Origin of the sequence: Streptomyces coeruleofuscus (assembly GCF_039532725.1) — a bacterium.
Classification (GTDB): domain Bacteria; phylum Actinomycetota; class Actinomycetes; order Streptomycetales; family Streptomycetaceae; genus Streptomyces; species Streptomyces coeruleofuscus.
This window is the reverse complement of the sequence record NZ_BAAASE010000007.1, coordinates 1-114,297: the sequence shown is the minus strand read 5'-3', so window position 1 is coordinate 114,297 and position 114,297 is coordinate 1. Positions and strand designations below refer to the sequence as shown.

The following is a 114,297-nucleotide window of genomic DNA, read 5'->3' as shown; positions in this document are numbered from 1 at the left end:
CACCAGCGCGGCAAACGGCCAGGCCAGCAACGCCCCCTTCGCCCCCAGCCGCAATGGCGCGGAGAACGTCACCCCCCGCCCCACTTCACGCGCATGCGCGACCACGTCCTCCGCGGGCCCGAGCCACACCCCGACCCGCCACGCCAGCAACGACCCGAGCAGCCCCCCGACGGCCAGCCCCACGACCAGCGGCACGCCCCCACGCCGCCGCAGCAGGAACACGACCAGGGCGCTGACGACCCCGAAGGCCAGCCCGAGCAGCGTGAACGTGCCGTCGACCCCGACGGCCTGCTCCCCCTCGGTGTCCTTGAGGTAGACGACCCAGTTCCCCTCGACCACGTCACCGACCAGCGGCACGTGCGGCGCGAGCCACCACCACAGCACGCCCAGCAACACCCCGCCGAGCGCCACCGCCACGGCGACCACGCCGGCCTCCCGCACTTCCGTCCTCATGCCGGGCCCGTCGTCCTGCCCGTACCAGCCGAGTCCGGCGTACTCGGCCTGCTGAGACCCGGGAGCCTGAGACTCGTGGGCCTGGGCCCCGTGAACCTTGGACCCGGGCGCCCCGGGGCCGGCGCCCGGCGGCGGCCACGAATCCTGTGCGGAACGTCCATGCGGTGGCGGTGGCGGATTCAGTGGTGCGGTCACCCTGCCATCGTGCCAGGCCCGCCTGTGCCCCGCGTCACCGGACGATCCCTCCCCGCTCACCGGACGGCCGCCCTGCGGTACGCCCAGGTCGCCACGGCCAGCGAGACGACGCCCACGAACCCGCACACGGCGAGGTCACCGAGCACGAAGGCCCAGTCGGGGTTCGGTCCGAACGTGCGCGCGAAGGCCTCCACCCCGTACGTCGACGGCAGCAGATCCCGCGCGAACCGCACGACCTCCGGCATCCGGTCCGCCGGCAGCACGCCCAGCAGCAGCGCCGCCGACATGCCGAGCTGCCCGAGCAGCGTGGCCAGCTCCGGCCGGGGCGCGAGCAGCCCCAGCGCCGCCCCGAGCCCGGCGAGCGCGGCGCCCGCCAGCGGGATCACGGCCACGAGGATCCACAGATGGGCCAGTGGCAACCCGAAGAGCACACAGCCGAACACCGCCGTCACGACCGTCCCGGGCACGGTGAACGACGCGTACGCGCCCGCCGCGCCCAGCACCACCGCCGCCGGCGGCACCGGCAGCGTCGCGTAGTGGTCGAGTCCGCCGCTGGCCCGCAGCTGCCCGAAGTACTGCGCGAGAAGGTTCAGCGCGACGAAGGCGACCACGAGGACCGACGACCCGGCGACGACGGCCTGCGCCTCGGCCCCGTCGTCCACGACCCCGCGCATCAGGATCATGATCCCGATCGACTGGAAGGTCGCCACGAACAGCAGCGGGATCCGCGCGACCCGCGCCCGGGACAGCTGCGCCCGGTACACGGCCGCCAGCGACGGCCACAGCCGCGCCCGAGGTCCGAGCTCGGCCGCGCACGGGGCGGGCTCGTCCACGGCCAGGGCACTGCCCGGCAGGACATCGGCGGGTACGACACTCACGTCGCGCTGCTCCCCTTCGTCGGGTCCACTGCGGCAGTCGCCCTGTTCGGTACGTACGCGGCGCCCTGCGTACTCAAGGCCGCCGCATTCCGGGTCGTCACATTCAAGGCCGTCATGTTCAAGGCCATCTTCCAGGCCGTCATGTTCCAGGCCCCCGCACTCAAGGCCTCGCCACTCCTCACGCCTTCACCAGCCCCTGCTGCACGGCACCGCCCAGGGCCAGGTACACGTCCTCCAGGCTCGGCGTGGCCAGCGTGAAGTCGTCCAGGGCGGCGAAGGCGGCTCCACCGGTGACGGTGGCGACCACCGCCCGGGCCTCCTCGGGCCCGAGCCGGAGCGTCCACAGGCGGCCCGACTCCACGGCGCGGTCCCGCAGCGCGGCCACCTCGGGGACGTGCAGCGGCGCCGCGTCCCGCCACACCAGGTCGACCCGCACCTCACCGGCGACCTGCTCCTTGAGCCCGGTCGGCGTGTCGCAGGCGATCACCCGCCCCCGGTCGAGGACGGCCACCCGGTCCAGCACGGTCTCGGCCTCGATGACGTTGTGGGTGACGAGCAGCACGGTCGTCCCGCGCTCGGCCCGCCGCCGGTCGACGGCGGACCACACGGCCCGTCGCGCCACCGGGTCCATGCCGGTGGTCGGCTCGTCGAGCACGAGCAGCGACCGCTCCCCCACCAGCGCCGCGGCGAAGCACGCCAGGCGCCGCTGGCCCCCGGAGAGCTTCTTCAGCGGGCGGCCGGCGAGCGGTGCGAGCCCCAGCTCGTCGAGTACGTCGTCCCGCTCGGCCCGCGCCCGCCGTACGTCCAGGCCGCGCAGCCGCCCGGTGGTCTCGGCGGCGAGCGACACGGTCAGCTCGTCGAGGGCGGTCGACTCCTGCCCGAGGTAGGCGAGGATCCGCGCGGCCCGCTCCGGGTGGCGCACGATGTCGTGCCCGAGGATCTCCACGCTGCCGCGGTCGGGCCGCATCAGCCCGGTGAGCTGCCGTACGAGGGTGGACTTGCCGGCGCCGTTCGGCCCGAGCAGGCCGAAGATCTCGCCGCGCCGGATGTCCAGCGTCACGTCGTCCGTGGCCCGGACCTCGGGTGTTCCGGGCGCGCCGCGCCGGGCACGTACCGCCGGATAGGTCTTGGTCAGCCCGCGCACCGCGCACACGACGTCACCATCGTGCCGAAATGCCTGTGCCGCGCGCTTACTCACAAGGGACGAGACTACGGGGTCGGCGAGCCCGGTCCGCTCTCGGGTCGGTCCACAACGGGAAATCCGCCGGCGATGTTCTCACTCGCCGACGGGCGCGTGCTCCACTCCCGTGCGCACGCCGATCTCCTTCCAGAAACCGGCCCGGATGGCGTACCGGTCCCGCTCGTCGATCTGGTCGTCCTTGTGGGCGAGCAGGCCGAAGCGGGCGGCGTAGCGCAGCAGCTCCCCGTCGACGCGGTGCGGGATGCGCGGGTACATCCCGGACAGTTTCTGCAGGTGGCTCTGGTCGCCGAGGCGCTCGACCCAGCGCCGGGCGAAGACCTGCCCCACCTCGAAGGGGTCGCCGCCGACGGTGGTGATGTCCTCCTCGCGGTCGGCCCACCGCTGCTCGGCCGTGGTCAGCTGGGCGAGCGTCGGCATCGAGGCGGCCTCGGGGGGCTCGGCCGTGGGCCGGTCGACCCAGCCTTTGTCGGAGGACCAGCGGAGGGTGGCGGAGGCGGGCTGCTGGGCGGGCTGGGTGCCGGGGGCGCGCAGGGCGGCCAGGTCTTTGGGCGTGGGGACGCCTTTGGCGGCGGGCGCCCGTTCCTCCCCGCCGTTCTGCCCGGCACCGTCCACGGGGTGCCGCGGCTGCGGGGCGGGGCGCTCGGCCTGGGTGGCGAGCGCGGACTCGGGCAGCGGGGCGGAGAGGATCGCGGCGATCTCGGGCCGGGGCGCGGGCTGCGGGGCACACACGCCGGTGTGCTCCTTGGCGCGGACGGCCCTGGTGATCCAGGTCCGGTCCAGGACGCGCCGCTCGTCGGCCTCGGCGACCAGGTCCTCGGACTGGTTGTAGTCGCCGTCGGCGGCCTGCACGGCCCACAGGTGGACGGCGACGCCGTGCTCCTTGGCGGCCATCATGCCCGGCAGCAGGTCGCCGTCCCCGGTCACCAGGACGACGTCGGAGCAGGCGCGGTTGCGGGCCAGTTCGGTGAGCTCGGCGTGCATCGCCGCGTCCACCCCCTTCTGCGCCCAGCGGCCGTCGCTGCGGGTCAGCGCGCCCAGCCGGACGGTGACCCGGGGCATCACGCGCAGCCTGCGGTGCTCGGGTTGCGGGACCCGGTCGGGGGCGCCGTCGAACCAGTAGATACGCAGCAGCGGCTGCTGCGTGTCCGACTCGGCGCGTTCGCGCAGCCCCTGGATGAGGGCGGTGTGGTCGACGGTGATACGGGATCGTGAGGGCTCCCCGGCGAGGAGACTCGCCGCTGCCCCCAGCAGATACCCCGCGTCCACCAGGACGATGCAGCGGTCCACACGACTCACCCTCTTCCCGGGAGGTTTGCTTCGGGCTTGCTTCGAGTCTGCCCGACGGCGCGGAGGTTAACGGCCGGAACTCGATCTTCGGCGTGGCGTTTCCGGGGTTCTCGCCGCGACCAGCCCTGTCACGCACGGTAATTGTCCGACATGCGATCGTTGTCGGCCTGTGTGAATCTGGTCCCGGCCCTGGCCCCTAGATCCCCCACAGGAGGCATCACCATGGCCAAGAACAAGAACCGTGACCGTAAGCAGCAGCGTCCTACCGAGCGTGGTCAGCGTGCGGACCGCCGTCCCACCGCGGAGGCGGAGCCCCAGCCCGAGGTCGAGGTGACCCCCGGCGACGTGGCGAGCCGCAAGCGCAAGCGGAGCTTCGGTCACAACTGACATCTGTGTCATGGGTGATGAGCCCCGGACACACACCGAGGGGCGTACCCGGTACCGGGTACGCCCCTCTCGCGCGTCGAGAGCCCGCTCCCGAGCCGGCGTCAGCCCGCCAGGCAGGAGGGCCCGAGCAGCACCTTCAGGTCGCCGAAGAGCGCCGGGTCCGGCTTCACCCGGTGCCGGTCCAGACGCAGGACGGTCGTCTTGGTCGGTCCCTGGAGCCTGATCCGGACCTCGCTGTCACCCTTGTGGTGGCTGAGCACCTCGCCGAGCCGGCTGACCAGCGGCGGGGTGACCCGCGTGGCCGGGATGGTCAGTACGACGGGCGCGTTGGTGCCCGCGTTCGACAGGTCGGGGACCTGCAACTCCATCGCGACCAGCCGCGGCACGTCCTCACGCTTGTCGAGGCGGCCCTTGACGAACACCACGGCGTCCTCGACGAGTTGGGTCGAGACGAGCTGGTAGGTCGCCGGGAAGAACATGCACTCGATCGAGCCGGCGAGGTCCTCGACGGTGGCGATGGCCCAGGCGTTGCCCTGCTTGGTCATCTTGCGCTGCAGGCCGGAGATGATGCCGCCGATGGTGACGACCGCGCCGTCCGCGTGCTCACCGCCGGTGAGCTGGGAGATGCCCGCGTCGGCCTTGTCGGACAGGATGTGCTCCAGACCGAACAGCGGGTGGTCGGAGACGTACAGACCGAGCATCTCCCGCTCCTGGGCGAGCAGATAGGTCTTGTCCCACTCCTCGGTGGTGAACTCCACGTCGAGCCCGAAGCCCGGCTCGTCGCTCTGCTCCTCCCCCATGCCGCCGAAGAGGTCGAACTGCCCCTCGGCCTCCTTGCGCTTGACCGCGACCACGTTGTCGATCATCGGTTCGTACTGCGCGGTCAGGCCCTTGCGGGTGTGGCCCATGGCGTCGAAGGCGCCCGCCTTGATCAGCGATTCGGTGGTGCGCTTGTTGCAGACCACCGCCTCCACCTTGTCGAGGTAGTCCGGGAACGAGGTGTACTTCCCCTTGGCCTTGCGGCACCTGATGATCGACTCGACGACGTTCGTACCGACGTTGCGGACGGCGGAGAGGCCGAAGAGGATCACGTCGTCGCCCTGGGCGGCGAAGTTGGACATCGACTCGTTGACGTCCGGCGGGAGCACCTTGATGCCCATGCGGCGGCACTCGTTGAGGTAGACGGCCGACTTGTCCTTGTCGTCCTTCACGGACGTCAGGAGCGCGGCCATGTACTCGGCGGGGTGGTTCGCCTTGAGGTACGCGGTCCAGTACGAGACGAGTCCGTACGCGGCGGAGTGCGCCTTGTTGAACGCGTAGCCGGCGAAGGGGACCAGCACGTCCCAGAGCGCCTGGATGGCCTCGTCGCTGAAGCCCTTCTTACGGGCGCCCTCCTGGAACAGCACGAAGTTCTTCGCCAGTTCCTCGGGCTTCTTCTTGCCCATCACGCGGCGGAGGATGTCGGCCTCGCCGAGCGAGTAGCCGGCGATGATCTGGGCGGCCTTCTGCACCTGCTCCTGGTAGACGATCAGGCCGTAGGTGACGTCCAGGACCTCCTTGAGCGGCTCCTCCAGCTCGGGGTGGATCGGCGTGATCTCCTGCTGCCCGTTCTTGCGCAGCGCGTAGTTCGTGTGGGAGTTCATGCCCATCGGGCCCGGGCGGTACAGGGCCGACACGGCGGAGATGTCTTCGAAGTTGTCCGGCTTCATCAGCCGGAGCAGGGAGCGCATGGGGCCGCCGTCGAACTGGAAGACGCCGAGGGTGTCGCCGCGCTGGAGCAGTTCGAAGGTCGTGGGGTCGTCGAGCGGGAGGCTCAGGAGATCGATGTCGATCCCCTTGTTGGACTTCACCATCTTGACGGCGTCGTCCATGATCGTCAGGTTGCGCAGGCCGAGGAAGTCCATCTTCAGCAGGCCGAGCGACTCACAGCTCGGGTAGTCCCACTGCGTGATGGTCACGCCGTCGGTGTGCCTGACCCAGACCGGGACGTGGTCGGTGATCGTCTCGCTGGACATGATCACGCCGGCGGCGTGCACGCCCATCTGCCGGACCAGGCCCTCGACGCCCTTGGCGGTGTCGATGACCTTCTTCACGTCCGGCTCGTTCTCGTACATCGCCCGGATCTCGCCCGCCTCCGAGTAGCGGGGGTGCTCGGGGTTGGTGATGCCGTCCAGGTTGATGCCCTTGCCGAGGACGTCGGCGGGCATGGCCTTGGTGAGGCGGTCGCCCATCGCGTACGGGTAGCCCAGCACGCGCGCGGAGTCCTTGATCGCGTTCTTGGCCTTGATGGTGCCGTACGTGCCGATCATGGCGACCTTGTCGGCGCCGTACTTCTCCGTCACGTACCGGATCACCTCGACGCGCCGGCGCTCGTCGAAGTCGATGTCGACATCGGGCATGGAGATGCGCTCGGGGTTGAGGAACCGCTCGAAGATCAGGCCGTGCGGGATGGGGTCGAGGTCGGTGATGCCGAGGGCGTAGGCGACGATCGAGCCGGCCGCGGAGCCCCGTCCGGGGCCGACCGCGATGCCCTGCTTCTTGGCCCACATGATGAAGTCGGCGACCACGAGGAAGTAGCCCGGGAAGCCCATCGAGATGATGGTGTCCATCTCGTACTCGACCTGCTTCATGCGGTCGTCCGGGATGCCGTCCGGGAAGCGGCGGTGCATGCCGCGCAGGGTCTCCTCGCGGAACCAGCTGACCTCCGTGTACCCCTCGGGGATGTCGAACTTGGGCATCAGGTCGCGCTTCTCGAACATGCCCGTGGTGTCGACCATCTCGGCGATCAGCCGGGTGTTGGCGCAGCCCTCCTGCCAGGCGTCCGAGGAGTCGATGGCGTACATCTCGTCCGTGGACTTCAGGTAGTAGCCGGTGCCGTCGAACCTGAAGCGGTCGGGGTCGGAGAGGTTCTTGCCGGTCTGGATGCACAGCAGGGCGTCGTGGGCGCTCGCCTCGTGCGAGTAGGTGTAGTGGGAGTCGTTCGTGACCAGCGGGGGGATGCCGAGCTTCTTGGCGATCTCCAGCAGGCCGTCGCGGACCCGGCGCTCGATCTCGATGCCGTGGTCCATCAGCTCCAGGAAGTAGCGGTCCTTGCCGAAGATGTCCTGGTAGTCGGCGGCGGCCTTGAGGGCCTCGTCGAAGTGGCCGAGGCGCAGCCGGGTCTGGACCTCGCCGGAGGGGCAGCCGGTGGAGGCGACGATGCCCTCGGACCACTGGGCGATGGTCTCCTTGTCCATCCGGGGCCACTTCTGGAGCCAGCCCTCGGCGTACGCGTCCGAGGAGAGCCGGAAGAGGTTGTGCAGGCCGGTCCCGTTCACCGCCCACATCGTCTTGTGGGTGTAACCACCGGAGCCGGAGACGTCGTCCCGCTTCTGGTGCGGCTGGCCCCACTGGATCTTGCGCTTGTTGCGGCGCGACTCGGGCGCGACGTACGCCTCGATGCCGATGATCGGCGTGACCCCGGCCTTCTGCGCCGAGTGGAAGAAGTCGTACGCCCCGTGGAGGTTGCCGTGGTCGGACATGGCGATGTGCGTCATGCCCATCTCGTTGCACGCGTTGAACATGTCCTTCAGCCGCGCGGCACCGTCCAGCAGCGAGTACTGGGTGTGGACGTGCAGGTGCGTGAACGGCGGCTTTGACACGGCTGCGGCCTCCAGGGAAAACGTACGTCGAATGGGGTCCGGCAGGCTGCGGACAGTCTGGGGGACAGCGTCGAAGTCTATGCCTCGCCAGTGACACTCGGGGGCCTGACCCGCGTACCTTCGTGCGGGGTTCGCGGGCACTCCCGCGGACCGCCGCACGTTAGACGGAGGGCGGACCTGCCGTCCCCAGATGTACGCACCAGGAGGCACCCAGCGATGTCGTTCCCGCAGCTCGACGGCGAGCACCGCGGTGAGGAAATTCTCGCCGTCTTCGACACCGCCTTCGGCGAGCTCCTGGCCGCCGACCCGGCCGCGTTCCGCGTGAAGTTCCGGAAGATGGCGGCCTCGGCCTTCGCGTTCTACCGGGGCACGGCGTGCCTCTTCTACCACGATCTGGGGCAGGAGAAGCGGGGCGGGCCGTTCCTGGACGAGCGCACCTCGCGCGTGTGGATCCACGGCGACCTGCACGCGGAGAATTTCGGCACGTACATGGACGCCAACGGCCGCCTGATCTTCAACGTCAACGACTTCGACGAGGCCTACGTCGGTCCCTTCACGTGGGACCTGAAGCGCTTCGCCGCCTCCATCGCCCTCATCGGGTACGCGAAGGCCCTCAGCGACGAGCAGATCTCCGAGCTGGTGACGATCTACGCGGTCGCCTACCGCGAGCGGATCCACGCCCTGGCCACCGGCGCCAAGAGCGACGAGGTGCCGCCCTTCACGCTGGACACGGCACAGGGACCGCTGCTGGACGCGCTGCGCGACGCCCGGTCCCTGACCCGCTTCGGGCTGCTGGAGTCGATGACGGAGATCCGCGACTTCGAGCGCCGCTTCGCGCCGGGCGGCGGCTCCATGGAGCTGGACGCGGCCACGCGCTACAAGGTGCTCGCCGCCTTCGACGGCTACCTGGAGACGCTCCCGGACAGCTCGCTGGCCCGCCCGGACTCCTACCGCGTGAAGGACGTCGTCGGCCGGCGCGGCATCGGCATCGGCTCGGCGGGGCTGCCGTCGTACAACATCCTCCTGGAGGGCCACAGCGACGCCCTGGAGAACGATGTGGTGATCTACATCAAGCAGGCCCAGACCCCGGCCGTCTCCCGGCACGTCACGGACCAGGCGATCCGCGACTACTTCCAGCACGAGGGGCACCGCACGGTCATCTCCCAGCGCGCCCTCCAGGCGCACGCCGACCCGTGGCTGGGCTGGACCGAGCTGGACGGCGCGGGCCAGCTGGTCGCCGAGGTCTCGCCGTACGCGGTGGACCTCGACTGGGGCGACATCGACGACGCGGAGGAGATCGCCCAGGTGGTGGCCGACCTCGGCAGGGCCACGGCCACGATGCACTCGGCGGCGGACGACCAGTCCGGTGAGTCCCTGGTCCCGTTCTCCACGGAGCGGGCCATCGACGCGGCGATCGCGGGCGACGAGGAGAGCTTCGCCCCGCTGCTGACCGACTTCGCGCACAGCTACGGCGCACGCGCTCGTGCCGACCACCAGACCTTCGTGGACCTGTTCCGCAACGGCCGGATCCCCGGGCTGTAAGGGCCCTGAGCCGGGGCTTTGTCCGGCCGCTCTCTCACAGGCATCCTTTAGGGGTCCCTTACAGGCCCCCGTGACAGACTCTCCTTTCGCTATGGACATATCCGGGATCCAGCTCAGAGCCGTACGCGCGGCGCTGTTCACGGCAGTGGTCGTGACGCTCAGCACCGCGTCGCACGTGCTGCTGTCCCGGGTCCCGCTGCCGGTGGGCACGGTGGCCGCGGTCGCCGCCACCGTGTTCGTGATCGCGTACGCCCTGGCGGGCCGCGAGCGCTCCTTCGGGCGGATCGCGGCCCTGCTGATCCCGCTGGAACTGGCCGCCGACACGGTGTTCACCACGGGACAGCACGCCTGTTACGGCCGGTCGGGCGGCCCGGTCGCCGGCCCGCTGCGGTCGGTCGGTCTGGACGTGCTGTGCGGCGGCGGCGAGGTCGGCACGCCGCTGGCGCGGATGGCCGGAGCCACCGGCACCGACCGGCTCGCGACCGTGGTCGCGCACGCCGACCCGGCCACCGCCTGGCTGCTGCTCGGCGCGCACGTCGGCGTGGGACTGGCCGCCGCCGTCTGGCTGCGCCGGGGCGAGCGGGCCCTGGCCCAGCTGCTGCGGGCGGTGGCGGGGACCACGTTCCGTCCGCTGCTGCTGGCGGTCGCCGCGGTGACGGTGACGCGGGCCCCGGCCGGGCCCCGGCTGCCGTCGCGGGCCGCCGACCGCACGTCCACCGCCCGCGACCGGATCCTCGCCCACTCCCTGGGACGACGTGGACCGCCGTGCTCGCCCGCCTTCGTGTGAGGCACCTTTCGAGCACCGGCAGTCCCCCTTACGTATTCCGCACACGACGTGTGCGCGTCCCCGACGGAGAGCATCACCATGAGCAAGCGGAACAGCCAGGCGGCGAAGACGGCGGCCCGTGAGCGGCTGCGCGTCGAGCGCGAGCGCGAGGCCAAGCGGGCGAAGGCCAAGCGGCAGATCATCGTCGCCGCCTCCATAGTCGGTGTCCTGGCGATAGCCGGCGGCATCGGCTACGCGGTCGTCCAGGCCAACAAGCCCACGCACTGGGAGGCCCAGAAGGACGCCAAGGTCGTCGCCCCGGCCAACACCACGGGCAGCAAGGGCACCACGGTCGTCATCGGCAAGGACTCGGCCAAGAAGACCCTGAAGATCTACGAGGACCCGCGCTGCCCCGTGTGCGCCCAGTTCGAGCAGACCGTCGGTCCGACCGTGAAGAAGGACATCGACGACGGCAAGTACAAGATGCAGTTCATCGGCGCGACCTTCATCGACAACAAGGACAACGGCGAGGGCTCCAAGAACGCGCTGAGCGCCCTGGGTGCCGCGCTGAACGTCAGCGACCAGGCGTTCCTCGACTACAAGGCCGCGCTGTACTCGGCGAAGTACCACCCCGAGGAGACGACCGACGAGTTCAAGAAGGACAGCTACCTGATCAAGGTCGCGAACACCGTCCCGGAGCTGAAGAACAACAAGAAGTTCCAGGACGCGGTCGAGAAGGGCACCTACGACGCCTGGGCGATGGCCATGTCGAAGACCTTCGACGACAACAAGGACGGCGTGCAGGGCACCCCGGGCTTCGTCATGGACGGCAAGCAGCTCACCGCCGACAACCAGGGCACGCCGCTGATGACGGTGGCCGACTTCAACCGGGTCGTGGGCGAGGCCCTCAAGAAGTGACGGCAGGTCAGGGACCGGCCGGCATGTGAAGAGCGGGCGAACTTCCTTCAGTTCGCCCGCTCCGGTGCATACCGACCAGTAACCTGATCGCTCGTGACCAGTCGATACAGATCATCGAACACGTCCGAGGGTCTCAACTCCCTCACCCCGCGCCGCCGTACGGTCGTCAAGGCCGCGGCGGCGACCGCTGTCCTGGCCGGGCCGCTGGCGGCAACCCTGCCCGCGCGCGCCGTCGACCAGGCACCCGCCTTCCTGCACGGCGTGGCCTCCGGTGACCCGCTGCCGGACGGCATCCTGCTGTGGACCCGCGTGACGCCCGTCCCGGAGGCGATACCCGGCTCCGGGCTCGGCCCGGACACCGAGGTGAGCTGGATCGTCGCCAGGGACAAGGCGTTCAGCACCGTCGTCGCCAAGGGCTCCACCACCGCGGCGGCCGCCTCCGACCACACCGTGAAGGCCGACATCCGCGGCCTGGAGCCGGGCACGGACTACTGGTTCCGCTTCTCCGCCGGCGGCAGCGAATCCCCCGCCGCCCGCACCCGCACCGCCCCGGCGCCCGACGCGGCCGTCACCAACCTGCGCTTCGGCGTGGTCTCCTGCGCCAACTGGGAGGCCGGCTACTTCTCCCCGTACCGCCACCTCGCCACTCGCGGCGACCTGGACGCCTGGCTGCACCTCGGCGACTACATCTACGAGTACGGCACCGGCGAGTACGGCACCCGCGGCACGGTCGTCCGCCCGCACGCCCCGGCCCACGAGATCGTCACCCTCGCCGACTACCGCGTCCGGCACGCCCGTTACAAGACCGACCCCGACCTCCAGGCGCTGCACGCCGCGGCCCCGGTCGTGGCGATCTGGGACGACCACGAGTTCGCCAACGACGCCTGGTCGGGCGGCGCCGAGAACCACACCGCGGGTGCCGAGGGCACCTGGTCCGCCCGCCAGGCCGCCGCCAAGCAGGCCTACTTCGAATGGATGCCGGTGCGTCCGGCGATCACGGGCACCACCTACCGCCGGCTGCGTTTCGGCAAGCTGGCCGACCTCTCGCTGCTGGACCTGCGCTCCTTCCGCTCCCAGCAGGTCAAGGTCGGCGACGGCGAGGTCGACGACCCGGACCGCACGCTCACCGGCCGCGCCCAGCTCGACTGGCTCAAGGCGGGCCTGAAGGCGTCCGACACCACCTGGCGGCTGGTCGGCAACTCGGTGATGGTCTCGCCGTTCGCCATCGGCTCGCTCTCCGCCGATCTGCTGAAGCCGCTGGCCAAGCTGCTGGGCCTGCCCCAGGAGGGCCTCGCCCTCAACACCGACCAGTGGGACGGCTACACCGACGACCGCCGCGAGATCCTGGCGCACCTGCGGTCCCACGCCATCCGCAACACCGTCTTCCTCACCGGCGACATCCACATGGCGTGGGCCAACGACGTGCCCGTGGACGCCGGCACGTACCCGCTCTCCCCGTCGGCCGCCACCGAGTTCGTCGTCACCTCGGTCACCTCCGACAACCTCGACGACATCGTCAAGGTCCCCGAGGGCACGGTCTCCGCGGTCGCCGCACCCGTGATCCGCGCCGCGAACCGGCACGTCCACTGGGTCGACACCGACCGCCACGGCTTCGGCGTCCTGGACATCACGGCCGAGCGCGCGCAGATGGACTACTACGTCGTCTCCGACCGCACGAAGCGGGACACGACCGCCAAGTGGGTCCGCTCGTACCGCACCCGCAGCGGCACCCAGAAGGTCGAGCGCGCCTACGACCCGGCGTGACCGGGCCTCCCTACAGACTGTCGAGGAAGCCGAGTGCCACCCGCCAGGTGGCCTCGGCGGCCTCCTCGTCGTAGTCCGGCAGGTCGGGATCGGTGTAGAGATGGCCGGCCCCGGCGTAGCGGTACACCTCGACGTCGGCGCCGGTCCGGCCCATCTGGAGGTACCAGGCGCTGAGCCAGTCGTCCGTCTCGAACGGGTCCGGCTCCGCCACGTGCAGCTGGACCGGCAGCTCGTCCGCCGTGACGCCCGGCGCGATGTCCGACGTACCGTGCAGGAGCAGCAGCCCGCGCGCCTTGTCGTCGCCGAGGGCGAGGGTCTGAGCGATGGAGGCGCCGAGCGAGAACCCGGCGTAGACCAGCCCGCGCTCGGAGTAGGGCGCGGCGGCCAGCACGGCCCGCCTCAGCAGCTCGTCCTTGCCGATCTTCTCCTTGTGCTCCATGCCTTCCTCGACCGTGTCGAACGTGCGTCCCTCGAAGAGGTCGGGTGTCCACACCTCGTGTCCGGCCGCGCGCAGCCGGTCGGCGGCCTGGAGCACCGCGGGCCGCAGCCCATGGGTCGAGTGAAAGAGCATGATGTTCATGAGGCCATGGTGCCAGCCGGGTGTGACCGGCCGGGATCGCGGCACTACCCAGGACGCCGCCGAAGTCACATGTTCATGCACCCGGCGAGCCGGTTAGGTTCGGGGGCATGGAGAACCTGCTACGACCGCTGATCGTGGTCGGTGGCTCGGTCGTGCTCACGCTGGTGATCGGCTGGGCCACCGACTTCCTGCTGCGCAAGGCCGACGAACGGCACCACGAAACCCCGCTGTGGGGGCTGCTCCGCCGCGGCCGCATCCCTTACCAGCTCCTGCTGTGCGCGGCCCTGCTGAGAGGGTCGTACGACGAGGCGCAACTGCTGGAGAGCCGCAGGGAGGGCATCGGCCAGGCGCTGACCCTGGTGCTGATCGGGTCGGCCGCCTGGCTGGTGATCCGTATCGCGTCGGCGATCGTCGAGACGTCCTACACCCGGTACGCCAATGCCCGGGCCCACCGCGACCCGGCCAGGGTCCGCCGGGTGCGCACCCAGGTGACGCTGATCATGCGGGTGGTGTCCGCGATCGTCGGTGTGGTGGCCGCGGCGAGCATGCTGCTGACGTTCCCGGCGTTCCGCGCGGCGGGTGCCTCGCTGCTGGCCTCGGCCGGCATCCTCGGCATCGTCGCCGGTGTCGCCGCCCAGTCCACGCTGAGCAACATGTTCGCCGGGTTCCAGATCGCCTTCGGCGACATGGTGCGCATCGGGGACACCGTCGTCGTGGACGGCGAGTGGGGCACGGTCGAGGAGATCACGCTGACGTTCCTGACCGTGCGCACCTGGGACGAGCGCCGGATCACCATGCCGGTGTCGTACTTCACGTCCAAGCCGTTCGAGAACTGGTCGCGCGGCACCCCGCAGATGACCGGCACCGTCTTCTGGCACCTCGACCACACGGCCCCCGTGGACGCCATGCGCGAGAAGCTCCGCGACATCCTGCGCCAGTGCCCGGCCTGGGACGGCCGCGCCTACGACCTGTCCGTCACGGACACCACCCCGAACACCATGCAGGTGCGGGCCCTGGTGACCGCCAAGGACGCGGACGACATCTGGACGGTGCGGGTCACGGTCCGCGAGCAGATGGTCGGCTGGCTGGCCGACGAGCACCCGTACGCCCTCCCCCGGGTCAACACGGCGGACGCGATCCTGCCGCCGTCCCAGAGCCAGAACGGCCATCGCCCGTCCCAGGACGGCGTTCCGCACCAGCGCCGCTTCCACGGCTCGACGCGGCCGGAGCGCTGACGGAAAGGCGAACGGCTAGGGCGTGTCCGTAATTAAAGTGTCGCGGGGCAGGCGGGACTTTGCGGACACGCCCAGGGGCGGACCCGCCGGGAGGGGAAGGCGGGCTGCTCACCGCATGGACCGCACATCCAGGTGCCGCAGCACCCGGTCCACCACCTCCGGGTCCGCCCCGGGCTCGCTCCGCGCCGCCAACACCTCGTGCCGCGCCGCACTCAGCATCTCCTGCTGGATCCGCCGCACCCGCTTCAGCCGCCGGGCCCGCTCCCGGTAGGCGTCCCGCCGCTCGTCCTCGGCCACCTCGGGACTGATCCGCACCGCGATGTCGAACGCCCGCCGCACCATCTGCTCGGACAACTCCTCCGGCAGTTCCTCGGTCTCCTCGATCTCCCGGAGCCTGCGCTTCGCCGCATGGGACGCCCGGATCGCCAACGCCTTCGCGAACTCCTTCTCGACGTCCGTGTCGGCCCGCACCCCCAGCGACCGCACCAGCCACGGCAGCGTCAGCCCCTGCACCACCAACGTCGCCATGATCACCCCGAACGCGATGAAGATGATCTCGTCCCGGCTGGGGAACGGCGCCCCCGCGTCGGTCTCCAGCGGGATGGCCAGCACCAGCGCGACGGAGGCCACCCCCCGCATTCCCGACCACCACATCACCACGGTCTCGCGCCAGCTCACCGGGATGTCCTCGTCGTAGTCCCGCCGCGCGTGCAGCCGTTTGGTGAGCCAGGTCGCCGGCAGCAGCCACAACAGCCGTACGAACACGACCACGCAGACGACGACCGCCGCCCACCCGAGCAACTCGCCCCAGCGGCCGGACGCGGTGCGGATCGCGTTGTGCAGCTCCAGCCCGACCAGCCCGAACGCGACGCCGGTGACGAGCGTGTCGACGATGTTCCAGAACGTGTGCCCGGCCAGCCGCGTCATGACGTCGTCGGCGTCGGACCCGTGCTCCGCGAGGAACAGCGCGGTGGTGAGCACGGCGAGCACTCCGGACCCGTGCAGTTCCTCGGCCATGACGTACGAGGCGTACGGCACCAGCAGGGTCAGCCCGATCTGGAGGGTCGCCTCCCCGAGCAGGTCCATCAGCTTGTTCGCGCCCCAGCCCAGCGCGAGGCCCACGGCCACCCCCACCACGGCCGACAGCACGAGATCGAGCCCGGCCTTCCAGGGTGAGAACGTCCCGCTGACGGCGGCCGCGATCGCCACGTGGTACAGGACGATGGCCGTCACATCGTTGAACAGCCCCTCGCCCTCCAGGATCGACACCAGCCGGCGCGGCAGCCCCAGTTGCCCGGCGACGGCGGTCGCCGCGACCGGGTCCGGCGGCGCCACCAGCGCGCCGAGCGCGAACGCCGCGGCCAGCGGCAGCCCCGGCACGATCGCGTTGGCCGCGGCGGCCACACAGGCCATGGTGACGAACACCAGCGCCACGGCCAGCAGGAAGATCGGCCTCTTGTTCGCCGCGAACTGGCGCCAGGACGTGCGCCGCACCGCGGCGTACAGCAGCGGCGGCAACAGCAGCGGCAGGATCAGGTCCGGCGGGATCTGTACGTTCGGCACGAAGTCGAGCAGCGCGAGGACTATGCCCAGGAGCGTCATCAGCACCGGCGCGGGCACGCTGAGCCGGTCCCCGACCGGGACGCTGATCACGGCCCCGAGCAGCAGCACGAACAGCAGGGCCAACTGATCCACGGTCAGCGCTCCGGAAGGTCAGACGTTCACACGACTGACCTCAAGCCTGCCACGCAACTCCCGGGACAAACCGTTTCGGCACCCTTCACGACGGGCTAAAGCGAACGCCGCATCGCCTGGTGCGGAATGCCCGCCTCCAGGTACTCCGGCCCGTACGCCTCGTAGCCGAGCCGCTCGTAGAAGCCCAGCGCGTGCGTCTGGGCGTGCAGGTCCACGGCCGCGAGACCACGCGCGCGTGCCGCCTCCTCGATGGCCCGCACCAGGGCGACGCCGACACCGAGACCGCGCGCGTGGGCGGCCACCGCGAGCCGGCCGAGGGAGCCCACGGACGGGCCGGCGCCGGTCTGCGCCACGGCCGCCTCCCCGAGCAGCAGCCGCCCGGTCCCGAGCGGCACGCCGTCCTCCCGGACCGCCAGCACATGGACGGCCCCCGGGTCGTACGCGTCGTACTCGATGTCCTCCGGCACGCCCTGCTCGCCGACGAACACCTCCTTGCGCACCGCGAAGCAGGCCTCACGGTCGGCCGGGTCCTCGGCGACCCGCACCACGTACGACGGCGCCGGCCTCCCGCTCATGCGTACGTCTCCTCCCGGACCTGGTCCAGGGCCTTCTGGAGGTCCTCCGGGTACTCGCAGGAGAACTCCGCCCACTGCCCGTCCCCGGGGTGCTCGAAGCCCAGCCGCACCGCGTGCAGCCACTGGCGGGTCAGATGGAGCCGCTTGGCAAGCGTCGGGTCGGCGCCGTACGTCAGGTCGCCCACGCAGGGGTGCCGGTGGGCGGCCATGTGGACGCGGATCTGGTGCGTGCGGCCGGTCTCCAGCTTCACGTCGAGCAGGGACGCCGCACGGAAGGCCTCGATCAGGTCGTAGTGCGTGACGGACGGCTTGCCCTCGGCGGTGACCGCCCACTTGTAGTCGTGCTGCGGGTGCCGTCCGATGGGCGCGTCGATGGTGCCGCTGGTCGGGTCGGGGTGGCCCTGGACGAGCGTGTGGTACCGCTTGTCGACCGTGCGCTCCTTGAACTGGCGCTTCAGCGACGTGTACGCGTACTCCGACTTGGCGACCACCATCAGCCCGGACGTGCCGACGTCGAGCCGGTGCACGATGCCCTGGCGCTCCGCGGCCCCGGAGGTCGAGATCCGGTACCCGGCGGCGGCCAGGCCCCCGATCACGGTCGGGCCGGTCCAGCCCGGCGACGGGTGCGCGGCCACGCCCACCGGCTTGACGATCACGACCACGTCATCGTCGTCGTGCACGATCTCCATGCCCTCGACCGGCTCGGCCACCACCTGCACCGGCGCGGGCGCCTGCGGCATCTCGACTTCGAGCCAGGCGCCGCCGTGCACCCGCTCCGACTTGCCGACCACCGATCCGTCGACCGTGACCTTCCCCGCGGCGGCGAGCTCGGCCGCCTTGGTCCGGGAGAAGCCGAACATACGGGAGATGGCGGCGTCGACGCGCTCGCCCTCCAGTCCGTCGGGCACGGGCAGGGTACGGATCTCGGGAATCGTGCTCACCCGTCGAGTATGCCGGACGGGTGAGACAGCCCCGTACGGAGCCTGTGGACAACCCCTCGCGGGCTCAGTCCTTGTGGACGGTCCCGTCAGGGTCGAGCCCCTTGAACGACAGGAGCACGATCAGGATGCCGCCGCACACGATCGCCGAGTCCGCCAGGTTGAAGACGGCGAAGTGCTTCGGCGCGATGAAGTCCACGACCGCGCCCTCGAAGACGCCCGGCGCGCGGAAGATCCGGTCGGTGAGGTTGCCCAGCGCACCGCCGAGCAGCAGACCGAGCGCGATCGCCCAGGGCAGGCTGTAGAGCTTGCGGGCGAGCCGGGCGATCACCACGATCACCGCCGCCGCGATCATGGTGAAGATCACCGTGAAGGCCTCACCGAAGCCGAAGGCCGCGCCCGCGTTGCGGATCGCCTCGAACTTCAGCCAGTCCCCGATGATCTCGATGGGCGGGTGGTGCTCCAGCTTGGCCACCACGATCATCTTGCTGATCAGGTCCAGGGCGTACGCGAACGAGGCGACCGCGAACAGCACCGCGATCCGGCGCTTGCCCCGGGGCCGCTCGGCCGCCGTCGGCTCATCCGCGCCGGACGCCCCGGCGGCCGCCGCCTCGCCGGGTCGCTCCCGCCCGTTACCGGCCGCGTCCGGTGTGTCCGGCGTACCGATGATGCGCTCCGCCTCTGCCACGTGAGTCCCTCAACCTAGGTGCCTGACTGAGGACGAGGGTACGGCACACCCCGGGCGCCCCACGTGCTCAGGAGGCATTCGGCGGCCGGTCAGTAACGGCGCTCCTGCTTCTGCTTGCACTCCACGCACAGGGTGGCCCGCGGGAAGGCCTGCATGCGGGCCTTGCCGATCGGGTTGCCGCAGTTCTCGCACAGGCCGTAGGTACCGGCGTCGAGGCGTTCCAGGGCGCGCTCGGTCTGGACGAGCATCTCGCGCGCGTTGGCGGCCAGCGCCAGCTCGTGCTCGCGCGTGATGTTCTTGCTGCCGGTGTCCGCCTCGTCCTGACCGGCGCCGTCCCCGGAGTCCCGCATCAGACCGGCGAGCGACCGCTCCGACGACTCGAGCTCCTCACGCAGCCGGGTCTCCTCGGACGTCAGCTCGGCACGCGCCTCCTCGACCTCCGCCTCCGTCCAGGGGTCCTCGCCCGGGCGTACCGCGAGCTCACCTGGCTCCGCCGCGGCCCCCCGTGCCTTCGGAACAGCGGTCTTGGCCGCCGTCGCCGTGCCAGGAGTCTTCTTAGCACCCACCGTCGTCGCTCCCGTCTGCTGCGCGGCCTCGGCCGCACTCGCCTTCTTGGCCGTACTGCTCCCGGCCGTGTCCTGTGTGACGGCACGGGTCCGGGCCGCGCCCTTCCCGCCTCCGCCCTTCGTGGTGGTGCTCCCGCCTCCGGCGCGAACGCCCTCGGCCTCGACGCGCTTCCCAGCGGCACCGGCCTTGGCGGCCTTCGCCCTCCTGACAGCGGCCTTCTTTGCCGCCGCCTCCCTGACCGCCGTCTCCTTGACTGCCGCCTTCTTGGCCCCCGTCTCCTTGACCGCCGCCTTCTTGGCCGCCGCCTTCTTGGTCCCCGTCTCCTTGACCGCCGCCTCTGTGGCCGCCACGTTCTCGGCCGCCGTCTCCTTGGCCGCCTTCCCGACCACAGTCTTCCCGGCTGCCGCCGTCCTGGCTGGAGCCTTCCTGGCCGACGCCTTCTCGGCTGCCGCCTCCTTGACCGCCGCCTTCTTGGCCTGCGTCTTCCTGGCCGCCGCCTCCCTGGCCGGCACCTCTGTGGCCACCACGTTCTCGGCCGCCGTTCCCTGTGCCGCAGCCTTCCCGGCTGCCGCCGTCCTGGCTCCAGCCTTCCTGGCCGGCACCTCCTCGGCTGCCGTCCCCTCGGCTGCCGTCCCCTTGGCCGCAGCCTTCTTGGCCGGGGCCTTCTCCGCCGCGGCCTCCTTGGCTGCCGCCTTCCCGGCTGCCGTCCCCTTGAGCGCCCTCTCCTTCGCGGGGCCCTCCTTCGCCGGGACCTTCCCGGCCGCGGCCTCCTTGACCGCCGTCTTCCCGGCTCCCGCCTTCTTGGCCGCCGTCCCCCTCCCGGTCGTCGCCTCGGCCGTCTCCTCAGCCGGAGCCTTGGCCGCGGCCCCCCTGGCCGCGGCCTCCTTCGCCTCTGCCTTCTTGGTAACGGCCTCCTCGGCCTTGGCCACCACTTTCCCGGCCACGGCCTTCTTGCCCGTCACCTTCTTGACCGCCGACTTCGTCTTCTCGACAGCCGCCTTCGTCCCCTCGGTCGCCTTCCCGGCCGCCCCCTTCGCCGCCCGCCCCGCCGAGCCCCCCTGCGTGGTCTTCTTCCCGCCCACATCCTTGGCCGCACCGCCGGAGGCCTCCGCGGACCTGCCGGACGCCGGCTGCTGTACGGCGGTCTTCTTCGCCACCATGGCCGCGGCCCCTTCACATATTGTGATCTTGCTCGCGAATCGTGCTGGGACGATAAATCGACTTGAGTCCCGCGGCAACGGGGCACACCGCCCGATTCGCCCGCCTCGCGCACGCCGCGCGGCGAACCTGCATCCGTTGTGCCCAGCTCCCCGCCGGGTAATCCGCCGAGCCGGACGTCCCAGGATCCGAACACCCATACCTCAGCATTCGGGTCATCAAACCCATATGTCACCCATTACGACGTCTCTCACGGCTCCCCGTCCCCGGCAGCCCCGAAAACCGGTCGGCCGCTGTCCGTGCGGCGCCGTACACTGGGCGGAGCGAGAAGCATGGATGGGGACGAGTAGCGGCGTACGCAGCCCAGAGCGACCCGGGGACGGTGGAAGCCCGGGGGCGAGCGCGACGTGAAGATCACCCCGGAGCCGCCGGAAGAAAACCGCCGCCGAGCGCAGTGGCCAGTAGAACCGGCATCGCGACCCCAATGAGGGGGCTCACCGGCGCACACCCCGCACCGGAGGGCCAAGGAGGGTGGTACCGCGGGAGCGCGCCGAAGGCGGCGCAGGCAGACGTAGCTCTCGTCCCTCCGGACGGAAGGCAGCAAGTCCGCCGGAGGAAGCCCGCTGATGACATCGCCGACGTATCGCCAGGTACCCGCCCAGGTCGACCTGCCCGCCCTCGAGCACGCCGTGCTCGACTTCTGGCGCGAGCAGAAGATCTTCGCCAAGAGCCTGGAGCAGTCCGAGGGCCGCCCCGAATGGGTGTTCTACGAGGGCCCGCCCACCGCCAACGGCATGCCCGGCGCCCACCACATCGAGGCCCGCGTCTTCAAGGACGTCTTCCCCCGCTTCCGCACCATGCGCGGCTACCACGTGGCCCGCAAGGCCGGCTGGGACTGCCACGGCCTCCCGGTGGAGCTCGCCGTGGAGAAGGAGCTCGGCTTCTCCGGCAAGCAGGACATCGAGGCGTACGGCATCGCCGAGTTCAACGCGAAGTGCCGCGAGTCGGTGACCCGGCACACGGACGCCTTCGAAGAGCTCACGACCCGCATGGGTTACTGGACCGACCTCACCGAGCCCTACCGCACGATGGACCCCGAGTACATCGAGTCGGTCTGGTGGTCGCTCAAGGAGATCTTCAACAAGGGCCTGCTGGCCCAGGACCACCGCGTCGCCCCCTGGTGCCCCCGCTGCGGCACGGGCCTGTCGGACCACGAGCTGGCGCAGGGCTACGAGACGGTCGTCGACCCGTCGGTCTTCGTCCGCTTCCCGCTCACCTCCGGCCCGCTGGCCGGCGAGGCCGCGCTCCTGGTGTGGACGACGACGCCCTGGACGCTCGTCTCCAACACGGCGGTCGCCGCGCACCCCGAGGTGACCTACGTCGTCGCGACCGACGGCGAGGAGAAGCTCGTCGTCGCCGAGCCGCTCGTCGCCAAGGCCCTCGGCGAGGGCTGGGAGACCACCGGCCAGACGTTCACGGGCGCCGAGCTGGAGCGCTGGACGTACCAGCGACCGTTCGAGCTGGTCGAGTTCCCGGAGACCGAGGGCGGCACGCACTACGTCGTGAACGCCGAGTACGTCACGACCGAGGACGGTACGGGTCTGGTCCACCAGTCCCCCGCCTTCGGTGAGGACGACCTCAAGGTCTGCCGCGCGTACGGCCTGCCGGTCGTCAACCCGGTCCGCCCGGACGGCACGTTCGAGGAGGACGTCCCCCTCGTCGGCGGCGTCTTCTTCAAGAAGGCGGACGAAAAGCTCACCGAGGACCTCCAGCAGCGCGGCCTGCTCTTCAAGCACATCCCGTACGAGCACAGCTACCCGCACTGCTGGCGCTGCCACACCGCGCTGCTCTACTACGCGCAGCCCTCCTGGTACATCCGCACCACCGAGGTCAAGGACCGCCTCCTCGCGGAGAACGAGAACACCAACTGGTTCCCGGACACGGTCAAGAACGGCCGGTACGGCGACTGGCTGAACAACAACATCGACTGGGCGCTCTCCCGCAACCGCTACTGGGGCACGCCGCTGCCGATCTGGCGCTGCGAGGACGACCACCTCACCTGTGTCGGCTCCCTCACCGAGCTGACCGAGCTGACCGGCACCGACCAGTCGGGCCTGGACCCGCACCGCCCGTTCATCGACGGAGTCACCTTCGCCTGTCCCCAGGAGGGCTGCGGGAAGACCGCCACGCGCGTGCCGGAGGTCATCGACGCCTGGTACGACTCGGGTTCGATGCCGTTCGCGCAGTGGGGCTACCCGTACAAGAACAAGGAGATTTTCGAGGCGCGTTACCCGGCGCAGTTCATCTGCGAGGCCATCGACCAGACCCGCGGCTGGTTCTACACGCTGATGGCGGTCGGCACGCTGGTCTTCGACAAGTCGTCGTACGAGAACGTGGTCTGTCTGGGCCACATCCTCGCCGAGGACGGCCGCAAGATGTCCAAGCACCTGGGCAACACCCTGGAGCCGATCCCGCTCATGGACCGGCACGGCGCCGACGCGGTCCGCTGGTTCATGGCGGCCGGCGGCTCCCCCTGGGCGGCCCGCCGCGTCGGCCACGGCACCATCCAGGAGGTCGTCCGCAAGACGCTCCTCACGTACTGGAACACGGTCGCCTTCCAGGCCCTGTACGCCCGCACGTCCGGCTGGGCCCCGTCCGAGGCCGACCCGGCCCCGGCCGACCGCCCGGTCCTGGACCGCTGGCTGCTGTCCGAACTGCACGCGCTCACCGACCAGGTCACCCAGGCCCTCGACGCCTACGACACCCAGCGCGCCGGCAAGCTGCTGTCCGCGTTCGTCGACGACCTGTCGAACTGGTACGTGCGCCGCTCCCGCCGCCGCTTCTGGCAGGGCGACAAGGCGGCGCTGCGCACGCTGCACGAGGTCGTCGAGACGGTGACGCAGCTGATGGCCCCGCTGACCCCGTTCATCACCGAGCGGGTGTGGCAGGACCTGATCGTCCCGGTCACCCCGGGTGCCCCGGAGTCGGTCCACCTGTCGTCCTGGCCCGAGGCCGACCTCACCGCCATCGACCCGGAGCTGTCCAAGCAGATGGTGCTGGTGCGCCGGCTCGTGGAGCTGGGCCGTGCCACGCGCGCGGAGTCGGGCGTCAAGACGCGTCAGCCGCTCTCCCGCGCCCTGATCGCGGCGACGGGCTTCGAGACGCTCGGCTCGGAACTGCGCACGCAGATCACGGAGGAGCTGAACGTCGAGTCCCTGGCGACGCTGAGCGAGGTCGGCGGCTCCCTGGTCGACACCACCGCCAAGGCCAACTTCCGCGCGCTGGGCAAGCGTTTCGGCAAGCGCGTCCAGGACGTGGCCAAGGCCATCGCGAACGCGGACGCGGCCGCCCTGTCCCTGGCCCTGCGCGAGGGCACGGCGTCGGTGGAGGTCGACGGCGAGACGGTCACGCTCGCTCCGGACGAGGTGATCATCACGGAGACCCCGCGCGAGGGCTGGTCGGTGGCGTCCGACTCGGGTGCGACGGTGGCGCTGGACCTGGAGATCACGGAGGAGCTCCGCCGCGCGGGTCTGGCCCGTGACGCGATCCGCCTGATCCAGGAGGCCCGCAAGAACAGCGGCCTCGACGTGGCCGACCGCATCGCCCTGCGCTGGACCGCCACGGACCCGGCGACGGTCGCGGCGCTCACCGACCACGCCGGCCTGATCGCCGACGAGGTCCTGGCGACCGACTTCGCCGCAGGCGACGCGGACGACAGCTACGGGAACCCGTTCACGGACGAGGGCCTGACGCTGACGTTCCGTCTGCGCAAGGCCTAGCCACAGGGCCCACAGACCGAAGGCCCACAGACCGAAGGCCCGGACCCGCCAAAAATCTTGGTGGGTCCGGGCCTTCGGCGTTGCGTACGCACGAACGCGGTTACGCAGCCACGAACACGGGTGCTGTGCGCACGTACACGCAGCGGCAAAAGGGCGGGGCCCCGGGATCAACCCGGGGCCCCGCCCTGAACGCTGCCGACGTCTATGCCGTACTACTGGCCATCAGGCCGTCAGTTGTCGTCCTCGTCGATCAGGAAGCCTCGCATGGGCGAGGGCGCCTGACCCATCGGCGACGGGCCCTGCGGACGCACCGGCGCCATGGGCTGGGTCATCGCCGGGGACATCTGCTGCTGACCGCCGTAGGACGGACCGGACGGCGAGGGGCCGCCGCCCATCGTCTGGTTGCCACCGCCGTAGGACGGGGCACTCGCGCCGGCCGGTGCCATGGAAGGCGCCGGGGACGGCGGGAGGGAGGCGGTCGCCGGAGTACGCGGCGGAGCCAGCGAGTCGTCGGCCTGGGTCTCCAGCTGACGCAGCTGCGACTCCAGGTACGACTTCAGGCGCGTGCGGTACTCGCGCTCGAAGCCGCGCAGGTCCTCGACCTTGCGCTCCAGCGTGGCGCGGGCGGACTCCAGGGAGCCCATCGCGACGCGGTGCTTCTCCTGCGCGTCCCGCTCCAGGGCATCGGCCTTGGCACGGGCGTCACGCTCCAGACCCTCGGCACGCGAACGCGCCTCGCCGACGATCTTGTTGGCTTCGGAACGGGCCTCGGCGATCGCCTGGTCGGCGGTCTGCTGGGCCAGCGAGAGGACACGGGCGGCGCTGTCGCCACCGGGGCCTCCTTGACCGGGGCCGCCCATCGGACCGCCCATGGGGCCGCCCATCGGACCACCCATCTGCTGCTGCATGGGGGGCTGGCCCATCGGGCCGTGACCGCCCGGACCCTGGCCCATCGGACCGGGACCCTGCGGGCCACCCTGACCGCCGGGACCGGCGGGCAGCTGCGGGGCACCGCTCGGCAGCTGGGGCGGGCCACCCATGGGGCCACCCATCTGCTGCTGCGGCGGGCCCGATATGCCGGCGGGTACGGGACCACCAGGACCGCGCATGCCCTGCTGCTGTTGCTGCTGTTGTTGCTGCTGATCCTGCTGCTGCTCCGGAGGCTTGCGCATGTTCTGCTGATTCTGGGCAGCAGCACGCGTCGCCGCGGCCAGCTTGGCGCGCAGGTCCTCGTTCTCGCGGAGCAGGCGGGTCAGTTCGGCTTCGACCTCGTCGAGGAAGGCATCGACCTCGTCCTCGTCATAGCCTTCTCGGAGGCGGACGGTCGTGAACTGCTTGTTCCGCACGTCCTCGGGGGTCAACGGCATCTCTTCACCTCAACGTAGTCGTCGGCATTCGGCAAGACCGTAGTTCACATCGCTCACAGCCGGCTCACGATCGAGATCAGGATGTAGACGATGATCATCAGCACGAAGAAGGACAGGTCGAGCGCCACGCCCCCGAGACGCAGCGGCGGAATGAACCGCCGCAGAAGCTTGAGCGGTGGATCCGTGACAGTGTAGGTGGCCTCCAGAACGACCACCATCGCCTTGCCTGGTTGCCATGAGCGGGCGAACTGGAAGACGTAGTCCATGACCAACCGGAAGATGAGCACGATGAGGAAGCACATCAGCGCGATGTAGACGACATCCAAAACCACGCTCATGACCTCTTGCTTCCCTCTCCCCTGTGCCCTGCTGTTGCTGCTGTTTCCAGTGTTACGTCTCAGCTCTGGTTGAAGAACCCGCCCTCTGCGATGCGGGCCTTGTCCTCCGCCGTGACATCGACGTTAGCAGGCGACAACAGGAACACCTTCTGCGTCACCCGCTCGATGCTGCCGTGAAGACCAAACACCAAACCAGCCGCAAAGTCGACAAGTCGCTTCGCGTCTGTGTCATCCATCTCAGTCAGATTCATGATCACCGGGGTGCCTTCACGGAAGTGTTCCCCGATGGTACGGGCCTCGTTGTAGGTCCGTGGGTGGAGCGTGGTGATCCGGTAAGGCTCTCGTTCGGACACGACCTTGGGCATGATCACCGGTGCGTTCTTCTCCAGACTTGCGCGTTCTTGTGTGATGGACGCCACGGGCGCGATGCGCGCCGGGCGGCCGGATTCCGCGGGTAGCGAAGCGGAACGGGCGGCCGGTTCACGAGGTGCGGGCGGCTGTACGACTCGTACCTCTTCGTCCCTTTGAGGCTGATGTGAGGCATGCGGCTGGTGGGACGGCTCATGCCGCCGGTGGTCCCGCTCGGGCTCCGGGTCCAGTTCTGGTTCGAAGTCGTCGTCGGGGTCAAATCCGCGGCCGTCGTACCCATCGTCCTCCACGAGGCCGAGGTAGACCGCCATCTTGCGCATCGCGCCGGCCATTCTCTGAGTCCTCCGCTCTGTGGTGGATCGGCTGACGACTGCCAAGTGCCCGCGATCCACGTGGTCCTTGAATCCGCCTTTCGGCGGCAATGACCATATTTTCTGCTGTGGTCCGACTTCTTGGCGACGTTACCCGAGCCTGGGGCGGACTCCGAGTACCGCGCTGCCGACGCGCACATGTGTCGCTCCGGCCGCCACGGCCTGTTCGAGGTCCGCACTCATCCCTGCCGAGACCATGGTGGCAGCCGGATGACTCCGGCGCAGGTCGGTCGACAAATACATCAACCGCCCGAAGGCCGCCTGTTCGCGTCCCGCGTACTCCCCGGTGAGCGGTGCGACGGTCATCAGTCCGCCGAGTCGCAGCCCCGGCGCTTCCGCGACGAGGGCGGCCAACTCTTCGATTCCCGCGGGCGCGACGCCACCCCGCTCCCCCCGCGCGCTCTCGCCGGCGTCGAGTGCGACCTGGATGAGACACCCCAGCTCCCGCCCGGTCCGGACGGCCTCCTTCGACAGAGCTGTGACGAGCTTGGAACGATCGACGGACTGCACGAAGTCCGCATAACCGGCCACGGATCGCACCTTGTTGGTCTGGAGTTGACCGACAAAATGCCAAGTAAGGGGCAGATCCGCGCAGGCGGCGGCCTTCGGCGCCGCGTCCTGGTCGCGGTTCTCGGCGACGTGCCGCACGCCGAGTTCCGAGAGGATCCGCACATCGGTCGCGGGGTAGGTCTTGGTGACCACGATCAGGGTCACCTCTTCCCGCCCCCGCCCCGCGGCCGCGCACGCGTCGGCGATGCGTCGCTCAACTTTCGCCAGATTTGTGGCGAGTTCGTCCTTGCGGTCCGTCATGTCCTATCAGTCCAGCCACACATAGCCCGCGAGCCGACCGGTCGTGCGGTCGCGGCGGTACGAGAAGTGATCCTCCGACTCCAGCGTGCACACCGGCGACTGCGCCCGGTCACACACCCCGAGCCGTTCCAGTTGGGCGTGCACTCCCGCGCTGACGTCGACCGCCGGTGTGCCCCAACTCGTCTCGGCGTACGCCGCCGGCTCGATGGCGGACACCTCGGCGCGCATCGCCTCGGGCACTTCGTAACACCGGCCGCACACGGTGGGCCCGGTGCGGGCGACGATCCGGGAGGGTTCGGCGCCCAGGTCCGTCATCGCGCGTAGCGCGGCCGGGACGACTCCGGCGATCATGCCGGGGCGGCCCGCATGGGCCGCGGCGGCGATTCCGGCGACGGGGTCGGCGAGCAGTACCGGCACGCAGTCGGCGGTGAGCACGGCGAGGGCGAGCCCCCGCCGCGTCGTGACGATCGCGTCGACCGACGGGATCTCGGAGGAAGATCCCCACGGCCCGTCCACCACCGCCACGTCGGCCCCGTGCACCTGGTTCATCCAGACCACCCGGTCCGGCTCGACGCCCAGGGACTTCGCGGCCAGTTCGCGGTTGGCGCGTACGGCGCCGGGGTCGTCACCGACCGCCCCGCCGAGATTGAGCTCCTCATACGGAGCGGCGCTCACCCCGCCCCACCGGTCGGTGAAGGCGAAGTGGGCGCCGCTCACGCTTTCGCGCTGTCCTATCACGTCAGAAGGATCACTTGAGGAAGTCCGGTACGTCCAGTTCCTCGGCCGCACTGTCCGAGTAGGTCCGCGGCGCGGGCGGGACCGGCGGGGCGACCGGGATGTCCTCGACCGGCTTCGGAGCGGGCTCCGGGTCCTCCTTGGGGGTCACGCTGCCGAGCGAACCGAAGGACGGGCGGCTCTCGGTCTGCCGCGCCGGGGCCGGCTCCTCGCGCTTGGCCGAGGACGAGCCGAGGACGTTGTCCCGCTTGGAGGGCGGCTGGCCGCCGTCGAAGCCGGCCGCGATCACGGTGACCCTGACCTCGTCGCCCAGGGCGTCGTCGATCACCGCGCCGAAGATGATGTTGGCCTCGGGGTGGGCGGCCTCGCTCACCAGCTGGGCGGCCTCGTTGATCTCGAACAGTCCGAGGTCGGAGCCACCGGAGATGGAGAGCAGCACACCGCGGGCGCCGTCGATGGACGCCTCCAGCAGCGGCGAGGAGATCGCCATCTCGGCGGCGGCCACCGCGCGGTCGTCGCCGCGGGCGGAGCCGATGCCCATCAGGGCCGAGCCGGCCTCGGACATGACCGACTTGACGTCGGCGAAGTCGAGGTTGATGAGGCCCGGGGTGGTGATGAGGTCGGTGATGCCCTGGACACCGGAGAGCAGGACCTGGTCGGCCGACTTGAAGGCGTCCAGCACCGAGACCTGGCGGTCCGAGATGGACAGCAGCCGGTCGTTCGGGATGACGATGAGGGTGTCGACCTCTTCGCGGAGCTCGGCGATGCCGTCCTCGGCCTGGTTCGCGCGGCGCCGTCCCTCGAAGGTGAACGGGCGCGTCACCACGCCGATGGTGAGGGCACCGAGCGAGCGGGCGATGTTGGCCACGACGGGCGCGCCGCCGGTGCCGGTGCCGCCGCCTTCACCGGCTGTCACGAAGACCATGTCGGCCCCCTTGAGGACCTCCTCGATCTCCTCGCGGTGGTCCTCGGCGGCCTTGCGGCCCACGGCCGGGTTGGCTCCGGCGCCGAGTCCGCGGGTGAGTTCACGGCCGACGTCCAGCTTGACGTCGGCGTCGCTCATCAACAGAGCTTGCGCGTCGGTGTTGATGGCGATGAACTCGACGCCCTTGAGACCGACCTCGATCATCCGGTTGATGGCATTGACACCACCGCCGCCGACACCGATGACTTTGATGACTGCGAGGTAGTTCTGCGGTGCTGCCACGTCGAAGGCCTCTCGCCTCGAGTTACGTGTCGCCGAATCAGCGTGGCGCGCTGCGCCCCGCGACCCGACGACTGATGCCGAATGGGACGGTCCGTATCGCCGACCCGAACCCTAACCCTGAAGTTTAGGGTTACCAGTGTGTCTGTTCCTTGGACTCTTCTGAACAGGACACTAAGTCGACAAGTGGCGCACGTTCAACGAACACGCCGAACCTCCCGTTTTTCTTTTCACCCTATGTGATCAGCCGTAGCACTGCCCAACCAGGGTGCTGGCCTGCGCGGATGTGCGTCAACTCCCTGATGACGCAGGCGCGGTGGGAACACTCACGTCGAAGTACCGCGCACCGGGCGAGGCTTTCATCAGGGCGGTGAGTGTACGGGCCTTCGCGGCGCCCTTCTCGCTGCTTCCCCAGACGACCGTACGGCCGTCCCGCAACTCCAGCGAGATGTCGTCGTAGGAACGGACCTTGACGGTCCGTGTGTCGCGCGCGACGGCGGCCGGAACCGCGCGGGCGACGCCGACCGCCTCTCGCACCAGCCGGGACTCGCCGAAGCGGCGCAGGCTCGCAGCGGTGGAGCTGGACCGGGAGAGCGTCAATTCCAGTGCGGGCACACCTTTCGGCGCCTTGGAAACCGTGGCGAATCGGACACCTTCATCGTCCACTTCGATGAACTTTCGGCCCTTTTGGACAATCAGAACCGGAGTCCGCTCGACCACTTTCAGGTCGATTCCATGGGGCCAGGAACGGACCACATCAACCGAGTCAATTCGGGGCAATTTCTGGCGCAGTCTCGTCTCGATCGCGTCGGTGTCGACGGAAATCAGCGGCTCCCCGAGGGGTACGTCGGCCGCCGCCTCGACCTGAGCCGGCGTCAGGACCCGTGTACCCGACACGGAGACCTGCTCGGCGCGCAGCCACTCGGAGCCGTAGAACAGCCACACCGTCGGGATGCCGAGGAACACCAGGACGAGACCCAGGATGACGATCGCGCGAAGCCGGGCCCGCCTCGACCGCAGGCGGGGCGGCGGGCCGGACGACTCCTGCTGGCGTTCACCGCGCTCGGCGGTGGTCGATCCGGCCACGCTCCCCTGCCTTCCGTCATACAGTCCTAGCGGTGTGCACGAGCGGCGGCGATCGCCTCGTACACCATGCCGACGAGCAGGTCGTCGGCGTCCCGGCGGCCGAACTCGGCGGCGGCGCGGGACATCTGGTACAGCCGGTGCGGGTCGGCGAGCACGGGCAGGACGTTCTGCTGGACCCACTCGGGGGTCAGCTCCGCGTCGTCGACCAGCAGGCCGCCACCGGCCTTGACCACCGGCTGGGCGTTGAGCCGCTGTTCGCCGTTGCCGATGGGCAGCGGGACGTAGGCGGCCGGGAGCCCGACGGCGGAGAGCTCGGCGACGGTCATCGCACCCGCGCGGCACAGCATCATGTCGGCCGCGGCGTACGCGAGGTCCATCCGGTCCAGGTAACTTACCGGGATGTAGGGGGGCATTCCCGGCATCTGCTGCACGTGCGGCAGTTCGTTCTTCGGTCCGACCGCGTGCAGGATCTGGATTCCGGCCTGCTGGAGCCAGGGCGCGACCTGCTGGACGACCTCGTTGAGACGGCGCGCGCCCTGGGAGCCGCCGGTGACCAGCAGCGTGGGCAGGTTCGGGTCCAGGCCGAACGCGGCGCGGGCCTCGGGCCGTACGGCGGCCCGGTCCAGGGTGGCGATGGAGCGGCGCAGCGGGATGCCGATGTAGCGGGCGTTCCGCAGCTTGCTGTCCGGGGTGGAGACGGCGACCTGGCTAGCGTAGCGCGAGCCGATCTTGTTGGCCAGGCCCGGGCGGGCGTTGGCCTCGTGGATGACGATCGGCACGCCCAGGCGCTTGGCCGCGAGGTAGCCGGGCAGGGCGACGTAGCCGCCGAAGCCGACCACGGCGTCCGCCTTGGTGCGCTCCAGGATCTGCTCGGTCGCCTTGATGGTGCCGCGCAGCCGGCCCGGGACGGTGATCAGCTCGGGGGTGGGCTTGCGCGGCAGCGGTACGGCCGGGATCAGCGCGAGTTCGTAGCCACGCTCGGGTACGAGACGTGTCTCGAGACCGCGCTCCGTGCCCAGGGCCGTGATGCCCACGGACGGATCCTGCCTGCGCAGGGCATCCGCGAGGGCGAGCGCGGGCTCGATGTGGCCCGCGGTTCCTCCGCCGGCGAGTACGACATGCACCGAAATTCACCGCTCTCCGGACGAGCGCGCCGCCGAGGCGCGCCGTCGCATCGTGTTCCATCTCCGGGGACTCCGGCCGGAACCGGTTCCCCCAGCCCCCCGCTTTCTACCAAAGCGGGGTTGCCGCATCGCAAGCGCCGCCCGCGCAGCGGGCTCGTCGCGCGCGAAGGCGATCAGCAGCCCGATGGCGAACATGGTCGGCAACAGGGCGGATCCCCCGTAGGAGAACAGCGGGAGGGGGACGCCGGCGATCGGCAGCAGACCGAGCACCGCACCGATGTTGATCACGGCCTGGGCCGTGATCCAGGTGGTCACGCCTCCCGCGGCATACCTCACGAAGGGGTCCTCCGTGCGTCCGGCCACGCGGATACCCGCATAGCCTAGAGCCGCGAAGAGGGCGAGTACCGACAGCGTCCCCGCCAGGCCCAGTTCCTCACCGGTGACGGCGAAGATGAAGTCGGTGTGGGCTTCGGGGAGTTGCCCCCATTTCTCCACACTCGCACCCAGTCCGGAGCCGAAGATTCCGCCCGAGGCGAGGGCGTAGATGCCGTGTACGGCCTGCCAGCAGTCGACCGGGCCGGACTGGGGTTCGGTGGCGCCGAGGCACTGGAGGCGCGCCATGCGGTTCGGGCTGGTCTTGATGAGGATCAGGCCGAGGACGGCGGCGATCGACAGCACGCCGGCGAACAGCCGCGTGGGGGCGCCGGCCAGCCAGAGCAGGCCGAACAGGATGGCCGTGAGGATGATCGCGGTGCCCATGTCGCCGCCGATCATGATCAGGCCGAGCAGCATGAAGGCGGCCGGGACCAGCGGCACCAGCATGTGCTTCCACTGGGTCAGCAGCTTCTTGTCCTGTTTACGGGCGAGCAGGTCGGCGCCCCACAGCACGAGGGCGAGCTTGCCGAACTCGCTGGGCTGGATCTGGAAGGAGCCGCCGAGCGCGATCCAGTTCTGGTTGCCGTTGACCGACACCCCTATCCCAGGGACCTGCACCAGGGCCATGAGGAAGACGGCGCCGGCGAGGATCGGATAGGCCAGGGCCCGGTGCAGCTTCACGGGCATCCGGGAAGCTGCGAACAGCAGCCCGGCGCCGATCACGGCGGCCAGCAGCTGCTTGCGGAAGAAGTACGAGCCCGGCAGCGACATCTGGAGCGCGGTGATCTGGGAGGCCGAGTAGACCATCACCAGGCCGAGCACGGTGATCAGCAGACTGCCGCCGAAGATGAGGTAGTAGGCGGTCAGCGGCCGGTCCCAGCCCCTGCGCGCACGGGTGTAGAAGGCCAGGACGCCGTTCTCACGGGCGAGCCGGGGCGTCGCGGGGCGCTTGGGAGTGCGTGGGACGGGGGGCCGTCCGGTGCGGCTGGTGGGCATCGCGGCTCACCCCGCCATGCCGGAAGGGAACGTTCCGGAGCGAACGCTCCCCGGCCGCTCGGGCACCAGCCACATCCGTGTCACGCGTCCCTCCCAGATACGCCCGGCGCCGCCGCCGGGCGAGGCGGACCCGGGTCAGCCGTCGGCGGAGCCGAGCTCGCGAACGGCGTCCGCGAAAGCGTCCCCGCGCTTGTTGTAGTTGGCGAACATGTCCATGGAGGCGCAGGCCGGAGCCAGCAGCACCGTGTCACCGGCCTGAGCGAGCCGCCGCGCCTCCTGAACCGCCGCGCGCATCGCCCCAGTGTCGGTCCGGTCGAGGTCGACGACGGGTACTTCCGGGGCGTGTCGCGCCAGGGCTTCGCGGATCAGCGCGCGGTCCGCGCCGATCAGCACGACCCCCCGCAGCCGCGGCGCCGACTTGGTGACCAGTTCGTCGAAGGTCGCCCCCTTCGCGAGCCCGCCCGCGATCCACACGATCGACTCGTAGGCCGCCAACGAGGCTTCCGCGGCGTGGGTGTTGGTGGCCTTGGAGTCGTCGACGTACGCGACCCCGTCCACGTCGGCCACGTGCGCGATGCGGTGGGCGTCCGGGGTGAACGCCCGCAGACCGTCCCGTACGGCCTTGGCGGGCACGCCGTAGGCCCGCGCGAGGGCCGCCGCCGCGAGGGCGTTGGCGATGTTGTGCGGGGCCGGCGGGTCGACGTCGGCGACCTCGGCGAGCTCCTGGGCGTTCTTCTGCCGGTTCTCGACGAAGGCACGGTCGACGAGGATGCCCTCCACGACACCGAGTTGGGAGGGCGCGGGCGTGCCGAGGGTGAAGCCGATGGCCCGGCAGCCCTCCTCGACGTCGGCCTCGCGGACCAGGTCCTCGGTGGCCTTGTCGGCGGCGTTGTAGACGCAGGCGACGCGATTGCCCTCGTAGATGCGGCCCTTGTCGGCGGCGTACGCCTCCATGGAGCCGTGCCAGTCCAGGTGGTCGGGGGCGAGGTTGAGCACGGCGGCCGAGTGGGCGCGCAGGGACGGCGCCCAGTGCAGCTGGTAGCTGGACAGCTCCACGGCCAGCACGTCGTACTGCTCCTCGCCGAGCACCGCGTCCAGCAGGGAGACGCCGATGTTGCCGACGGCGGCCGTGCGCAGGCCCGCCGCCTTCAGGATCGAGGCGAGCATCTGGACGGTGGTGGTCTTGCCGTTGGTGCCCGTGACGGCCAGCCACGGGGCCGCGTCGGGACCGCGCAGACGCCAGGCCAGTTCGACGTCTCCCCAGACGGGGACGCCCGCCTGCTGCGCCGCCGCGAACAGCGGCTTGTCCGGCTTCCAGCCGGGCGCGGTGACGATCAGCTCGGTGCCCTCGGGCAGGGTGTCGCCATCACCGAGGCGCACGGTGATGCCGAGCGCCTCCAGTTCGGCGGCCTGCGCCCGCGCGCGCTCGTCGGCGCCGTCGTTGACAGCCGTGACGATCGCGCCGAGGCCGTGCAGCACCTTGGCCGCCGGGAGGCCCGAGACGCCGAGCCCGGCGACGGTGACGCGCTTGCCCTTGAGTTCCGAGGACACCGAGGAGGTCACTTGTCCGCTGCCCATCCTGCGTAGAAGAGGCCCAGTCCGACGATCACACAAATGCCCTGAATGATCCAGAAGCGGACCACGACGAGCACTTCGGACCAGCCCTTGAGTTCGAAGTGGTGCTGGAGTGGCGCCATCCGGAAGACGCGCTTGCCCGTGAGCTTGAAGGAGCCGACCTGGATGACCACCGACATGGTGATCAGGACGAACAGGCCGCCGAGGAGGGCGATCAACAGCTCGGTGCGGGAGCAGATCGCGAGGCCGGCGAGCACACCGCCGAGCGCGAGCGAACCGGTGTCACCCATGAAGATCTTGGCCGGCGAGGTGTTCCACCACAGGAACCCGAGGCAGGCGCCCATCAGCGCGGAGGCCACCACCGCGAGGTCGAGGGGGTCCCGCACCTCGAAGCAGGCGCCCGGGTTGGTCAGCGTCTGCGCGTTGGCGCAGGACTCCTGGAACTGCCAGACGCCGATGAAGGTGTAGGCACCGAAGACGAGCACCGAGGCGCCGGTGGCCAGACCGTCCAGACCGTCGGTGAGGTTCACGCCGTTCGACATCGCGAGGATCATGAACAGCGCCCAGACCACGAACAGCACGGGGCCGATCGTCCAGCCGAAGTCCGTGATGAACGACAGCTTCGTGGAGGCCGGGGTGTTGCCGCGGTTGTCCGCGAACTGGAGCGAGAGCACCGCGAAGGCGATGCCGACGATCAGCTGGCCGGCCATCTTCGCCTTGGCCCGCAGACCCAGCGAACGCCTCTTGACGATCTTGATGTAGTCGTCGAGGAAGCCGACCAGGCCCATGCCGACCATCAGGCCGAGCACCAGCAGACCCGAGAAGGTCGGCGCCGCGTCGGCCTCCGGGTCCAGATAGCCCGTGATCACCTTGGCCAGGAAGTACGCGGCGACCGTCGCGAAGATGAAGGCGATACCGCCCATGGTCGGCGTACCGCGCTTGCTGGCGTGCTCGCGCGGGCCGTCGTCGCGGATGTACTGACCGTAGCCCTTGCGCGCGAGCAGCTTGATCAGCAGCGGGGTGCCGACCAGGGTCAGGAAGAGGCCAATGACTCCTGCGAACAGGATCTGCTTCATCATCGGGCGGAAACCTCACCCTCGGCACCGGACTCGAGCAGCGCCTGCGCCACGCTCTCGAGGCCGACCGAACGGGACGCCTTCACGAGTACGACGTCCCCCGGGCGCAACTCGCTGCGCAACAGGTCGACCGCCGCCTGTGCGTCGGACACGTGCACCGACTCCTCACCCCACGAACCCTCGTTATATGCGCCCAGTTGCAGCCAGGCGGCTTCCCTGCCACCGACCGCGACGAGCTTGCTGACGTTGAGCCGGACGGCGAGCCGTCCGACCGCGTCGTGCTCGGCGAGAGCCTCGTCCCCGAGCTCGGCCATCTTGCCGAGCACCGCCCACGTACGACGCCCCTTGCCGATGGCCGCGAGCGCGCGCAGCGCGGCCTTCATGGACTCGGGGTTCGCGTTGTAGGCGTCGTTGACGACCGTCACGCCGTCCGGGCGCTCGGTGACCTCCATCCGCCAGCGGGAGAGGGAGCCCGCCTCGGAGAGCGCGACGGCGATCTCGTCTGCGGACATGCCCAACTCGTGGGCGACGGCGGCCGCGGCGAGCGCGTTCGACACGTGATGCTCACCGTACAGGCGCATGGTCACATCGCTTGCACCGGAGGGTGTGTGAAGCCTGAACGCGGGCTGTCCCGTGTCCGTGAGTCGCACGTTCTCGGCGCGAACGTCCGCTTCGTCGGACTCTCCGAAAAAGATCACCTTCGCCTTCGTACGGGAGGCCATGGCCCGCACGTAGGGGTCGTCCGTGTTGAGGACGGCCGTCCCGTCCTCCGGGAGGGACTCGACGAGTTCGCCCTTGGCCTGCGCGATCTGCTCGCGACCGCCGAACTCGCCGATGTGGGCGCTGCCGACGTTCAGGACGAGGCCGACCTTCGGGGGCGTGAGACCCGTGAGGTAGGAGATGTGCCCGATACCGCGGGCCCCCATCTCCAGGACGAGGAACCGGGTCTCCTCGGTGGCGCTGAGCGCGGTCAGCGGCAGCCCGATCTCGTTGTTGAGCGAGCCGGGCGTGAAGACCGTGGGCGCCTTGCGCTGGAGCACCTGCGCGATCAGGTCCTTGGTGCTGGTCTTGCCCGCCGAGCCGGTGAGGGCGACGAGGGTGGCACCGAGACGTCGTACGACGTGCCGCGCGAGGGCGCCGAGCGCGGCCTGGACGTCGTCCACGACGATCGCCGGCACGCCGACGGGCCGGGTGCCGAGCACGGCCACCGCTCCCGCCTCGACGACCGCGGCCGCGAAGTCGTGGCCGTCCACGCGCTCGCCGGCGAAGGCGACGAACAGGCTGCCCGGCCCCGCCTCGCGGGAGTCCCGGACGACCGGGCCGGTGACCTGGACGGTCGGATCCGGTATGTCGTGCGTCTGCCCGCCGACGACTTCTGCGATCTCGGCGAGGGAGAGGGCGATCACAAGTTCATCCCCTGGATCATGCGGGATTTCATCCCTGGGTCTTCTGAATGGCTTCGCGAAGCACCTGGCGGTCGTCGAAGGGACGGACCACCCCGGCGATGTCCTGGCCCTGCTCGTGGCCCTTGCCCGCGACCAGCACGGTGTCGCCGGGCTCGGCACGGGCGACGGCGGCGGCGATCGCGGCGGCCCGGTCCTCGAAGACCGCCACTTCGCCGCGCTCGTGGGCGGGCACGGAGGCCGCGCCCTGGAGCATCGTGGCGAGGATCGCGAGGGGGTCCTCACCACGGGGGTTGTCGGAGGTCAGTACGGCGGTGTCGGCGAGCCGGGCCGCGGCGGCGCCCATCGGCTCCCGCTTGGTCCTGTCCCGGTCGCCACCGCAGCCGAGGACGATGTGCAGCTTGCCTTCGGTGACCTTGCGCAGGGCGCGCAGCACCGACTCGACGGCGTCGGTCTTGTGCGCGTAGTCGACGACCGCGAGGTAGGGCTGTCCGGCGTCCACGCGCTCCAGGCGGCCCGGTACGCCGGGTACGGCGGCGACGCCGTCGGCGGCGGCCTGCGGGTCGAGCCCGGCGACGGCGAGGGCGACGATCGCGGCCAGGGTGTTGGCCACGTTGAAGGGGCCCGGCAGCGGCGACTTGGCGCTGATCCGCTCGCCCTTGGGTCCGATGACGGTGAAGGTCGAGTCCAGCCGGCCGACCTCGACGTCCTCGGCGCGCCAGTCGGCGTCGGGGTGGCCCTCGGCCGAGTAGGTGACGACCGGGACCGTGGCCTCCTTGGCCAGCCTGCGGCCGTACTCGTCGTCGACGTTGACCACGCCGAGTTTGCCCCGTTTGGGGGTGAACAGCTGCGCCTTCGCCTGGAAGTAGTCCTCCATGTCGGAGTGGAACTCCATGTGTTCCGGGCTGAGGTTGGTGAAGACGCCGATGTCGAAGACGCAGCCGTCGACGCGGCCGAGGACGAGGGCGTGGCTGGAGACCTCCATGGCGACCGCGTCGACGCCGCGTTCGCGCATGACGGCGAAGAGGGCCTGGAGGTCGGTGGCCTCGGGGGTGGTGCGCTCGGACTTGATGCGCTCGTCGCCGATGCGCATCTCGACCGTGCCGATCAAGCCGGTGGACCTGACGGTCTTCAGGCCGCCCTCGACGAGGTAGGCGGTGGTGGTCTTGCCGGAGGTGCCGGTGATGCCGATCTGGAGGAGGTCCCGGCCGGGGTGGCCGTAGATCGTGGCCGCCAGCTCGCCCATCCGTCCGCGGGGGTCGTCGACGACCAGGACCGGCAGCCCGGAGGCCGCGGCGCGCTCGGCGCCGGTGGGGTCCGTCAGCACGGCGGCCGCGCCGAGGCTCGCGGCCTGGTCGACGAAGTCGGCGCCGTGCAGGCGGGCGCCCGGGAGGGCGGCGTACAGATCGCCGGGGCGTACGGCGCGCGAGTCGTGGGTGATGCCCGTGACGTCGGCGGCGCCCTCCGGCGCGGGAGCACCCAGCTGTCGGGCCAGTTCCGCGAGGGGTGTGGCGGAGACCTGCGCCGGCCTGGGCGGCCCGGGGTATGTCACGGGATGGCCCTTCTGGGTGGTTTGGGACTGATCAGCGTGTGGCACGGCGGTGAGCGTACCGGGCGTACCCGCCTCCGGGCGAAGCGAGGGGCGGGGACTGCTCTGGTTCCCCGGGTCCGGGGTGATCGTTGTCACGAGGTGGTTCCTGGTGGTTCCGTGCCGACCGGGGCTTGCGGCCGGTCAGCGCTTGAAGGCGACCGGGAGCTTCGCCGGCTTGGCCCCGGTCGGCGGGACCTGGAGGGACTTCAGTGCGAACTCCATGACCTGCTTGTAGACGGGGCCGCAGATCTGGCCGCCGAAGTAGTTGCCCTGGGTGGCGTTCTGGATGGCGCAGTAGACGGTGATGCGGGGCTTGTCGGCGGGCGCGAATCCGGCGAACGACGACGTGTAGCCCTTGTACATGCCGGTGGCCGGATCCACGCGGTTGGCCGTGCCCGTCTTGCCCGCGACGCGGTAGCCGGGGATGCGCGCCTTGGTGCCGGTGCCCTCCTCGTCGTCCACGACCGACTCCAGCATCTGGGCGAGGGTCTTCGCCGTCTTGGCGCTGACGACCCGGGTCTTCTCGGGCTTGGGGGCCGGGGTGAAACGGCCGTCGGGGCCCTTGGTGCCGCGTACGAGGGTGGGTTCGACGCGGACGCCGCCGTTGGCGATGGTCGAGTACACCGACGCCGCCTGCATGGCGTTGATGGAGACGCCCTGGCCGAAAGGGATCGTGTACTGCTGCGAGGTCGACCACTTGTCGGGCGGGGCGAGGATGCCCTTGGTCTCGCCCGGGAAGCCGAGGCCGGTGTAGCTGCCGAGGCCGAACTTGCGCAGGTAGTCGTAGAGGACCTTGTTGGACTGGGCCTGGGTCTTGCCGAGCTGGCCGGTGGCGAGGATGGTGCCGATGTTGCTGGACTTGGCGAGGACGCCGTTGAGCGTCAGGTACCAGGTCGGGTGGTCGATGTCGTCCTTGAAGAGCCGGTCGCCGCGGTGCAGCCGGTTGGGCACGACGACGTGGGTCGACGGGGTGGCGGCGCCCTCCTGGAGGACGGCCGCCATCGACATGACCTTGGCGGTGGAGCCGGGTTCGAAGGCGTCCTGGAGGGCCGCGTTGCCGAGGGCGGCCGAGTCGGCGTCGGACAGGTCGTTCGGGTCGAAGCCGGGCGAGTTGGCCATGGCCAGGACCTGGCCGGTGCGGGTGTCCTGGACGATGACGTAGCCGCGGTCGGCCGCGGACTCCTTCACCTGGTCGCTGATGGCCTTCTGGGCGGCCCACTGGATGTCGCGGTCGATGGTGAGTTCGACGTCGCTGCCGGGCACGGCGGGGGTCTCGGTGGAACCCACGGTGGGGACGAGCCGGCCGCCGGACTGGGCGTAGCGGATCTTGCCGTCCTTGCCGGCCAGCCGCTTGTTCAGCTGGAGTTCGATGCCGCCGCCGGGCTTGCCCTCGCCGTTGACCCAGCCCAGTATCCCGGCGGCGAGGTCGCCGTTGGGGTACACGCGCTTGCTGGTGGCGACGGAGAAGACGCCCGCGAGGACGTTGTGCGCGGACTTGTCCGTCTCCTCCTTCTTGGCGAGCGCGGACTTCAGGTCCTTGATCTGCTTCCAGACCTGCGGGGTCTGGCGGGAGGCCAGCTTGACGTACCGCAGCGCCTTGTTCTTCGGCCGCAGCTTCTCGACCAGGGTCTCCTGCTCCTGACCCAGGATCGGCGCGAGCAGCGCGGCCGCCTGCTCGGGTCCGTCCCCGATCTTCAGGTGGTCGGGGGCGAACATCGTGGGGTCGGCCGTGATGTCGTAGGCGTCCTCGCTGGTCGCCAGCGCCACCCCGGACCGGTCGGTGATCTCCCCGCGGTCCGCGGCCAGCACCTGCCCGACGTACCTGTTCTGCCCGGCCTTGGCGGCATACGTGCTCGCGTCGACGGCCTGCACCTGGAACAGCCGTACGACGAAGGCGATCAGCACCAGCGTCAGCGCGAGCCCGACCAGACGCAGCCGGGGGCGGGGGCTGCCCAGCCGGAGGGGCTTGGGCGCCGCCTGACGGGCCGTGGCCGGGCGACGGGCCGGCCGGGCACCGGGCCCCGGGCGGCGCCGGGCGTCGGGGCGAGCGGGCCTGGCGGGTCCGGGCACCCGGCGGCGCGGGGGTTCCCTGTTGGTCACTTCCGTCACCTGCCGGGGGTCGGGGCGGACTGAGGACTGCCCGACGCGATGACGCTCGGACAGGGGCCGGGACGGCACCCGGCACGGCGGGCGGCGATCAACGACGGCCGAGACGACGACCGCGCCACCGCCGCCCAGTGCGCACCGCGGCCGCCGCGGGCCTCGGGACCGGCGGCCCGGGCGGAGCCAGGCACATGGCCGTGCGGGGGTTCCCTGTTGGTCACTTCCGTCACCTGCCGGGGGTCGGGGCGGACTGAGGACTGCCCGACGCGATGACGCTCGGACACGGGCCGGGACGGCACCCGGCACGGCGGGCGGCGATCGACGACGGCCGAGACGACGACCGCGCCACCGCCGCCCAGTGCGCACCGCGGCGGCCGCGAACCTCGGGACCGGCGGCCCTGGTGGGGCCGGGCACATGGCCGTGCGGCGACTTCCCGGCGGACACGTGCGTCACTCCGCCGAGAGCCCGCTCCGCCACGCGCCGAGAAGCGGACGCTGCCCCGGGGGCCCGGTGAACGCCGGGACCAGAGGGGCGGGCGGGCCGGGCGAGGCCCGGTACACGGCGGCACCGGGGTTCCCTGTCGGTCACTTCCGTCACCTGCCGAAGGTTGAGGTGGGGCCGTTGGACATGGCCTCGGGGGCCAGGACCAGGGGGATGTAGGCGGAGGTCTGCCGGACACCGGGGGCGGGGCTCGGGACGCCCTTGACGGTGCCGTCGGGGGCGAGGAAGGCGGGGTCGCCGCCGGGGACCATGCCGAGCTCGCGGGCGCGGCGCTGGAGGGCCTCGGGCGCGGAGTAGGCGTCGATGTCCCGCTGGAGGGCCTGTTCCTCGTCGGTGAGGCTCTTGGTCTCGCGCTGGAGGTCGTCGAGCTTGAACGCGCCTTCGCTGAGGGCCGAGTTCAGCACCAGAAGGCCGATGAGACCACCGCCGAGGAGGAGGACAACCAGGAGGACGAAGGGGGTGCGGGCCGCCTGCCCGGGGCCGGTCGGGAAGAGCTGCGCGAGACGTGCCGCTCTCCCCTTCAGTTCGGGTTTGCTGCTCACTCACGCTCCCTCGGTCCGGCCTGCCGACGCCTCACTCGACGTCCTCCCTGATGCGCTGGGCGCCGCGCAGCCGCGCCGGTGCCGCCCGCCGGTTCTCGGCGATCTCCTCCTCGGTGGGGAGTTCGGCACCACGCGTGAGCAGCTTGAGCCGCGGCTGGTAGCGCTCGGGCACGACGGGCAGCCCGGGCGGCGCCGTGGTGGCGGCACCCGCCGCGAACACCTGCTTGACCAGCCGGTCCTCAAGCGAGTGGTACGACAGCACGGCGATCCGCCCGCCCACGTCCAGCGCCTTCACGGCGGCCGGGATCGCCCGCTCCAGGACGGCGAGCTCGCCGTTGACCTCGATGCGCAGGGCCTGGAAGGTGCGCTTGGCCGGATTGCCGCCGGTGCGCTTGGCGGCTTGCGGCAGCGCGTCCCGGATCAGTTCGACCAGCCGCGCGCTGGTGTTGAACGGCTCCTTCTCGCGCTCGCGCACGATCGCGGACACGATCCGCTTGGCCTGCTTCTCCTCGCCGTACGCCCTCAGGATGCGCACCAGCTCGCCCGGCGGGTACGTGTTGAGGACCTCCGCGGCGCTGACCCCGGACGTCTGGTCCATGCGCATGTCGAGCGGGGCGTCCTGGGCGTAGGCGAAGCCGCGGTCGGCCTCGTCGAGTTGCATGGAGGAGACGCCCAGGTCGAACAACACGCCCTGCACGCGCGCGATGCCGAGCCGGTGCAGCACCTCGGGAAGCTCGTCGTACACGGCGTGGACGAGGGTGGCGCGCTCCCCGTAGGGCGCGAGGCGCTCGCCGGACAGGCGCAGGGCCTCCTTGTCGCGGTCGAGGGCGACGAGGCGGATCCCGGGGAACCTCTCCAGGAGCGCCTCGCTGTGGCCGCCGAGGCCGAGGGTGCAGTCGACGACCACCGGCTCCGGCCCCTCCAGCGCGGGTGCCAGCAGATCCAGGCACCGCTGGAGCATCACCGGGACGTGTCGACTCTGGCTCAAGGGGCCCTCTCAAGTCCGGCGCGCGGCCGTACGCACCGCCGGGTCCCCGCCCGCTCGTGAAGGGGAGGCCTGCCGGCGCCGGAAGCGTCAGCCGACCGGGAGCGGGAGGAGGCCGAGCCGTACGTACGCGCCGCGCACGTGGGGAGATCTCCGGTCGTCGCCGGGGTCTCCGGGGTGAACAGTCCAGCGGGGAGAGTCTCGCCTCCCGCTTCGCGTCACTTTAGTCCACCCTGTCTCCCGGTCAATCAACCGGCCTGCGCGTCGCGTCCGGCGGTCCGCCACCCTTGTGGGTTACCTCACATCCCCGCCTCGCTGGCATTCTTTGTCCAGTCTCACAAGAGGCCTGGACCGGGTGTGACCAGTAACGTCATGGGTTATGACGACTTCTGCATCGGTTCCCACAGCCTCGGAGAGCGCCACGGCCGGCAGCGGCACGGTCACCGACCGCCTCGTCGACGCCAACGCCCGGTACGCCGCCGACTTCACCGACCCGGGGATGGACGCCCGGCCCGTGCTGCACGTCGCCGTCGTGGCCTGCATGGACGCCCGCCTCGACCTGCACGCGGCGCTCGGCCTCGAACTCGGTGACTGCCACACCATCCGCAACGCGGGCGGCGTCGTCACCGACGACGTGATCCGCTCCCTCACCATCAGCCAGCGCAAGCTGGGGACGCGCAGCGTCGTCCTCATCCACCACACCGGCTGTGGTCTGGAGAGCCTCACCGAGGACTTCCGCACCGAGCTGGAAGGCGAAGTCGGCCAGCGCCCGGCGTGGGCGGTGGAGTCCTTCCGGGACGTCGACCAGGACGTACGGCAGTCGATGCAGCGCGTGCGCACCTCGCCGTTCCTGCCGCACAAGGACGACGTGCGGGGGTTCGTCTTCGACGTGAAGACCGGCCTGCTGCGGGAGATCGACCCCGCCTGATCGATTCCGCCTGATCGTCCCGTCTCCTGACCTGGTCGCCCGCCCCGGGCACAACCTGCTGTAGCTGTCGAAAGCCTGTCAGTCATGCGTTCGAATAGTCGCAAGACCGACATATCGCGGCCAGTTATCCACAGTCGAGTGACACGAATCGGTAACGGCAGCAAGAATGCGGGAGTGGCGTCACGCGGAACCTTTCACGCGTGGTGTCCGTGGTTCGGGGTGGGCCGGCCTTCGTCATGTGGCGTCGGCCCGGGAAAATGGGGTATCCCGTGCTCCCTGGGAGCAAGGGAAAGGCCGAGGAGGGCCGGGTGACGACCTATGACGATCGAGCGAGCCTCACTGATCTGACCGCCGTGGTGGAACGCGTGCGGGAGTCGGTGGAAGGCGTGATCGAGGGCAAGCCCGAGGTCGTACGGCTCTCGCTGACCGTACTGCTCGCCGAGGGACATCTGCTGATCGAGGACGTCCCGGGTGTCGGCAAGACGATGCTCGCCAAGGCGCTGGCGCGGTCCATCGACTGCTCGGTGCGGCGCATCCAGTTCACGCCCGACCTGCTGCCCTCGGACATCACCGGTGTGTCCATCTGGGACCAGCAGCGCCGCGACTTCGAGTTCAAGCCGGGCGCGATCTTCGCGCAGGTCGTGATCGGCGACGAGATCAACCGCGCTTCCCCCAAGACGCAGTCCGCGCTCCTGGAGTCCATGGAGGAGCGCCAGGTCACCATCGACGGCAAGACCTACGAGCTGCCCAGCCCCTTCATGGTGGTGGCGACGCAGAACCCGGTCGAGATGGAGGGCACCTACCCGCTGCCGGAGGCCCAGCGCGACCGCTTCATGGCCCGGGTCTCGGTCGGCTACCCGAGCGCCGAGGCCGAGCTTCAGATGCTGGACGTCCACGGCGGCGTCTCGCCGCTGGAGGACCTTCAGCCCGTGGCCCACGCGCACGAGATACTCAAGCTGATCGAGGCGGTGCGCGGCGTCCATGTCGCCGAGCCCGTCCGGCGCTACGCGGTCGAACTGGTCGGTGCCACGCGCACGCACCCCGACCTGAGACTGGGCGCCTCCCCGCGCGCGACGCTGCACCTGGTGCGCGCGGCGAAGGCGTCCGCGGCCCTGAGCGGCCGGGAGTACGCGCTGCCGGACGACGTGCAGGCACTCGCCGTCGCCGTCCTGGCCCACCGTCTGCTGCCCACCGCCCAGGCCCAGCTCAACCGCCGCACGGCCGAGCAGGTCGTCGAGGAGATCCTCCAGCGCACGCCGGTGCCGGCGACGCCGCAGCAGAGCGGCTTCGGCGGCCTCGGCCGGGGCGTGCCGGCGTATCCCCAGCAGCCGCCGCGGAGGCTGTGATGACCACCGCGGGGACGGGGCAGGCGGAGGCCGACCGGGGCGACAAGGGCGGCATCCGCACCGCCCTGGCCGGTCTGACCACCCGCGGACGCTCCTTCCTGGCCGCCGGCGTCGCGGCCGCCGTCTGTTCGTACGTGCTCGGGCAGAGCGACCTGCTGCGCGTGGGCCTGCTGCTGGCGGTGCTGCCGCTGGTGTGCGCGACGGTGCTGTACCGCACGCGCTACCGGGTCGCGGGCAGCCGCCGCCTCTCCCCCGCGCGCGTGCCGGCGGGCAGCGAGGCCCGGGTCCACCTGCGGATGGACAACGTCTCGCGGCTGCCCACGGGTCTGCTGATGCTCCAGGACCGGGTGCCGTACGTGCTCGGTCCCCGGCCCCGTTTCGTGCTCGACCGGGTGGAGGCGGGCGGCCGGCGCGAGGTGTCCTACCGGGTCCGTTCCGACCTGCGCGGCCGCTACCCGCTGGGCCCGCTCCAGCTTCGCCTGACCGACCCGTTCGGCATGTGCGAGCTGACCCGGTCCTTCTCGACGTCCGACACGCTGACGGTGATCCCGCGCGTGGAGCCACTGGCGCCGGTACGCCTCAGCGGTGAGGCGAAGGGGTACGGCGAAGGGCGGCAGCGTTCGCTCGCGCTGGCCGGCGAGGACGACGTGATTCCGCGCGGGTACCGCTACGGCGACGACCTGCGCCGTGTGCACTGGCGCTCCACCGCCCGCTACGGCGAGTTGATGGTGCGCCGCGAGGAGCAGCCGCAGCGCGCCCGCTGCACGGTGCTGCTCGACACCCGGGGCATCGCCTACCAGGGCGCGGGACCGGACTCGGCCTTCGAGTGGGCCGTGTCGGGCGCGGCGTCCGTGCTGGTGCACATGCTCGAACGAGGCTTCTCGGTCCGGCTGTTGACGGACACCGGCAACGCGGTGCCCGGCGAGGGCGGTGACGGATTCGCGGGCGCGAACCAGGAGTCGGCGGACGCGGCCGGGCTGATGATGGACACCCTCGCGGTGATCGACCACTCCGACGGCGCGGGCCTGTCCCGGGCCTACGACGTACTGCGCGGCGGGAACGAGGGGCTGCTGGTGGCCTTCCTCGGCGACCTGGACGAAGAGCAGGCGGCCGTGCTGGGCCGGATGCGGCAGCGCAGCCCGGGCGCGGTCGCCTTCGTGCTGGACAGCGACTCCTGGGTGCGGGAACCGAGCGACGTGCCCGGTCCGTTGGACGGGAGCGGGGAGCGGCTGCGCATGCTGCGCGAGGCGGGCTGGACGGCCCTCGGCGTGCCGCGGGGTGCCTCCGTGGACGAGCTGTGGCGGCAGGCGGACCGGGAGCGCAGGGGGATGGCCGCCGCGGGCGGCGGGGAGGGACCGTGATGAGCGGGCGGGTACGACTGACGCTGGGCGCGTGGGCGGCCACACTGATGGCCGCGTGTGCCCTGCTGCCCCTCGTCAATCCGGCGACCTGGATCGTGCAGGCGGCCTTCCTGCTGGCCGTGCAGGCGGGCGTGGGTGCCGCGGCCCGCAGGGTGCCGCTGGCGCGCCCGCTGACGGTGGCGGCACAGGCCGTGGTCACGGTGCTGCTGCTGACGTTCCTGTTCGTCCGTGAGCAGGCCCTCGCCGGGCTGGTGCCCGGACCGGACGCCTTCGACCGCTTCGCGGTCCTGCTCCAGCAGGGCGGGGACGACATCGCGCGGTACGCGATCCCGGCGCCCCTGGAGTCAGACGGCATCCGGCTGATGCTCATAGGCGGCGTCCTGATCATCGGGCTGCTGGTGGACACCCTCGCGGTGACCTTCCGCAGCGCCGCCCCGGCCGGTCTGCCGCTGCTCGCGCTGTACTCGGTGGCCGCGGGGCTGTCCGACGGGGGCACGGACTGGCTGTGGTTCCTGGTCGCGGCGGCGGGCTATCTGATGCTGCTCCTGGCCGAGGGCCGGGACCGGCTCTCCCAGTGGGGCCGGGTCTTCGGCGGTGCTCCGCGCACGGCCGGAGGGGAACCGAGCGGCGCGGTCGCCCCGGTCCGCACGGGCCGGCGGATCGGCGTGGTCGCGCTGGGCATCGCCCTGGTGGTGCCGCTGGGGCTGCCCGCGATGAACGGGGGCCTGCTGGACTCCGTGGGCGCGGGCGCGGGCGGCGGCACGGGCGGCGGCGGCACGATCTCCGCTGTGAACCCGCTGGTGTCGCTGCGCGACAATCTGAACGTGGACGAGGACCGGCAGGTCCTCTCCGTGAAGACGAAGATGGCCGACGTCTCGGACCTCTATCTGCGGATCGTGTCCCTGGACGAGTTCGACGGCACGACCTGGAAGCCGGCCCGGCGCTCCATCACCGCCGTCCCCGACGGCACCTTCCCGACCCCGATCGGCCTCGGCTCGGAGGTCAAGCGCACGGAGGTCGACACCACGATCACGGCGGCCGGCTGGTACGGCCAGGACTGGCTGCCCATGCCGTATCCGCCGAGCGGCGTCAACATCCGGGGCAACTGGCGTTACGAACCCCTGGGAATGACGCTGGTCGGCGACCACGGCCAGAACACACAGGGCCTCACGTACCAGGTCAAGAGCCTGGACGTGCAGCCGACGGCGGAACAGCTGGCCTCGGCGGCGCCCCCGCCGGCGGCCATCGTGCGCGACTTCACCAAGCTGCCCGACTCGCTGCCGGCGGTCGTGGCGCGCACCGCCCGCCAGGTCACCGCGGACGCCGCCAACCCCTACGACCAGGCGGTCAAGCTCCAGGACTGGTTCGCCGTGACCGGCGGCTTCGAGTACGACACCCAGGTGCAGGTCGGCAGCGGCTCGGAGGGGATCGCCCGCTTCCTGAAGGACAAGCAGGGCTTCTGCGTGCACTTCTCCTTCGCGATGGCGGCGATGGCGCGCTCGCTCGGCATACCGGCCCGGGTCGCGGTGGGCTTCGCGCCCGGTACCCCGCAGGCGGACGGCTCGGTGTCGGTGGGGCTGCGCGACGCGCACGCCTGGCCCGAGCTGTACTTCGAGGGCGTGGGCTGGACCCGCTTCGAGCCGACTCCGAACCGCGGCTCGATGCCGCCGTACACGCTGCCCGAGAGCCCCGGCAATTCGGTCCCGGACGTGGTCCGCCCGTCCGAGACGTCGTCCGCCGCGCCGTCCCCGACACCCTCGACGAGCGAGAGCTGCACTCCGGTGCAGAGGAAGCTGGACGGCGGGTGCGCGAGCGAGTCCCCGCAGGCGGCGCTGCCCACGGGTGACGACGGGCCGAAGTGGTACGCGATGCTGGCCTGGGCCCTGGCCGGCCTCGCCGTGCTGGCGCTTCCGCTGGCACCGATGCTGTGGCGCCGGCGGACCCGGGCGGTCCGGCTGGGGGCGCACGGCCGCAGCGATGCGGACGCGGTGCCGCACACGCTGGCCGTCTGGCAGGAGCTCACCGACACGGCCTGGGACTTCGGCATCGCGCCGGACGAGTCACAGACGCCGCGCAAGGCGGCCGCACGCATCGTCCGGCTGGGCTCCCTCGACGCGACGGCCGCGGACTCGGTGCACCGGGTGGCGAACGCGGTGGAGCAGGTCCTGTACGCACCGCAGCCCCGCCCGACGGCGGGCCTCACGGACGACGTCCGCCGAGCGGCGGCGGGCCTGAGCGCCGGGGTCGGCCGTGCCACCAGGCTCCGTGCGCTGCTGGCCCCACGCTCCACCGTGCGCGTGGTGTGGACGGCGTCGGCCTGGTGGTCGGGCGTGCGGGAACGTGCTCTGGCGCTGCGGCCGACGTGGCGGAAGGCATCGGGGCAGCAGGGCTGACGGGCCGGGGGGCTTAGGCCGGTCGGGGGCTTGTGCGCCCGTCTGGTCCCCCTGTGTCTGACTCGGGCCGGCCGGGGCTTGTGCGCCCGGCCGGCCTCGCTGTGTCTGCCCGGGCTTGGTCGGTGGTGCGTCCGGCTTCCCGTCGCCCCGGCGAGCACGCGCCGGAGGGCGGGGGCGGCCTCCCGGGGAAGTCCTCGCCCCGATGCCCCGTCAGCCAGTCGCTCCTGTAAGCACAGGTCAGGGGGTGACCACCCAGTCGGTGGTCACCCCCTGACTCATGTCTTCAGGTGTCCTGGAGATCTGTCCTCCGGGCTAATGGCCGCCCTGCTCGTCGCGGCGCTTCTGCCAGCGCTGCTCGATGCGGTCCATCATCGAGCGCCGTTGCCGGCCCTGACGGCGTGCGGCCGGCTGTCCGCCGGCCCCGGCCGCCTGTTCGCCCGGCTTGGGGGCCTTGCGCCAGCCGGTCACGGCGAGCACCGCACAGCCCAGCATGACGAGGAAGCCCACGACGCTGAGCCAGACCTGTTTGGCGACCATACCGGCCATGAGGAGCGCAATACCTACGAGGAAGCCCGCGACCGCCTGGTAGACCCGTCGCCGGGTGTACGTACGCAGCCCGCTTCCCTCGAGCGCCGTCGCGAACTTGGGATCTTCGGCGTACAGCGCTCGCTCCATCTGCTCGAGCATGCGCTGCTCGTGCTCCGAGAGCGGCACGGAGTCCTCCTCATCGTGCAGTCGCCGGGGCGACCCGGGGGGTCTCTTCAGGATAGGCAGGGAATCGCCCCCGTGAAACCCGCCCCTCTGCGCCAATTGGCCAACCGGAACACGCCATGAACATCCCGGCTCGCTGAGGCCTACATTCCCCGGCGGCCGACCCGTCATGCCGGAACGGTCTCCCTCGATCATACGGCGCCTAGCCGCCATTCGGGGGGCCTGTGGCGTACTCCATGCACAGGCCAGGCGCTGATCAGCGGCGGTACCTCACGAAGCGGCTCAGGCCTCGACCGGCCCACCAGTCTCGATTACCTCACCTGTCACAGCGGTCTCACCCAGCACATGAAGCTGGGTTGCCACCGAGTGGAAGGCGGGAAGCTCGGCGGCGGCCTCCTCCAGCTTCAGCAGCGCCTCCAGGGCGCCGGGCTCGGTGTCGACGAGGACGCCGGGCACGAGGTCGGCGAAGACCCGCACGCCGTGCACGGCGCCGACACGCAGGCCCGCGCCCTCGACGAGTCCGGTGAGCTGATCGGCTGTGAAGCGGCGCGGAACGGGGTCACCCGTGCCCCATCGTCCGTTCGGGTCGTCGAGCGCCTGCCGGGCCTCCTTGAAGTGCCCGGCGAGGGCGCGGGACAGCACGGCACCCCCGAGGCCGGCGGCGAGCAGGCTGAGGACGCCCTCGGAGCGCAGGGCGGCCACCGCGTTGCGCACGCCCTCGGCAGGGTCGTCCACGTACTCCAGGACGCCGTGGCACAGCACCACGTCGTAGCCACCGCGCTCGGCCACGTCGAAGAGGCCGTGGGCGTCGCCCTGCACGCCCTTCACCCGGTCGGCGACTCCTGCCTCGGCTGCGCGCCGCTCCAGGGCGAACAGCGCGTTGGGGCTGGGGTCGACGACGGTGACCCGGTGACCGAGACGGGCGACGGGCACCGCGAAGTTGCCGCTGCCGCCCCCTGTGTCGAGAACGTCCAGCGACTCCCGACCCGTGGCCTTGACCCGGCGGTCCAGGGCGTCCTGGAGGACCTCCCAGACCACGGCGGTACGGAGTGAGGCGCGGGGGCGCATCGGGTCCGACACGGCAGTTGACTCCTCGGCGCGGCACCGCCTCTTGCACGGCGGAGCGAACGGGGCGCCTTCCCCGGCCCCGGCGACGGGGAGGGAAGACTTCAGGCGTCCCCCACCCTATTGCCTCCGGCTGGGCAGCCGGCATGGCCCGGTCTCACCCGGACACGCGCCGGCACGACCGGGCGGATACGCGCCGCCGGTGCCCGCTCAGCCCGCGTCCGGCATCTCCCGCCCCTCCCCCGGTACCTCCGGGTCGTCCTGGTCCGTGCGGGGCTGCGGGAGGACCGGCTGGAGGACCAGCATGCGCTCGACGATGCGGAGGAACATCGCCACGTCCCGTATCAGGTCGTCGGCGTCCCGGCTGCTGGCCGCGTCCTGGATGCCCGCCTCGGCCCGGGCACGGCGCCGGGCACCGGAGGCGAACAACACGCTCCACTCGGACAGTTCGGGCGCGATCTCGGGGAGCACTTCCCAAGCGCTCCTGATCTTGGCCCGGGCCCGGGGCGAGGTCTCCGGCCGTCCCCGGGCGGCGAGCACGGCGGCGGCCGTGCGCAGGGCGGCGAGGTGGGCCGTCGCGTAGCGCTCGTTCGGTGTTTCCAGGACGGTGGCCTCGTCGAGACCTGCGCGGGCCTGGGCGAGCAGGTCGAGGGCGGCGGGCGGGGCCGAGGCGCGGCGGAGCACAGGGTGGACATCGCTCGCCGGACCGGTCAGTGAGGGGGCAGGGCCGGTGGCGCGGCGCCGGCGGGCGGCTGCTGCGTGGTAGCTGGCCATGACGAACCTCCTGTCGTCTGTGTGACGGCATGTCCGTTACGGAGTGCCGTATGTGACCCATCGTGAGGTATGGCACTGACAATCCGATCTGACCTGCGGTTTTGCCTCGCTCGTAGGTTCGGAGTAGTTTTTGCACTGACCAGTCAGTTCAAAAACTTCAGTTCTCAATCGAAGGAGACTCGTGGGGGAACGAGTGGGAGGGGCCCGGGTCGCCGCCGAGGGCCTCGGGGTGAAAGGGCCGCGCGGGTGGGCGTTCCGCGGGATCTCCGTCGAAGCCGAGCCGGGATCGCTCGTCGCGGTCGAGGGCCCGTCCGGGTCCGGCCGTACGTGCCTGCTGCTCGCGCTGACGGGGCGGATGAAGATCGCGGAAGGCACCGCCACCGTCGGCGGGGCCCGGCTCCCCAAGCAGTTGTCGGCGGTGCGCCGCGTCAGTGCCCTGGCCCACGTACCCGGGGTCACCGACCTCGACCCGGCCCTGACCGTCGGCGAGCACCTGCGGGAACGGGCGCTGCTCCAGCGGCGGTTCGGCGACTCCCTGCGCGGACTGCTGCGGCCCCGCGGCGAGCGGGCGGCCGAGGCCGGGCGGCGCGTCGGCGCGGCACTGGCCGCCGCCGGCCTCGACCTGGAGGCGCTGCCCAAGGGGTCCCGCACCGCCGTACGCGATCTGGAGCGTCTGGAGGCCCTGCGGCTGTCGGTCGCCCTCGCGCTCGTCGGCCGGCCGCTGCTGCTCGGGATCGACGACACCGACCTCAAGCTCTCGGACGGAGAGCGGGACGAGGTCTGGTCCCTGCTCAGGTCCCTCGCCGACGCCGGGACGACGGTCGTGGCGGTGTGCAGTGAGGCCCCCGCGGGCGCCGTCCGGGTGTCCACCCAGGAGAACCAGGACGACAGCGACGATCACCGGGCGGCCGAGGACGACGAGGCCGACCAGGGAGAGGAGAAGGCCGATGCGCTCGCCGAGACTGGCCGCGCTTGAGCTCCGCCGCTTCGGGCGGGGCAAGCTGCCGCGCGCCGCGCTGGTCGCGCTGCTGGTGCTGCCGTTGCTGTACGGCGCGCTGTACCTGTGGTCGTTCTGGGACCCGTACGGCCGCCTGGACCGGATCCCCGTGGCACTCGTGAACGACGACAAGGGGGCGACCGCCGACGGGAAGAAGATCACGGCGGGCGACGACATCACGGAGCGGCTGCACGACAGCAAGACCTTCGACTGGCAGGAGGTGAGCGCCGCCGAGGCCCGCAGGGGCGTCGAGGACGGCACGTACTACCTGTCGCTCACCATGCCCGCGGACTTCAGCGAGCGGATCGCCTCCAGTTCCGGGAAGACCCCGGAGACCGGCGCCCTCCAGGTGCGCACCAACGACGCGAACAACTACATCGTCGGGCAGATCTCCCGGACGGTGTTCAGCGAGGTGCGGCAGGCCGCGTCCACGAAGACGTCGCGGTCCTTCCTGGACAAGATCTTCGTCTCGTTCTCCGACATCCACGGCAAGACCGTGAAGGCGGCGAAGGGGGCCGACGAGCTCAAGGGCGGCATCGGGAAGGCCGAGAAGGGCTCCAAGGACCTGGCCGACGGCCTGAAGGACGCCAAGGACGGCAGCGGCGATCTGTCCACCGGCCTGAAGAAGCTCCACACGGGCGCGGGCGACGTGGCGGACGGCTCGAAGCGGGTCGCGGAGGGCACGCGGAAGCTCGCCGACAAGGTCAACACGTACGGCGACAAGGTGGGCCCCTTCCTCAAGGGCAACGAGAAGACCATCGGCGACACGGCCCGGCTCGTCGCGGACTCCTCCGGGGTGATCCGCAAGAACCTGGACACCCTGGCGAAGACGGCCCCGACCGCCGCCAAGGGCGCCCGTACGGCGTCGGACACGCTGGACGGCGTCTACGCCAGGCGCTGCGACGACCCCGTGTTGCCCGACGCCGCCTGCGCCGACCTGAAGAAGGCCAAGGACGCGGCCGCCGACGTCGCCGTCATCGCCGACGACGTCAACACGCTGATCGCGGACCAGAACGGCGACCTGACCGAGCTCGACAAGAACCTCGCCACCCTCCAGAAGCAGTCCCGGGCCCTGGCCGAGCGCGCGCCGCACCTCTCCGAGGACCTCGACGACGCCGTCAAGAAGATCAACAAGCTGAACGACGGGGCGGCCGAGGTCGCCGCGGGCGCGAAGAAGCTGCACAAGGGGCTCGGCACGGCCAAGACCGGTGCCGTCGACCTGGACAAGGGCGTCGGCGATCTGAAGACGGGCGCGGACGACCTCAACGGCGGCATGTTCAAGCTCGTCGACGGCTCCGGCAAGCTCGCCGGCGGGCTGCACGACGGGGCGGGGCGGATCCCCGACTACGACAAGCGGGACCGCGACCAGCGCACGGAGGTCATGGCCGACCCCGTGCGGCTCGCCTCCCAGGACCTGCACAAGGCGCCCAACTACGGCACCGGGTTCGCCCCGTACTTCATCCCGCTGTCGCTGTGGGTGGGCGCGATGGTGGCCTACATGCTGATCGCGCCGATGAACCGGCGCGCGCTCGCCGCGGGCGCCTCGGCATGGCGGATCGCGCTGGCCGGCTGGCTGCCCGTGGTGGCGATCGGGGTGCTCCAGACGGTGGCCCTGATGTCGGTGCTGCACTGGGCGGTCGGCCTGGAGATGGTGCGGGCGGCCGGGACGGTGAGCTTCCTGTTCCTGGTGACGGCGTGCTTCGCGGCGATCGTGCAGTGGCTGAACGCACGCTTCGGGGCGGCGGGCCGGATCCTCGTCCTCGCCCTGCTCATGCTCCAGCTGACCTCGGCGGGCGGCACGTACCCCGTGCAGACCAGCCCCGGCTTCTTCAACGCGCTCCACCCCTTCCTGCCGATGAGTTACGTCGTCGAGGCCCTCCGGCGGCTCATCACGGGCGGTGGTCTGGAACCGGTGTGGCACGCGTGCGTGGTGCTGACGGCGTTCACCGCCGGCGCCCTCGCGCTGACCGCCGTGTCGGCCCGCCGCCGCCAGGTGTGGACGCTGGACCGGCTGCACCCGGAGCTGAGCCTGTGAGTCCCCCGGTGACACCCCCTGCGCACCCTTCGGTGACATCCCCCGGAAAGGTTCCTGTGACAATCAGGGCCATGGAAAGCAGCAGTGCCGCGTCGGGCGGCAGCACGCGCCGCGAGGCCACCCGGCAGAAGCTCTACGAGGCGGCCGTCACGCTCATCGCCGAGCAGGGCTTCTCCGCCACCACCGTGGACGAGATCGCCGAGCGTGCCGGAGTCGCGAAGGGCACGGTCTATTACAACTTCGCGAGCAAGTCCGTCCTCTTCGAGGAACTGCTGCGGCACGGGGTCGGCCTCCTCACCGCCTCCCTGCGGGAAGCGGCCGAGCGGACCGCCCGCGAGGGCGGCACCAAGGTCGACGCCCTGGACGCGATGATCCGCGCGGGGCTGGTCTTCATCGACCGCTACCCGGCCTTCACGCAGCTGTACGTGGCCGAGCTGTGGCGCACGAACCGGGCCTGGCAGTCCACGCTGATGGTGGTCCGGCAGCAGGCCGTCGCGGTCGTGGAGGACGTGCTGCGCGAGGGCGTGGCGGGCGGCGAGTTCAGCGACGAGATCGACGTCCCGCTGACGGCGGCCGCGCTGGTCGGCATGGTCCTGGTGGCCGCGCTGGACTGGAAGTCCTTCCAGCCGGAGCGCTCCCTGGACGACGTCCACGCGGCCCTGTCCCGGCTGCTCCAGGGGCGGGTGAGCGGCTGCCGCTGAAGGCAGTCCCGGCGCAGACGTGAAAGCGCCGGTCCGCTGTGGCCGCGTCCCCCGCGGGCCACCTCGAACCGGCGCCTTCCTTGCTCCCCCGTTTTCCTGCTCCCCCGTGCGTTCCCCCCGCAGGACCCCCGTTCGGTCGTCCCCCGGTTCTCCCCCGTGCCTCGCTCCCGCCGACACCGTCGGCGGAAGGAGCGGATCGTGGGCCCGGTCCCGTTCCGGCGCCCCGTGTCGCCGGTACCGGAACCGTGCCCCTCTCCGTGCCTCCACTCTCTCGTTCGCGCAGGCCCCCGCCCATCCGCGCGCGTACTCAACTCCCTCACTAGGTACGGGTACTCAGCCCTGCGCACGCGGCCCCAGAACACCGGGCGGCCGGCTGGTCACGATCGCTTCCGTGCCCGTACTCGGAGGCCGTCGGAGGGGGCTGTCAGTGGGGGCCGATAAAGTCCCTGGCATGGCACGGATTGCGGTGATCGGCGCCGGGATGGGCGCGCTGGCGGCGGCCGCCCGGCTGGCCGTCGCGGGCCACCGGGTGGTGGTGTACGAGCGGACGGACACGTACGGCGGAGCCCTGCGCCGCTTCGAGCGCGACGGGTTCTCCTTCGACACCGGCCCCGGCCTGCTCCCGCTGCCCGCCGTCTACCGCGACCTGTTCGTCAAGACCGGCAAGGAACCGCTGGAGGCCTGCGTCGACCTGGTCCAGGTCGACCCGTCGTCCCGGCACCTGTTCGCGGACGGCACCCGGGTCTCGCTGCCGAACGCCTCGCGCGCGGGTGTCGTGGCGGCTCTGGACGAGGCACTCGGCTCCGGGGCCGGCGGGCGGTGGGGCGACTTCCTGGTGCGGGCCCGCGAGGCCTGGGACCGGACCCGCCGGCCCCTCCTGGAGGAGCCGCTGTGGCCGAACTGGCAGGTGCTGGCCGAGCGCGAGCCGTACCCGGCGGTGCCCCACAAGCGGCTGCTGCGCACCCGCCGGGCCGGCACGCTCGCCGAGGTCGGCGCCTGGGAGCTGCGGGACGCCCGGCTCGCCGCGCTCCTGGAGAGCCACGCCCTGGCGCAGGGCCTGGACCCCCGGAACACCCCGGCGAGCGCGGCCGTGCTGCCGTACATGGAGCACGCCTTCGGCACCTGGTACGTGCGCGGCGGCCTGCGCGAGCTGGCCCGCGCGGTGCACGAGCGGTGTGTGGCCCGAAAGGTCGAGTTCCGTTTCGGCGCCGACGTGACCGGGGTGCTGGAGAAGGACGGCCGGGCATCGGGGGTGGAACTCGCCGACGGCACGGTCGCGGAGGCGGACTTCGTGGTCGCCGGTGTCGCGCCCGGAACGCTGGACCGGCTGTCGGCACAGGCCGCGGTGCGGGGTGACGGCGAGGTGCCGCCGCAGCCCGCGACGGCGAGCCGGGTCACGGTGCTGCTCGCCCTGCGCGGCGCCCGCCCCGAGGGCACGGCGCACCGCACGGTGGTGCACGCGACGGACCGCGAGGCCGAGTTGGACGCCCTGTTCGGCGAGGGGGCGGGGAACACGCACCCGACGGTCACGGTCCTGCGGCCCGACGACCCGGGACTGGTCCCGGACCCGGACCACGAGGCGGTCACCCTCACGACGGTGGTGCCCGCGCGGCCCGACGATCTCTGGGGCGACCTCGCCGAAAACATGATCAGGGTCGCCGAACGCGCCGTACCCGACCTGCGCGACCGTCTCCTCTGGCACGAGGTGCGCACCCCTGCCGACATCGCCGGGGCGACCGGCGCGGAGGGCGGGGCGGTGCCCGTGCCCGCCCTGGCGGCGGACGGCGGGCGGCTGCTGCATCCGTCCAACGGCACGCGCGTGCCCGGTCTGTTCACCGTCGGCGGCTGGGCGCACCCCGGTGGCGGACTGCCGCACGCCGGCATGTCGGGCGCGCTGGTGGCCGGACTGATCGTGGAGGGACCGGAGTTCCGGGGCTCCCAGTGAGCTCGCCGCCCCGGCGGCGTTCAGGCTTCGGAAACGGTACTGCTCGTCAGAAGCGGTACTGCTCGTCGAAGCCGTTCCCGGGCGCCTGCTGCTGCCCGTTGCCCTGGTACGGGTACGGCTGCTGCTCCGGCGGCAGCTCCTGGCCGTACTCGTCGGTGTTGCGCTGCTGCGGGACCCACACACCGCCGGGCGGCGTCTCGCCGCCGTAGGTGCCGGTGTACTGGTCCTGGCCGTAGCCCTGCTGGGGGTAGTACTGCTGGTCGCCGTAGGAGGTGTCGTACGCGGCCCCGCCGTAGGTCGGCGTGCCGATGTACGGGTCCGAGTAGGCGGCGTACTGCTGCTGGTCCGTGGCGTCGTAGTCCTGCTGCTGGCCGTAGCCCGAGTAGTCGTAGGAGTAGGACTGGTCGGTGCCCTGGGCCGTGGCGGCGTACTGGTCGTGGGTCTGGCCCGGCTGGTACCCGGTGTCGCCGTACACGCCGTAGGAGCCGGTGTCGTCGGGCACTGGCTGCGGCTCGTAGACGGCGGTGGTCTCGGCGGCCGTCGGGTGGACAGGACGCGACGGGGAGAAGACGTCGTCGCGGTCGTAGTCGTCGTCCTGGCCGTAGGCGGGGCCACGGGCGTCGCGGTAGTCGGCGCCCTCGTCGCCGTAGCCGCCGTCGGCCGTCTCCAGGCCGGAGACCTCGAGGGTCGGCTCCTGGCGGCCGCGCCCACCCCGGCGGCCCTTGCTGCCGCCCAGCATCGGCGCGTTCATCGCCCAGCCGGCCGAGAAGCCGCTGCGGAACGACAGGGTGACGTACGTCTGGCCGACCGCGAAGGCGGCCGCGCCCAGTCCGATCACGACGACGGACGGGATCAGGACACCGACGACGACGCCGAGGAACCCGACGAAGGCCAGCAGCCGCCAGCGCAGCCGCGCCTTGTACTGCAACAGCACCTCGCCCAGCAGCCACAGCGCGACGATGCCGAACGCGATGTAGAGGACCGCCCAGCCCATGTACGCCCCTCTCCCAGTCGCCGCTACGCAGTGTGTCGTATACCGGTGCGAACGGTCTAGGCCTGCGGTCGGCGGTGCAGGCCCAGGTTCTCGTAGATTTCCAGCGTCGCCGTGGAGTTGTTGAGCGTGATGAAGTGCAAGCCGGGCACTCCCTCGGCGAGCAGCCGCGCACAGAACTCCGTGGCGAATTCGATACCAATGGAGCGTACAGCGGCCGGATCGTCTTTTGCTGTGAGGATCCGCTCTTTCAGGGCGGCGGGGAACGCGGCGTTGGTGAGGGACGGGATGCGCTCCAGCGACCGCGCGCTGGCGATCGGCATGACCTCGGGGATGATCGGGGTGTCGCAGCCGGCGGCCGCGACCCGGTCGCGCAGCCGGAGGTAGTCCTCCGGGTGGAAGAACATCTGCGTGATGGCGTAGTCCGCGCCGGCGCGGCACTTGTCGACGAAGTGGCGGACGTCGGTGTCCCAGTCGGTGGAGCGCGGGTGCATCGCCGGGAAGGCGGCGACGCCCACGCAGAAGTCGCCGGACGCCTTGATCAGTTCGACGAGTTCGGCGGCGTAGGCCAGGCCACGGGGGTGCGGCACCCACTCGCCCATCGGGTCACCGGGCGGGTCGCCGCGCAGGGCGAGCATGTTGCGGATCCCGGCGTCGGCGTACTGGCCGATGATGTTGCGCAGGTCGGCCACCGAGTGGTCGACCGCCGTGAGGTGGGCGATGGGCGTGAGGGTGGTGTCGGAGGCGATCGCCTCGGTCGCCTTGACCGTCCCCGCGCGGGTGGAACCGCCCGCGCCGTAGGTCACGGAGACGAAGTCGGGCGCCACGGCCTCGACCCGGCGCAGCGCGTTCCACAGGTTCCGCTCGCCCTTCGGTGTCTTCGGGGCGTAGAACTCGAACGAGTACGTCGTTTTGCCGGTCGCGAGCATGTCGCGGACGGTGCGCGCGTGGTCCGACCTGATGGATGCGGTGCCGAGGGCCATACCGGCAGGTTAGCCAGGGGCGGTCGGTCCCCCAACCGGGCATGGACATTTGACCGATTTGTGTACTTGCTGTCCACCCCTTGGACACCCGGCGTACTACTTCTCCCGCAGCCTCTTCGCGAACTCGGCCGCCGCCGCGCCCGGGTCGTCGGCCTCGGTGATCGCCCGTACGACGACGGCGCGCCGGGCTCCCGCTTCCAGGACCTGGTCGAGATTGCCGAGGTCGATACCGCCGATGGCGAACCAGGGCCGGTCGGTGCCGAGGGCGGCGGTGTACCGGACGAGGTCCAGGCCGGGGGCGTGGCGGCCGGGCTTGGTGGGGGTGGGCCAGCAGGGGCCGGTGCAGAAGTAGTCCACGCCGTCCTGGACGGCGGCCGCGGCCGCCTCGGACTCGGCGTGCGTGGAACGGCCGATCAGGACGTCGTCGCCGAGGATCGCGCGGGCCGCGGGAACGGGGAGGTCGCCCTGGCCGAGGTGCAGTACGTCGGAGCCGGCAGCGTGGGCGACGTCCGCGCGGTCGTTGACCGCGAGCAGCTTGCCGTGCCGGGCGCAGGCGTCGGCGAAGACGGCCAGGTGCTCCAGCTCTTCGGCCGCTTCCATGCCCTTGTCCCGCAACTGCACGATGTCCACCCCGCCCGCCAGCACGGCGTCGAGGAACTCCACGAGATCGCCCTGCCGCCTGCGCGCGTCGGTGCAGAGGTAGACCCGGGCGTCGGCGAGCTGGGCGCGGGCGGTGGTGGCGGTGGTGGCCATGCGGGTCCCCCTGGTTGGCGGTGGCGTACGGGTGCGGGGTGCGCCTGCGACGGCGCACGGGTGCGGCTGCGCCCCCTGATGGCGGATGGGTACGGGCGCACCCGTGAGCGTACGGATGCAGGTGCGCCCCCGCGACGCAGAGGTGCGGGCGCGCCCCCTGCGACGCACGGGTGCGGCTGCCCCCGCGAGCGTACGGATGCGGGTACACCCGGCCACGCAGAGGTGCGGCTGCGCCTCCTGATGGCGGACGGGTACGGGCGCACCCGTGAGCGTACGGATGCAGGTGCACCCCCGCGACGCAGAGGTGCGGGCGCGCCCATCGTGGCGTACGGGCGCGAGGCGCATCGGGCAAGATCCCCACCTGTGGTGTTACGAGCGGGACGCCACGTCGCCCGCGTCCGTGGCGGGCGGGCAGGTGCGGCACCTCCGGCGCACGGCACGCGCATGCGGCCAGGGCGCAGGAGCGCACCGCTCCGGTGACTCCCGTGCGGGCCCCGCCCTGGGTCCCGCACGGTCCGCCGCAGGCGGTCCACGCCCCGGCCGGGCGCGAACCGCCCCGTGGCCGGGGCCCGACGGGCCCCGGCCCGCACACCGGGCGGCTGTTCAGTCCGGTCCCGCTCGTACGGCACCGGACGGTTGTATGGGTCGAGGTCGGGTCAGACCGCGAGCGCCTGGGCTCGGCGCTTCACCTCCGTGCCGCGATTCTCGCTGAGCGCCTGTGCCGGCGTACCGGGCAGGCTGGGGTCGGGGGTGAAGAGCCACTCCAGCATCTCTTCGTCCGTGAAGCCGTCGTCCCGCAGGAGCGTCAGGGTCCCGGACAGGCCCTTGACGACCTTGTCCCCGTCGATGAAGGCAGCGGGGACGTGCAGTGCGCGGTTCTCACCACGGCGTACGGCGATGAGCTGGCCGTCCTTGACCAGCTGCCGCACGCGCGTCACCTCGACGCCGAGCTGTTCGGCGATGTCGGGGAGGGTGAGCCAGGCAGGGACGAGAGCATCGATCTTTGCGTCAATCTCGGTCACGGAACCAGCCTGCCATCCCCCACTGACAGTCGGAAGTCGGGCCCGCCCACCTGGGTGGACACGCGCTCCTCGCGAGCTACGCCGTCGCCGCCTTCAACGGCCTCGCCGGGTCCGCCAGCAACGCCGGATTCATCGGCGTGCCCGACTCGATCAGGCGGCGGCCCTGCGCCAGGTCCCGGGGGCGTCCCACCGCCAGCAGGGCGACCAGCCGGTCGCCGCGCAGCCAGCAGACCGTCCAGGCCGGTCCGGCCGGGTCGCCCCGCCACAAGGTCGTGTCGGCGGCCGCGTGATGACCGGCGTACTGCACGAACCGCCCGAACTGCTCGGACCAGAAGTACGGCACGGGGTCGTACACCGCCGGGGTCTCCCCCGACGCCCGGCCGACGATGTTCACGGCGACCGTGCGCGGCCCCTGGAGGGCGTTGTCCCAGTGGTGCACCAGCAGGCGCTCGCCGTACCGGCCGGAGGGGAAGGAGGCACAGTCACCGACCGCGTACACGTCGGGCGCCGACGAACGCAGGTGCTGGTCGGCCACGATCTCGCCGTGCGTGCCCAGCTCGATCCCGGAGTCGGACAGCCAGGCCGTGGCGGGACGGGCGCCGATGCCGACGACGACCGCGCCCGCGGGCAGCCGCGAGCCGTCGTCGAGAACCACCGTGCCGGGTTCCACACGCACCACGCGCGCGTGCGTCCGCAGGACGGCACCCGCGTCGGCGTACCAGCCGGCCATCGGCGCGGCGACCTCGGCGGGCAGCGCCCCGGTGAGCGGCCGCTCGGCGGCCTCCACGACGGTCACCGCGCAGCCCGCCTCGCGCGCGGCCGTGGCGAACTCCGCGCCGATCCAGCCCGCGCCGACGACCACGATGTCCTGCCGGCGGGCCAGCACCGGCCGCAGCCGCGCGGCGTCGTCCAGCGTGCGCAGCAGATGCACGCCCGGCACGCCCTCCGCCCCGGGCAGCCGGATCGGTTCGGCACCGGTCGCGACGACCAGGACGTCGTACGGCACGGGCCCGTCCTCGGTGTCGAGTTCGTGGTCGCCGGGCCGCAGGCCCCGCACCTCGCAGCCGAGCCGCAGCTCGATGCCCAGGGCCTCGAAGTCGACGTCGAAGGCGGAGCCCTCGGCCTTGCCGAGCAGGACGGCCTTGGACAAGGGGGGCCGGTCGTAGGGCTGGTGGGGCTCGGCGCCGATCAGGCTCACGGTGCCGGTGAAGCCCTGCTCGCGCAGGGCGACCGCAGTCTGCACACCGGCCATGCCCGCGCCCGCCACGACCACGCGCCGCGGCGCGGACGAACCTGGTTCCTGCGTCTGCTCGCTCACCTGATCACCATAGACAACTGACATTTTGTCAGTCAGTGCTCATGCGCAGTGACCTGCTCCACAACGCTCGTCCCGCTGCCCGCCTGGGACTCCCACTCCCAGCTCTCCTCCAGCCGCACCCGCCCGTCGGGCAGTTCCACGACCGTCGACACGCAGTGCCCGGAGGACGTGGTTCCGTCCTCCTTGAGCTGTACGTAGCGGAAGTCCAGTCTGTCGCCCTCCCGGGTGCCCACGAGATGTCCGCGTACGACGTCTCCGCCCGTGTATTCGGCCCAGACCACGCCGTCCTTCTCGTGGTACGTGAACCGGGTGCGGGTCCCCACCTGGCCCGGTGCCTGGTCGGCGACCGGGGCGAGGACGAGACCGTCGAGGGATCGGGTCATGGCGGTGGTGCTCCCTTACTGCGCCGTACGGCATCGGGCTAGGGTGGGTGGCCAACGTAAGGCACTCGCGGGAGCCCGGACGCACCGGGCTGAGAGGGAGGCTGGCGGCCTCCGACCGTACGAACCTGATCCGGGTCATGCCGGCGAAGGGAGGGGCTGGACGCCCATGTCGCGTACGCGAACGTCAGACGTCCTCGTCATCGGGGGCGGGATCATCGGCCTGGTCACCGCATGGCGGGCCGCGCAGCGCGGGCTCGCCACGGCCGTGGTGGACCCGGAGCCGGGCGGCGGAGCCGCACAGGTGGCGGCCGGGATGCTGGCCGCCGTCACGGAGCTGCACTACGGCGAGCAGACCCTGCTCGGTCTGAATCTCGCCTCCGCCCGGCGCTATCCGGACTTCGCGGCCGAGCTCGCCGAGCAGACCGGCCACGACCTCGGCTACCGCCGGTGCGGCACGCTCGCCGTGGCCCTGGACGCCGACGACCGGGCCCATCTGCGCGAACTGCACACCTTGCAGCAGCAGTCGGGCCTGGAGTCCCAGTGGCTGTCGGGGCGGGAGTGCCGGCGCCTGGAGCCGATGCTCGCGCCCGGCGTGCGCGGCGGGCTGCGGGTCGACGGCGATCACCAGATCGACCCGCGGCGGCTGGCCGGGGCGCTGGTCGTCGCGTGCGAGCGGGCCGGTGTGGTCTTCCACCGGGTGTGGGCCGAGCGGCTCACCGTCGTACGGGACCGGGCCACGGGCGTCGTCACGGACGACGGCACGGCGCTGGACGCCGGGCAGGTCGTGCTGGCCGGGGGAAGCCTCAGCGGGCGGCTGGCGGGCGTCCCGGAGGACGTGCTGCCGCCCGTGCGGCCGGTGAAGGGGCAGGTCGTACGGCTGACGATGCCCCGGCGGCACGGGCCGTTCCTGAGCCGGACCGTGCGCGCGGTCGTCCGCGGCAGCCACGTCTACCTGGTGCCGCGCGAGAGCGGCGAGCTGGTCGTCGGGGCGACCAGCGAGGAGCTGGGCTGGGACACCACCGTGACGGCGGGCGGCGTGTACGAGCTGCTGCGCGACGCGCACGAGCTGGTCCCGGGCCTCACCGAGCTGCCGCTCACCGAGACCCGGGCCGGACTGCGGCCCGGCTCCCCCGACAACGCGCCGCTGCTCGGCCCGACCGGACTGGAGGGACTACTGCTGGCCACCGGGCACTACCGCAACGGCGTCCTGCTCACGCCGGTCACCGGCGACGCCATGGCGCACGTCCTGGAGACGGGTGAGCTCCCCGAGGAGGCCCGCCCCTTCACGCCGAAGCGATTCAGCACCGCCACCGCACTCACGGAGCAGCCCGCATGAACATCTCCGTCAACGGGGAGCCCCGGGACGTCCGGCCCGGCACGGCTCTCGACACCGTCGTGAGGTCGCTCACCGCCGCGCCGTCCGGCGTGGCCGCCGCCCTCAACGAAACCGTCGTCCCGCGCGCGCAGTGGCCGTCCACCCCCCTGGCCGAGGGGGACCGCGTGGAAGTCCTGACCGCCGTCCAAGGAGGCTGATCATGGCCGACGATCCGTTCGTCCTCGCCGGTACGTCCTTCACGTCCCGCCTGATCATGGGTACGGGCGGCGCCCCGAGCCTCGATGTGCTGGAGCGGTCGCTGGTCGCGTCCGGGACGGAGCTGACGACGGTCGCGATGCGCCGGGTGAACGCCTCGGTGCACGGCTCGGTGCTGTCCGTCCTGGACAAGCTCGGCATTCGCGTCCTGCCCAACACGGCGGGCTGCTTCACCGCCGGCGAGGCCGTCCTCACCGCCCGACTCGCGCGCGAGGCCCTCGGCACGGACCTGGTCAAGCTGGAGGTCATCGCCGACGAGCGGACCCTGCTGCCGGATCCGATCGAGCTGCTGGAGGCGGCCGAGACGCTGGTCGACGACGGGTTCACGGTGCTGCCGTACACCAACGACGACCCCGTGCTCGCGCGGAAGCTGGAGGACGTCGGCTGTGCGGCGATCATGCCGCTCGGCTCGCCGATCGGCTCCGGGCTGGGCATCCGCAATCCGCACAACTTCCAGCTGATCGTCGAGCACGCGCGCGTGCCGGTGATTCTGGACGCGGGGGCCGGTACGGCGTCGGACGCGGCGTTGGCGATGGAGCTGGGGTGCGCGGGTGTGATGCTCGCCTCGGCGGTGACGCGGGCTCGGGAGCCGGTGCTGATGGCTGACGCGATGCGGCACGCGGTCGAGGCGGGGAGGTTGGCCTATCGCGCCGGGCGTATTCCCCGGCGGCATTTCGCGGAGGCGTCCTCGCCGGCTGAGGGCAGGGCTGTGCTGGATCCGGAGCGGCCTGCTTTTGAGTGACCCGGCGGTGTCGCTGAGGCCGGGTGGGTCCGCAGCCCGGCGGAGCGGGGTGCCGCTGCGCCCACCCGTGCCGCCCCCAGCGGCACGACTGCCCGCAGCTGAGTGCGGCTAGGGCTGCCCGCAGCCCTAGCCGGACGGCCGCCGCAGCGGCGCGGGCTGACGCACGTCACAGGTCCGCTTCAGTCGCGCCCCGAAAATGGCCGGGGCGCGAGAGCTGTCAGTCATGGCTCGTACACTCGCCTGCGTGGACACGACCCTTCAGGACCCCTTGGTCGGGCAGGTGCTCGACGGCCGGTATCGCGTCGACGCGCGGATCGCGGTCGGCGGGATGGCCACGGTCTACCGGGCCGTGGACACCCGGCTCGACCGGGTCCTCGCGCTCAAGGTGATGCACCCCTCGCTCGCGGTCGACGGCTCGTTCGTCGAGCGGTTCATCCGCGAGGCGAAGTCGGTCGCCCGGCTGGCCCACCCGAACGTGGTGCAGGTCTTCGACCAGGGCACCGACGGCAGTTACGTCTACCTCGCCATGGAGTACGTCGCGGGCTGCACCCTGCGGGACGTGCTGCGCGAGCGCGGGGCCCTTCAGCCGCGCGCCGCCCTGGACATCCTGGAGCCGGTGCTGGCCGCGCTGGGCGCCGCGCACCGCGCCGGGTTCGTGCACCGGGACATGAAGCCCGAGAACGTCCTGATAGGGGACGACGGCCGGGTCAAGGTCGCCGACTTCGGGCTCGTCCGGGCCGTGGACACGGTGACGAACACCACCGGCACCGTGCTCGGCACGGTCGCGTACCTCGCCCCCGAGCAGATAGAGAACGGCACCGCCGACCCCCGCGTCGACGTGTACGCGTGCGGCGTGATGCTGTACGAGATGCTGACCGGCGACAAGCCACACGACGGCGACTCCCCGGCCGTGATCCTCTACAAGCACCTGCACGAGGACGTCCCGCCGCCCTCGGCCGCCGTGCCCGGCCTGGCGTACGAGCTGGACGAGATGGTGGCATCGGCTACCGCCCGCACTCCGGAGATCCGCCCGCACGACGCGGTGGCGCTGCTCGCGCAGGTCCGTGACGGCCGCGGCCGGCTGACCGTGGAGCAGCTGGACGCGGTGCCGCCGCAGGCGCTCGCCGCGGACCACGACAACACCGACGACCGTACGAGCGTGATCCCGCGCGCGCTGACGACGCCGCGCCCGCTGCCCGTCAACGAGGACGAGGAGGGCTCCGCGGCCCCGCTCAACCGCACCAGCCGCTTCCAGTCCCCGCAGCCTCCGCCGTCCCGGCGCCGCTCGGGGTCCCGGCGCGGCCCGATGGCGATCGTCGTCGCCGTCCTGCTCGTGCTCGGTCTCGGCACCGGCATCTGGTACATCAACTCGGGCCAGTTCACCGAGGTGCCCCCGCTGCTGGCGAAGACCCAGGCGCAGGCCGAGGACCGGCTGGCGGACGCGGGGCTGGAGCTCGGCAAGGTCGAGCACGCCTACAGCGACACCGTGGAGCGCGGCACGGTCATCAGCAGCGACCCGAAGGCCGGGACGCGCATCCGCGGCAACGACTCGGTGTCCGTCACCATCTCCGACGGCCCCCGGGACGTGCGGGTGCCCGCCCTGGAGGGCCAGCGGCTGGACAAGGCGCGGTCCCTGCTGAAGCAGGACGGGCTGGAGCCGGGCATGGTCACCCGGGAGTTCAGCGAGGACGTACCCAAGGGCTCGGTGATCTCCGCACGACCGGCGGACGGCACGAAGGTGCGCGCGGGCACGGCCGTGGCGCTCGTCGTCAGCAAGGGCAGCCCCATCGACATCCCCGACGTCACCGGCTCGGACCTGGCCGACGCGCGGTCGGAACTGGAGGACGCCGGCCTCGAGGTGAAGGTCGCCGCCGAGCGGGTCACCTCCTCCGAGTTCGACAAGGGCCAGGTCGCCGAGCAGAGCCCGAGCCCGGGCGGCCGGGCGGCCGAGGGCGACACGGTGACGCTGACGGTCTCCAAGGGGCCCGAGATGATCGAGGTCCCGGACGTGGTCGGCGCCAGTGTCGACGACGCCACGCGGGAGCTGGAGAGCGCCGGGTTCCAGGTCGAGGAGGACCGCGGCCTGCTAGGCCTGTTCGGCGACACGGTGAAGGACCAGTCCGTGAAGGGCGGCGAGACCGCGCCCAAGGGCTCGACGATCACGATCGAGATCAGGTGAGGGGGCGGGCGGGGAGCCCCTGGACGGGACAGGACCGGACGCATGACACCCTGAACGGGTGAACAATCAGCTGTCCGGCCCCTCCCGCAATCCCGTGGGCGGCCACGTCCCCGTGGCCGGTGGGCTCCACTCCGTCGGCCTGTCCTACGCCCGTGACCTGAAGGCCGAGACCGTCCAGGTCTTCGTCGCCAACCCGCGCGGCTGGGCCACTCCGGCCGGCAATCCGAAGCAGGACGAGGCGTTCCGCGCCGCGTGCGAGGCCGAGTCGATCCCGGCGTACGTCCACGCCCCCTACCTGATCAACTTCGGCTCGCACACCGAGGCGACCGTGGAGCGGTCGGTGGAGTCGCTGCGGCACTCTCTGCGCCGCGGGCGGGCGATCGGGGCGCTGGGCGTGGTCGTGCACACGGGCAGCGCGACCGGCGGCCGGGAGCGGTCCGTGGCGCTGAAGCAGGTGCGGGAGCATCTGCTGCCACTGCTCGACGAGCTGACCCACGACGACGATCCGTATCTGCTGCTGGAGTCGACCGCCGGCCAGGGCGCCTCCCTGTGCTCGCGGACGTGGGACTTCGGCCCGTACTTCGAGGCGCTGGACGCCCACCCGAAGCTGGGCGTGTGCCTGGACACCTGCCATGTCTTCGCCGCCGGGCACGACCTGACCGGGCCCAGCGGCATGCACCAGACGCTGGACCTGCTGGTGGACACGGTCGGCGAGGGCCGGCTGAAGCTGATCCACGCCAACGACTCCAAGGACGTGGTGGGCGCGCACAAGGACCGGCACGAGAACATCGGTGTGGGCCACATCGGCGAGGACCCGTTCCGGGCCCTGATGACGCACCCCGCGACCGAGGGTGTGCCGCTGATCATCGAAACGCCGGGCGGCAAGGAAGGGCACGCGGCGGACGTGGAGCGGCTGAAGAAACTGCGCGACTGCTGAAAGCCTCAGAGGCCGGGGCCGTCCCCGGGCTCCTCCTGGTACGAGTAGCGCTGCTCCCGCCAGGGGTCGCCGACGTTGTGGTAGCCGCGCTCCTCCCAGAAACCACGCCGGTCGGCGGTCATGTACTCCACGCCCCGCACCCACTTGGGGCCCTTCCAGGCGTACAGGTGGGGCACGATCAGGCGCACCGGGAAGCCGTGCTCGGCGGTGAGCAGCTCGCCGTCCTTGTGGGTGGCGAACAGGACGTGCTCGGAGGCGAAGTCGGACAGCCGGAGGTTGGAGCTGAATCCGTACTCGGCCCACACCATCACATGGGTGACGTCGTCCGCGGGCGGCGCGATGTCGAGGATCGTGCGCGCGGGGATGCCGCCCCACTCGGCGCCCAGCATGCTGAACTTCGTGACGCAGTGCAGATCGGCCACGACGGTGGTGTAGGGCAGGGCCGTGAACTCCTCGTGGGTCCAGCAGTTCTTGCCGCCGTCCGCCGTGGCGCCGAAGACCCTGAACTCCCAGCGCTCGGGCCGGAATTTGGGAACGGGCCCGTAGTGAGTGACCGGCCAGCCGCGCTGCACCCGCTGTCCCGGCGGAAGCCCGGGCTGCGTCGCTCCTGCCGGATCACGCCCTTCTCCCGATTCGTGTCCCACCGGCTGACCCATGACTCCATCCTGACAGACCCCGCGTGATGCCCCTGACCGGGGCCACCCCAAAAAGGGCAATGAGAACTAAGCATGCCCTTACTTAGTAAGTGAAGACTTACTGGACGATCTTCGTCACCGGTGGAATCATGCGGCGCAACCTGCCAGTTCCCCCGCGTGGAAGGAGCCTCTGCGATGCAGGGCGACCCCGAGGTTCTCGAATTCCTGAACGAGCAGTTGACCGGCGAGCTGACGGCGATCAACCAGTACTGGCTGCACTACCGGATCCAGGACAACAAGGGCTGGACCAAGCTCGCCAAGTACACGCGTGAAGAATCCATCGACGAGATGAAGCACGCGGACAAGATCACCGAACGCATTCTCATGCTGGACGGCCTGCCCAACTACCAGCGGCTCTTCCACGTACGGGTCGGCCAGACGGTCACCGAGATGTTCCAGGCCGACCGCCAGGTCGAGGTCGAGGCGATCGACCGCCTCAAGCGCGGTATCGAGGTGATGCGCAGCAAGGGCGACATCACGTCCGCGAACCTCTTCGAGTCGATCCTGGAGGACGAGGAGCACCACATCGACTACCTGGACACGCAACTGGAGCTCATCGACAAGCTCGGCGAGGCGCTGTACCTCGCGCAGCAGATCGAGCAGCCGAGCTAGGGTCGGGCCCCTAGGCGGCGTCCTCCAGCTCCGCGAGCACCGGCTGCCCCTGGTCGGCCAGGTCACGGCGAGGGCACGCACCCCTGCCCAGGATTGCCTGGATGCGGCGTACGCACGACCCGCAGTCCGTGCCCGCCTTGCAGGCGGAGGCTATCTGCCGAGGGGTGCAGGCGCCGCCGTCCGCGTGCTTCTTGACCTGCTGCTCGGTGATCCCGAAGCAACTGCACACGTACACGCGGTCCACCTCCCGACAGGTCGTTCCATGGCGCCGTCCCCGTTGATCGGTGAGGCTAACCTAACCTTACCCGCCGGGTCGGAGACGCAAAAGTCGACTGGGGCGCGGATCGTATGTGATCCGCGCCCCAGTCGTTGTCGGGGTAACAGGCGAAAACGCTACTGGTCCCTGTACATCTCGGCCACGAGGAACGCCAGGTCCAGCGACTGGCTGCGGTTGAGCCGCGGGTCGCAAGCCGTCTCGTAGCGCTGGTGCAGATCGTCGACGAAGATCTCGTCGCCGCCGCCGACGCACTCGGTGACGTCGTCGCCGGTCAGCTCCACGTGGATGCCGCCCGGGTGGGTCCCGAGGGCCTTGTGGACCTCGAAGAAGCCCTTGACCTCGTCGAGCACGTCGTCGAAGCGGCGGGTCTTGTGCCCGGAGGCCGCCTCGAAGGTGTTGCCGTGCATCGGGTCGGTCACCCAGGCGACGGTGGCGCCCGAGGCGGTGACCTTCTCGACCAGCTCCGGAAGCTTGTCGCGGACCTTGTCGGCGCCCATGCGGACGATGAAGGTCAGCCGGCCCGGCTCCCGCTCCGGGTCGAGGCGCTCGATGTACTGCAGCGCGTCCTCGGCCGTGGTCGTCGGACCCAGCTTGATGCCGATCGGGTTGCGGATCCGCGAGGCGAACTCGACGTGCGCGTGGTCCAGCTGCCGGGTGCGCTCACCGATCCACACCATGTGCGCGGAGACGTCGTACAGCTGCCCGGTGCGCGAGTCGACCCGGGTCAGGGCGGACTCGTAGTCGAGCAGCAGCGCCTCGTGCGAGGAGTAGAACTCGACCGTCTTGAACTCCTCCGGGTCGGCCCCGCAGGCGTGCATGAAGTTCAGCGCGTTGTCGATCTCGCGCGCCAGCTGCTCGTAGCGCTGCCCCGACGGGGACGACTTCACGAAGTCCTGGTTCCAGGCGTGCACCTGGCGCAGGTCGGCGTAGCCGCCGGTGGTGAAGGCGCGCACCAGGTTCAGCGTGGAGGCCGAGGCGTGGTACATGCGCTTCAGCCGCTCGGGGTCCGGGATCCGGGCCTCTTCGGTGAAGTCGAAGCCGTTGACGGAGTCGCCCCGGTACGTCGGCAGCGTCACGCCGTCGCGGGTCTCGGTCGGCTTGGAGCGCGGCTTGGAGTACTGACCGGCGATCCGGCCGACCTTCACGACGGGCACGGACGCGGCGTACGTCAGCACGGCGCCCATCTGGAGCAGCGTCTTGAGCTTGTTGCGGATCTGGTCCGCGGACACCGCGTCGAAGGCCTCGGCGCAGTCGCCGCCCTGGAGGAGGAACGCCTCTCCCTTGGCGACGGCCGCCATCCGGGCGCGCAGCTGGTCGCACTCGCCCGCGAAGACGAGCGGCGGATACGACTCGAGGTCCGCAACGACTGCGCGCAGAGCCTCGGTGTCGGGGTACTCGGGCTGCTGCGCCGCGGGCAGGTCTCGCCAGGTGTTGCCAGCACTCGCGCTGGTCTTAGCGTTCACGGTCACGACCTCAACATTACGGGGTCGTGTCGGGCGTCCTGGCCCATGCCCAGCAATTGAGACACGGGGTACACGACTCGGACATGGGGTAGGGTGCCTGCCATGTTCGCGCACTCGATCCAGACCTGGTGGTGGACCGCTCATCCGGCGGCCCGCTGACTGCGCGTACGACAGACTTCGCGAAGGCCGCCCGAGGGGCGGCCTTCGGCGTTTCCCGGGGTCGTTCCTCTCCACCGAAATCCCACCGGATCCTCGGAGAAGGAGCACGGACCCATGAATCTGCTCGGCTTGCTGGACGACCCCCGCCCGTTCGCCCTGCTGCGCCGCCGCACCCCGGGCCACGACCACGACCTGATCGAGGTCCTCGTCGGCCCGGTCACCACGCACGACCGCCTCGCCGACCTCCCCGACGAGGGCCTGGCGCTCGTCCCCTTCCGGCAGATCCGCGAGCGCGGCTTCGACGTCCGCGACGACGGCACTCCGCTGACGGTGCTGACGCCCGAGGAGTCGTACGGCGTTCCGCTCACCGACGCCCTGGAGCAGCTCCCTGCGCACGACGTGCGTGTCGAGGGCGGCGGCTTCGACGTCGGTGACGAGGAGTACGGGGAGATCGTCGGGCGCGTGCTGCGGGAGGAGATCGGCCGGGGCGAGGGCGCGAACTTCGTGATCCGGCGGACGTACGAGGGCGAGATCCCCGGGTTCGGCCGGGCCGACGCGCTCGCGCTGTTCCGGCGGCTGCTGGAGGGCGAGCGGGGCGCGTACTGGACGTTCGTCGTGCACACCGGAAATCAAGAAGGGCCCGAAGGGCCTTCCTTGGAAGGGCGGGGGCGGGAGACGGGCGGGCGGACGCTGGTCGGGGCGAGCCCGGAGGTGCACGTCCGGATGTCCGGCGGCACGGTCGTCATGAACCCGATCAGCGGCACGTACCGCTACCCCGTCGGCGGGCCGACCCCCGGGCACCTGCTGGACTTCCTCGCCGACGGCAAGGAGATCGAGGAGCTGTCGATGGTCGTCGACGAGGAGCTCAAGATGATGTGCACCGTCGGCGACATGGGCGGGGTCGTCGTCGGACCCCGGCTGAAGGAGATGGCGCACCTCGCGCACACCGAGTACGAGCTGCGCGGGAAGTCCTCGCTGGACGTGCGGGAGGTGCTGAAGGAGACCATGTTCGCGGCGACCGTCACGGGCTCGCCGGTGCAGAACGCCTGCCGGGTCATCGAGCGGCACGAGGTCGGCGGGCGCGGGTACTACGCCGGGGCGCTGGCCCTCCTTGGCCGGGACTCGGGCGGTGCCCAGACCCTCGACTCCCCCATCCTCATCCGCACCGCCGACATCGACGGCGGCGGCAGGCTGCGGGTGCCGGTGGGCGCCACGCTGGTGCGCGGATCCGACCCGGCGGGCGAGGTCGCGGAGACGCACGCGAAGGCGGCGGGTGTGCTGACGGCGCTGGGCGTCCGGCCGGGACGGCCGCGCCAGGAGTCCGAACGGCCGCGACTGGCCGACGACCCACGCGTGCAGGCCGCGCTCGACGGGCGGCGGTCCTCCCTCGCGCCGTTCTGGCTGCGGATGCAGGAGCCGTCCGGGGAGCTCACCGGACACGCCCTGGTCGTCGACGGCGAGGACACCTTCACGGCGATGCTCGCCCATGTGCTGCGGTCGGGCGGGCTGGAGGTGACCGTCCGGAGGTACGACGAGGACGGGCTCCGCGAGGCGGTGCTCGCGCACGAGGGCCCGGTCGTCCTGGGCCCGGGCCCCGGTGATCCCTCAGACCTCACCGACCCCAAGATGCGCATCCTGCGGCACCTCACCGCCGAGGTCGTCCGTGACCACCCGCACGGCGTGCTCGGCGTCTGCCTCGGGCACGAGCTGATCGCGGCCGAGCTGGGGCTGGAGATCGTACGGAAGGAAGTGCCGTACCAGGGGGCGCAGACGACGATCGACCTGTTCGGGCGGCCGGAGACGGTCGGTTTCTACAACAGCTTCGTGGCGCGCTGCGACGAAGCGGCCCGTCAGGAGCTGGCCGCGCACGGCGTGGAGGTCAGCCGCGCCGCGAACGGGGAGGTGCACGCGTTGCGGGGGCCCGGATTCGCGGGGGTGCAGTTCCACCCGGAGTCCGTGCTCACGCTCAACGGCGCGGCGGTCGTGCGGGACCTGGTGGGGCAGCTGCGGGGCACGAGCACGCCCACGGTGTAGCACGGGGCCGGTCGGGCCGCCCGGCCCGACCGGCGTCCGAGCCGGACGGTCCGTCAGCCGAAGAACACCCCGACCTCCTCGTACAGCTGCGGGTCCACCGTCTTCAGGCTGGCCGTCGCGTCCGCTATGGGGACGCGGACGATGTCCGTGCCGCGCAGGGCGACCATCGTGCCGAAGTCGCCGTCGCGGACGCATTCGATGGCGTGCAGGCCGAAACGGGTGGCGAGCCAGCGGTCGAAGGCGCTGGGGGTGCCGCCGCGCTGGACGTGGCCCAGGACCGTCGTGCGGGCCTCCTTGCCCGTGCGCTTCTCGATCTCCTTGGCGAGCCACTCGCCGACCCCCGACAGGCGGACGTGCCCGAAGGAGTCCAGCGACTGGTCCTTGAGGACCATGTCGCCGTCCTTGGGCATGGCCCCTTCCGCGACGACGACGATCGGCGCGTACGACGCCCGGAAGCGGGAGGTCACCCAGGCGCACACCTGCTCGACGTCGAAGCGCTGCTCGGGAATGAGGATGACGTTCGCGCCGCCGGCCAGGCCCGAGTGGAGGGCGATCCAGCCGGCGTGCCGGCCCATGACCTCGCAGACCAGGACCCGCATGTGGGACTCGGCGGTCGTGTGCAGCCGGTCGATGGCCTCGGTGGCGATGCCGACCGCGGTGTCGAAGCCGAAGGTGTAGTCGGTGGCGGACAGGTCGTTGTCGATCGTCTTCGGCACGCCCACACAGGGCACGTCGTACTCGCCGGACAGCCGGGCGGCCACGCCCAGGGTGTCCTCGCCGCCGATGACGATGAGCGCCTCGACCTCCAGCTCGGCGAGGTTCTCCTTGATACGGCGGATGCCGTTCCGCTCCTTCAGCGGGTTGGTCCGCGAGGAGCCGAGGATGGTGCCGCCGCGGGGCAGGATGCCGCGCACGGCGGGGATGTCGAGACGGACGGTGTCGTTCTCCAAGGGCCCTCGCCAGCCGTCCCGGAAGCCGGTGAAGTCGTAGCCGTACTCCTGCACGCCCTTGCGGACGATGGCCCGGATGACGGCGTTGAGTCCGGGGCAGTCGCCGCCTCCGGTCAGTACTCCGACGCGCATGGAACAGTCCCTTCGCCGCAGGTGCCTGACGAAGGGTCAGTGTGACGTGCGCCTCACTCGTCGTCGAGGCCGCGCTCGATCGCGTACCGCACGAGCTCCACACGGTTGTGCAACTGGAGCTTGCCGAGGGTGTTCTGGACGTGGTTCTGCACCGTGCGGTGGGAGATGACCAGGCGCTCGGCGATCTGCTTGTAGCTCAGGCCCTTGGCGACGAGGCGCAGGACCTCGGTCTCGCGGTCGGTGAGCCGGGGCGCCTTCGGTTCGTCGGTGTCCTGGGCGGGGGCGGGTTCGGAGGCCAGGCGGCGGTACTCGCCGAGGACCAGCCCGGCGAGGCCGGGGGTGAAGACCGGGTCGCCGACGGCCGTGCGGCGGACCGCGTCCTGGAGTTCCTCGGTGGAGGCCGACTTCAGCAGATAGCCGGTCGCGCCGGACTTCACCGCCTCCAGGACGTCGGCGTGCTCCCCGCTCGCGGACAGCACCAGGACGCGCAGCGCCGGGTCGGCGGCGACGACCTCCTTGCAGACCTGGACGCCGGGCTTGCCGGGCAGGTTCAGGTCGAGCACGAGCACCTCGGGTGCGGCGGCCTTGGCGCGGCGCACGGCCTGCTCGCCGTCGCCCGCGGTGGCCACCACCTCGAAGCCCGACTCGGCCAGGTCGCGGGCGACCGCGTCACGCCACATGGGGTGGTCGTCGACCACCATGACCTTGATCGGGTCCCGCCGGTCCTCCGTGGTCTCCGTCATCGCCGCTCCGCCTTCCCCCGTACGTTCGTCACGTCCTTCGGTACCTTCAACTCGACCTCCGTGCCCTGGCCCGGCACCGAGATCAGCTCCGCGCTGCCGCCGAGGTCGCGCAGCCGGCCGCGGATCGACAGGGCGACGCCGAGCCGCCCCTCGCCCTCGGCCTGGGCGAGCCGCCCCTCCGGGATGCCGGGTCCGTCGTCCCGTACGGTGACGATCACCTCGTCCGGCTCGTCCTCGACGAGGATCCACGCGCGCGCCTGCTCCCCGGCGTGCTTGCGGACGTTGTCCAGCGCCGCCCCGACGGCGGCGGCCACCTCCCGGGCGGCGACCGGCGCCAGCGGCACGGGCGCGCCGGGCTCGGCGAGGCTGACCTTGGCGCCGGCGTACGGCGCGAGCAGGGCGCGCAGGTCGACCGGGCCGCTCTCCTCCGGCTGCTCGTCGACGGCCCGGACGACGGCTCCCTCGGCGGCGTCCTCCGAGACCCGGGAGACGGGCACCAGTCCGCCGGAGACCAGGGTGCGCAGGGCGACCTCCTGCTCGCCGGCCATCCTGCCCAGCTCGGCCGCCTCACCGCCGATCACCGCGCCGCGCCGCTGCACCATCGCCAGCACCTGGAGCACGCTGTCGTGGATGTCCCGGGCGAGGCGCTCCCGCTCCCTCGTCGCGGCCTCGATCTCCAGGGCGCGGGCGAGGGTGCGCTCGGAGGCGCGGGCGACCTCGACGACGTAGCCGATGGCGACGGAGGCGATGCAGACCAGGATGACGTTGTGGACGGTGTCGCGGGCCGGGCTGCCGCGCTCGATCAGGTTGGCGACGGCCACGAGGCCGGAGGCGAGGGCCGCCCAGCGCCAGCCGCCCTTGATGGCGAAGGCGAGGACGGCACCGGCGGTCCATATCGACGGCAGTGTCGGGCCGCCCGCCTGGACCCGCTCGTGCGCGTCGGCGACGGGCGTGAGCAGGATGCCGGTGACGGCGACGGTGAGGTCGGCGGCGAGGAACCGCTTCGTGCAGCGGGCGGCGTTCGCGACCCGGGGCAGTGTGGTGAGAGTCCACACGCCCAGCACGGCGTAGTAGGCGACGGCCACCCAGGGCCGTGTGAACTCCTCGTAGGCGGTGGCGAACAGGCCGACCGCGTACAGCATCGTGAGCACCCGGTAGGCGGTCAGCGCACGCCACAGCGGCTGCTCGACCGACATCCTCAGGACTCGCTCGCGCTTGGCCATCTCCCCCACCCCCGGCAACGCGCCCCCGACCAGGGCTCCGTCCGCCTCTTCCCCGGCTCCTACCGCTCCGGCTTATCCTTGTCGGCCTGTTCCTTCTCCGCCTGTTCCTTCTCGGCCCGGGCGAGCGCGGCCTTCGCCGCCTTCTCGGCTTCCTTCTCCGCCTTCGCCGCCTCCGCGAGCTGCCGCTTCATGGCCGTCGCGTACATGTCGACGTACTCCTGGCCGGAGAGCTTCATGATCTCGTACATGACCTCGTCGGTCACCGCGCGCAGCACGAAGCGGTCGTGCTCCATGCCCTGGTAGCGGCTGAAGTCCAGGGGCTTGCCGATCCGGACGCCGGGGCGCATCAGCTTCGGCATGACCTTGCCGGGCGGCTGGATCTTCTCCGTGTCGATCATGGCGACGGGGATGACGGGCGCACCGGTCGCGAGCGCCACGCGCGCGAGGCCGCCCGGCTTGCCGCGGTAGAGCCGCCCGTCCGGCGAGCGCGTCCCCTCCGGGTAGATACCGAACAGCTCGCCGCGCTCCAGCACCTCGATGCCGCTCTTGATGGCGGCCTCACCCGCGCCGCGCGCACCGGAGCGGTCCACCGGCAGCTGCCCGACTCCCTTGAAGAAGGCGGCCGTCAGCCGGCCCTTCACCCCGGGCGTGGTGAAGTACTCGGCCTTCGCGATGAACGTGACCTTGCGGTCCAGGACCGCGGGCAGGAAGAACGAGTCCGAGAAGGAGAGGTGGTTGCTCGCCAGGATCGCGGGGCCGTCCGGGGGAACGTTCTCCAGGCCTTCCACCCATGGCCTGAAGGCGACCTTCAGCGGTCCCCCAACAGCGACCTTCATCGCGCCGTACAACAACCGAGTGCCTCCTGTATGTGTCGATCAGACCTTAACCCGGCGCGCTGTCAAAGGCGCCGACGGCCCTGGTCGGTGTCAGTGCCGTCGCGTACGGTGAAGGTCCCGCGAACGCCGTGCGACCCCTGCCATGACGTTCCGTGACATTCCGTGATCGTGTCAGTCCCTTCTCACGACCAGGAGGCCGAAGGTGCCGGTCCTTGCCGGAGCCGAGCCATTTCGCCACGAGGGCGGGGAGATCGCCGTACTCCTCTGCCACGGCTTCACCGGATCACCGCAGTCGCTGCGCCCCTGGGCGGAGCATCTCGCCGCACGCGGCCTGACCGTCTCGCTGCCGCTGCTGCCCGGGCACGGCACGCGCTGGGAAGACCTGCGGATGACCGGCTGGCAGGACTGGTACGCGGAGGTGGACCGCGAGCTGCGCCTGCTGTGCGAGCGCCGCGAGCAGGTGTTCGTGGCCGGTCTGTCCATGGGCGGCGCCCTGGCCCTGCGGCTGGCCGCGAAGCACGGCGACGCCGTCAGCGGTGTGGTGGTCGTCAACCCGGCGAACAAGGTGCACGGCCTGGCCGCGCACGCCCTGCCGGTGGTCCGCCACCTCGTCCCCGCGACGAAGGGCATCGCCAGCGACATCGCCAAGCCGGACAGCAGGGAGCTCGGCTACGACCGGGTGCCGCTGCACGCCGCGCACTCCCTGCGGCAGTTCTTCCGGATCGTCGACGGCGAGCTGCCGCAGGTCACCCAGCCGGTGCTGCTGCTGCGCAGCCCGCAGGACCATGTGGTGCCGCCCGCCGACTCGGCCCGTGTCCTCAGCCGCATCTCGTCGACCGACGTGAAAGAGGTCCTCCTGGAACAGAGCTACCACGTCGCCACGTTGGACCATGACGCGGACCGGATCTTCGCGGAGAGCACCGCGTTCATCGGCCGGCTCGCGTCCGGCCTCGGCAACGAGCCCGGTCTCGGCAAGGAAGGGACGACCGCAGGTGGCTGAGCACGACTCCGACCGCGAGGGCCGCGAGCCGGACGAGAAGGGCGTCCCGTTCGACGAGGATGCCGCCTGGGCGGCGATCGTCGCCGGGTACGGCGACGAGCCGCCGGACCCGCCGGGCGCCAAGCCGTTCAAGTCGATCGAGGACCTCGCGCTGCTGGAGTCTCCGACCAACGACGACCGGGTGGGCACGGCCGGGGACGCCGCGTCGGCCCCCGCGGAGGCCGGGAAGCCCGGCGAGCCGGACGGGCCGGAGCCGAAGGGCACCGGCGACAAGCCGGACAAGCCTGCCGGACCGCTGGGCGGCTCCGTCTCCTTCGCACCCGGCGTCGGCCCGCGCGACTACTCCGCGCCCGAGCCCACCGAGGACGACTTCGACGAGGACGACGAGGGGCATTTCGTGCCGCCGGAGCCGCCCCCGCTGCCGTCCGCCGACCCCACCGCGAAGTTCGCCTGGCTCGGCGTGCTGGGCGGGCCGGTGCTGCTCCTGCTCGCCGTGCTGCTCGGCTGGGAGATGACGTGGTGGCTGGCCACGCTTGGGATCGGAGGGTTCGTCGGCGGGTTCGCGACGCTGGTGATGCGGATGCGGACGGATGACGAGGAGGACGACGACCCCGGGCGGGGTGCGGTCGTCTAGGAAGCCGGCACTCTGAGGGCGGCCAGGACCGGAAGGTGGTCCGTGGCCGCCCTCAGGTCTGTCTCGGTCACCCCGGTCACCCCGGGCCCGCCGAGCGGCACGCCGCAGCCCAGCACCTCGATGCCCTCGGTCGCGAAGATCGCGTCGATGCGCTGGTAGGGGTCGGCGGGGGTCCAGGTGTGCTCGCCGCCCCAGGGGGACGCGGCCCGGCAGTCGGTCAGGGTGCCGGCCAGCCGGCGGAAGGCGGGGCCGTCGGGGCGTTCGTTCAGGTCGCCGCCGGCGATCATGTGCTCCACGCCCATGCCGGCGAGCCGGTCGAGGAGCATGCCGGCCTGGTCGTAGCGCTCGTCCTTCTGGAGCGACAGGTGACAGCTCAGGACGCCGAGGCGGGTGCCGGCGAAGCGGACGACGGCGGTGGCGAAGCCGCGGCGGTGCAGGCCGGGGGTGGGGGGCAGGAGGACGTCCTCCGTGCGTTCGACGCTCGCCCGGAGGGAGCTGAGGATCGCCGGGCCTGTGGTGGTGGCGCCCCCGGTGACCACCACGAGGTCGGATTCGCGGGCCAGACGGGCGAGTTTCTTGCGCCAGCGGAAGAAGCGGGGGGCTTCTTGGACGAGGACCAGGTCCGGTTCGCAGGCGCGGATGACACGGGCCAGGGCGTCGGTGTCGTCCCGCATCGAGCGGATGTTGTAGCTGAGGACCCTGATGACCGCGGAACCGTCTGGTTCTGTACGCGAGTTGGGGAGCAGCGACATGTGATCAATTTACGCCCAACAGCTCGGGGCGCGGGGGTTGTGCGCGAGTGCCGGTCATATGTGGCTGATCGCGCAGTTCCCCGCGCCCCTAAAAAGCAAAAGAAAGGCGTTTACATGATCGGGTCGGGTTCCCTCGCCAGGTCCGCTGCTCCCACCAGGCCGGCCTTGTTGCCCAGTTCCGCGGCGCGGACCTCGGCCACCGGGCGCCAGTTGCCGCCGACCAGCCAGCGCTTGTAGGACTTGCGGATCGGGCCCAGGACCAGTTCGCCCTCGTCGGAGAGGCCGCCGCCGACGATGAAGGCGGAGGGGTCGAAGAGGGAGGCGAGGTCGGCGAGGCCCGCGCCGACCCAGCGGGCCAGTTCGCGGTAGGAGTCGACGGCCACGCGGTCGCCCTGGCGGGCGGCCATGGAGATGTGCTTGCCCTCGATGCCGTCGGGCGTGCCGTTGCCGAGGCCGAGGAGGATCTCGGCGTTCTCGGGGGTGGCGTTGGCGCGCTGCTTGGCGTACCTCACGAGCGCCCGCCCCGACGCGTACTGCTCCCAGCAGCCCTGTGAGCCGCAGCCGCACAGCAGGCCGTCCGGCACCATGCGGATGTGGCCGAACTCGGCGGCCACGCCGAAGTGCCCGCGGCGCAGCTTGTTGCCGATGATGATGCCGCCGCCGAGGCCGGTGCCGAGCGTGATGCAGATGACGTTGCGGTGGCCCTTGCCGGCTCCGAACTTGTACTCGCCCCACGCCGCGGCGTTCGCGTCGTTCTCCACGACCACCGGGAGGCCCACGCGGGCCTCGACCTTCTCCTTGAGCGGCTCGTTGCGCCAGTGGATGTTGGGCGCGAAGTAGACCTCGGAACGCTGCCGGTTCACATATCCGGCCGCGCCGATGCCCACGCCGACGATGTCGTGCCCGACGCGTGCCCCTTCCACCGCCGAGGCGATGGCGTCCACGATGCCCTCAGGCGTGCCCGGGGTCGGCACCTTGTGGGTCGAGAGGATGTTGCCTTCCTCATCGACCACGCCGGCCGCGATCTTCGTGCCGCCGATGTCGACGCCGATGGTGAGTCCCATGAATCCCTCAGTTTCGGTCGAGCCCCGCTACGGCCAACGGTACCCGAGGCATGCCATCGGGTTCGCTGTCGTCCGCACGCTGGGCAGGGCCGGCGGCGGCACGCCGGTCGCGGCTCGTGAGAGGGCCGGGGGCTCAGTCCAGGTCGATGCGCTCCCCGGGGCCGCCGTCGTCGCCCCGGTCATGGCGTTCGTCCAGGTCCCGCGGGTCGATCCGGTCGTCGCGGCCGGTCCAGCGGCGCTCCTGGGCCTCGACGGCGGAGCGGTAGGCGGCGAGGAGTTCGTTCCCGGCGGCGGCCAGGTGGTCGAACACGTCCGGGTTGCGTTCGATGACGGGTTCCACGGCGGCCTTGGCCTGCTGGACGAACTGGCGGACGACCTGATCGGCGGCTGGTCCCGCGACCGCGCCGAACAGCGGGGACTGGATCCCCGACAGCTTGTCCGCGACGGCGTCGACCAGCTTTTTCAGTTCCTCGGCCGCCGAGCCCGGGTGCGGGCCGTACTCGGCGCGGCGGCGGGCCTTCTCCGCCTCGAGGTCCTCGGCGCACGCGGTCGCCCAGGCGTCGGGGTCGGTCGCCCGCGCCTCGTCCACGGCCTCTTCACGGGCGGCGTCGGACGGGGGGAGCTCTTCGCTCATGACGGACTCCTGACTACGGTTCGTCCCTACGACGTTACCCCCTCTCACCGCGTCCGCGGCCACAGCTCCGGGTCGGGTGCGAAACGGACGCGCAGCTCGCCCTCGCGCAGGGCGGCCCCGTCGACGGTGCAGCGGCGCAGCGCGGAGGGCAGCGGAACGATTCGGCGGAAAGGCCCCGCCGTGACGACCAGTTCGTCGCCGCGCCGGACGAGGTCCAGCTCCTCGCGTACGGCGCCGGGCAGCGGGATGTGCCAGACGAGCACACCCTCCTCGCCGAGCCGGTCGGTCACCGGCCACTCGACCGGTGGGGCGGGGGCGTCAAGGCCGACTCCGGGCACGGCGAGGTCGGCGAGGTCGTCGGCGCCGACCGGATCGCGTCCGAGATGGGCGACGGTCCGGACGTCGTACGACTCCCGCCACTCCTCCAGTGCCTTGCGCTGCTGGGCGACCGGGCCGGCCAGCCAGGTGTCCGGGGACGCCTCGGGCAGGACGCGGTTGGCGACCACGACGTCGGTGCGCAGGCCGCGCAGGGCGAGGCCGAGGCCGGCTGCGCGGAGGGCGTCGGCGCCGGCCGGGCCGGGCTCGGCGACCAGTCGTACGACGGTGTCGCGGTCGGCGACGACCGCCTCGACGGCGGCCAGCTCCAGGTCCCAGCGGGCAGCCGTCTCGTACAGCGCCTCGGCGGGCATGGGGACGCCTGCGAGCCGGCCCAGTACGGGGCGCAGGGCGCGGGCGGCCTGGCGTTCGGGCGGGAGCAGGCGGCGCAGGTAGCGGCGGAGCTCCTCGGGCAGGGCGAGGAGGGCGAGGGCCTGCGGGGTCGGCGGCAGGTCGACGACGAGCAGGTCGTACGACTCCGACAGCGCGGCGTCGCGCAGGGCACGCAGGAGGGCGAGTTCCTCGGCGCCGGGGAGGGGGGTGAGTTCCTCGGGGTCGAGGCGGGAGGCGCCGAGGAGGTCGAGGGCGGAGGAGGCGCGGTCCTGGAGGGCGGTGAGGTCCTGCCGGAAGTCCTGGGCGGGGTCGGGACGCCAGGCCGTGAGGCGGGGTGCGGCTTCGGCGGGTTCAGGGCCCGTCCTGGTCCCGAGGGCGGCACCGAGGGTGTCGGTGCGGTCGGCGCCGAGGAGGAGGGTGCGGGTGCCCTCCGCCGCCGCGGCCAGGGCGGTCGCGGCCGCGAGGGTGGTACGGCCGCTGCCGCCGGGGCCGGTGATCAGGATGGTGCGCATGGGGGTGAACGGTACCGGCCGCCGACGAGGTGCCCGGTGTTGCCGCTGAGGCCGGGTGGGTGCGCAACCCGGCGCTGCGGGGTGCCGCTGCGCCCACCCGTGCCGCCCTGGGGGTACCTCCCAGGCCCTTGAGGCACTGGGGGAGGCACGATTGCCCGCAACTGAGGCACCCTGGGGGCGCGGGGAACCGCGCGACCAGCCACGACGGGCCCGCACCCGGCACAGCGCGGGTACCGCTACGGAGCGACCCCTACTTGCCCGATTCCACGCGCTTCTTCAGACCCGCCAGCGCCCGGTCGATGATGACCTTCTCCGCCTTGCGCTTGATCATGCCGAGCATCGGGATCTTGACGTCCACGGTCAGCGCGTAGGTGACCTCCGTGCCACCCGCTCCCGCCGGCTTCAAGAGGTAGGTGCCGTCGAGGGAGCGGAGCATCTGGGACTTCACGAGGGTCCAGGACACCTCGTTCTCACCGGTCCACGTGTACGCGAGGACCTGGTCGTCCTTGATCGCACCCGCGTCCATGACGAGCCGGACCTGCTCGGCGCGGCCCTGCTCGTCGGTCTTGAGTACCTCGGCCTCCTTCACCTCGCCGGTCCAGTCCGGGTAGCGGGCGAAATCGGAGATGACCGCCATGACGTCGGCCGGGGCCGCCTCGATGGTGATGCTCGAGCTGGTGTGTTCCGCCATCTCCGTGGCTCCTCCAGATGCGGGCCGGTATGAGGTCGTCGTGCGCAAGCGTGTGCAGCGTGAAGGCTACCGCGCACGGGCCCCGCCGATCTCACCCGACCTGGGACGTCCTCACCATTCCAGCGCCCACGGTGTCCCGGTCCCCGCGAAGTGCCCCACGTTCACACACTCGGTTGCCCCGATCCGCATCCGCCGCACCAGCGGCTGGTGCACGTGTCCGAAGAGGGAGTAGCGGGGGCGGGTGCGGCGGATGGCGTCCAGCAGGGCCCGGCTGCCGCGCTCGAAGCGGCGCGCGACGGTGTCGTAGACCAGTTCGGGAACCTCGGGCGGGATGTGCGTGCACAGCACGTCGACCGCGCCGACGGCCTCTATCTTGGCCGCGTACTCCTCGTCGCTGATCTCGTACGGCGTCCGCATCGGCGTGCGCAGGCCGCCGCCGACGAAGCCGAAGACCCAGCCGCCTATCTCGACGCGCTCGCCGTCGAGGACGGTCGTGCCGGGGCCGGCGTACTCCTGCCACAGGGGCGGCATGTCGACATTGCCGTAGGTCGCGTACGTCGGAGTGGGGAACGCGGCGAACATCTCGGCGTACTGCTTGCGCACCGCCTTCTCGATCACCGACGCCCGGTCCGCGCCGACGCCGGCCCACAGCCGCGCCCCGAACTCCCGTGCCTCCTGGAAGCGGCGGGCGGTGCGCAGCGCGACGATGCGGTCGGCGTTCTCGACGCCGAACAGGTCCGGGAAGATGCCGCGCGAGTGGTCGGCGTAGTCGAGGAAGAGGACGAGGTCGCCCAGGCAGATCAGGGCGTCGGCGCCCTCGCCGGCCCTCGCCAGGTCACGGGCGTTGCCGTGCACGTCACTGACCACATGCACGCGCGTCCTGTGGTTTCCGGCTGGTGTGGGTGCCATGGCGATCAAGGGTAGGTCGGGCGCTGCACTTGTGAACAGTGGCGGCCCTACCTGCGGTTACTGGCCAGTCAGTTAGTAAGTGGACTACTGTGCGCGAAGGAATACCCAACTGTGTGACGCAGCGAACATCTCGCCGGGACCCCCTGTCGTAGAAGCCATACCGGCGGGTAACGTCCGGGCAGTCCAGTCGTGCTCTGCATTTCAACAAGTGAATGCCGGAGCACCTGCCCGAGCCTTGGACCGACCGTCGCATCACACAACGTCGTGGCGCCGGCGCCCTATGAGGAGCAGCAGTCTTGCGCGAGTTCAGCCTTCCGGCTTTGTACGAGGTCCCTGCGGACGGCAATCTGACCGACATCGTCCGCAGAAACGCCGCGCAGCACCCGGACGTCGCCGTCATCGCCCGCAAGATCGGCGGCAGCTGGCAGGACGTCACGGCCACCGCCTTCCTCGCCGAGGTGCGCACGGCCGCGAAGGGGCTGATCGCCGCCGGCGTCCAGCCGGGCGACCGGGTGGGTCTGATGTCCCGCACCCGTTACGAGTGGACGCTGCTGGACTTCGCGATCTGGAGCGCGGGCGCGGTGACCGTCCCGGTGTACGAGACCAGTTCGCCGGAGCAGGTCCAGTGGATCCTCGGCGACTCCGGCGCGACCGCGTGCATCGTGGAGTCGGGCGGTCACACGGCCGCCGTCGAGTCGGTGCGCGACCATCTGCCGGCGCTCAAGCACGTGTGGCAGATCGAGGGCGGCGGCCTCGACGAGCTGGGCCGGCTCGGGCAGGACGTCACGGACCGGACGGTCGAGGAGCGCAGCTCGATCGCCAAGGCCGACGACCCGGCGACCATCGTCTACACCTCGGGCACGACCGGCCGCCCCAAGGGCTGTGTGCTCACCCACCGCAGCTTCTTCGCGGAGTGCGGCAACATCGTGGAGCGGCTGCGTCCGCTGTTCCGCACGGGCGAGTGCTCGGTGCTGCTCTTCCTGCCGCTCGCGCACGTCTTCGGGCGGCTCGTGCAGATCGCGCCGATGATGGCGCCGATCAAGCTGGGCTGCGTCCCGGACATCAAGAACCTCACCGACGAACTGGCCGCGTTCCGCCCGACGCTGATCCTCGGTGTGCCGCGCGTCTTCGAGAAGGTCTACAACTCGGCGCGCGCCAAGGCCCAGGCCGACGGCAAGGGCAAGATCTTCGACAAGGCCGCCGACACGGCGATCGCCTACAGCAAGGCGCTGGACACCCCCTCCGGCCCGTCCCTCGGCCTGCGGATCAAGCACAAGACGTTCGACAAGCTCGTCTACAGCAAGCTCCGCGCGGTCCTCGGCGGCCGGGGCGAGTACGCCATCTCCGGCGGCGCCCCGCTGGGCGAGCGCCTGGGCCACTTCTTCCGCGGCATCGGCTTCACGGTCCTGGAGGGCTACGGACTGACCGAGTCCTGCGCGGCCACCGCGTTCAACCCCTGGGACCGGCAGAAGATCGGCACGGTCGGCCAGCCGCTGCCCGGCTCGGTGGTCCGGATCGCCGACGACGGCGAGGTGCTGCTGCACGGCGAGCACCTGTTCAAGGAGTATTGGAACAACCCCGGCGCGACCGCGGAGGCGCTGGCCGACGGCTGGTTCCACACCGGTGACATCGGCACCCTGGACGAGGACGGCTACCTCAGGATCACCGGCCGCAAGAAGGAGATCATCGTCACCGCGGGCGGCAAGAACGTCGCCCCGGCCGTGATCGAGGACCGCATCCGGGCGCACGCGCTGGTCGCGGAGTGCATGGTGGTGGGCGACGGGCGGCCGTTCGTGGGCGCGCTGATCACCATCGACGAGGAGTTCCTGGGCCGCTGGTGCGCGGACCACGGCAAGCCGGCGGGTTCCACCGCGGCGTCGCTGTGCGAGGACCCGGACCTGCTGGCCGCGATCCAGGCGGCGGTCGACGACGGCAACGCCGCGGTGTCGAAGGCGGAATCGGTGCGGAAGTTCCGCATTCTGTCCTCCCAGTTCACGGAGGAGTCGGGCCACCTGACCCCCTCGCTGAAGCTGAAGCGGAACGTGGTGGCGAAGGACTACGCGCACGAGGTCGAGGCGATCTACGCCAAGTAGCGCGCGAGCGGAGTCATGGCGCGGTGTCCTCGGCGAGGACCCGCGCCATCGTGCGTTCGGCGAGGGCCGTGATGGTCACGAAGGGGTTGACCCCGATCGACCCGGGCACGAGCGAGCTGTCGGTGACGTACATCCTGGGGTAGCCCTTCACGCGCCCGTAGTCGTCCGTCGCCCGGCCCAGTACGCAGCCTCCCAGCGGGTGGTAGGTGAAGTCGTCGGCGAAGACCTTGCTGCTCGACCCGAACAGGTCGTACCGGTAGATCGTCGAGTTGGCCGCGTTGATCCGGTCGAACAGCTTCTTGGCCATCGCGACGGAGACCGCGCTGTGGGCGGCCGTCCAGCCGAGCCGTACCCCGCCCGAGCCGGTGTCGTACGTGAAGGACGCCCGCTCCCGGTTCCTGGTGATCGCCAGATAGAGACTCACCCAGTGCTCCAGCCCGGTGGGCAGCGGGGCGATCTCGGCGAACACGGGGTTGGCGGCGTTGGCCCAGTCGTCGATGCCCATGACCGGCATGGTCGACTGGTTCGCGCCGACGGTGTCCCACAGGTGGTTGGCCCGGCCGAGCATCACGTTGCCGTTGGTGCCCCAGCCGGCGCCGACAGCGGGGGCGAGATCGGGCAGGGTGCCCGTCTCCCGGGCGCGCAGCAGCAGTTCGGTGGTGCCGAGGCTGCCGCCGCCGAGGAAGAGGTACGTGCAGCCGTACTCCTTGGTCTCGACGACCCGGCCGGTGGAGTCGATGCGGTCGGCGGTCAGGACGTAGGTACCGTCCGGCGCCCGGCTGATCGCGCGGACCTTCTCCATGGTGTGGATCGTGACGTGGCCGGTGCCGAGCGCGGCGGCGAGATAGGTCTTGTCGAGGCTGCGCTTGCCGTGGTTGTTGCCGTAGATGACCTCGCCGCCGAGTGCCGACTTCGGGGCGGTGCCGGCCGCCTCGCGCGCCATGTGGCCGAAGTCGTAGACGTTCGGCACGAATGTGGTCCGCAGTCCGGCCTTCTCCGCGTGCTGGCGGGAGACGCGGGTGAAGCGGTACCACTCCGTCGACTCGAACCAGGCCGGGTCGACGGTGTTCACGCCGAGGGCGGCGCGGGCGCGCGGGAAGTACGTGCCGTACATCTCGTCGGCGTCGACGGTGGGGAACTGCTCGGTGAAGTAGGCCCGGGGCGGCGTGACCGCCATGCCGCCGTTGACGAGTGAGCCGCCGCCGACGCCCCGGCCGACGTACACGGACATCTGCGCGAAGTGCACGCGGTCCAGGACGCCCGGGTAGCGGCCGATGTCCCTGTTGACGACGTCCAGCCAGAGGAAGCTGCCCAGGGGTGCCTCGGTGCGGGTGCGGAACCACATGGAGCGCTGGTCGGGGGTGCGGGTGGAGCAGAAGATCCTGCCGTCCGCGCCGGGGGTGTTCCAGAGGCGGCCCATCTCCAGGACGAGGGTGCGGATGCCGGCCTGGGCGAGGCGGAGGGCGGCTACGGCGCCGCCGTAGCCGGAGCCGATGACGATGGCGGGGGCGGTGTCGACTGCGTTTGGCTGCGCCGCTCGGGCGGAGTCGAGGCCGATGCGGGTGAATCCCAGGGTGGCTGCGGTTTGCAGGGCTGCCATGCCAAGGATCTGACGTCTTGTCAGCTGACGCTGCGTCAGGTTTGATGTCATGTGCGCAGCATCGGCGGATTATTCGGTTCCGCCTAGTGGGGTGGCGCTTGTTCGTGGTGGGCGGGTGCGGGTCGTTCGTGGTTGATCGCGCAGTTCCCCGCGCCCCTGAAGGAAGACACCTACAGCAAGTTTTTGAGGTGCTCGGCGAGTAGGTCCCAGCGCCACTTCTCCTCGACCCACTCGCGGCCCCGCTCGCCCATCCTGCGGCGCAGCTCGGCGTCTGCCAGGAGGGTGGTGATGCGGTCGGCCGCCTCCTCGGGAGAGCCGCCGCGGACCACCCAGCCCGTCTCGCCGTCGAGGACCGCGTCCGGGGCGCCGCCCGAGTCGCCGGCGACGACCGGGAGGCCCGTCGCGGAGGCCTCCAGGTAGACGATGCCGAGGCCCTCGACGTCGAGGCCGCCGCGGCGGGTGCGGCAGGGCATGGCGAAGACGTCGCCGGCGCCGTAGTGGGCGGGCAGCTCCGCCCAGGGCACGGGGCCCGTGAAGCGGACGGAGCCCGCGACGCCCGTGTCGTGGGCCAGCTTGCGGAGGTCCTTCTCGTAGGGGCCGCCTCCGACGATCAGCAGCACGGCGTCCGGCTCGGCCGCCAGGATCCGGGGCATGGCCTGGATCAGGGTGTCCTGGCCCTTGCGCCGCACCAGCCTGGAGACGCACACCACGACCGGGCGGTCCGTCAGGCCGAGCCTCGACCGGATCTCGTCACCGCCCGAACCGGGGTGGAAGGTCTTCTCGTCGACACCCGGCGGCAGCTGCGCCATCCGCGCGGCCGCCTGCGGGCTGAGCGCGCCGGTGATCCGGGAGCGCGTGTACTCGCCGAGATAGGTGATCGTGTCCGTGGAGTCGCCGATCCGGCGCAGCAGCTGCCGGGCGGCGGGGAGCTGTGCCCAGCCGGCCTCGTGCCCGTGCGTGGTGGCCACCAGCCGTTCGGCGCCCGCGCTCCGCAGCGCCGGCGCCATCAGGCCGAGGGGGGCCGCCGCCCCGAACCACACCGAGGTGCACCCGTGCTCCCGCAGCAGCCCGGCGGCCCGCCGGGTGACACGCGGCGTCGGCAGCAGCATCGTCGTGCGGTCCCGTACGACGGTGAAGGGCTGCTCCGCGTCGAAGGCGGCGGTCGCGTCCACGCCCTCCCGGCTCCGCTTCCAGGTCGACGCGTAGACGACCAGCCGCTGCGGGTCCAGCCGCAGCGCCATGTTGTGCAGGAACGCCTGGATGCCGCCCGGCCGGGGAGGGAAGTCGTTGGTCACGATCAGGGTCTTGCGCACGCCGCCGACCCTACCGAACCGCCCCTCACGGCCGTACGCGCCGGCAGGTGTGGCACGCTCACAGCAGTCGGGGACATCATGGCCTCCTCGACACGGCACGCGGACGGGGCAGGGATCAGGTGAGGACGACGGGCGCGAGGCGGTCCCTGGCATGGCTGCCGGTGACCTGGTGTCTCACGAGACTGGTGCTGCTGCTGTTCGTGCTGAAGGTGTACGTCTTCCCGGGCCCGGACGTGACGAGCGACGTGTCCGTGATCTACCAGGGCTGGTACGACGTCCTGCGCACCGGAACGTTCCCTCACCAGGACGTCACCTGGCAGTACCCGCCCGCCGCCGCCCTGGCGATCCTCTCCCCCGGCCTGCTGCCCTTCCTGCCCTACGCGACCGCGTTCTACGTGCTGGTCTGCGTCACCGACCTGGCCGTCCTGGCCCTGCTGGCGTACGCGGGCCGGCGCCCCGGCAGGTCGCTGCGCGGCGCCTGGGTGTGGGTGGCGGGCGTGCCGCTGCTCGGGCCGACGGTGTACGCGCGCTACGACGTGATGGTCACGGCGGTGGCCGTGGCGGCGCTGCTCGCGGGCGCCCGGCACCCCAAGGTGATGGGGGCGCTGGCCGCGTTCGGCGCGCTGCTGAAGGTCTGGCCGGCGATGCTCCTCCTGGCTGCCCGCCGGCCCGCCTCCTGGGTGTCGGCCGTGGTCACCGGCATCGCGGTGACGGGCGTGTTCGTCCTGGCCATGCCGGGGGCGTTCGCCTTCCTGACCTTCCAGCGGGACCGGGGCACCGAGGTGGAGTCACTGGGCGCGCTGGTCTTCCACGTCGCCCGGCACTTCGGCTGGGAGGGCGAGGTGCGGCTGAACTACGGCTCGATCGAGTTCCTCGGGCCGTACGTGAGCGAGGTGAGCACGGGCGCGCTGTTCCTGACGGGGGCGGCCTTCGGCTGGCTGCTGCTGTGGCGGCTGCTGGCCCGGAACTTCGAGGAGCACACGGTCGCCGACGCGGCCTTCGTGGCGGTGCTGATGTTCACCACCACCAGCCGGGTGATCAGCCCGCAGTACATGGTGTGGCTGGTCGGGCTGGCAGCGGTCTGCCTGTACTTCCCCGGGAGCCGGATGCGGCTGCCGGTCGGGCTCGTCCTGGTGGCGTGCTTCGTGACGGTGCTGGAGTTCCCGCTCTACTTCGGGAACGTGGTGGCCAGCGACGGGCTCGGGCTGACCTTGCTGTTCCTGCGCAACGGCCTCCTGGTGGCCGCCGCGCTCCTCGCGGCCCGCGCCCTGTGGCGGGCGACGGTGCCGCGCACGGCCCCCGCTGCCGTGCCCGCTCAGCCCACCACCCGCACCGACGAGACCCCGGTCTCCACCTGAGCCGGAGCCCGCCGGAAGAGCATGCCCGCCAGCCCGCACTGCACCGCCGTCGCCACCGCCAGCGCGAGGCACACACCGGGCAGCCCGAGCCCCGTCAGGCCGTACGCGAGCGGCAGCTGGACCGCCGTTCCGAGCACGGTCACGCGCAGCAGCCTCGGGGCGTCCCCGCCGCCCTCGAAGACCCCGCCGAGCGCGATGAGGCAGGCCGTCAGCAGCAGGTAGGGCCCGACGCAGCGCAGGAAGAGCACGCCCTCACGCGCGACCCCGGGCCCGGCGCCGAAGGCGGCCATGAGCCACGGGGCGGTGACGGCCAGCAGTACGGCCGCGGCGAGGCCGACGGCTCCGGAGACCCGCACGGCCTGCCGCCCGATCTCCCGCCGCGCATCCCTCCCCTCGCCCCGCGTGTGCGCGGTGTGGATGGACGCGGCCTGGCGGACGGCGTAGAAGGCCATGGTCGCCACGTACATGACCTTGTAGGCGATCGAGTACGCGGCCACCGCCGTCACCCCGAGCCGCGCGACGATGGCGACCAGGACCAGGGCGCCCGCCTGGCGCACGGTGAAGTCGGCCGACATGGGCAGGCCGGTGGTCAGCGTCCGGCGCAGGGAGACGGCCGGGGACTCGGTCGGCGCCGTGCCGCGGGCGCTCCGCAGCAGTGCGTTGCGCCGGACGGCGACGAGTCCGGCCCCGAGTGCCACGGACCGGCACAGCACCGTGGAGGCGGCGGCGCCCTGGACGCCGTAGAGGTGGATGAAGAGCGGGTCGAGGGCCAGGATCAGGCCGTTGGACAGCAGGGCGAGGCGCAGCGGGGTCCTGGTGTCGCCGGTGCCCTTGAGGATGCCGTCGACGAGTTGCTGGGCGAAGAAGACGGCCATGCCGGGCATGGAGAGCGCGAAGTACGCGACGGCGAGCGGGAGGGCGGCGCCGTCGGACCCGCCCAGCACCAGCCGGGCCAGTGGTTCGCGGCCGAGCAGACCGCCCGCCACCACCACGGGTGTCACCAGTGCCCACAGCGCCCAGCCGCCGCGCACGGCCGCCCGTACGGCGGCGGGGTCGCGGGCGCCCCGGGCGTGGGCGACCAGCACGGTCGTGCCGGAGCCGAAGACCAGGGCGACGCCGAGCAGCACGTTCTCCGTGGTGGTCGCCACGGCCACGGCGGCTACTGCCGGACCGCCCAGCCGGGCGACCCAGACGGTGTTGATGATCCCGGCGGCGACGGACGCCAGGAGCGAGAAGTAGACGGGGCGGGCGAGCTGGAGGAGTTGCTTGCGGTGGGCGTTCACGGCGGATGTCCCCCTGGGTCCTGGTGAACCTCGATACGAGCTAACTCGATTCGAGGTAGCTCGTTAAGAGGTAGCATGGGCGCTCACGCACTCGCAAGGAGGACCATGCTGGAGCTGTCGATCCTGGGCTTCCTTGCCGGGGAGCCGCTGCACGGCTATGAGCTCAAGGAGCGGATCAAGGCGCTGACCGGCCATGTCCGGCCTGTGAGCGACGGCGCGCTCTACCCGGCGATCACCCGCCTGGTCGGGGCGGGCCTGCTCGACCAGCGCACCGAGCCGGGCGCGAGCGCGGCACCGCGCCGGATCCTCGCCCTCACCGGCAAGGGCCGCGAGGAACTGCTGGAGCGGCTGCGCCACCCGAAGCAGACCGAGATCACCGACCACGTCCGCTTCAACACGGTCCTGGCGTTCCTGCGCCACCTGCCCGACCGGCGCGAGCAGGCCGCCGTGCTGCGCCGCCGGCTGGACTTCCTCGAGACCCCGTCGAGCTTCTTCTACGAGTCCGGCAAGCCGGTCCGCGCCGAGGAGGCCGACGACCTGTTCCGCCAGGGCATGCTGCGGGTCGCCCGAGCGACGGGCGAGGCGGAGCGCACCTGGCTGCGGGAGGCCATCGCACAGCTCGAACAGCCGGGATGAGGCAGTGGGCGGTCCGTTCCGGCCACGGCCGGGTCAGCCCAGCTGGACCCGCAGATACTCCCGCCACTCCTGCGAGAAGGCCCCCGGCGTCGTCCCCAGTACCTCGCGCATCGCCTCCTCCACCGCCCCGGCGCGCTTCCGGTGCTCGCCGACGGCCCGGTAGAACTCGCCCAGCCGGGCCTCGCCCCAGCGGTCGGCGATCAGCCGGCAGGCCGTCCAGCCGCTCTCGTAGGCCCGGGCGAGACGGCTCGCGTCGCCGGTGAAGCCGAAGTCCTTGTCGGCCGGGAGGGCGGACGGGATCCGGCCCTGGGTCACCGCGCGGGACAGTTCGGGCGCGGCCTCGCGCGGCGTGCGGCCGGTGGCCCGGTAGCCGACCCAGTCGGCGTACCCCTCGGACAGCCACAGGGGGGTGGCGGGGGTGGTGTGGGCGCGGGTGGCGACATGGGTCGTCTCGTGGGTGACGACGACCTGCTCGCCGAACGTGCCGAGGAGTGAGAACGCGTCCGGGTTGACGATGACGCGGTCCGCGGGCGCCTGCGCCGGTGCGCCCGTCTCGCCGGTGGTGACCGCGGCGATCCCGCGGTAGGAGGAGGCGGGCGAGCCGAGCAGCCCCGCCATCCCCTCCAGTGACTTCGGTACGAGCAGGACGACGCGTCGGCCCCAGTCCGTGCCCCACGCCTCCGAGACGGCGGGCACCGCACGGTCGGCCAGGTCCGCGAAGCCGCGCAGCGACCGGCCGGACTGCCCGACACCGAGGACGAGGCTGCGCTCGCCCCGGACGACCTGTACCGCCCCCTGGTCCCACAGCTGCTGGGCGGACTTCCTCGCGGGCCGGTCGGCGTCGACGGACCACCGACCGTCCGCGTCGCGGCTGAGCCGCAGGGTGCGGCCGGCGGTCACCGGCGCCCGGTCGTACCCCGCGACGCGGTAGCGCAGTTCGGCGTCGGCGGTGGCCGTGTCGCCGGTGCGGTGCAGGCCGGTCACGCGGTACGCCCAGTCGGCGAGGGGCAGCGCGCGCAGACGGGCGAAATCCGCCGCCGTGCCCGTGCGCGCGTAGGCCCGCTCGTCGCGGTCGAGGACCGCGACGGCCCGCCGGTCGAGGAGCCGCTGGACGTCGGCCGTGGCGCTGTCGGCGGCAGGCCGGCCCCCGCATCCGGTCAGGAAGACGAGCAGCAGAACGAGCGCCACCACCGGGGACCCCGACCTTCGACCAGCCACGTTCCCGATCGTACGGGCGCCCGGCCGCGCCGGTCAGACCCTGGTGACCGACGAGACCGGCATCATCCCCACCGGGTCGTAGCGCACGGGTGCGCCGGGGTACGGCGCGTGAATGACCTGGCCGTTGCCCATGTACATCCCGACATGGCTGGCGTCACCCCGGTAGACGACCAGGTCACCGGGGCGCGCCTCGGACAGCGGGACCTGCCGGCCGGCGAATCGCTGGGCCTGCGAGGTGCGCGGCAGAGAGACCCCGGCCTGCGCGTACGACCACTGCGTCAGGCCAGAACAGTCGAAGCCGGAGGGGCCGTTGGCGCCCCAGATGTAGGGCTTGCCGAGCGCGCTGCGGGCGGCGGCGACGGCGGCCGCTCCGCGCCCGGAGGCGGCGGTGGCGCCGCCGAGGTCGGGAACGCCGTCGCGGCCGGAGCGGGAGGCCCGGTCGTAGGCGTCGCGCTCGGTGTCCGGAAGGGAGTTGAGCAGCCGCCGGGCCGTGGCGAGCTTCCGCTCGACGGTCTTCTTGTGGGCGGCGACGGCCTTGCGGCTCTTCTCCAGTTCGCGGAGCTTGCCGGCGGTCTCCTCGCGGTCCTGGGCGAGTTCGCGCATGGCCTCCTGGAGCTCCTTCAGCTCGCCGGCCTGGTGGGCCGTGACGCGGTCCAGCCGGGACGCCTTGTCGAGGTAGTCGTCCGGGTCGTCGGAGAACAGCAGGGCGAGGGACGGGTCGATGCCGCCCGACCGGTACTGGGCGCCGGCGAGCGAACCGAGCGACTCCCGCATGGAGTTGATGCGCTGCTGCTGCCGGGCGATCCGGTCCCGGGCGGTGCGGACCTCGTCGCGCAGTTCGCCGGCGCGCTCGTCGGCCTCGTTGTAGGCCTCGGTCGCCTTCTCGGCCTGCTCGTAGAGGCGGTCCACCTCGGCCGGGGTGTCGTCGTACGGTGCGGCCAAAGCGGGTACCGCGCCCAGGGCGGCGGCCGCGACGGAAAGCAAGCTGACCGCGACAGTGGCGCCCCGGTCGAACCCGGACGGTGCAAGGCGGCGATGGGACCCCACGGGAAGCCGCTCTCCTTCCGCTGACGGACTAGGAAACGCGGCAGACAGTAGCCCCGCGACGGGGAGACGCCAACGACCATCCGTGGGTATGCGGCACGACGCCCCGCCACTGACGCAGGTCACTGGCGGGGCGTGGGCTCAGTCGAGGCCGGCGCGATTCGCCCGAACGGCGGACACGGTGTCCTGATCTTGGAGACGCCGGGGGCCGGTCGGGGCCGTCGTGCGGAACGTCAGACGCGGACGCCGAACATGAACGGGCCGCCGATGGTGTCCATCGACTCGTAGCGGACGACCGTGCCGGTGCGCGGGGCGTGGATGATCTGCCCGTTGCCGGCGTAGAGGCCGACGTGGTGCAGGTCGTTGAAGAAGAAGACCAGGTCGCCGACCTTGAGCTGGCTGACCGAGTAGATCTTGGTGCCGGCTCCGGTCTGCGCCTCGGAGGTGCGCGGGATCTGCACGCCGGCCGCGGCGTACGCCCGGGAGGTGAGGCCGGAGCAGTCGTAGGAGCTCATGCCGGTGGCGCCGTAGACGTACGGCTTGCCGAGCTGGCTCTGGGCGAAGGCGAAGGCCGCGGCGGCCCGGCCCGAGCCGGGCGGGACGTCGGCGGTGAGGGCGTCGCGTGCGCTGTCGCGGCTGGCGCGGTCCTCCTCGGCCTTCATCTGCGCCTTCTCGGCGGCGGTGAGGGTGTTGAGCAGCTTCTGCGCGGAGGCGAGCTTGCTCTGGACTTCCTTCTTCTTCTTGCCGAGTTCGGTGCGGGTGGAGGCGAGGTCCTTGAGCTTCTCGGAGGCCTCGGCGCGCTCCTGGGCGAGTTCGCGCTGCTTGTCCTGGACCTTCTTCAGCGCCTCGACCTGCTGGCTGCTCAACTGGTCGAGCGTGGACGCCTTGTCGAGGTAGTCGTCCGGGTCCGCGGAGAGGAAGAGCTGCACGGAGGGGTCGATGGAGCCGGTCCGGTACTGCGACGCGGCCGCGAGACCCAGGCTGTCGCGGAGCTCGTTGAGCTCCTCCTGGCCGCGGGCGACGTTGTCCTGGATGGTGGAGATCTCCTTCTGGAGCTTCTCCTGCTTCTCCTTGGCCCCGTTGTACTTCTCGGTGGCGTGCTCCGCCTCTTCGTAGAGCTTGTCGACCTTGGCCTTGACCTCGTCCTTGCTCGGCTTCTCACTGGGGGCCGCGTTGGCGGCCTGCGAGCTGAAGGCGACGGCAGCGGCGGCGGCTGTGGTCAACACGGTCACACGTGCGCGGCTCGGCTGCTTGGGACGACGGTGGGACGCCACGGGTGACAAGCTCCTTCTCGGCCCCTCCGCCGACGCTCCCAGTGAGCGATCACCCGAGCGGAGGTTCGGGGCCTGACCCTAGTGACCTTCCTGTGATCAGTTCAAATCCTCAGATGAAAAATCGCGTCACGGTAGGCCAACTTTTCCCCTGGACCCACAGGCAGTGAGGCACAGTTGACTCACCGTGGCACACATGTCTCATCAATTCGGGCATCAGGCCCGGACGTTACGCATCGCCCGTACGGTTGCTAGCCTCGCGAAAGGCGCTTCAGCAGCATCGCCGAGGCCACGGGACGGGCGCCCGCGCGGGCCACGCCGTCGGCCACCTCGCGGTCGGTGGAGGCCACGATGACGGGCCGGCCGGGCGGTTCGGCGCGCACCAGCTGGCGGATCAGCTCGTCGGCGGTGACGCCCGGCTTCGAGAACAGCACCCGCACCCCGCGCGGCGGCGCGAGCAGTACCGGCGCGGCCAGTTCGGCCCCGTCGAAGACGCACGTCACCTCGGCGCCGCTCTGTGCCGCCAGTTGCGAGAGCTGCCCGAGCAGCCTCAGGCGCTGCTTCTCCAGCGGCATCTGGGGATAGCCGGTCTTGGTGACGTTGTAGCCGTCGACGACCAGATGGGCCTGCGGCAGCGCCAGCAGCTGGTCCAGGACCTGCGGGTCGTTCTCGGACAGGGCGCGGGCGGCGATGTCCTTCGGGCTCATCCGGCCCGGCTCGACGGCGTCCACGGTCTCGGCGGGCCGCACCGACACCGGCGGCAGGGCCAGCTCGCGCCGGAGCCCCTGGGTGGCGTCCAGCAGGGTGTCCAGCAGCAGTCGTACCCGCATGTCCTCGACGCTGCGGCCCTCGCGCGCCGCCCGGCGCGCCGCCTCCAGGGCGGCCTCGGTCTCGCTCAGCCGCGCCTTGAGCCGCCGGGTCTCGCTCTCGGCGGCGGACACCTGGGCCTGTCCCTCGGTACGGACGGCCTCGATCTCGCCGTGCGCCTTGCGCAGGGCGGCCTCGCCGCGCTTGACGTCGCTGAGGGCGGCGCGGAGCTTGCGGTGCAGCGACTCGGTTTCCTTCTTGGCCGATTCCAGCTCCGTGCGCAGCCGCTCCGTCTCGGCCCTGGTGTGGTCACGGGCCCGGGCCAGCTCGGCGCGCAGCCGCTCCAGCTCGGCCCGGTTCTCCTCGTCGGCCCGCTCGGCGTCGGCCCGCTGGGCCTCCTCGCCGGCGGCGGTCACGAGCTTCACCCAGTCGAGGGGCCGCAGTACGTAGGCCGCGGCCGCCACGTCGAGCGGATCCGCGGCCGGGGGCGGGGAGCCTGAGTCGAGGGCGCCGGTCAGTTCCGGCTGGGCCTCTCTGAGCTTCTCCCCGATGCGCTGCCGGAACAGCGGGTCGGTCTCCAGCGCCGCGGCCATGGCGTTGCCGGCGAACTTGGCCCGGCGGTTCGGGGCGAACCGGGCGTACTGCCTGAGCTGCGCGGGCAGCTCGCCGACGGTCAGCGAACCGAAGCCGTCGGAGACGATCTGGACGACCCTGCGGCGCACGCCGTCGGGCAGCGGACGGTCGAGCACCTCGGCGGCGCCGTCGCCCGGCCCCCCGCCCGTGGTCTCCACCATCCGTCACACCCCAATGCCTGTGCGGGGCCAGCTCCCGTCAGGAGCCGGCACCCGGCCTGTCCACGAGTTCCACCTGGTCCACCGCGTTGCACCAGCGGCAGCGCACCGACTCGATGGTCTCACTGAGCACCTCGCGCTCCTCGACCTTCGGCTCTCCGGCCAGGTCGAGGTGGACGTACTCGACGACCTTCGACGAGCGGGTCACGTCGAACCTCGTGAGGTTGCCGCAGAGGGCGCAGCGCCACCGCGTCGAGGCGGTCGGCAAGGGAACCGTCATCGTGGCCTGTTCTCTTTCCTTCTAGTGTCCGTGACGCCACCGGCATCCCCGGTGCGTGTGGCTCGTAACCCTACGGCCTGGCGGGTCCTCGCCGCCCACGCGTCCACGGCGGCGAGGCGGTCTGTGCCGTTGCGTCCGGTTACGTCATGCTCTGTGTTCATGATCAGCAAGTGGAGTGCGTCGATCGTCCGGGCCGGCAGATCGGTCCGGGGGTCGTCGGCGCCGGTGACGTACTCACTGATCGCCCTGTGCTGCGCGGTCTTCCTGGCCGGACCCGGCTCGGGCCTGAACCCGGCGTACGGCACGGGCGACGACCTGCTCGCCGCGCAGCGGGCCTATTTCCGGCGCTGGGGCGTGATCCCCGCAGAACTGTTCGAGGGGTCCGCCGGATCGGCTCTCACCCCCGCGACGGCCCTCTTCGTCCACGGCAGCTGGGTGCACCTGCTCGGCAACATGCTCTTCCTCTACGTCTTCGGGGCGATGACCGAGGAACGGATGGGCCGGGCGCAGTTCACCCTGTTCTACGTCGGCTGCGGCTGTCTGGCCCTGCTGGGCTACGCCGCCGTCAACGCGGACTCCGAGCAGCCCCTGGTCGGTGCCTCGGGGGCGATCTCGGCGGTCCTCGGTGCGTTTCTCTACCTGTTCCCGCGGGCCAGGGTGACCAGTCTCCTGCCGTTCCTCTTCTTCCTGCCGGTGCGCTTCCCGGCGTGGATCGTGCTGCCGTTCTGGGCGGCGCTCCAGTGGCTGGCGGCCGGACGGGCCTCGGACGGCCCGGGCGTGGCCTACCTCGCCCACCTGGTGGGCTTCGGCCTCGGCTTCGGCTACGCCTCGGTCCGCTACGGCCGTCCCGCCGGCCCCACTAGAGTGAAGACCGCCCCTGCTCCGGCCCCCGAGGGAGAGAACCAGCCGTGATCACCGCGATCGTCCTCATCAAGACCAGCGTGGACCGGATCCCCGAGATCGCGGAGTCGATCGCGGCGCTGGACAGCGTCAGCGAGGTCTTCTCCGTCACCGGCACCTACGACCTCATCGCGATGGTCCGGGTGAAGGAGCACGAGGACCTGGCGGAGGTCATCCCCGGCCGGATCAGCAAGATCCCCGGCGTGGAGGGCACGGACACGCACGTGGCGTTCCGTACCTACTCGCAGCACGACCTGGAGGCGGCGTTCTCGATCGGGCTCGACAACTGAGGAACCGCCCCTGAGCGCGGACCCCGGATGAAGAGTTCTTCATCCGGGGTTCATCATCGGCTCCGGGTTCCGTCCGCAGGATCAGGCACATGGCATTCTCCCGTCGTATGGCCGCCCTCTCCGCGGTCGTGCTGATCCCGCTGGGCATCGCCGCGACCAGCTACGCCCTCGCGGACAGCCCCGAGGCGCCCAAGGTCCCGTCCCAGCAGGTGGAGCTGGACAACAGCTCCACCACGCCCACCTCCACCCTCACACCCCCCGCGAAGTCAACGCCGCCGGAGCCCACGCCGGGCGACGAGGGCGTCTCGCGGCCTCCCGTGACCGACAGCTCAGCGAGTGACGATGACGACGACGACCGCGGCCGGGGCGCATCGGACGACGGACCGGGCGACGACGACGCCGGCTCCGACAACTGACTCCGGCCGCCGGCGCGTCTCCGCCCGGGTCCGCATCCTGCTCTGGCTGCTGCTCGTGATGGCGGTCGCGCTCGCCTCCGTCGCCATGACCACCCGCTCGTTCCTGCTGCGGGACGTCGACAACCGGATCAACCGTCTGCTCACCCAGGAGACCGGCGAGTTCGCCAACTTCGAGGAGCAGGGCGGGGATCCGCGGACGGGCCGGCCGTTCACCGACGCGGACCGGCTGCTGACGGTGTTCCTGGAACGGCAGAACCCCGACGCGGACGAGGAGCTGATCGGCCTGGTGACCAGGACCGACGGCAGCCTCCGGCCGCTCCGCCAGCCGCACGACGTGCCCGTCGCCCTGCCCCTGGACCGGGACGTCGACGCGCAGCGCCGCATCTTCGGCTCGCCCGCGTCCTCCGGTGTGCTGCACCGGCCGGAGGGCGAGATCCGCTGGGCCAAGGTCACCGTGGCCCAGCAGGGCCGGGAGCCGGACGCCGCGTTCGTCGTCGCCTTCCACCCGGAGCGCGAGCAGGCCCGCGTGAACAGCGTGTTCCGCACGCTGCTCGGCATCTCCGGGGTCGCCCTGCTGCTGACCGTCGGCATCGCCTGGGCGGTCGCCGGGCGGATCCTCAGACCCGTGCGGGTGGTGCGCACCGCGGCGGCGCAGCTCACCGAGCAGGACCTCACCCGGCGGATCCCGGTGCACGGCAACGACGACATAGCGGCGCTCGCCGACACGTTCAACGGCATGCTCGACCGGCTGGAGCGCGCCTTCGCCGCCCAGCGCGAGTTCGTCGACGACGCGGGCCACGAGCTGCGCACGCCCATCACCATCGTGCGCGGCCATCTGGAGCTGATGGGCGACGACCCGGCCGAACGCGAGGAGACCGTCCGGCTGGTGACCGACGAGCTGGACCGGATGAGCCGCATCGTCGAGGACCTGCTGCTGCTCGCCAAGGCCGAACGCCCCGACTTCGTCTCCCCCGAGCCGGTCCAGGTCGCCGAACTCACCGCCGACGTCTACGTCAAGGCCCGCACGCTCGGCGAACGCGACTGGCAGCTCGACGGGGTCGCCGACCTGGAGGCCGAGCTGGATCCGCAGCGGATCACCCAGGCCATGGTGCAGCTCGCGCAGAACGCGGTGCAGCACACCACGCCCGGCCGGACCATCCGCATCGGCTCCCGCACCGACGGCCCGCACCTGGAGCTGTACGTCGCCGACTCCGGGCCCGGTGTGCAGCCCCAGGACACCGAGGTGATCTTCGAGCGCTTCCGGCGCGGCACGGCCCGCCGCGGCGCCCGGGGCTCCGGCGCCGGGCTCGGTCTGTCCATCGTCAAGGCGATCGCCGAGGGGCACCGGGGCCGGGTACGGCTCCACGGCACCCCCGGGGGCGGCGCCACCTTCGCCCTCGTCCTGCACGCGCCCCGGGCACCGGAAGGGGACCCCACGTGAACCGCATCCTCATCGTCGAGGACGAGGAGCGCATCGCCTCCTTCGTGGAGAAGGGCCTGCGCTCCAACGGCTTCACCACGACCGTCGTCACCGACGGCGACGCGGGCTACGAGTACGCCCTGACCGGCGGCTTCGACCTCGTCGTCCTGGACATCGGGCTGCCCGGCCGGGACGGTTTCACGGTCCTGCGCGAGCTGCGCGAGGCGCGGGTGACGGTGCCGGTGATCGTGCTGACCGCGCGGGACTCCGTACGGGACACGGTGGCCGGTCTCGAGGGCGGCGCCGACGACTGGATGACCAAGCCGTTCCGCTTCGAGGAGCTGCTGGCCCGGGTGCGGCTGAGGCTGCGGACGGCCGCGCGGGCCCCGGAGGTGACGGTCCTCAGGTCCGGCTCCCTGAGCCTGGACCTCCGCACGCGCCGGGCCCGCTCCGGGGAGCGGACCGTCGACCTGACGGCCCGTGAGTTCGTGCTGCTGGAGCTGTTCCTGCGGCATCCCGGGCAGGTGCTGTCCCGGGAGCAGATCCTGTCCCATGTGTGGGGGTACGACTTCGACCCGGGGTCCAACATCGTGGACGTGTACGTGCGGACACTGCGCAAGAAGCTGGGGGCGGAGCGGGTGGAGACGGTACGCGGGATGGGATACCGGCTGCCCACCGGCTGAGGGGCAGGGCGTTGGCCCGGGCGAAGGCCCGGGGAAAGCCCTGGTGAAGTTCCTTTCATCTTCGGCTCATCGACGGCTCACCCCCCGGGCGAATCCTCGATGACGTGACGCTGAACCTCCGCTCCACCGCCGCCCTGTGCGCGGCACTGACCGTCTGCCTCCTGCTCGCGGTCCCCGGGAACTTCCCGGGACTCGGCGCCGACGCCCGTTTCACGCTCGCGGTGTTCGTACTGGCGACCTGCGCCTGGATCGGGACGTCGATCGACGACACCTACATCGCGCTGGGCGCCGGACTCGCGCTCACGGTGACCGGCGTGATCAGCAGCGACACCCTGTTCGGCACGCTCGGTGACGCCACGGTGTGGCTGCTGATCTGCGCGTTCGTGCTGGCGGCCGCGGTGAGCCGGACCGGGCTCGCGGGTCGGGCGGCGGTGTTCCTGGTCAGCGGGGCGCGCACGGTGCGGCAGCTCGTGCACCTGACGACGGCGGCCCTGGTCGTCACGGCGTTCGCGGTGCCCGCCACCTCCGGCCGGGCCGCGCTCGCGCTGCCGGTGTTCCTCGCTCTCGCCAAGGTCCTGGCCGACCGGAAGCGACTGGTCGTGATGCTGGCGCTGCTGTTCCCGACCGTGATCCTGCTGTCGGCGGTGGCGACCCTGATCGGCGCCGGCGCACATCTGATCACCGTGTCGGTGCTGTGGGAGGCGACCGGACAGCACATCGGCTTCACGGAGTGGCTGCTGCTGGGCCTGCCGCTGGCCGTGGCCTCCTCGCACCTGGCCGCCGAACTGGTCCTGCTGACGACGACCCGGCGGGCGGACCGCCGCGGCCCGGTCCACATCACCCCCGAGCAGATCCAGCGGCACAGCGAGCAGCCGGTCACCGGCCCCTGGAGCCAGGCCGAGAAGCGCTGCGCCCTGCTCATGGCCACGGTGGTGCTGCTGTGGTGCAGCGAGCCCCTGCACCGCGTGCCGCCCGCGCTGGTCGCGCTCATCGGCGCCGTCATCGCCTCCTCGCCCGCCCTAGGCACCGTGCGCCTGAAGGACGCGCTGAAGACCGTCCCCTGGTCACTGCTGCTGTTCATGGCGGCGACGATGGCGATGGGCGTCGCGCTCACCGACTCGGGAGCTGCGAAGTGGCTGGTCTCCGGGCTGCCGGCGGGTGGCGCCCCGGTGGTGTTCCTGGCGGTCGTGATCGCGGTCAGCACGGCCGCCCACCTGGTCCTCCAGTCCCGCTCGGCCCGTTCCTCCGTCCTGGTCCCGCTCGTCGTGGCCGCCTCCGTCGGTGTCGGCGTCAACCCGGTCGCCGCCGCGCTCGCCTCCACCGCCGCCGCCGGCTTCTGCCACACGCTGCCCGCCTCCGCCAAGCCGGTCACGCTCTTCGCGCAGATCCCCGGCACCCCCACCTACACCCCGCGCGACCTGCTGCGGCTGTCCGCCTTCCTGGCCCCGCTGACCGCCGCGCTCGTGCTGCTCTTCGCCGTCGCGGTGTGGCCGCTGCTCGGCATCTCCGTCACCCGTTAAAGGAGACCCACCCATGCTCAGCCGTGTCGTCGTAGCCCCCAGCGGGTTCAAGGAGTCCCTGTCCGCGGAGGCCGCCGCCGACGCCATCGCCGCCGGCGTACGCCGTGTCCTGCCCGGCGCCGAGCTCGACCTCGTCCCGCTGGTGGACGGCGGCGAGGGCACGGCCGTCGCCCTGGCCGCCGCGACCGGGGGCCGGATCGTCACCGTGCCCGCCACCGGGCCGGTCGGGGAGACCATCGGCGCCCACTTCGCCGTGCTGGGCTCCGGGGACACGGCGGTCGTGGAGATGGCGGCGGTCGCGGGCCTGTCCCTCGTCCCGCGCGACCTGCGCGACCCGGGCGCCACCACCACGTACGGCGTCGGCGAACTGATCCGCTCCGCGCTCGACCGGGGCGTGAGGCGGATCCTCGTCGGCTGCGGCGACTCGGGCACCTCCGACGGCGGCGCGGGCGCGCTCCAGGCGCTCGGGGCCCGGCTGCTGGACGAGCAGGGCGAGGAACTCCCTTTCGGGGGCCGGGAGCTGACGCGGCTGCACCGCATCGACCCGAGGGGCCTGGACACCCGCCTGGCGGACGTGGAGCTGCTCGTCGCCTGCAACCCGTACAACGTGCTGTGCGGCGAACGGGGCGTGGCCCGGGTCTTCGGACCGCAGAAGGGCGCGACGCCCGAGCAGGTCGAGCAGTTGTCGGCCGGACTGGAGAACTGGGCCTTCGTCCTCACCCGTGACGTCGCCGTCCCGGACACCAATCTCCGGTACGGTCCCGGAACCGGGGCCTCCGGCGGCCTGGGCGCCGGCCTCGCCGCCCTCGGGGCCCGTCTCCTCCCCCGCTTCGACGTGCTGCTGGACCATCTCGACCTGGACGCCCGGCTGGCCGGCGCGGACCTCGTGATCACCGCCGAGGGCGCCCTGGACCACCAGACGCCGCGCGGCAAGGTCCCCGCCGAGGTGGCCCGCCGGGCCAAGCTCTACGGCCGCCCGGTCCTGGCCCTGGCGGGCACGCTCGGCGAGGGCGCGCACGAGGTGCCGGGCGTGGACGCCTGCCACGCCATCCTGCCCGCCCCGATGGAGCTGGCCGAGGCACTGCTCCGTGCGAGCGAACTGCTCACCGACGCCACGGAACGCGCCCTGCGGATGATCGTCCTCGGCACCCGGCTACCTCTGGTGTCCGAACCCGTTCAGGCGGAGGTGTCCGGCACGCAACGCCCGTCCTCCGTGCGGTAGTTCCACCGCGCCCCGTCCGTCACGAGCTCCCGCACGGCCCGCACGAACCGCTCCACGTGCTCGTCCGGTGTGCCCGCGCCGAAGCTGACCCGGATGGCGTTGAGGGACTTCTCGCCGGGCGCCGCCTCCGGCGCGCCGCACTCGCCCTGGGTCTGCGGGTCGCTGCCGAGCAGCGTGCGCACCAGCGGGTGGGCGCAGAAGAGCCCGTCCCGGACGCCGATGCCGTACTCGGCGGAGAGCGCGGCGGCGAAGTGCGAGCTGTTCCAGCCCTCGACGACGAAGGAGAGCACACCGACGCGCGGGGCGTCGTCCCCGAAGAGGGACAGGAACCGCACCTGGGGGACGTCGGCGAGCCCCTCCCGCACCTTGGCGACCAGGTACTGCTCGCGGGCGACGAGCGTGTCGAAACCGGCCTCCGTCAGCGCCTTGCAGGCGGAGGCGACGGCGTAGGCGCCGATGACGTTGGGCGAGCCGGCCTCGTGACGGGCGGCGCTGTCGTGCCACTCCACGTCCACTCCCCCGTCCGTGCGCCGGGTGACCTTGCGGCTGGCGCCGCCGCCCGCGAGGTACGGCTCGGCCTCGCGCAGCCAGTCGCCCCGCCCGGCCAGCACGCCGGAGCCGAAGGGCGCGTACAGCTTGTGCCCGGAGAAGGCGACCCAGTCGACATCGAGGTCCTTGACGGACACGGGGTGGTGCGGGGCCAGCTGGGCGGCGTCGAGCACGATCCGGGCGCCATGGGCGTGCGCGGCCGCCGCGAGCTCCCGTACGGGCCACAGTTCGCCGGTGACGTTCGAGGCGCCGGTGACGCAGACGAGGGCCGGGCCGTGGCCCCCTTCAATGGACACAGTCCTTCCGGCGAGGGCGCGCTCCAGGGTCTCGACGGCCTGGCGGGGGCCGCGCGGGGCGTCGAGGACGGTGACGCGGGCGTCGCGCCAGGGCAGCAGGGCGGCGTGGTGCTCGGTCTCGAAGACAAAGACCTGGCAGCCGGCCGGGAGCGCGGAGGCGAGGAGGTTCAGGGAGTCGGTGGTGGACCGGGTGAAGACCACCTGGTCGCCGTCCCGGCAGTCGAGGAACTCCGCGACCGTACGGCGGGCGTTCTCGAACAGGTCGGTCGACAGCTGGGACAGGTACCCGGCCCCGCGGTGGACGCTGCCGTAGTAGGGCGCGTAGGCGGCGACGTCGTCCCAGACCCGCTGGAGCGCCGGGGCGCTGGCGGCGTAGTCGAGCGCGGCGTAGGTGACCTCGCCACCGGTGACGAGCGGAACGGTGACGTCCCGGCCCAGGACGGGCAGCGGGGCACAGACGGACGGGACGGTGGCAAGGGTGGAGACGGACATGACGGAACTCCCGTGAAGTCAGGTGTGATCCGCCCGCGAGCACATGGCTCAAGCGGGGGTGAAGGAAAGAGGGGTGCGGAGGCGGGGCTCTGCGGCCCTATCGCATTCGCTGGTTCACGAGAGACTCCTCGTCACGCGCTTGCCACAGACCTCGCTGCCTGCGGCCTGGTCTTCACCCGGGGCACCCCGCCACGGACGGAGGGTTGCCGGACAGTCGGCCGGGGCCTCATGACTGTCACTCATGACCTGATCAAGAACGTACGCGAAAAGATCGGCGTCCCGCAACCCGAGTCCGGATCGCGGGACACCCGGCGCTACGCGTTGCTCGCCGCCACCCACCGCTCCAGGGTCCGCTTGGCGGCCCCGGAGTCGATCGATTCGGCCGCCTTCGCCATGCCGGTACGGATCTGCTCGGCCAGCGGCCCCGGGCCGGGATCGAGGGCCACCAGGGCGGCCGCCGAGTTCAGCAGGACCGCGTCCCGCACCGGGCCCGTCTCGCCGTCCAGCAGACGGCGGGCGACCTCCGCGTTGTAGGAGGCGTCCGCGCCGCGCAGCGCCTCCACGGGGACGAGTTCGATGCCCACGTCACGCGGGTCGAAGGCCTCCTCGGTCACCTTGCCGTCGCGGACGACCCACACCCGGGACGTGGCGGTGGTGGTCAGTTCGTCGAGGCCGTCGTCACCCCGGAAGACCAGGGACGAGTGGCCGCGCTCGGCGAAGACGCCCGCGACGATCGGCGCCATGCGCGGGTCCGCGACACCGACGGCCTGGGCGCGTACCTTCGCGGGGTTGGTCAGCGGACCGAGGACGTTGAAGATCGTCCGGATGCCCAACTGGCCGCGGGCCGCGCCCGCGTGCCGCATCGCCGGGTGGAACTTCGCCGCGAAGCAGAAGGTGATCCCGGCGTCCTCGGCGACCTGGGCCACCCGGTGCGTCGGCAGCTCCAGATTGACGCCGAGCTTCTCCAGCACGTCCGACGCCCCGGACGCCGAGGACGCCGCGCGGTTGCCGTGCTTGACGACCTTCGCACCCGTGCCGGCGATGACGATCGCCGACATCGTGGAGATGTTGACGGTCTTCGCCCCGTCGCCGCCCGTGCCGACGATGTCGACGGCCGGGCCCGGCACCTCGATCACGTTCGCGTGCTCGTACATCGCCCGGACGAAGCCGGCGATCTCCTCGACGGTCTCGCCCTTGGCCCGCAGCGCCACCACGAACCCGGCGATCTGCGCGTCCGTCGCCTCGCCGCGCATGATCAGGTCCATCGCCCACGCGGTGTCGTCGGCGGTCAGGTCCCGGCGGTCCAGCAGACCGTTCAACAGCAGGGGCCAGGAGCGGCCCGCCGCGGTGTCGCCTCCAGCGGGGATCACAGCGCTCATAAGCCGCTCCAGGGTCAGGCGTCCCGCACTACGGGACGAGAGTCTCAACGAGGTCCACCCTATCCAGCCACGGGGCACCGCGAAGGGCCCCGTCCGAACACCGGACGGGGCCCTCTGTGGCGTGGCGAAGCAGTGATCAGTGGTGGCCGTGGCCGCTCGTGATCTCCCGGTACTCCTCGGCGGTCGGCTTCGGGATCTGGGCTCCCTCGCCGTAGTAGGACTCGCTGAGCTTGGCGCGCAGCTTCTCGGAGCCCTTCACCTTGCGCTCGACACCGTTCTCGTCGACCGTCGGGCCGATCTCGACCGGCTGGTACTGCTCGTGCGCCGTGAGCGTGTACATCTGCTCCTGGCTGAGCGGCTCGTGCACCTCGATGAACTCACCGTGCGGCAGGCGCTTGATGATGCCCGACTCGCGGCCGTGCAGCACCTTCTCCTTGTCGCGGCGCTGGAGGCCGAGGCAGATGCGCTTGGTGATGATGAACGCGATGACCGGTCCGGCGAAGAACCCGATCCGGACGAACCAGGTGACCGCGTTGATCGACAGGTGGAAGTGGGTGGCGACGATGTCGTTGCCACCGCCGATCAGCATGATCATGTAGCCGGTGATCCACGCGACACCGAAGCCGGTGCGCGTCGGGGCGTTGCGCGGCCGGTCCAGGATGTGGTGCTCGCGCTTGTCCCCGGTGACCCACGACTCGATGAACGGGTAGAGGGCGATGATCCCGAGGAACAGGCCGAAGAGGACCAGCGGGATGAACACGCCCAGGACGAGCGTGTGACCCCAGAAGTCGATCTCCCAGCCCGGCATCGCCCGGATCAGACCCTCGGCGAAGCCCATGTACCAGTCGGGCTGCGCACCCGTCGACACCTGGTCGGGCCGGTAGGGGCCCAGCACCCAGATGGGGTTGACGGTCGCGATGCCGGCGAGGGCCGCGATGACACCGAAGACCAGGAAGAAGAAGCCTCCGGCCTTGGCCGCGTAGACCGGCAGCAGCGGCATGCCGACGACGTTCTTGTTGGTCCGGCCGGGACCCGCGAACTGCGTGTGCTTGTGGTAGAAGACCAGGATCAGGTGGCCGACCACGAGCCCGAGCATGATGCCGGGCAGCAGCAGGATGTGGATCGAGTAGAACCGGGCGACGAAGTCGGTACCCGGGAACTCCCCGCCGAACAGGAACATCGAGATGTACGTGCCGACGATCGGCACGGACAGGATCGCGCCCTGGGTGAAGCGGACACCGGTGCCGGAGAGCAGGTCGTCCGGGAGCGAGTAGCCGGTGAAACCGGTGAACATGCCCAGGACGAACAGCAGGAAGCCGAACAGCCAGTTGATCTCACGCGGCTTGCGGAACGCGCCGGTGAAGAACACGCGCATCATGTGCACGAACATGCCGGCGAGGAAGATGATCGCCGCCCAGTGGTGGATCTGCCGGATGAGCAGACCGCCGCGGACGTCGAAGCTGATGTCCAGCGTGGAGGCGAACGCCTCCGACATCAGCTGCCCCTGGAGCGGGACGTAACTGCCGTGGTACTCCACCTCGTTCATCGACGGGTGGAAGAACAGCGTCAGGTACACACCCGTGAGGATGATGATGATGAAGCTGTAGAGGCAGATCTCACCCAGCATGAAGGACCAGTGGTCCGGGAAGATCTTGCGCATGTTGGCCTTGGCCAGGGAGTAGATCCCGAGGCGGCCGTCGGCCCAGTCGGCGACCCGCTCACCCGCGGGCGCCTTGCGTCGTTCTTGTGCAGTGCTCATCCGCGCTCCCAGAAAGCAGGGCCGACGGGCTCTTCGAAGTCGCCGCGCGCCTCGAGGTAGCCCTCGTCGTTCACGCCGATGCGGAGCTGCGGCAGGGCGTGACCGGCGGGACCGAAGACCACTCGGGCACCGTCGGAGAGGTCGAAGGTGGACTGGTGGCAGGGGCAGAGCACGTGGTGCGTCTGCTGCTCGTACAGGGAGATCGGGCAACCGACGTGGGTGCAGATCTTCGAGTACGCGACGATGCCCTCGTGCGACCACTCGAGCTCGCGCTTGTCCTTGATGTTCTCCGGCTGGATCCGGACGATCATCAGGGCGGCCTTGGCGATCTCGTTCTGGAACTCGTGGTCGTGCTCCTCCAGGCCCTCGGGCTTGGCGAAGGTCAGCGAACCGACCGCGACGTCCGACGGACGCAGCGGCTCGTTCGTGTTCATGTTGACGAGCAGCTTGCCCTTGGACCACAGCGTGTGACGCAGCTTGTCCTCGGGCAGCGGGCCGAGGTCGCGCAGCAGTACGACACCGGAGAGCGGCACCAGCGTGAGCGCGCCGAACATGGTGTTGCGGATCAGCTTGCGGCGGCCGAGCGCGGACTCCTTGGCGCCCTGCTTGAAGTCCGCGAAGACCTTCTCGCGGACCTCGGGCTCAGCCTCGATCGGGTGCCGCTCGTCGGCGATCTCCACGTCCGACATCAGGGTGCGGGCCCAGTGGACGGCGCCCGCGCCGATGCAGAACAGCGCGATGCCGAGCGTCATGCCCAGCGCGAAGTTCAGCGCGCTGATGTGGCCCAGCGGGAAGATGTAGACCGACCTGTCGACCGGGATCGCCACGAACGCGGCGATGAAGGCGATGGTGGCCAGCATCGACACCGTGAACATCAGGGCGACCGAGCGCTCGGACCGCTTGGCGGCCCGCTCGTCGACGTCCTGGATCCGGTGCTCGTGGGGGGGCAGGCCCGGGTCGGCGAACGGGTGCTCGTCCGCGGGGCTCAGCGCCCCGTGCCCGTGCTCGTCATGTCCTGCGGTCTGCTCGGACTGCTCGGCAGGCAGGTTCTCTTCGGGAATGTCTTGGCTACTCATGACTTCTTGGCCTTTGCGGTCCGGGCGGCGACCCACACGGCGACGGCGATCAGCCCGCCGAGACCGAAGATCCAGCCGAACAGACCCTCGCTGACCGGCCCGAGGCCGCCGAGCTCGAGACCGCCGGGGCTCTCGGACTTGCTGCTGTTGACCGCGTCCAGGTACGCGATGATGTCCTTCTTGTTCTCCTCCGAGAGCGTGGTCCCGGGGAAGGACGGCATGTTCTGCGGGCCGGTCTCCATGGCCTCGTAGATGTGCTTCGGGGAGACACCCTCGAGGTCCGGTGCGTACTTGCCGTGCGTCAGCGCACCGCCCTTGCCGGTGAAGTTGTGGCACTGCGCGCAGTTGGTGCGGAACAGCTCACCGCCCTTGGCGATGTCGGCACCCTGGGGGCCGTACTGCTCCTCGGTCGGGATGGCGGGCCCGGCGCCCAGCGAGGCGATGTAGGCCGCGAGCTGGTCGATCTCGGCCTGGCTGTAGATGTTCTTCTTCTTGGGGACCTGCGGGCCCTGGGAGGTGGCGGCCGGCATACGGCCGGTGCCCACCTGGAAGTCCACGGCCGCGGCGCCCACGCCTACCAGGCTCGGCCCGTCGGAGGTGCCCTGACCGCCGGTGCCGTGGCAACTGGCGCAGCCGACCGAGTAGAGCTTCTTGCCCTCCTCGATGGTGAGGGACTGGGCGGTTTCGTCGGCCTCAGCCTTGCTCGTGGGTGCGAACACGGCGTACAGCCCCCCGCTGAAGAGCAGCGCGAGGAGTAGGACGACGACCGCCGCCAACGGGTGGCGTCGTCGTGCGGAGAGCTTTTTCACGGATTACCCCGGTGTCAGGATCTTCTGCGTCGGTGCTTCTGGGATGCGTGCCTCGTCGGGCGCGCGCTGCGGTCCCGCTACTTGATCATGTAGATCGTGGCGAAGAGGCCGATCCAGACGACATCGACGAAGTGCCAGTAATAGGACACGACGATCGCGGCGGTCGCCTGCTCGTGGGTGAACCTCCGGGCCGCGTAGGTCCGGCCCAGGACCAGCAGGAAGGCGATGAGACCGCCCGTCACGTGCAGGCCGTGGAAGCCGGTGGTCAGGTAGAAGACCGAGCCGTACGGGTCGGAGGACAGGGACAGGCCCGCGTCCTTGACCAGCTCGGTGTACTCGAAGACCTGACCGCCGATGAAGATCGCACCCATCACGAACGTGACGATGAACCACATCCGCAGCTTCTTCACGTCACCGCGCTCGGCGGCGAAGACGCCGAGCTGGCAGGTGAGCGAGGAGAGCACCAGGATGGTGGTGTTCGCCGCCGAGAACGGGAAGTTGAGATGGCCGGCCATCTCCTTCCAGTGATCGGGACCCGTCACCGATCGCAGGGTGAAGTACATCGCGAAGAGGGCCGCGAAGAACATCAGCTCGGAACTCAGCCAAATGATGGTTCCGACGCTGGTGAGGTTCGGCCGGTTGACCGACGGGTGCGCGTGCCCGGTTTCTACTGTCGTTGCTGTCGCCACGACCGACATTATGTCGGTCGCTTATCCCGCCCTCACTCCGGGGGGTGCCGTTCGGAGTGTCTAAGCCGGTCGTACCGGTGTTGACGTGGTGTTCAAGGGAGTAGCATCCGGCGCAACGGGCCTGTCCTTACGACGCTGACGTCACGGAGGAACAATGCAGCCGACCGCCACGGTGCTGGTCTACAGCGACGACTCCACCACCCGCGAACAGGTGCGGCTCGCCACGGGACGGCGGCCGGCGCCGGACGTTCCACTGGTGGAGTTCGTGGAGTGTGCGACTCCTGGTGCGGTGGTCAAGGAGCTGGACCGGGGCGGGATCGACGTCTGTGTGCTGGACGGTGAGGCCGTGCCGATGGGGGGCATGGGGCTCTGCCGGCAGATCAAGGACGAGGTGTTCGACTGTCCGCCGGTGCTGCTGCTCATGGGGCGGCCGCAGGATGCGTGGCTGGCGACCTGGAGCCGGGCGGAGTCGGCGGTGACGTTGCCGGTGGATCCGGTGGAGTTCGCTGCGGCCCTGGCTTCGTTGTTGCGGGAGAGGGCGGCTTTGAACGCCTAGGAGCCCGGGACTGCCGGTTGCCTCGGGTCAGGCGCTCTGAGGGCGGAGGCGGGCCCTGTCCGCCGGTGTGGGGCCCTCCGGGGTGCCGGCTGTCAGGGCGCTGCCCGTGCGCCACTGCTTCCATTCGAGGTTCCAGTCGCCGAAGCCGTTGCCGAACGGGGTCATCGTGTCGCCGGCGGAGTTTATGACCTTGACGATGTCGCCCTCGCGGATGTTCTCGTAGAACCACGCGGCGTTCTCGGTGCTCATGCCGGTGCAGCCGTGGCTGACGTTGGCGTAGCCCTGGGAGCCGACGGACCAGGGGGCGGCGTGGACGTACTCGCCGCTGTTGGTGACCCGCACGGAGTGGTGGACGATCAGGTCGTAGAAGTCGGAGGCGCCGATGCTGGCGCTGGTCATCCGGACGGTGCCCTCCTTGGCGAGGACGACCTTGACGCCGTTGCGCGTGTCGTAGCCGGGCATGCCCGTGGTGACCGGTATCTGCCGGACGATCTCGTCGTTCTTGTAGACGGTCATCTGGTGTGCCGCGGCGTCCGTCACGGCTATGACCTTGTCGGCGGTGTTGATCGTCAGCGGCTTGGCCTTGCCGCCCCGCATCCGGTCGCCGATCTTGATGCCCTCCAGGTTGCTGCGGACCTGGACGGTGGCCTGTGCGGGCCAGTATTCCTTCGGGCGGTAGTGCAGCTTCTTGTCGTCCACCCAGTGCCAGGCGCCGTCCGTGGCGGGCATGGAGGAGACCTTGAGGGCCCGTTCGACGACGGCCCGCTGGGATCTGTCCTTGACGGGCTGGCTCAGCTCGGCCGTGATGGGCTGGCCGACGCCGTAGGTACCGGCCTTGGGGCCGAAGGTGACGTCCAGGCGCTTCTTGGAGGTGGTCTTGCCGGTGTCGAAGGTGAGGACCTTGCGGCCGGGCGCCCCGTCCTCGTTCTCGGTGCTCACGCGGACCGTGTAGCTGGCGTTGGCGGCGAGCGGCGAGGTGCTGTGCCAGCGGCCGCCGTCGGCGGCGAGTTCGCCGGCCACGTAGCGTCCGGCGGCGTCGTAGGCCGTGACGTCCGTGATGCGCCCGTCGGAGTCCTCGGCGACCACTTCCAGGGGCTTGTCCGGGTCTGCCTTCTTGCGGCCCTCCGAGGGGGCGTTGAAGGAGATCTGGTCCGCCGCGTCGTAGGGGCGGTGGGAGAGCGGGTTGCCGTCCGAGCCGCAGGCGGTGACGCCCGCGCAGAGGGCTATCACCAGCAGCGTGCAGCTGACGACGGTGCGGGGGCGGGAGATCGCTGTGTGGCTCATGGCCTCACGCTAGGAAGCCGCGTCAACTGCGGCACGCCGGGTGACTCGTACGAGTGACACGTATTGCGGCAAAAGCAGGAGCCCGGACGCTCCTTGCGGAGTGTCCGGGCCCCTGAAGCGCTCGGCTCGTGCTACTGGGTGCGGTTCTCACCGCGGTAGTACTCGAAGACCCAGCCCCAGACGCCGATCAGGATGATCGGCAGCGAGAAGTACATCAGCCACCAGCCGATCGCGATGGCCAGGAAGGCGAGGGCGCCACCGATGGCCAGCGAGAGCGGCTGCCAGCTGTGCGGGCTGAAGAACCCGACCTCGCCGGCGTCGTCCGCGACGTCCGCCTCCTTGTTGTCCTGCGCACCGACGTCGACCCGCTTGGCCGTGAAGCCGAGGTAGAAGCCGATCATGATGCACAGGCCGAAGGCCAGGAAGAGGGCCGTGGTACCGGCCGGCTCCTTCGACCACACGCCATAGACGACCGCCATGGCGAGGACGAAGACGCTCAGCCACATGAACATCTTGCCCTGGATCTTCACTTGCCGGCCTCCTTGCCACCAGCGATGGCCTTCTCGCCGTGACCGACGTTCTCGAGCTGGTCGAGGGCGGCGATCTCCGGGTGGTGCAGGTCGAACGCCGGGGATTCACTGCGGATCCGCGGCATGGTGAGGAAGTTGTGCCGCGGCGGCGGGCAGGAGGTCGCCCACTCAAGGGAGCGGCCGTAGCCCCACGGGTCGTCGACGCCGACCGGCTTGCCGTACTTGGCCGTCTTCCACACGTTGTAGAAGAACGGCAGGATCGACATGCCGAGCAGGAACGAGCTGATCGTCGAGATCGTGTTCAGCGCGGTGAAGCCGTCGGCCGCGAGGTAGTCCGCGTACCGGCGCGGCATGCCCTCGGCACCCAGCCAGTGCTGGACCAGGAACGTGCCGTGGAAGCCGATGAACAGCGTCCAGAAGGTGATCTTGCCGAGGCGCTCGTCCAGCATCTTGCCGGTCCACTTCGGCCACCAGAAGTGGAAGCCGGAGAACATCGCGAAGACCACGGTGCCGAAGACGACGTAGTGGAAGTGCGCCACCACGAAGTACGAGTCGGAGACGTGGAAGTCCATCGGCGGCGAGGCCAGGATGACACCGGTCAGACCACCGAACGTGAAGGTGATCAGGAAGCCGGTCGCCCACAGCATCGGTGTCTCGAAGGACAGCGAGCCCTTCCACATGGTGCCGATCCAGTTGAAGAACTTCACACCGGTCGGGACCGCGATCAGGAAGGTCATGAAGGAGAAGAACG

General features: G+C 71.2%; 102 protein-coding genes and 2 riboswitches (1 of these 104 only partly in view). Of the genes, 36 read left to right on the top strand and 66 right to left on the bottom strand.

Features of this window, described 5'->3' with window-relative positions; all coding sequences use genetic code 11:
* From ABFX81_RS26795 to ABFX81_RS26780, 4 genes are all read right to left on the bottom strand, one after another.
* A protein-coding gene (locus tag ABFX81_RS26795) for an AAA family ATPase (RefSeq protein WP_346138785.1) crosses the window boundary here: on the bottom strand, positions 1 to 648 show its 5' portion. The gene continues 90 nt to the left of window position 1, outside the view; only the first 648 of its 738 coding nucleotides appear in the window; the start codon lies at positions 646 to 648; the stop codon falls past the left edge of the window.
* 56 nt (positions 649 to 704) lie between these two features.
* Entirely contained in the window at positions 705 to 1,526 is an 822-nt protein-coding gene (locus ABFX81_RS26790; RefSeq protein ID WP_346138784.1) for an ABC transporter permease, read from the bottom strand.
* Between the two features lie 178 nt (positions 1,527 to 1,704).
* Positions 1,705 to 2,679 (bottom strand): ABC transporter ATP-binding protein, encoded by a 975-nt coding sequence (locus tag ABFX81_RS26785; RefSeq protein ID WP_150480335.1) that lies wholly within the window; start codon positions 2,677 to 2,679, stop codon positions 1,705 to 1,707.
* A 123-nt stretch (positions 2,680 to 2,802) separates the two neighbouring features.
* Positions 2,803 to 4,014 (bottom strand): NYN domain-containing protein, encoded by a 1,212-nt coding sequence (locus tag ABFX81_RS26780; protein WP_346138783.1) that lies wholly within the window; start codon positions 4,012 to 4,014, stop codon positions 2,803 to 2,805.
* A gap of 222 nt (positions 4,015 to 4,236) precedes the next feature.
* Between ABFX81_RS26780 and ABFX81_RS26775 the strand changes: the two genes are divergently transcribed.
* Positions 4,237 to 4,401, top strand: coding sequence for a hypothetical protein (locus ABFX81_RS26775; RefSeq protein ID WP_230299561.1), 165 nt, complete (start codon positions 4,237 to 4,239; stop codon positions 4,399 to 4,401).
* A gap of 101 nt (positions 4,402 to 4,502) precedes the next feature.
* On the opposite strand, the gene dnaE is transcribed toward ABFX81_RS26775, so the two are convergent.
* Positions 4,503 to 8,042: a DNA polymerase III subunit alpha gene (dnaE, locus tag ABFX81_RS26770; protein ID WP_086854516.1), complete on the bottom strand. Its 3,540-nt coding sequence runs from the start codon at positions 8,040 to 8,042 to the stop codon at positions 4,503 to 4,505.
* Positions 8,043 to 8,258: 216 nt separating this feature from the next.
* Between dnaE and ABFX81_RS26765 the strand changes: the two genes are divergently transcribed.
* From ABFX81_RS26765 to ABFX81_RS26750, 4 genes are all read left to right on the top strand, one after another.
* Positions 8,259 to 9,584: a DUF2252 family protein gene (locus tag ABFX81_RS26765; RefSeq protein ID WP_086854517.1), complete on the top strand. Its 1,326-nt coding sequence runs from the start codon at positions 8,259 to 8,261 to the stop codon at positions 9,582 to 9,584.
* Positions 9,585 to 9,675: 91 nt separating this feature from the next.
* Positions 9,676 to 10,371 carry a hypothetical protein gene (locus ABFX81_RS26760; protein WP_346138782.1) on the top strand — a complete coding sequence of 232 codons (696 nt, stop codon included), beginning with the start codon at positions 9,676 to 9,678 and terminating at the stop codon, positions 10,369 to 10,371.
* A 78-nt stretch (positions 10,372 to 10,449) separates the two neighbouring features.
* Complete coding sequence (locus ABFX81_RS26755; RefSeq protein ID WP_086853764.1) at positions 10,450 to 11,268, top strand: DsbA family protein; 819 nt, start codon at positions 10,450 to 10,452, stop codon at positions 11,266 to 11,268.
* A gap of 93 nt (positions 11,269 to 11,361) precedes the next feature.
* The gene (locus ABFX81_RS26750; RefSeq protein ID WP_086853766.1) at positions 11,362 to 13,032 is read left to right on the top strand and encodes an alkaline phosphatase D family protein; all 1,671 of its coding nucleotides are present in this window, start codon (positions 11,362 to 11,364) and stop codon (positions 13,030 to 13,032) included.
* A gap of 10 nt (positions 13,033 to 13,042) precedes the next feature.
* Here the strand turns inward: ABFX81_RS26750 and ABFX81_RS26745 are convergent, their stop codons facing one another.
* Positions 13,043 to 13,612, bottom strand: a complete 570-nt coding sequence (locus tag ABFX81_RS26745) for a dienelactone hydrolase family protein (RefSeq protein ID WP_086853779.1) — start codon at positions 13,610 to 13,612, stop codon at positions 13,043 to 13,045.
* A 107-nt stretch (positions 13,613 to 13,719) separates the two neighbouring features.
* Between ABFX81_RS26745 and ABFX81_RS26740 the strand changes: the two genes are divergently transcribed.
* Positions 13,720 to 14,847, top strand: a complete 1,128-nt coding sequence (locus ABFX81_RS26740) for a mechanosensitive ion channel domain-containing protein (protein WP_086853768.1) — start codon at positions 13,720 to 13,722, stop codon at positions 14,845 to 14,847.
* Positions 14,848 to 14,955: 108 nt separating this feature from the next.
* On the opposite strand, the gene ABFX81_RS26735 is transcribed toward ABFX81_RS26740, so the two are convergent.
* From ABFX81_RS26735 to ABFX81_RS26715, 5 genes are all read right to left on the bottom strand, one after another.
* Positions 14,956 to 16,542, bottom strand: coding sequence for a Na+/H+ antiporter (locus tag ABFX81_RS26735; RefSeq protein WP_086853769.1), 1,587 nt, complete (start codon positions 16,540 to 16,542; stop codon positions 14,956 to 14,958).
* Positions 16,543 to 16,637: 95 nt separating this feature from the next.
* Positions 16,638 to 17,117 (bottom strand): GNAT family N-acetyltransferase, encoded by a 480-nt coding sequence (locus tag ABFX81_RS26730; protein WP_086853771.1) that lies wholly within the window; start codon positions 17,115 to 17,117, stop codon positions 16,638 to 16,640.
* Complete coding sequence (locus ABFX81_RS26725; protein WP_086602782.1) at positions 17,114 to 18,058, bottom strand: RluA family pseudouridine synthase; 945 nt, start codon at positions 18,056 to 18,058, stop codon at positions 17,114 to 17,116. Before ABFX81_RS26725 ends, ABFX81_RS26730 begins: the two co-directional genes overlap by 4 nt.
* A 64-nt stretch (positions 18,059 to 18,122) precedes the next feature.
* On the bottom strand, positions 18,123 to 18,743 hold the full coding sequence (gene lspA, locus ABFX81_RS26720; RefSeq protein ID WP_086853773.1) for a signal peptidase II: 621 nt from the start codon (positions 18,741 to 18,743) through the stop codon (positions 18,123 to 18,125).
* 89 nt (positions 18,744 to 18,832) lie between these two features.
* Entirely contained in the window at positions 18,833 to 20,470 is a 1,638-nt protein-coding gene (locus ABFX81_RS26715; protein WP_346138781.1) for a TraR/DksA family transcriptional regulator, read from the bottom strand.
* A 624-nt stretch (positions 20,471 to 21,094) separates the two neighbouring features.
* On the opposite strand from ABFX81_RS26715, the gene ileS reads away from it, so the two are divergent.
* Positions 21,095 to 24,247 (top strand): isoleucine--tRNA ligase, encoded by a 3,153-nt coding sequence (gene ileS, locus ABFX81_RS26710; protein ID WP_086852447.1) that lies wholly within the window; start codon positions 21,095 to 21,097, stop codon positions 24,245 to 24,247.
* A gap of 230 nt (positions 24,248 to 24,477) precedes the next feature.
* Here ileS and ABFX81_RS26705 read toward each other — a convergent pair whose 3' ends face one another.
* The 16 genes from ABFX81_RS26705 to rsmH all read right to left on the bottom strand — a co-directional run bounded on the left by ABFX81_RS26705 (position 24,478) and on the right by rsmH (position 42,802).
* A complete protein-coding gene (locus ABFX81_RS26705; RefSeq protein ID WP_086852445.1) occupies positions 24,478 to 25,614 on the bottom strand; it encodes a DivIVA domain-containing protein in 1,137 nt (378 codons plus the stop codon).
* A gap of 53 nt (positions 25,615 to 25,667) precedes the next feature.
* Positions 25,668 to 25,952 (bottom strand): YggT family protein, encoded by a 285-nt coding sequence (locus tag ABFX81_RS26700; RefSeq protein ID WP_007448661.1) that lies wholly within the window; start codon positions 25,950 to 25,952, stop codon positions 25,668 to 25,670.
* 59 nt (positions 25,953 to 26,011) lie between these two features.
* Entirely contained in the window at positions 26,012 to 26,653 is a 642-nt protein-coding gene (locus ABFX81_RS26695; protein ID WP_086602706.1) for a cell division protein SepF, read from the bottom strand.
* Positions 26,654 to 26,782: 129 nt separating this feature from the next.
* Positions 26,783 to 27,502, bottom strand: a complete 720-nt coding sequence (locus ABFX81_RS26690; RefSeq protein ID WP_086852443.1) for a YggS family pyridoxal phosphate-dependent enzyme — start codon at positions 27,500 to 27,502, stop codon at positions 26,783 to 26,785.
* Between the two features lie 6 nt (positions 27,503 to 27,508).
* Complete coding sequence (pgeF, locus tag ABFX81_RS26685) at positions 27,509 to 28,240, bottom strand: peptidoglycan editing factor PgeF (RefSeq protein WP_346138779.1); 732 nt, start codon at positions 28,238 to 28,240, stop codon at positions 27,509 to 27,511.
* A gap of 10 nt (positions 28,241 to 28,250) precedes the next feature.
* Complete coding sequence (gene ftsZ, locus ABFX81_RS26680) at positions 28,251 to 29,444, bottom strand: cell division protein FtsZ (protein WP_086854585.1); 1,194 nt, start codon at positions 29,442 to 29,444, stop codon at positions 28,251 to 28,253.
* A 288-nt stretch (positions 29,445 to 29,732) separates the two neighbouring features.
* On the bottom strand, positions 29,733 to 30,527 hold the full coding sequence (locus tag ABFX81_RS26675) for a cell division protein FtsQ/DivIB (protein ID WP_086854583.1): 795 nt from the start codon (positions 30,525 to 30,527) through the stop codon (positions 29,733 to 29,735).
* A gap of 26 nt (positions 30,528 to 30,553) precedes the next feature.
* Positions 30,554 to 31,651 (bottom strand): undecaprenyldiphospho-muramoylpentapeptide beta-N-acetylglucosaminyltransferase, encoded by a 1,098-nt coding sequence (gene murG, locus ABFX81_RS26670; RefSeq protein ID WP_086854582.1) that lies wholly within the window; start codon positions 31,649 to 31,651, stop codon positions 30,554 to 30,556.
* A gap of 6 nt (positions 31,652 to 31,657) precedes the next feature.
* Positions 31,658 to 33,022, bottom strand: coding sequence for a putative lipid II flippase FtsW (gene ftsW, locus ABFX81_RS26665; protein WP_086854581.1), 1,365 nt, complete (start codon positions 33,020 to 33,022; stop codon positions 31,658 to 31,660).
* Positions 33,023 to 33,157: 135 nt separating this feature from the next.
* Positions 33,158 to 34,600 carry a UDP-N-acetylmuramoyl-L-alanine--D-glutamate ligase gene (murD, locus tag ABFX81_RS26660; RefSeq protein WP_086854580.1) on the bottom strand — a complete coding sequence of 481 codons (1,443 nt, stop codon included), beginning with the start codon at positions 34,598 to 34,600 and terminating at the stop codon, positions 33,158 to 33,160.
* Positions 34,582 to 35,673, bottom strand: a complete 1,092-nt coding sequence (mraY, locus tag ABFX81_RS26655; protein WP_086854586.1) for a phospho-N-acetylmuramoyl-pentapeptide-transferase — start codon at positions 35,671 to 35,673, stop codon at positions 34,582 to 34,584. Before mraY ends, murD begins: the two co-directional genes overlap by 19 nt.
* The gene (locus ABFX81_RS26650; protein ID WP_086854579.1) at positions 35,673 to 37,079 is read right to left on the bottom strand and encodes a UDP-N-acetylmuramoyl-tripeptide--D-alanyl-D-alanine ligase; all 1,407 of its coding nucleotides are present in this window, start codon (positions 37,077 to 37,079) and stop codon (positions 35,673 to 35,675) included. The genes mraY and ABFX81_RS26650 overlap by 1 nt, the downstream gene beginning before the upstream one ends.
* Positions 37,080 to 37,107: 28 nt before the next feature.
* Positions 37,108 to 38,628 (bottom strand): UDP-N-acetylmuramoyl-L-alanyl-D-glutamate--2,6-diaminopimelate ligase, encoded by a 1,521-nt coding sequence (locus ABFX81_RS26645; protein ID WP_086854578.1) that lies wholly within the window; start codon positions 38,626 to 38,628, stop codon positions 37,108 to 37,110.
* A gap of 180 nt (positions 38,629 to 38,808) precedes the next feature.
* On the bottom strand, positions 38,809 to 40,767 hold the full coding sequence (locus ABFX81_RS26640; RefSeq protein ID WP_346138778.1) for a peptidoglycan D,D-transpeptidase FtsI family protein: 1,959 nt from the start codon (positions 40,765 to 40,767) through the stop codon (positions 38,809 to 38,811).
* 597 nt (positions 40,768 to 41,364) lie between these two features.
* A complete protein-coding gene (gene ftsL / locus ABFX81_RS26635) occupies positions 41,365 to 41,814 on the bottom strand; it encodes a cell division protein FtsL (protein WP_346138777.1) in 450 nt (149 codons plus the stop codon).
* Between the two features lie 31 nt (positions 41,815 to 41,845).
* Positions 41,846 to 42,802 (bottom strand): 16S rRNA (cytosine(1402)-N(4))-methyltransferase RsmH, encoded by a 957-nt coding sequence (rsmH, locus tag ABFX81_RS26630; protein ID WP_086851211.1) that lies wholly within the window; start codon positions 42,800 to 42,802, stop codon positions 41,846 to 41,848.
* 376 nt (positions 42,803 to 43,178) lie between these two features.
* Between rsmH and ABFX81_RS26625 the strand changes: the two genes are divergently transcribed.
* The 4 genes from ABFX81_RS26625 to ABFX81_RS26610 all read left to right on the top strand — a co-directional run bounded on the left by ABFX81_RS26625 (position 43,179) and on the right by ABFX81_RS26610 (position 48,827).
* The gene (locus tag ABFX81_RS26625) at positions 43,179 to 43,727 is read left to right on the top strand and encodes a carbonic anhydrase (protein ID WP_086851213.1); all 549 of its coding nucleotides are present in this window, start codon (positions 43,179 to 43,181) and stop codon (positions 43,725 to 43,727) included.
* Between the two features lie 308 nt (positions 43,728 to 44,035).
* Positions 44,036 to 45,073, top strand: coding sequence for an AAA family ATPase (locus tag ABFX81_RS26620; RefSeq protein WP_086851215.1), 1,038 nt, complete (start codon positions 44,036 to 44,038; stop codon positions 45,071 to 45,073).
* Positions 45,073 to 46,434 (top strand): DUF58 domain-containing protein, encoded by a 1,362-nt coding sequence (locus tag ABFX81_RS26615; RefSeq protein WP_086851217.1) that lies wholly within the window; start codon positions 45,073 to 45,075, stop codon positions 46,432 to 46,434. The genes ABFX81_RS26620 and ABFX81_RS26615 overlap by 1 nt, the downstream gene beginning before the upstream one ends.
* Entirely contained in the window at positions 46,434 to 48,827 is a 2,394-nt protein-coding gene (locus ABFX81_RS26610) for a transglutaminase TgpA family protein (RefSeq protein ID WP_346138776.1), read from the top strand. The genes ABFX81_RS26615 and ABFX81_RS26610 overlap by 1 nt, the downstream gene beginning before the upstream one ends.
* Before the next feature lie 312 nt (positions 48,828 to 49,139).
* On the opposite strand, the gene ABFX81_RS26605 is transcribed toward ABFX81_RS26610, so the two are convergent.
* The 3 genes from ABFX81_RS26605 to ABFX81_RS26595 all read right to left on the bottom strand — a co-directional run bounded on the left by ABFX81_RS26605 (position 49,140) and on the right by ABFX81_RS26595 (position 51,377).
* Positions 49,140 to 49,541 (bottom strand): DUF3040 domain-containing protein, encoded by a 402-nt coding sequence (locus ABFX81_RS26605; protein WP_086604991.1) that lies wholly within the window; start codon positions 49,539 to 49,541, stop codon positions 49,140 to 49,142.
* Between the two features lie 279 nt (positions 49,542 to 49,820).
* A complete protein-coding gene (locus ABFX81_RS26600) occupies positions 49,821 to 50,618 on the bottom strand; it encodes a methyltransferase (protein ID WP_086851221.1) in 798 nt (265 codons plus the stop codon).
* Between the two features lie 195 nt (positions 50,619 to 50,813).
* On the bottom strand, positions 50,814 to 51,377 hold the full coding sequence (locus tag ABFX81_RS26595; protein ID WP_086851223.1) for an SAV_6107 family HEPN domain-containing protein: 564 nt from the start codon (positions 51,375 to 51,377) through the stop codon (positions 50,814 to 50,816).
* Positions 51,378 to 51,558: 181 nt separating this feature from the next.
* On the opposite strand from ABFX81_RS26595, the gene ABFX81_RS26590 reads away from it, so the two are divergent.
* The 4 genes from ABFX81_RS26590 (at position 51,559) to ABFX81_RS26575 (ending at position 57,055) form a co-directional block, all read left to right on the top strand.
* Positions 51,559 to 52,353 carry an ATP-binding cassette domain-containing protein gene (locus ABFX81_RS26590; protein ID WP_346138775.1) on the top strand — a complete coding sequence of 265 codons (795 nt, stop codon included), beginning with the start codon at positions 51,559 to 51,561 and terminating at the stop codon, positions 52,351 to 52,353.
* On the top strand, positions 52,325 to 54,409 hold the full coding sequence (locus ABFX81_RS26585) for a YhgE/Pip family protein (protein ID WP_086851227.1): 2,085 nt from the start codon (positions 52,325 to 52,327) through the stop codon (positions 54,407 to 54,409). Before ABFX81_RS26590 ends, ABFX81_RS26585 begins: the two co-directional genes overlap by 29 nt.
* A gap of 71 nt (positions 54,410 to 54,480) precedes the next feature.
* Positions 54,481 to 55,110 (top strand): TetR/AcrR family transcriptional regulator, encoded by a 630-nt coding sequence (locus ABFX81_RS26580; RefSeq protein ID WP_059423228.1) that lies wholly within the window; start codon positions 54,481 to 54,483, stop codon positions 55,108 to 55,110.
* Between the two features lie 451 nt (positions 55,111 to 55,561).
* A complete protein-coding gene (locus ABFX81_RS26575) occupies positions 55,562 to 57,055 on the top strand; it encodes a phytoene desaturase family protein (protein WP_346138774.1) in 1,494 nt (497 codons plus the stop codon).
* Positions 57,056 to 57,101: 46 nt separating this feature from the next.
* On the opposite strand, the gene ABFX81_RS26570 is transcribed toward ABFX81_RS26575, so the two are convergent.
* The 6 genes from ABFX81_RS26570 to ABFX81_RS26545 all read right to left on the bottom strand — a co-directional run bounded on the left by ABFX81_RS26570 (position 57,102) and on the right by ABFX81_RS26545 (position 62,505).
* A complete protein-coding gene (locus tag ABFX81_RS26570) occupies positions 57,102 to 58,049 on the bottom strand; it encodes an SCO2102 family sporulation regulator (protein ID WP_086854594.1) in 948 nt (315 codons plus the stop codon).
* 56 nt (positions 58,050 to 58,105) lie between these two features.
* Entirely contained in the window at positions 58,106 to 59,029 is a 924-nt protein-coding gene (gene metF, locus ABFX81_RS26565; protein WP_346138773.1) for a methylenetetrahydrofolate reductase [NAD(P)H], read from the bottom strand.
* A 96-nt stretch (positions 59,030 to 59,125) separates the two neighbouring features.
* Positions 59,126 to 59,782, bottom strand: coding sequence for a thiamine phosphate synthase (gene thiE, locus ABFX81_RS26560; protein WP_346138772.1), 657 nt, complete (start codon positions 59,780 to 59,782; stop codon positions 59,126 to 59,128).
* Between the two features lie 656 nt (positions 59,783 to 60,438).
* Entirely contained in the window at positions 60,439 to 60,804 is a 366-nt protein-coding gene (locus ABFX81_RS26555) for an Rv2175c family DNA-binding protein (protein ID WP_086855209.1), read from the bottom strand.
* A 76-nt stretch (positions 60,805 to 60,880) separates the two neighbouring features.
* Positions 60,881 to 62,122, bottom strand: a complete 1,242-nt coding sequence (locus ABFX81_RS26550) for an FAD-dependent oxidoreductase (RefSeq protein ID WP_086855208.1) — start codon at positions 62,120 to 62,122, stop codon at positions 60,881 to 60,883.
* A 32-nt stretch (positions 62,123 to 62,154) separates the two neighbouring features.
* Positions 62,155 to 62,505 carry an avidin-fold protein gene (locus ABFX81_RS26545; protein ID WP_086855207.1) on the bottom strand — a complete coding sequence of 117 codons (351 nt, stop codon included), beginning with the start codon at positions 62,503 to 62,505 and terminating at the stop codon, positions 62,155 to 62,157.
* A gap of 57 nt (positions 62,506 to 62,562) precedes the next feature.
* Positions 62,563 to 62,674, top strand: a riboswitch (TPP riboswitch).
* On the opposite strand from ABFX81_RS26545, the gene thiO reads away from it, so the two are divergent.
* The 5 genes from thiO to ABFX81_RS26520 all read left to right on the top strand — a co-directional run bounded on the left by thiO (position 62,672) and on the right by ABFX81_RS26520 (position 67,954).
* Positions 62,672 to 63,841, top strand: coding sequence for a glycine oxidase ThiO (gene thiO, locus ABFX81_RS26540; protein WP_086855206.1), 1,170 nt, complete (start codon positions 62,672 to 62,674; stop codon positions 63,839 to 63,841). It overlaps the preceding riboswitch by 3 nt.
* Entirely contained in the window at positions 63,838 to 64,038 is a 201-nt protein-coding gene (gene thiS / locus ABFX81_RS26535; RefSeq protein ID WP_086855205.1) for a sulfur carrier protein ThiS, read from the top strand. The genes thiO and thiS overlap by 4 nt, the downstream gene beginning before the upstream one ends.
* 2 nt (positions 64,039 to 64,040) lie before the next feature.
* A complete protein-coding gene (locus ABFX81_RS26530) occupies positions 64,041 to 64,838 on the top strand; it encodes a thiazole synthase (RefSeq protein WP_086855204.1) in 798 nt (265 codons plus the stop codon).
* A gap of 244 nt (positions 64,839 to 65,082) precedes the next feature.
* Positions 65,083 to 67,017 (top strand): Stk1 family PASTA domain-containing Ser/Thr kinase, encoded by a 1,935-nt coding sequence (gene pknB, locus ABFX81_RS26525; RefSeq protein ID WP_346138769.1) that lies wholly within the window; start codon positions 65,083 to 65,085, stop codon positions 67,015 to 67,017.
* Between the two features lie 58 nt (positions 67,018 to 67,075).
* Complete coding sequence (locus ABFX81_RS26520; protein WP_086855268.1) at positions 67,076 to 67,954, top strand: deoxyribonuclease IV; 879 nt, start codon at positions 67,076 to 67,078, stop codon at positions 67,952 to 67,954.
* Positions 67,955 to 67,959: 5 nt separating this feature from the next.
* On the opposite strand, the gene ABFX81_RS26515 is transcribed toward ABFX81_RS26520, so the two are convergent.
* Complete coding sequence (locus tag ABFX81_RS26515; protein WP_086855269.1) at positions 67,960 to 68,610, bottom strand: molybdopterin-dependent oxidoreductase; 651 nt, start codon at positions 68,608 to 68,610, stop codon at positions 67,960 to 67,962.
* Positions 68,611 to 68,784: 174 nt separating this feature from the next.
* Between ABFX81_RS26515 and bfr the strand changes: the two genes are divergently transcribed.
* Entirely contained in the window at positions 68,785 to 69,261 is a 477-nt protein-coding gene (gene bfr, locus ABFX81_RS26510) for a bacterioferritin (protein ID WP_086855270.1), read from the top strand.
* Positions 69,262 to 69,271: 10 nt separating this feature from the next.
* Here bfr and ABFX81_RS26505 read toward each other — a convergent pair whose 3' ends face one another.
* Complete coding sequence (locus tag ABFX81_RS26505) at positions 69,272 to 69,505, bottom strand: (2Fe-2S)-binding protein (protein WP_086855271.1); 234 nt, start codon at positions 69,503 to 69,505, stop codon at positions 69,272 to 69,274.
* A gap of 149 nt (positions 69,506 to 69,654) precedes the next feature.
* Positions 69,655 to 71,007, bottom strand: coding sequence for a class II 3-deoxy-7-phosphoheptulonate synthase (locus tag ABFX81_RS26500; RefSeq protein ID WP_086601386.1), 1,353 nt, complete (start codon positions 71,005 to 71,007; stop codon positions 69,655 to 69,657).
* 96 nt (positions 71,008 to 71,103) lie between these two features.
* Between ABFX81_RS26500 and ABFX81_RS42240 the strand changes: the two genes are divergently transcribed.
* Together ABFX81_RS42240 and ABFX81_RS26495 are read left to right on the top strand one after the other, a co-directional pair.
* On the top strand, positions 71,104 to 71,160 hold the full coding sequence (locus ABFX81_RS42240; protein WP_078602827.1) for a trp operon leader peptide: 57 nt from the start codon (positions 71,104 to 71,106) through the stop codon (positions 71,158 to 71,160).
* Between the two features lie 114 nt (positions 71,161 to 71,274).
* Positions 71,275 to 73,194, top strand: coding sequence for an anthranilate synthase family protein (locus ABFX81_RS26495; protein ID WP_346138768.1), 1,920 nt, complete (start codon positions 71,275 to 71,277; stop codon positions 73,192 to 73,194).
* 53 nt (positions 73,195 to 73,247) lie between these two features.
* On the opposite strand, the gene ABFX81_RS26490 is transcribed toward ABFX81_RS26495, so the two are convergent.
* The 4 genes from ABFX81_RS26490 to ABFX81_RS26475 are packed head-to-tail and all read right to left on the bottom strand — an operon-like array spanning position 73,248 to position 77,078.
* Positions 73,248 to 74,276 carry an ATP-dependent 6-phosphofructokinase gene (locus ABFX81_RS26490; RefSeq protein ID WP_086845335.1) on the bottom strand — a complete coding sequence of 343 codons (1,029 nt, stop codon included), beginning with the start codon at positions 74,274 to 74,276 and terminating at the stop codon, positions 73,248 to 73,250.
* Between the two features lie 53 nt (positions 74,277 to 74,329).
* Positions 74,330 to 75,019 (bottom strand): response regulator, encoded by a 690-nt coding sequence (locus ABFX81_RS26485; RefSeq protein ID WP_086845333.1) that lies wholly within the window; start codon positions 75,017 to 75,019, stop codon positions 74,330 to 74,332.
* Positions 75,016 to 76,242, bottom strand: coding sequence for a MacS family sensor histidine kinase (macS, locus tag ABFX81_RS26480; protein WP_086845339.1), 1,227 nt, complete (start codon positions 76,240 to 76,242; stop codon positions 75,016 to 75,018). The genes ABFX81_RS26485 and macS overlap by 4 nt, the downstream gene beginning before the upstream one ends.
* Positions 76,243 to 76,301: 59 nt before the next feature.
* On the bottom strand, positions 76,302 to 77,078 hold the full coding sequence (locus ABFX81_RS26475; protein WP_086845337.1) for a 1-acyl-sn-glycerol-3-phosphate acyltransferase: 777 nt from the start codon (positions 77,076 to 77,078) through the stop codon (positions 76,302 to 76,304).
* A gap of 202 nt (positions 77,079 to 77,280) precedes the next feature.
* Here ABFX81_RS26475 and ABFX81_RS26470 point away from each other — a divergent pair, with 202 nt between their 5' ends.
* Together ABFX81_RS26470 and ABFX81_RS26465 are read left to right on the top strand one after the other, a co-directional pair.
* Entirely contained in the window at positions 77,281 to 78,078 is a 798-nt protein-coding gene (locus tag ABFX81_RS26470; RefSeq protein ID WP_086845331.1) for an alpha/beta hydrolase, read from the top strand.
* Positions 78,071 to 78,712, top strand: a complete 642-nt coding sequence (locus ABFX81_RS26465) for a hypothetical protein (protein ID WP_346138767.1) — start codon at positions 78,071 to 78,073, stop codon at positions 78,710 to 78,712. The genes ABFX81_RS26470 and ABFX81_RS26465 overlap by 8 nt, the downstream gene beginning before the upstream one ends.
* Here ABFX81_RS26465 and ABFX81_RS26460 read toward each other — a convergent pair.
* From ABFX81_RS26460 to ABFX81_RS26435, 6 genes are all read right to left on the bottom strand, one after another.
* Positions 78,709 to 79,464 carry an endonuclease/exonuclease/phosphatase family protein gene (locus tag ABFX81_RS26460; protein WP_086845330.1) on the bottom strand — a complete coding sequence of 252 codons (756 nt, stop codon included), beginning with the start codon at positions 79,462 to 79,464 and terminating at the stop codon, positions 78,709 to 78,711. The genes ABFX81_RS26465 and ABFX81_RS26460 overlap by 4 nt on opposite strands.
* Positions 79,465 to 79,574: 110 nt before the next feature.
* Positions 79,575 to 80,528 (bottom strand): ROK family glucokinase, encoded by a 954-nt coding sequence (locus tag ABFX81_RS26455; RefSeq protein ID WP_020272969.1) that lies wholly within the window; start codon positions 80,526 to 80,528, stop codon positions 79,575 to 79,577.
* A 133-nt stretch (positions 80,529 to 80,661) separates the two neighbouring features.
* On the bottom strand, positions 80,662 to 81,162 hold the full coding sequence (locus tag ABFX81_RS26450; RefSeq protein ID WP_086845328.1) for a DUF5304 family protein: 501 nt from the start codon (positions 81,160 to 81,162) through the stop codon (positions 80,662 to 80,664).
* Positions 81,163 to 81,206: 44 nt separating this feature from the next.
* Complete coding sequence (locus ABFX81_RS26445) at positions 81,207 to 82,382, bottom strand: ArsA-related P-loop ATPase (RefSeq protein ID WP_086845326.1); 1,176 nt, start codon at positions 82,380 to 82,382, stop codon at positions 81,207 to 81,209.
* Positions 82,383 to 82,632: 250 nt separating this feature from the next.
* Complete coding sequence (locus ABFX81_RS26440; protein WP_059423277.1) at positions 82,633 to 83,073, bottom strand: SRPBCC family protein; 441 nt, start codon at positions 83,071 to 83,073, stop codon at positions 82,633 to 82,635.
* Between the two features lie 111 nt (positions 83,074 to 83,184).
* Complete coding sequence (locus ABFX81_RS26435) at positions 83,185 to 83,982, bottom strand: metallophosphoesterase (protein WP_086845324.1); 798 nt, start codon at positions 83,980 to 83,982, stop codon at positions 83,185 to 83,187.
* A 296-nt stretch (positions 83,983 to 84,278) separates the two neighbouring features.
* Between ABFX81_RS26435 and ABFX81_RS26430 the strand changes: the two genes are divergently transcribed.
* Complete coding sequence (locus tag ABFX81_RS26430; RefSeq protein ID WP_086845322.1) at positions 84,279 to 86,075, top strand: AMP-binding protein; 1,797 nt, start codon at positions 84,279 to 84,281, stop codon at positions 86,073 to 86,075.
* A 13-nt stretch (positions 86,076 to 86,088) separates the two neighbouring features.
* Here ABFX81_RS26430 and ABFX81_RS26425 read toward each other — a convergent pair whose 3' ends face one another.
* A complete protein-coding gene (locus ABFX81_RS26425; protein ID WP_487222178.1) occupies positions 86,089 to 87,726 on the bottom strand; it encodes a GMC oxidoreductase in 1,638 nt (545 codons plus the stop codon).
* Between the two features lie 119 nt (positions 87,727 to 87,845).
* Positions 87,846 to 88,988, bottom strand: coding sequence for a glycosyltransferase (locus ABFX81_RS26420; RefSeq protein WP_086845319.1), 1,143 nt, complete (start codon positions 88,986 to 88,988; stop codon positions 87,846 to 87,848).
* A gap of 119 nt (positions 88,989 to 89,107) precedes the next feature.
* On the opposite strand from ABFX81_RS26420, the gene ABFX81_RS26415 reads away from it, so the two are divergent.
* Positions 89,108 to 90,346 carry a glycosyltransferase 87 family protein gene (locus tag ABFX81_RS26415; RefSeq protein ID WP_086845317.1) on the top strand — a complete coding sequence of 413 codons (1,239 nt, stop codon included), beginning with the start codon at positions 89,108 to 89,110 and terminating at the stop codon, positions 90,344 to 90,346.
* Here the strand turns inward: ABFX81_RS26415 and ABFX81_RS26410 are convergent.
* Positions 90,304 to 91,629, bottom strand: a complete 1,326-nt coding sequence (locus tag ABFX81_RS26410) for an MATE family efflux transporter (protein WP_086845314.1) — start codon at positions 91,627 to 91,629, stop codon at positions 90,304 to 90,306. The two genes, ABFX81_RS26415 and ABFX81_RS26410, sit on opposite strands and share 43 nt — an antisense overlap.
* Before the next feature lie 105 nt (positions 91,630 to 91,734).
* Between ABFX81_RS26410 and ABFX81_RS26405 the strand changes: the two genes are divergently transcribed.
* Positions 91,735 to 92,265 carry a PadR family transcriptional regulator gene (locus ABFX81_RS26405; RefSeq protein ID WP_346138766.1) on the top strand — a complete coding sequence of 177 codons (531 nt, stop codon included), beginning with the start codon at positions 91,735 to 91,737 and terminating at the stop codon, positions 92,263 to 92,265.
* A gap of 33 nt (positions 92,266 to 92,298) precedes the next feature.
* Here the strand turns inward: ABFX81_RS26405 and ABFX81_RS26400 are convergent, their stop codons facing one another.
* The 5 genes from ABFX81_RS26400 to ABFX81_RS26380 all read right to left on the bottom strand — a co-directional run bounded on the left by ABFX81_RS26400 (position 92,299) and on the right by ABFX81_RS26380 (position 97,676).
* A complete protein-coding gene (locus tag ABFX81_RS26400; RefSeq protein ID WP_346138765.1) occupies positions 92,299 to 93,483 on the bottom strand; it encodes a hypothetical protein in 1,185 nt (394 codons plus the stop codon).
* Between the two features lie 33 nt (positions 93,484 to 93,516).
* Positions 93,517 to 94,530, bottom strand: coding sequence for an NlpC/P60 family protein (locus ABFX81_RS26395; protein WP_086839559.1), 1,014 nt, complete (start codon positions 94,528 to 94,530; stop codon positions 93,517 to 93,519).
* Between the two features lie 230 nt (positions 94,531 to 94,760).
* Positions 94,761 to 95,801, bottom strand: coding sequence for an NlpC/P60 family protein (locus ABFX81_RS26390; RefSeq protein ID WP_086839562.1), 1,041 nt, complete (start codon positions 95,799 to 95,801; stop codon positions 94,761 to 94,763).
* A 248-nt stretch (positions 95,802 to 96,049) separates the two neighbouring features.
* Entirely contained in the window at positions 96,050 to 97,399 is a 1,350-nt protein-coding gene (locus tag ABFX81_RS26385) for an NYN domain-containing protein (protein ID WP_086839563.1), read from the bottom strand.
* A 37-nt stretch (positions 97,400 to 97,436) separates the two neighbouring features.
* On the bottom strand, positions 97,437 to 97,676 hold the full coding sequence (locus tag ABFX81_RS26380) for a hypothetical protein (protein ID WP_020272953.1): 240 nt from the start codon (positions 97,674 to 97,676) through the stop codon (positions 97,437 to 97,439).
* Between the two features lie 159 nt (positions 97,677 to 97,835).
* On the opposite strand from ABFX81_RS26380, the gene ABFX81_RS26375 reads away from it, so the two are divergent.
* The 7 genes from ABFX81_RS26375 to ABFX81_RS26345 all read left to right on the top strand — a co-directional run bounded on the left by ABFX81_RS26375 (position 97,836) and on the right by ABFX81_RS26345 (position 104,127).
* Positions 97,836 to 98,588, top strand: a complete 753-nt coding sequence (locus ABFX81_RS26375) for a rhomboid family intramembrane serine protease (RefSeq protein ID WP_086839583.1) — start codon at positions 97,836 to 97,838, stop codon at positions 98,586 to 98,588.
* The gene (locus ABFX81_RS26370; protein WP_030848030.1) at positions 98,585 to 98,866 is read left to right on the top strand and encodes an Lrp/AsnC family transcriptional regulator; all 282 of its coding nucleotides are present in this window, start codon (positions 98,585 to 98,587) and stop codon (positions 98,864 to 98,866) included. The genes ABFX81_RS26375 and ABFX81_RS26370 overlap by 4 nt, the downstream gene beginning before the upstream one ends.
* A gap of 89 nt (positions 98,867 to 98,955) precedes the next feature.
* Positions 98,956 to 99,282 carry a small secreted hydrophilic protein gene (locus tag ABFX81_RS26365; RefSeq protein ID WP_086839565.1) on the top strand — a complete coding sequence of 109 codons (327 nt, stop codon included), beginning with the start codon at positions 98,956 to 98,958 and terminating at the stop codon, positions 99,280 to 99,282.
* Positions 99,209 to 100,723 (top strand): sensor histidine kinase, encoded by a 1,515-nt coding sequence (locus ABFX81_RS26360; protein ID WP_428837216.1) that lies wholly within the window; start codon positions 99,209 to 99,211, stop codon positions 100,721 to 100,723. Before ABFX81_RS26365 ends, ABFX81_RS26360 begins: the two co-directional genes overlap by 74 nt.
* Complete coding sequence (locus ABFX81_RS26355; RefSeq protein WP_086839567.1) at positions 100,720 to 101,385, top strand: winged helix-turn-helix domain-containing protein; 666 nt, start codon at positions 100,720 to 100,722, stop codon at positions 101,383 to 101,385. The genes ABFX81_RS26360 and ABFX81_RS26355 overlap by 4 nt, the downstream gene beginning before the upstream one ends.
* A gap of 104 nt (positions 101,386 to 101,489) precedes the next feature.
* Positions 101,490 to 102,905 carry an SLC13 family permease gene (locus ABFX81_RS26350; protein ID WP_346138763.1) on the top strand — a complete coding sequence of 472 codons (1,416 nt, stop codon included), beginning with the start codon at positions 101,490 to 101,492 and terminating at the stop codon, positions 102,903 to 102,905.
* A 13-nt stretch (positions 102,906 to 102,918) separates the two neighbouring features.
* Complete coding sequence (locus ABFX81_RS26345) at positions 102,919 to 104,127, top strand: glycerate kinase (protein WP_086839569.1); 1,209 nt, start codon at positions 102,919 to 102,921, stop codon at positions 104,125 to 104,127.
* On the opposite strand, the gene ABFX81_RS26340 is transcribed toward ABFX81_RS26345, so the two are convergent.
* The 6 genes from ABFX81_RS26340 to ctaE form a co-directional block, all read right to left on the bottom strand.
* A complete protein-coding gene (locus ABFX81_RS26340) occupies positions 104,082 to 105,464 on the bottom strand; it encodes an aminotransferase class V-fold PLP-dependent enzyme (protein WP_086839571.1) in 1,383 nt (460 codons plus the stop codon). The two genes, ABFX81_RS26345 and ABFX81_RS26340, sit on opposite strands and share 46 nt — an antisense overlap.
* 130 nt (positions 105,465 to 105,594) lie before the next feature.
* Positions 105,595 to 105,711, bottom strand: a riboswitch (SAM riboswitch).
* A 67-nt stretch (positions 105,712 to 105,778) separates the two neighbouring features.
* Positions 105,779 to 106,843 carry an anthranilate phosphoribosyltransferase gene (trpD, locus tag ABFX81_RS26335; protein WP_086839573.1) on the bottom strand — a complete coding sequence of 355 codons (1,065 nt, stop codon included), beginning with the start codon at positions 106,841 to 106,843 and terminating at the stop codon, positions 105,779 to 105,781.
* Positions 106,844 to 106,979: 136 nt separating this feature from the next.
* A complete protein-coding gene (gene qcrB, locus ABFX81_RS26330) occupies positions 106,980 to 108,602 on the bottom strand; it encodes a cytochrome bc1 complex cytochrome b subunit (RefSeq protein ID WP_086839575.1) in 1,623 nt (540 codons plus the stop codon).
* Positions 108,599 to 109,678 (bottom strand): cytochrome bc1 complex Rieske iron-sulfur subunit, encoded by a 1,080-nt coding sequence (gene qcrA, locus ABFX81_RS26325; RefSeq protein ID WP_086839576.1) that lies wholly within the window; start codon positions 109,676 to 109,678, stop codon positions 108,599 to 108,601. Before qcrA ends, qcrB begins: the two co-directional genes overlap by 4 nt.
* Positions 109,675 to 110,487 (bottom strand): cytochrome bc1 complex diheme cytochrome c subunit, encoded by an 813-nt coding sequence (gene qcrC / locus ABFX81_RS26320; RefSeq protein ID WP_086839578.1) that lies wholly within the window; start codon positions 110,485 to 110,487, stop codon positions 109,675 to 109,677. The genes qcrA and qcrC overlap by 4 nt, the downstream gene beginning before the upstream one ends.
* Positions 110,488 to 110,564: 77 nt before the next feature.
* Positions 110,565 to 111,185 carry an aa3-type cytochrome oxidase subunit III gene (gene ctaE, locus ABFX81_RS26315; protein ID WP_086600619.1) on the bottom strand — a complete coding sequence of 207 codons (621 nt, stop codon included), beginning with the start codon at positions 111,183 to 111,185 and terminating at the stop codon, positions 110,565 to 110,567.
* Between the two features lie 145 nt (positions 111,186 to 111,330).
* Here ctaE and ABFX81_RS26310 point away from each other — a divergent pair, with 145 nt between their 5' ends.
* Complete coding sequence (locus ABFX81_RS26310) at positions 111,331 to 111,732, top strand: response regulator (RefSeq protein ID WP_086839580.1); 402 nt, start codon at positions 111,331 to 111,333, stop codon at positions 111,730 to 111,732.
* 27 nt (positions 111,733 to 111,759) lie between these two features.
* Here the strand turns inward: ABFX81_RS26310 and ABFX81_RS26305 are convergent, their stop codons facing one another.
* From ABFX81_RS26305 to ABFX81_RS26295, 3 genes are all read right to left on the bottom strand, one after another.
* A complete protein-coding gene (locus ABFX81_RS26305; RefSeq protein WP_086839581.1) occupies positions 111,760 to 113,016 on the bottom strand; it encodes an Ig-like domain-containing protein in 1,257 nt (418 codons plus the stop codon).
* Between the two features lie 131 nt (positions 113,017 to 113,147).
* On the bottom strand, positions 113,148 to 113,546 hold the full coding sequence (locus tag ABFX81_RS26300; protein WP_086600622.1) for a cytochrome c oxidase subunit 4: 399 nt from the start codon (positions 113,544 to 113,546) through the stop codon (positions 113,148 to 113,150).
* Positions 113,543 to 114,297 (bottom strand): cytochrome c oxidase subunit I (locus tag ABFX81_RS26295; protein WP_346138761.1); only part of this gene is annotated, 755 nt, incomplete at its 5' end. The genes ABFX81_RS26300 and ABFX81_RS26295, both read right to left, overlap by 4 nt.

Excerpts from the sequence above, each read along its gene's own strand:
- ABFX81_RS26585 (WP_086851227.1), top strand. The coding sequence starts at position 52,325 with ATGCGCTCGCCGAGACTGGCCGCGCTTGAGCTCCGCCGCTTCGGGCGG.
- ABFX81_RS26310 (WP_086839580.1), top strand. The coding sequence starts at position 111,331 with ATGCAGCCGACCGCCACGGTGCTGGTCTACAGCGACGACTCCACCACC.
- ABFX81_RS26340 (WP_086839571.1), bottom strand. The coding sequence starts at position 105,464 with ATGTCCGTCTCCACCCTTGCCACCGTCCCGTCCGTCTGTGCCCCGCTG.
- qcrA (WP_086839576.1), bottom strand. The coding sequence starts at position 109,678 with ATGAGTAGCCAAGACATTCCCGAAGAGAACCTGCCTGCCGAGCAGTCC.
- ABFX81_RS26495 (WP_346138768.1), top strand. The coding sequence starts at position 71,275 with ATGAATCTGCTCGGCTTGCTGGACGACCCCCGCCCGTTCGCCCTGCTG.
- ABFX81_RS26380 (WP_020272953.1), bottom strand. The coding sequence starts at position 97,676 with ATGACGGTTCCCTTGCCGACCGCCTCGACGCGGTGGCGCTGCGCCCTC.
- ABFX81_RS26365 (WP_086839565.1), top strand. The coding sequence starts at position 98,956 with ATGGCATTCTCCCGTCGTATGGCCGCCCTCTCCGCGGTCGTGCTGATC.
- ABFX81_RS26570 (WP_086854594.1), bottom strand. The coding sequence starts at position 58,049 with ATGGGCTGGGCGGTCCTCTACATCGCGTTCGGCATCGTCGCGCTGTGG.
- ABFX81_RS26485 (WP_086845333.1), bottom strand. The coding sequence starts at position 75,019 with ATGACGGAGACCACGGAGGACCGGCGGGACCCGATCAAGGTCATGGTG.
- ABFX81_RS26460 (WP_086845330.1), bottom strand. The coding sequence starts at position 79,464 with ATGTCGCTGCTCCCCAACTCGCGTACAGAACCAGACGGTTCCGCGGTC.
- ABFX81_RS26440 (WP_059423277.1), bottom strand. The coding sequence starts at position 83,073 with ATGGCGGAACACACCAGCTCGAGCATCACCATCGAGGCGGCCCCGGCC.
- ABFX81_RS26700 (WP_007448661.1), bottom strand. The coding sequence starts at position 25,952 with ATGAGCGTGGTTTTGGATGTCGTCTACATCGCGCTGATGTGCTTCCTC.
- ABFX81_RS26765 (WP_086854517.1), top strand. The coding sequence starts at position 8,259 with ATGTCGTTCCCGCAGCTCGACGGCGAGCACCGCGGTGAGGAAATTCTC.
- ftsW (WP_086854581.1), bottom strand. The coding sequence starts at position 33,022 with ATGCCCACCAGCCGCACCGGACGGCCCCCCGTCCCACGCACTCCCAAG.
- bfr (WP_086855270.1), top strand. The coding sequence starts at position 68,785 with ATGCAGGGCGACCCCGAGGTTCTCGAATTCCTGAACGAGCAGTTGACC.
- ABFX81_RS26730 (WP_086853771.1), bottom strand. The coding sequence starts at position 17,117 with ATGAGCGGGAGGCCGGCGCCGTCGTACGTGGTGCGGGTCGCCGAGGAC.
- ABFX81_RS26475 (WP_086845337.1), bottom strand. The coding sequence starts at position 77,078 with ATGAAGGTCGCTGTTGGGGGACCGCTGAAGGTCGCCTTCAGGCCATGG.
- ABFX81_RS26435 (WP_086845324.1), bottom strand. The coding sequence starts at position 83,982 with ATGGCACCCACACCAGCCGGAAACCACAGGACGCGCGTGCATGTGGTC.
- ABFX81_RS26610 (WP_346138776.1), top strand. The coding sequence starts at position 46,434 with ATGAGCGGGCGGGTACGACTGACGCTGGGCGCGTGGGCGGCCACACTG.
- thiO (WP_086855206.1), top strand. The coding sequence starts at position 62,672 with ATGTCGCGTACGCGAACGTCAGACGTCCTCGTCATCGGGGGCGGGATC.
- ABFX81_RS26705 (WP_086852445.1), bottom strand. The coding sequence starts at position 25,614 with ATGCCGTTGACCCCCGAGGACGTGCGGAACAAGCAGTTCACGACCGTC.
- ABFX81_RS26385 (WP_086839563.1), bottom strand. The coding sequence starts at position 97,399 with ATGGTGGAGACCACGGGCGGGGGGCCGGGCGACGGCGCCGCCGAGGTG.
- ABFX81_RS26775 (WP_230299561.1), top strand. The coding sequence starts at position 4,237 with ATGGCCAAGAACAAGAACCGTGACCGTAAGCAGCAGCGTCCTACCGAG.
- ABFX81_RS26625 (WP_086851213.1), top strand. The coding sequence starts at position 43,179 with ATGACGACTTCTGCATCGGTTCCCACAGCCTCGGAGAGCGCCACGGCC.
- ABFX81_RS26425 (WP_487222178.1), bottom strand. The coding sequence starts at position 87,726 with ATGACATCAAACCTGACGCAGCGTCAGCTGACAAGACGTCAGATCCTT.
- ABFX81_RS26740 (WP_086853768.1), top strand. The coding sequence starts at position 13,720 with ATGGAGAACCTGCTACGACCGCTGATCGTGGTCGGTGGCTCGGTCGTG.
- metF (WP_346138773.1), bottom strand. The coding sequence starts at position 59,029 with ATGGCCCTCGGCACCGCATCCATCAGGTCGGACCACGCGCGCACCGTC.
- ABFX81_RS26305 (WP_086839581.1), bottom strand. The coding sequence starts at position 113,016 with ATGAGCCACACAGCGATCTCCCGCCCCCGCACCGTCGTCAGCTGCACG.
- ABFX81_RS26580 (WP_059423228.1), top strand. The coding sequence starts at position 54,481 with ATGGAAAGCAGCAGTGCCGCGTCGGGCGGCAGCACGCGCCGCGAGGCC.
- ABFX81_RS26450 (WP_086845328.1), bottom strand. The coding sequence starts at position 81,162 with ATGAGCGAAGAGCTCCCCCCGTCCGACGCCGCCCGTGAAGAGGCCGTG.
- ABFX81_RS26360 (WP_428837216.1), top strand. The coding sequence starts at position 99,209 with ATGACGACGACGACCGCGGCCGGGGCGCATCGGACGACGGACCGGGCG.
- mraY (WP_086854586.1), bottom strand. The coding sequence starts at position 35,673 with ATGAAGCAGATCCTGTTCGCAGGAGTCATTGGCCTCTTCCTGACCCTG.
- ABFX81_RS26405 (WP_346138766.1), top strand. The coding sequence starts at position 91,735 with ATGCTGGAGCTGTCGATCCTGGGCTTCCTTGCCGGGGAGCCGCTGCAC.
- ileS (WP_086852447.1), top strand. The coding sequence starts at position 21,095 with ATGACATCGCCGACGTATCGCCAGGTACCCGCCCAGGTCGACCTGCCC.
- ABFX81_RS26755 (WP_086853764.1), top strand. The coding sequence starts at position 10,450 with ATGAGCAAGCGGAACAGCCAGGCGGCGAAGACGGCGGCCCGTGAGCGG.
- ABFX81_RS26530 (WP_086855204.1), top strand. The coding sequence starts at position 64,041 with ATGGCCGACGATCCGTTCGTCCTCGCCGGTACGTCCTTCACGTCCCGC.
- ABFX81_RS26515 (WP_086855269.1), bottom strand. The coding sequence starts at position 68,610 with ATGGGTCAGCCGGTGGGACACGAATCGGGAGAAGGGCGTGATCCGGCA.
- ABFX81_RS26445 (WP_086845326.1), bottom strand. The coding sequence starts at position 82,382 with ATGCGCACCATCCTGATCACCGGCCCCGGCGGCAGCGGCCGTACCACC.
- ABFX81_RS26690 (WP_086852443.1), bottom strand. The coding sequence starts at position 27,502 with ATGACGGACCGCAAGGACGAACTCGCCACAAATCTGGCGAAAGTTGAG.
- ABFX81_RS26595 (WP_086851223.1), bottom strand. The coding sequence starts at position 51,377 with ATGGCCAGCTACCACGCAGCAGCCGCCCGCCGGCGCCGCGCCACCGGC.
- ABFX81_RS26545 (WP_086855207.1), bottom strand. The coding sequence starts at position 62,505 with ATGACCCGATCCCTCGACGGTCTCGTCCTCGCCCCGGTCGCCGACCAG.
- macS (WP_086845339.1), bottom strand. The coding sequence starts at position 76,242 with ATGGCCAAGCGCGAGCGAGTCCTGAGGATGTCGGTCGAGCAGCCGCTG.
- ABFX81_RS26745 (WP_086853779.1), bottom strand. The coding sequence starts at position 13,612 with ATGAACATCATGCTCTTTCACTCGACCCATGGGCTGCGGCCCGCGGTG.
- ABFX81_RS26695 (WP_086602706.1), bottom strand. The coding sequence starts at position 26,653 with ATGGCCGGCGCGATGCGCAAGATGGCGGTCTACCTCGGCCTCGTGGAG.
- ABFX81_RS26455 (WP_020272969.1), bottom strand. The coding sequence starts at position 80,528 with ATGGGACTCACCATCGGCGTCGACATCGGCGGCACGAAGATCGCGGCC.
- ABFX81_RS26715 (WP_346138781.1), bottom strand. The coding sequence starts at position 20,470 with ATGGTGGCGAAGAAGACCGCCGTACAGCAGCCGGCGTCCGGCAGGTCC.
- qcrB (WP_086839575.1), bottom strand. The coding sequence starts at position 108,602 with ATGAGCACTGCACAAGAACGACGCAAGGCGCCCGCGGGTGAGCGGGTC.
- ctaE (WP_086600619.1), bottom strand. The coding sequence starts at position 111,185 with ATGTCGGTCGTGGCGACAGCAACGACAGTAGAAACCGGGCACGCGCAC.
- ABFX81_RS26375 (WP_086839583.1), top strand. The coding sequence starts at position 97,836 with ATGATCAGCAAGTGGAGTGCGTCGATCGTCCGGGCCGGCAGATCGGTC.
- ABFX81_RS26345 (WP_086839569.1), top strand. The coding sequence starts at position 102,919 with ATGCTCAGCCGTGTCGTCGTAGCCCCCAGCGGGTTCAAGGAGTCCCTG.
- ABFX81_RS26615 (WP_086851217.1), top strand. The coding sequence starts at position 45,073 with ATGACCACCGCGGGGACGGGGCAGGCGGAGGCCGACCGGGGCGACAAG.
- ABFX81_RS26575 (WP_346138774.1), top strand. The coding sequence starts at position 55,562 with ATGGCACGGATTGCGGTGATCGGCGCCGGGATGGGCGCGCTGGCGGCG.
- ABFX81_RS26490 (WP_086845335.1), bottom strand. The coding sequence starts at position 74,276 with ATGCGCGTCGGAGTACTGACCGGAGGCGGCGACTGCCCCGGACTCAAC.
- ABFX81_RS26760 (WP_346138782.1), top strand. The coding sequence starts at position 9,676 with ATGGACATATCCGGGATCCAGCTCAGAGCCGTACGCGCGGCGCTGTTC.
- thiS (WP_086855205.1), top strand. The coding sequence starts at position 63,838 with ATGAACATCTCCGTCAACGGGGAGCCCCGGGACGTCCGGCCCGGCACG.
- trpD (WP_086839573.1), bottom strand. The coding sequence starts at position 106,843 with ATGAGCGCTGTGATCCCCGCTGGAGGCGACACCGCGGCGGGCCGCTCC.
- murD (WP_086854580.1), bottom strand. The coding sequence starts at position 34,600 with ATGGGCAGCGGACAAGTGACCTCCTCGGTGTCCTCGGAACTCAAGGGC.
- thiE (WP_346138772.1), bottom strand. The coding sequence starts at position 59,782 with ATGGCCACCACCGCCACCACCGCCCGCGCCCAGCTCGCCGACGCCCGG.